The sequence below is a fragment of the Arenibacter sp. 6A1 genome (genome assembly GCF_012272855.1).
Taxonomy (GTDB): domain Bacteria; phylum Bacteroidota; class Bacteroidia; order Flavobacteriales; family Flavobacteriaceae; genus Arenibacter.
The window spans coordinates 1-115,343 of record NZ_JAAXCQ010000010.1; the positions used below are offsets into that span (position 1 = coordinate 1).

The following is a 115,343-nucleotide window of genomic DNA, read 5'->3' on the forward strand; positions in this document are numbered from 1 at the left end:
CACCTGCCTTCTAAGCAGGCGGTCGAAGGTTCGAATCCTTCTGCCATCACGACACTCTCAAAACCACGCCATTTGGCGTGGTTTTTTGTTTTATGAAAAAGCCAAACTTGTTTGAGCTTTGGAATAAAACAAAAAACAGCCAGCGATAGCTGGTGGGTTTTGAATTTGCAACATTGATAAAAAAGGATCACCGAAGGTAATCCTGAAATCTTTTGGAAAGTCCAAACTTGTTTGAGCTTTGGAATAAAACAAAAAACAGCCAGCGATAGCTTTTCTCCAACGCTCCTTCTGGCACCACTAAAAAAAGATAAATCGTTATCTTTTTCTAGGCGGTCCCGAATTTGCTCCATTGATAATGAAGGATCACCGAAGGTAATCCGGATCAAGTCCATTTTCTGGGTTTTTACATATTTATGCAAATAGTTGTGTTAATCTAAAAAGAAAGACTTCTTGTTTTTTCCCAAAATTCCGTTTTGTTCATCCGACCGTAGAAAATGAATTTCAGTTACCCCTTAATAATCAATTGTTTGTTAAGGATTTCATAGTATATTGTAACATGCTTAGCATATGAATTCCATAACTTAGGTTAAAGATGTAATCGCAAATACGACAGCTACTATGAAGAAAATATGGGTTTGGTCAATTACAGCGGCCTTGGCAGGGTTCCTTTTTGGTTTTGACACGGTAGTAATTTCTGGTGCCGACAAAAAGCTTCAAATGTTATGGGGGTCGTCAGATGTGTTCCATGGCACCGTAGTCATGGCCATGGCCTTATGGGGTACCGTTGTTGGTGCCTTGTTCGGGGGGATTCCTACCAATAGGCTTGGACGCAAAAAAACACTGATCTGGATTGGGGTTTTGTATACCGTATCTGCCTTAGGTTCGGCCTTTGCCAACGACCCTATTACCTTTGCCACTTTTAGGTTTATAGGTGGTTTGGGGGTAGGGGCATCTACGATTGCAGCACCTGCTTATATTTCCGAAATTGCCCCGGCCAAGGATAGGGGCAAACTGGTGGGCCTGTACCAATTTAATATTGTCTTTGGTATATTGGTCGCTTTTCTTTCCAATTATTTGCTAAGCGGTATAGGAGAAAATGCCTGGCGTTGGATGCTAGGGGTAGAGGCCATACCGGCTGTTATCTATACTGTATTTGTTTTTGGGGTTCCACGGAGCCCTAGATGGCTGTTGACCAAGCAGTGGCACGAAGAAGCCAAGCAGGTACTGCAACTTATTAATCCTGGGCAGGATGTAGCTAAATTGATGTCGGAAATAAGTCTGGAAAATGATAACAAATCTTCTGGAGAGGGTATCTTTATGAAGAAATATCGCTTTCCGCTGATCCTTGCCTTTTGCATTGCTTTTTTTAATCAGGCTTCCGGGATCAATGCCTTTTTGTACTATGCGCCCAGAATATTAGAAGAATCGGGCCTTGGGGAAAGCACCGCTTTACTGAGCAGTATAGGCATAGGCGTTACCAATTTGCTTTTTACACTTTTAGGCATTTTTCTGATCGACAGATATGGAAGAAAGCAATTAATGTACTTAGGGTCTTTCGGGTATATCGTGTCCTTGTCGCTAGTGTCATGCGCTTTTTTCTTCCAATGGGAAGGCATGGCCGTAGCCATATTCCTCTTTTTGTTCATTGCCGCCCACGCCATTGGCCAAGGAACGGTAATTTGGGTATTTATATCAGAAATTTTCCCCAACCATTTACGAGGTTCCGGCCAGTCTTTTGGCAGTTCCGTACACTGGGTCCTTGCCGCCATAATACCATCTATGATCCCCGTATTGTTCACGGCCATAGGCGCCGGAACCGTTTTCGCATTCTTTGCCTTTATGATGGTGCTACAGCTGCTTTTTGTGGCTTTTATAATGCCCGAAACCAAAGGTAGGTCCTTGGAAGAACTCAGTAAATCCCTTAGCAAACCCAAGTCGGTTACAGATAAATAAGCAGGGTCAGAATTCTAATGAGTGGCGGTATAATTATTTGGGCGTTCCCTCCTTTGTCGGGCGGGCCCTTGTCTATATCCCTTGCTCCGCTGCGGGGATGCCGCCGCGGTCCCTAACGCGGCATTCAATGTACATTAACAAATTAGCAATAATCATGTGAGAGTCAAAATTTGGTGATTTTAAGGGGGAATAATTTAGCGGTATAGCAAAGCGAATATGAAGCCATTGATTCATGTATATCCAAACTAAAAGTTGTGGGGTTTTAGGCAGGGCCTGAACGCGGCAAAATGGATAATATACATCTTAGGGCATACCGGTTATTTTTTATTTATTCCCTTTATCGTTGTAATCAAATATTAGGGACTCCCCTTCGAAATATGGAGTCAGTTTTTCTCCAAGGATTTTAATATTATACTTTTTAAGTACATTCTTTCTCAATCTTTTATCTTGCTTCTTCTGTTTCTCGGAAATTTTAGTAGGAGGGCCGCCAATAGTCATATTATCCATAAGGTGATTTGACGCCAGTTTAATTTCTCCAAAATCGATATGGTTATATCCACTCGGGATATTAAGAAACTTAATAGGATAAAAGCCTAGATGATAAAATTTAAGTGTCCCTGTATTGCCTTGTAATTTTAGTTCAAAATTTCCATAAAAGTCAGTGAGTGTTCCATTTTGAGTGTTATTTAAATCTGTAATATTTACTCCTGTTATAGATTGATTTGTTTCATAATCAATTATTCTCCCTTTTATAATAGACTCCTGACTATAGGTTTGATTACCTAATAAAATAAGGAAGGTGGTAATAATGAACTTAAGTTTCATCATGTAGATAGTGTTGGTTTTAGTTTTCATGCGGTTCTATATTTGGCCTAACATACTTGTGTATTATTATGTTTTAAGGTATTTTTTCCTTGCGAAACAGTTTCACTAGGCCTTCACTAAAGCCTCAGCGATACACAGTTAGCAAAATATGGAGAGAAACCTATCTAAAGTTTCAATTTAAAGAAAATATTGTTTGTACGGAAATTCTTCAACCATCAATTTCACTGTTTAGAGGTGACTGCTTTAGTTAATGGCTAGCGAAAAACTATAATATGACTAAACTGTATTTGTTTATTTTTAGCAAAGGTCATACTGGCCGGTAGTCCCGCCGCTTAGTGTGGGAAGTACTGATTACTTTTTTCATTGTGTATTGTTCAATGAATCCTGCGTTAGCTATTGCAGCGGCATCCTTTTTTAAGGGGCCATGGGACCTTTAAAAAAGATACAGCGGAAAGAGCGACCCGATAGGGGAACGCCTATAGAAATAAAACACTTATTTTAGGTAGGCTTGGACAGGGAGATTCCTTTAAATCCTGTGCGGAAGAAGTGTCATTTAGCGCTCTGTAGGGATGGTATCTCCGAACTATGATACGATTCTTCCCAGAATTTTTACGGTGCGAATAGCTGTTTTGACTGAAATATTAATTAGCGCTATCCTAATAGTTTTGGAGATAATATGGTATATTTCGAGCTTAATTAAAATAGAAAATCAAAATTCAGTATAATTATATAAACACACCTATTAATGAAAAACAATTCTAAATTTAAACTTTTGGCCTTATCCGTAGTTATCGGTTCGGTCGTATTTTATTTGGGAAGCTCTTTTAAAAAACATACCGACTGGGTACAGTTATTTAATGGAAAGGACCTTAAAAATTGGCAGATTAAAATCACAGGTCACGAATTAAACGAAAATTTCGGTAATACCTTTAAGGTAGAAGACGGAAATATTCAGGTTAGGTACGATGAATACGATGCCTTTGATCAGAAATTTGGCCATCTTTTTTACGAAAAGCCATTTTCAACTTATTTATTCGCTGTAGAATATAGGTTTGTTGGTGACCAAGTAAAAGGGGGACCAGGATGGGCGTACCGTAACAGTGGGGTCATGATTCACGGACAAGATCCGGCAGAGATGACCGTAGATCAGGATTTTCCAAACTCTATTGAAGTACAGCTTTTGGGTGGTAACGGCAAAGACGAGCGATCTACCGCTAACCTTTGTACTCCTGGTACACAATATGAAAAAGACGGAAAAATAATGAAGCAACATTGTTTTAATTCTAATTCTAAAACCTACCATGGTGAGCAATGGGTACGTGCAGAAATATTGGCATTGGGCGATTCTTTGATCGTACACTACGTGAACGGAGAAGAAGTAATGCGTTATGAAAAGCCACAATTAGACCCAGTGAACGGAGCAGAACAGGGAGCCTTGTTAAAAGGAGGTACTATTTCCCTTCAAAGCGAAAGTCACCCAGTCGATTTTAGAAAAGTTGAGATCATCAATTTGGAAAAGTATGCCGATAATCCTAAAAAGCTTCAAAAGGTGGTTAAAAAGCTGATGGCCGAAAAAAGAGTGCCAAAACAATAGTAAAATAAATTGTTTTTAAATAAAAAAGGCCTGTAGCTATAATTTGCTACAGGCCTTTTTTTAGTGATTTATGGCTATTATATACTATTTAAAATCTTCTACTTTTAATTGCTTGTTTTGCCAGTAGGCTTCGTTTCTAAACTCGTAAGTAGTCGGTTGGTAATCGCCTACAAGAGTTACGTTGGCCTTAGAAGGAACCGGTAATTCTAGCGCCCAGTAAACACCGTTGACCAATAGTCTACGGGTACCTTCTATTAGTAAATCATTGGCAGCTCCTACGGTAGAAGTAAAGACCTTTCCTTTTTTTCCTTCTGGCAACTGGTAGCTTTTGGTCCAAGCAATGGGCATCATAGGGTTGTTTACATCGACTCCCTGGTCATTGGTGCCGGGAAGTTCAGCATCGGTTGGTTTCATTCCATAAAAAATATCCGCTGGGTCAAACTCTCCTTTTCTGTTCACCACTTGCCCTAATAAAATAGGTTGTGAATCTCCCGGAAGAGGAAGTCGAACTCCATACACATCGGTAGGCCCCCAAACATCGCCATCGGAAATACCATTGGTAATATCGTGATTCATAGCAGTAGGTGCTATAATTCCACGGGTACTTTGGTGTTTGTGTGAGCCGTGATGGGAAATCCATTTTTCTCCCAATACTAAACGGCCAAAGCCGTCTTTCCAAGCTGTTTTTTCTCCTTGGTAGCCATTGCTGTAATGGGTAAATTGGGAGTCGGAATCCTTGTCAAAATTAAAGGCATGGGTCGCTGTTCGGATGCCCATTACAGGTTTTCCTTTCCTTAGGTAATTGTCGATATGTTGCATCTGCTTGTCCGGCAGGGCTCTAAACCTTGTAAAAATGACCATCATATCTGCATCGGTTAGGGTTTCTAGGCCCGGGATATTGTAGCTGTAATTGGCATTGATGATACCGGGTTTCTCTGGGTCTTGAGCAAATAATACCGTGCATTTAAAACCATGTCTTTTTGATAAGATTTTGGCTAGCTGCGCCATGGCTTCCTCGGAACGGTATTCTTCATCGCCCGTTATGAACACAATATGTTTTGATGTTTTCTTTTTCCCTTCAAAGGTCAACCATTGTGTAGCGTTTTCAGTTACTTGTTCCGCATTGGGAGTCATTGCTTTTTGTCCGCTACAGGCCATTAATACGGCACAAAGAAGAACATATACTAGGTTTTTCATGAAAATAGAATAAATTATTTTTAAATAGTTACTATTAGTTTTTCCTTGGAGATTATAATTAGAGCGCCTTGGAAAGGGTATCGTTAAGAACGATCTATACCTTCTTTAATAAATTTTAGCCCCTCGGTATACACCTCCTCGGCAGGGGAATAATCCCTCCAGACATTAATGGCATTGGCAAACTCGGGGATTATGGTACTAAATGCTTCTATAGTAAGCCAGCCGTTGTAGTTGACTTCTTTTAGAGTACTAAAAACCTCTTTCCAATGTACCTGCCCGCTGCCAGGGGTACCTCGGTCGTTTTCACTGATGTGTACGTGTTTTAGGTGGGGAGCAATAGTTTTTATGGCTTGGGCCTGACCTTTTTCTTCAATATGCGCATGATGGGTGTCGTACATGGCACCCAAGTTGGGATGGTTCACTTGGCTCGCCAAGGAGCTTAAGTCTGCCATAGTATTGTACAAATAGCATTCAAACCTATTTAAGGCTTCGGGAGCGAGAACAATGCCTGCGGCAGCGGCGTACTCAGATCCTTTTTGTAGCATTTCTACACTCCACTGTCGTTCACTTTCAGTAGGAGGTTGACGGGTGAAATATGCAAAACTAGAATGGAAAGGACCGCAAATTACTTCTGCATTCATGGCTGCTCCCATATCTATGGACCATTTTAATTTCGCCAAGCCGGCAGCCCTTGTTTTGGCATCTGGACTAGCTATATTTTCCTCCGGAGCTAAGGAAGCAACACAGGTAACCCCCATGTTTATATCAGTAAAATGCGTGCCCAGTTTTGAATAGTGCTCTAAATTACCCTCGCCTAAAAACAGCTCAATGCCGTCGTAGCCGGTGTTTTTTATTTTATCTATGATGTTGTAGTGTGCTTCTGTCACATGATTGGTCCAGAGCAACATATTCATTCCAATCTTCATTTGTTTAGGTATAGGTGTTAATATTGAGATCCTGTGTGGGCAGTGTTCCTCCTTTTAGGTCTTTGTAAATATGAAATTACATTTGGCTATACATTGTTTTATGGGTCCGATTCGGACAAAAAGAATTTGGCCCATCCCTAGCATAGGTTTGGTTGGAAATTTTTAGTATAACTAAAATTATAAGGTACTAGGGATGGGCCAAGTATTTATGCCATAGCAAATTGGGCTTTTCTTTTCTTGACCCAAAATAATAGTATGGTAAAGAGGACAACTAAAATGGCAGGAAAAAATACCATTGTTCCCAAAGTTGCTTGTCCTGACACTAACTCTAGTTGATCACCGGTTAGTCCCTGGGACGCGGCGGCGGCCTTGTCTGCATCTATCCAGCTTCCAATAATAGGTTGGAATATAGAAGAAGAAAACATCCCTACGGCTCCTATAATAGACATCCCTAAGGCGCCACTTTGTGGGATTTTGTCAGCTATAAAACCGATCATATTTGGCCAGAAATAGGCAATGCCCAGAGCAAAAAAGATAGCGGCAACATAGGCCATGCCCCCTGTCTGCGTACTAAAAAGATAGACGCCAATAGTAGCCAGTACTGCAGAGCCCAAAAGTACTCCCGTTTGATCGAACTTTTGAACCACTTCTCCACCAAAATAACGGGCAAAGGCCATTAGTCCTGTTACCAACGCTAATACCAACATGGGCTTGGCACCACTTTTAGCTAAAATTAGTCCGACCCATTGTTGAGGACCAAACTCAGAAATAGCGGTTAAAGCCATACAGACCATCATAAAAATAAACAAAGGTGAAACCATTGCTTTTAAATTGCCTTTTAAGGAGGCAGCTTCCTCTACCTTCGGCTGTGGCCATGATTGTCCAAAGAACAAATAGGCATATATTAAGGTAGGGATTAATATAAGCCAAATCTGTGTTTGCCACCCAAATCCGGCACTGGTCATAAATTCTGATACTAAACTTCCTATTACAATACCGCCTGGAAACCACATATGAAAACGATTCATCATTTTGCTCATGGTATTCCCTTGAAAAGCATCGGCAATCATCGGGTTACATGCAGCTTCTGTACAACCATTACCCAATCCTATGAGCAGGGTTGAAACAAGTAAACCAATGTAACTGCCCGAATAAATGGTCATTATAATACCAATAGCATGGGCGAAAAAAGCAAATTGCATAATTATTTTTCCACCTACCGTATTATAAATAAGGCCGCCTATGACCATCGATATTGGAAAACCCAAAAACCACATAGAATTTATAAAACCTAACTGTTCTCCAGAAAGGTTCAATTCTTGTCCTAGTTGGGGTAAAATTCCAGCCCTTATACTAAAAGATAGAGCCGTTGTTATTAAAGCAAAACAACTTGCATAAAAGAGTTTCTTGTTATTTGCGTTTTCCATAGTTTTAAAATGTATTTAGGTTTTGGTTTATTTTATTGTTCGTGATGTATTTATGATAAATTATAGTTGTAAATGCAATTTATTTTAAGCCGATTTTATATCAATTTGATTAAAAATATGATCACAAATAATGTATATCTTATATTTTAAGGAAAATGTTAAGTAACAAATCTAAAACTTATAGCGATTTTAAATTTCCTATTTCTTACTAAAAGATGACACTATTTTATCTTATCCGCTGTATTTTGGGAAATAATATGCAAGGTTCTTAAAAGAATAATATCATAAATAGGGCAGATTTTGGCCAGTGGATAACTCCCTTTCGGGAAACTACTGAACAGTTTCTTTTTAGCAGTTTATTAAGAAATACTAGTTTTAATATCTAGAAACAGTTTACGGTATTCTAGTGGACTCATATTAGTAATAGCCTTAAATTGACGGTTAAAATTGGAGAGGGTATTAAATCCACATTCATAACAGATTTGAGATACATTGAAGTTGTCTTCTAGAAGAAGTTTACGGGCATGGCCAATTCGAATATCATTTACAAATCGTGTAAATGTTTTATTTGCCCTTGGCTTAAAGTAGCGACAAAAGGAGGTAGTGGTCATATTTAATAATTCAGAAATTTCTTCCAAGGAGATTTGAGATTTAAAATGAGTCATCACATAATCGTACACCAAATGCATTTTTTCGGCATCGTCTCCTTTAAACAAGTTGGTGTATCCTGGACTCGAAAGCAAATGGAACTCTTCGCTATTGGCTAGAAGATTAATGATTTTAAAGAGTTTGATGATGCGTTTAAAACCCGTTTCATTGGCTATTTTAAGAAGTGATTTATTGACCTTTTTTTTAGTCTCCCCATAAAACTCCATACCTCTATAAGAGTTTTCTACCAATTTGTTAATTTTATAGAACTCTTCCTTACTTAAAAGGGATTCATTCAATAGTTCGTGGTCAAAATAAATCACCAAGCCCCTAGTGTTTAATTCACTGTCTTTATCAAAAAAAGCCTCATCACTCCGCCATAGATGAGGAAGGTTGGGGCCCGTCAGCACTAAGTCTCCTTCGGTGAAATTCTGAACATGGTCACCTATAAATCGAGTACCATATCCATTTACAATAAAGGAAATTTGAAACTCTGGATGAAAGTGCCATTTAGGGTTAAAGTATGGTCCGGTGATGTCCTTGTAGATAAAAGTCTCCTTAGGGGTGAGGGTTTTTTCTATGTTGGCCGTGCGCATAATTTTTCTGTTTTTTTTCTAGTCCGAGCTAATTTAGGATAAAAAAGTGTCACTTTTTAGTAAAAAAAAGGAAATATCAAGTTTAAATCTGTTCTAGATTTGTAAGGTGTCATTACATCTGTATAAATATAAGGCTGTGATTTTTATGAATAATATAATTATTTGTAGGCTTATTTAAAGGATTGATACTGTAGATTTTTTATTGAGGCTAATGAGAAATTGATGGGCTGAGCACATAAAAACAGCTTTTGAAGGCACCATCATTTTAATGTTGAAAGAGTAGCCATGAAAAAGTCTATACTCCCTGACCATAAAAGATATAATGAATAAAATGTATAGTTATGCAAGAAAATAATTTCCCTAAACTCCATAACGCTTCATGGCCAGGCGTGGTGGGGAAAGGACCAGATTCGGAGCCTACAATTTCTATAGATACCATGATAGATCTTACTGCCAAGGCATCGGTAGACGGGGTGAAGTTTGATGGATTTGATCTTTTTTTATTCGAACCACATTTAGATATCAATGCCTCCGATGATGGCATAAAAATAATAGCAGACAAAGCTAGGGCCAAAAATCTGGAAATAGGGAGTCTTGTCGCTCCTGTATGGGCACCAGTTGGTGGCGGTTCTGCGATGGGATCAAAGGCTGAACGCGATAAGTTTTTGGAACAAATTAAAAAAGCGAGTAAAATAGCTTTTAAACTGCGCGAATTAGGGGTGAGGCCCCATGGTGTAATAAGAATCGATTCTTCCGCGGACCCGGCCAGTTGGGCTAAAGATCCGGTAGGGAATACCAAGCTAATAGCCCAGACCTTCAGGGAAGCCTGTGATATAGCCGCCGATTACGGGGAGTCCTTGGCAGCCGAAGGAGAGATTTGTTGGGGAGGCATGCACGGGTGGAAAGCTATGGTAGATACCCTTGAGGCAGTAAACAGACCTAATATCGGATTTCAAGCAGATATGGCACATACCTTATTATATCTGTTGGGGTACAACAAACCAGACGAAAGAATTTTGCCTCAAGACTTTCAGTGGGAAGATAGAGCCACTTTAACCGAAGGCCTTAAAACTCTAACAGCAGCATTACGACCTTGGACGATCGATTTCCACGTCGCTCAAAACGACGGTACAGTGTTTGGCGCTGGTTCACACGATAAAACAGGGAGACATTGCTTGGCTTCGGACCCCAATGGGAAACTCAATATTACCGAGGATGCCGGATTTTGGCTAAGGGACGATCAGGGAGAATTGACCAAAAAATTTAAACATATATGTTGGGACGGTTGTATGTTTCCTAATGAGGTAATGATGCAACCAAAAACATGGAACGATATTCTCAAAGCTATGATAAACGTCCGCCAAAAACATGGTTGGTACGAGGCAGAATAACTCTAATAGCTTTAAAGATTAGTAGAAAAAATAGAGACGATAATTTAAAAAGAACATTTAAAATATGTCAACAAAAAAAATTGTACGAATAGGATTGATCGGATACGGATTTATGGGAAGAACCCATACCAATGCCTATAAAAGGGTAGGTGATTTTTTTCCTGAATTAGAGTACCGGCCTGTTTTAAAGGCAGTATGTGCCCGTAATCTAGAAAGGGTACAGGCGTTTGCCGAGCAATGGGGCTACGAATCAGTGGAAACAGATTGGAGAGCATTGATAGCTCGTGACGATATTGATGCTGTAGATATATGTACCCCCAATAATATGCATGCAGAAATTGCCATTGCGGCAGCAGCGGCAGGAAAAATGGTGCTTTGTGAAAAGCCATTGGCCAGAACCGTAGCCGAGGCCCAGCCCATGGTAGATGCCGTGGAGAAAGCAGGTGTTAGGAATACGGTTTGGTACAATTACCGCAGGGTGCCGGCAGTTACCCTAGCCAAAAAATTGATTGATGCCGGAAAATTGGGAAAAATATTCCATTACCGTGCCAATTTCTTGCAAGACTGGACCATTAGTCCAGAACTACCACAAGGTGGAGAAGGCTTATGGCGTTTAGACAATGAGGCGGCAGGATCCGGGGTTACCGGAGATCTTCTCGCCCATTGTATCGATACGGCCATGTGGCTAAATGGCGGCATAAAGGATGTGTCGGCAGTAACAGAAACCTTTATTAAAGAACGATTGCACTCCGGAACAGGAGAGGTAACGCAAGTAGGGATAGACGACGCTTGTATTTTTCACTGCCATTTTGAGAATGGTTCCTTAGGAGTTTTCGAATCTACACGCTATGCCCGTGGCCATAAGGCCCTTAATACCTTTGAAATTAATGGGGAACACGCTTCCATTCGTTGGGATCTGCACGACCTGAATCGCTTGGAATATTTTGACCATAGGGACGATCCTCTGATTAGGGGCTGGCGAACTATTCATGTCACCGATGGCGATCAGCCCTATATGGATAAATGGTGGGTACCTGGTTTGTCAATCGGTTATGAGCACACCTTTGTACATCAAGTAGCCGACTTTTTACAAAGTATAGAAGAACAAAAGATCTGTTCCCCTACCTTTAGAGAGGCACAGGAAACCCAAAAGGTCTGTGAGGCCGTATTGGAGTCCGCCGTCACAAGAAGCTGGAAAGATACAGGAGTACGCTGGGAGGCCAGTCGATTAATAAATGCTGAACATTAAATGAGTACAGAGTTAAAAGGGTTTTGCCTTCATGGCAAACAGAAGATAAGCCCTAGTTCGGGAATTCCCATCATGAGCAATACGGAAGTCGTAGCCCTAGAAATACCTTCCTTGAAGGAAGGGGAAATATTGGCAAAGACATTGTATACCGGTATTTGCGGATCTGATAATAGCGCTTCCTTGGGGAAGGCCAATTTTGATTGGGTAGAACGGCCTAGAGTGATTGGGCACGAATTTAGTGCTGAAATCTTGGCTTTGGGACCTGGCGACCATGGCAATCTTAAAGTGGGCGATGTCTTTACCCCCTTGGCCATGCTGGGGTGTAGAGAGGAAGCATGTCCTGCCTGTAGCGTGTCCAAGTGGAATTTATGTCCGTCCAAACAAATTATCGGTTTTCATAGAAACGGAGGTTTTGGCCAACAGGTGGTGTTAGAGTCAGACAGGGTGGTTCCCTTAATGAAAGGCTTAACACCGGCACAAGGGGCTTTAGTAGAACCCTTGTCCGTGGTGGTTAATGCCTTGCATAACAAGTGTCATATCAAACCGGGACAAGATGTAGTTGTCACAGGATGTGGGATTATAGGGTTAATGGCGGCAGAGTTAGCCAAGGCGGCAGGGGCTAGGGTAGCAATTACCGGTTTGGCTAGCGATAAGGAAATTCGCCTAAAAGCAGCAAAAGAACGCGGCTTTATCACTATAGAAGTATCCCCAGAGAATAGCTTATCAACGCAATTGTCAGCAGGAATTACCGATGCTAATGGTATTCCCTTTGGAGTGCTTGGAAAGGTAGACCTACTGATAGAATGTTCCGGAGTGCCACAGGTATTATCCGAAGCTATATCGGTGGTAAGGCCAGAAGGAGATATTTGTGTTATAGCGACTTATGGACAGGACGTTGCCATCAATGCTACGCATCTTACCCGTACTTCTTTAAATATGAGAGGCTCTATGGGATCGTGTAGAGAAGATTATATGGTGGCGCAGAAACTCATGGTAACCGGTGTATTCCCCTCAGAACACTATACCAATATATATGACTTTAAAGACATTCGCCAAGCTTTTGAAGACTCTATACTAGCCAACAACGTCAAGGCAGTCATAAAAATGAATTGAACCATGGGGCTCCCATTTTAAAAAATAATACATGCATACAATATTTATAACTGGCGGTACAGGTTGTATAGGGTCAGTTACCATTTATAAATTATTACAATCCAAAGAAGTAGGGAAAATTGTGGTTGCTTCGAGGTCCAATAACACAGCTCCCCTCAAATTATGGTTGGGAGAAGATTTAGATCCTAGAGTAGAATTCATATCCTTGGATGTGGCAGACTATAGGGCTATTGAAGAGGTTGTTCTAACGGTAAACCCAACCCATATCATTCACTTAGGAGCGTATCAAAGTCCGGATTGTTCTAAATACCATATCCAGGGAATGGAAATTAATACGGGAGGTACTATGGCATTATTTGATGCTGCAGAAAAATTGCCCAATTTACAACGGTTTGTATTTGCTAGTTCCGCCGCCGTTTATGGAATGAGAGCTATGTATCCTGAACCGGGAATTGCCGAGGACGCTCCATTGGCACCACCCAACCATTACGGAATTTGGAAATTGGCAGGAGAGCATTTGGCCCGATTGTTTTATGATAATACCAAAGTGCCTACCGTTTGCCTAAGAATAAATACCACCTATGGCAAAGGCAGGGACCAAGGTAAAACCTCGGCACCTACCAATGCCCTTAAAGCAATCGCAACCGGAGCAATTATTGGGGCTTCTATACCTTTTGAAATGCCGTATCAGGGCCGCGAAAATTATCACTTTGTAGAAGATGTAGGAGCGCATTTTGCAGCTTGTACCTTGCAACCGTACAAGGGCTTTGGAGCATTTAATATTAAGGGAGAAACAATAGCGATCACCGAATTTTTAGCCATCGTAAAACAACAGGCCAACGAAATGGGGATAGGCGAATTTGCAGAACTCTCCATAGTAGCAGGGGCAGATCCAAATTTATTTGTTTCAGATTTAAGTCATGATAAAATTGCAGCTACCTTTAAAGATTTGCCGTTGACCAGTATTGCTGAGGGAGTAAGGAGGTCTCTAGAGGAATTCCTAGAAATGGCAAAAACCGGAAGTTTAAATTATTCATTAAAAAGTATATGAAAACGATAGGGATTGGATTTCTTGGTGCCGGGGATATTGCAGATCTACATGCCGAAGCCATAAACGGTTTGGAAGGGGCAACCCTAGTGGGACTATGGAATCGGACGGCAGAGAAAGGAAAGGTCAAAGCCCTGAAATATGGCTGTAAGACCTATAATACCGAGGACGATTTGTTAAACGACCCTGCTATAGATGCTGTGTTTATCCTGACCAATATGGAAACCCATTGCGAATACACCCTTCGGGCAGCAAAGGCAGGGAAACATATTTTGGTCGAAAAACCGGCGGCATCGAGTATTGCAGAATTGGAAAAAATGAATAAGGCCGTGATGGAGGCTGAGGTGCACTGCATGCCCGTACATAATTATATTTATGAAAGCGGTATAGAACGGGCCAAATCTATGATAGATAGTGGGAAATTAGGCGATATCACCCAGTTTTATATGATGTATAACATCCATCATGCCGATGATGTCAGGGCGCGCTACCCAGGAGTAATACGTCAAATACTGACACACCATAGTTATACCATGCTATTTTTAGCCGGGCTCCCTAGGACTATTTCTTGTATGAAACATACGGTAGATGCGACTATAGCTCCTCAAGAAAATGTAGCCATGGTCAATATAAAAATGGAAAATGGCGCCTTGAGTCACCTTAGTGCAAGCTTTGCCAATGATGATCATGCTGGGGATCCGTGGAGCTGTATTATAAAAGTAATAGGCACCAAAGGAAGTACCCGGTATAGTTACCGAGACTGGGTAATTAATGAAAGGAACGGGGCACACTCCCAAACATATTATGCCTATCCCGAATCTATTAAAAATACCACCACCCATTTTATAAATAAAGTGATCCGAGAGGGGGGACAACCCTTATCAAGTCTAGAAGATGCCATCAATTGTCAAAAAATCATTGAGGCCTGCGAACGGTCTGTTGCAGAAGAAGTCCATGTTAAATTTCAAAAATAACCTCGAGCCAAATAAAATTATGAGAATAAAACTTAATCTTTCCTTGATAAAATACAGCCTTCTTTTTGGGGTATTCCTAGCTATAAGCAGCTGTAATAAACAAGGACCTACTTTGCATATAAGCGAGAATTCCCATATTGTGATTTTAGGGAATAATTTAGGATCTAGAATGACCCATTTTGGTCATTTTGAGACCGAAATGCAATTGCGCTATCCCGACAGCCTTCTTTTTATCAGGAATATGGCCGACGGTGGAAACACACCGGGATTTAGGCCGCACCCCTCCCGAGATTCCCCTTGGGCCTTTCCGGGGGCAGAGGTGTTTCAGACAGAACTTGCGCAGAAATCGGGAAATACCGGTCATTTTGACTCTCCGGACCAATGGTTGACCAAGCTGAAGGCCGATATCATCATAGCTTTTTTTGGCTATAATGAATCTTTTGAAGGAGCGGCCGGGCTAGAAAACTATAAGGCAGAACTTCAGGCCTTTATACAACATACCCTCAACCAGCAATACAATGGTACCGCTGCCCCACAATTGGCACTAGTATCACCCATAGCTTTTGAAGATCTTTCTGCAAAAATGGATTTGCCCAATGGCGTAAATGAAAATAAAAACTTAGCGCTTTATACAGCCGCAATGAAGGAAGTTGCAGCTGCGAATAATGTGTTGTTTGTTGATGCCTTTGAGCCCACACAAAAATGGTATGACAACGAAAAGCAAGATTTGACGGCCGATGGATTTCAACTGAATGATTTTGGTTATAAGAAATTTTCGAAACTATTGGCAGATCAGATATTTGGAAATAGAAAAGTTAAGGCTGAAGAAAATCGAGCTTTGGTTCTTGATGCGGTAAAGGAAAAAAATTGGTTTTGGCTCAACGATTATAAAATTCCTAATGGGGTACATGCCTATGGAAGGCGTTATGATCCCTTTGGTCCAGATAATTATCCGGCCGAGATTGAGAAAATACGACAAATGACGGCGATCAGGGATACTGCCATTTGGGAGGCTGTTAAGGGTGTGTCGAAAGATTTGGCCGCTGCAGATGCCAAGACTCGAGAACTTCCGGTGATAGAAACCAATTATAGGTACAAAGGGACTAATGGAGGTCCAGCATACCTATACGGGAAAGAAGCCGAAGAAACCATAGAAGTGGCCGAAGGATATAAAATAGAGCTTTTTGCCTCTGAGGAGGAATTTACCGATCTGGCCAATCCGGTGCAGCTATCCTTTGATAACAAAGGTCGTTTATGGGTAGGGGTTATGCCTAGTTATCCACATTATAAAGCTGGGGATAGCAAGCCAAATGATAAGCTATTGATTTTGGAAGATACCGATAATGATGGAAAGGCCGATAAACAAACTGTTTTTGCTGATGGCCTACACCTTACTATTGGGTTTGAATTTGCCCCAGAAGGAGTGTATGTTTCCCAAGGGACAAATTTAGTGTTGTTAAAAGATACCGACGGAGACGATAAGGCCGATGTCACCGAGGTTGTTTTAAGTGGCTTCGACGATCATGATACGCATCACGCCATCAGTGCATTTACTACAGATCCTTCAGGAGCGATCTATATGGGCGAAGGTGTATTTTTACATACCAATGTAGAGACTGCTTATGGACCGGTAAGGGGAACCAATGGCGGATTTTACCGATATAGCCCACAGCGGCACCATTTGGAACGAACCGCTCAGTTATCTATTCCTAATCCCTGGGGAATCGCCTTTGATGATTGGGGTCAGAATTTCTTTGCACATACCTCTGGGCCAGATATGACTTGGATGATGCCAGGAACTATTAAACCACGTTATGGAAAGGCGTCTCCACTGCCGAAAAACCTGATTCAGGCAGAACACAGGGTGCGACCAACCTCGGGACTAGAATTTATATCTAGTAGACATTTCCCAGAAGAAGTTCAAGGAGATATCATTATCAATAATACGATTGGTTTCTTAGGGACAAAACAACATACTATGGTCGATGATCCTGAGTCTGCAGGCTATATCAGTACCCATAGGTTAGATTTAATGAGATCTACGGATACTAACTTTCGACCTGTTGATATGGAGTTTGCTCCAGATGGGTCCTTATACTTTTTAGACTGGCACAATGTATTAATCGGTCATATGCAGCACAATGCTCGTGATCCGTTACGCGATCATGTACACGGTAGAGTGTATCGAATTACGTACCCGTCCAGACCATTAGTAGAACCAGCTAAAATTGTTGACGCCAGTATTGGAGAATTGTTAGATAATTTAAAGCTGCCAGAATACCGAACAAGGTATCGTACCAAAAGAGAGTTACGTGCTAGAAATCAGGACGAGGTATTAGCTGAATTAAAAGATTGGGTTAAAAACCTGGATAAAAACGACCCTAGATACGAGCATCAATTATTAGAGGGCCTTTGGGTAAGTTGGGGGCTTAACAAAGTAGACGGCGATATATTGAACCAAGTATTAAAAGCAGATGATTTTAGGGCACGTGCAGCCGCTGTTAAGGTGTTGCGATATGCCGGACATCAGATTGCCGATCAACCTCAATTATTAATGCAAGCAGCAACCGACGAGCATCCGCGGGTTCGATTAGAGGCCTTGGTTGCCAGTTCGTGGTTACCAAAAGAAATAGGGCTGCCCATTGTTGAGGCAGCCGGAAAAATGCCTTTGGACGATTGGATGCAAAAACCTTACGAAGCGGCGATTGCCCATTTAAACGGACATAATTTAGGGGAAGATCCAGATGCAGTTAAGGTACAAACCGATTTGAAAGGAAAAGATAAGGATCTGTATGTAAAGGGAGCCGCTATTTATGCAAGAGAAGGGTTTTGTATTACCTGTCACCAACCCAATGGAAAAGGACTAGAATCCTCGGGCTTTCCTCCATTAGATGGTTCCGAGTGGGTAACGGGTAGTCAAGAACGTCTCATTAAATTAACCTTAAAAGGGATGATGGGACCTATAGAAGTAAAAGGAAAAAAATATCCTGGACAGGTACCCATGACACCATTTGGAGGCATGTTGAACGATGAGGAAATGGCATCGGTATTAACCTATGTCAGAAATACCTTTGGCAACAAAGCTTCGGCAATTGCTCCGGAAAAAGTGAAGGAAATAAGAGCGCAGATTAAAGATAAAGAAGGGTTCTATAGCGCAGAGGAATTATTAAAAGAACACCCGAATAACTAAAGTATAGCTATATACACATAATAGAAGAATGCCGGGAATAGATTAAAACCTATTGCCGGCATTTTTTTGTTTTTTCTTAATTTTAGAATAATATATTTTAATTCCACTAACATATAGGATAGCTGGAACAAATCCGGCTAAAAATACCAGAAACCTTCCAAAATACCCAGCGATTTCCCCAATGTGAAATGGGTAGAACTGCGCTGCTATCTTCTGGTTAGCTAAATCACTGTCATAGTCCGTTAAACTGTTGATATGGCCACTACTATCTACCTTTAGCTCTTTGGTTTTTCTTAGTCCCATACCAATAGCTCTATTTTTGATGTATCTGAAATGATAGGGGGATGTTCTTTTCTTAGGGAAATAAATGGCCCTTAGAGCATAGTCCGGATCAGGATTGTCAATATAATGCTGGTAACCTGTAGATGCCGCTACCGCTTTGGTAGGTGTATCCTGGGGAAGCGATTTTTCAGTATTGAAAACCTCCAAGGCTTTTTTATAATAACTGTGATAGGTAAAATAGCCGCCCGAGAAAGCCATAAGCAAAAGTGGTATAAAGAAACATATTCCCAATACCTTGTGTAAATTATAGTTAAAAAGTTTTTTCTTGGGTTTCCATTTAATTTTAAACCCCTGTTTTAGGTTGTTGCTATACGCCTTATACCACATAAAAAAACCAGAAAGCAAGAGGAGGACGAAAAAAATAAGGGTACTTCCGCCAACGATATATTTTCCAATATCGGGTATGCCCAAGGTGCGATGGATCTTTATTAAATCTTCAAAAAATTGAATAGAGGTCGACTTTTCCCCTAAATAGATGGCGTTTTGTGGGTGATAATAATGTGTTTCACCGTTGTTGAAAAGTATAGAAATACTTTGTTGTTCCCTATAAGGTAGGTTTACCCTATCGATACTGTCCCTATGTTTTTCTATTAAAGAAGCAGTCGTACTATGCAAGCTGGTTTCCGAGATGTTTTCAAATAAGGGAACCTGTAATAAATGTGGGTTTAAAGTACTAACTATTTCTGGCTGCCAAACATACAGCGCTCCTGTTAGTCCGGAAATAGAAGCCAAAAGTCCACAACTTAGGCCCAACCACAAATGAACCTTCTTAATATATCGCAAGCTTTTTTTCATGAAATAGGGGAGTTCTTAAACAAAACAAGGTATGCCCTTGTGGGCATACCTTGGGAGTAGTAATTAAAAGTTGTAAAGTAAACTTAGTTTTAGGTTAGCACCTTCCCCGGTTCCGGAAAAAGATTTTAAGGGTGCCGCCCATTGCGCTCTTGCCGGTAGGTAATATTCGTTGAATAAATTATTGACGGCCAAAGAAGCGGTCATATTGGACTGTAGCTTGTACGAGGCACTCAAATTTACCAGGGTATAACCGTTCACAGGGAATTCTGTATGGCGATAGGCCCAATTTTGGTTGTTGTCCAAAAACGGATCAAACCTTTTTCGATCTCCTAAATGGGTCATTCTAATAGAAGTGCTTAGTTTTTCAGTAGCATTCCAATTGACGTAGGCCGTTAATTTTGGAGCAGAAATAACATCACCACCGAGATAAGTCAGTTCACTTTTGTTGTCCAAGCTTTCCTTCATCCCTTCTACATAAGAGTAGGAAGTACCCAATGCTATTTTCTTGTTCCAAGTGGTATAATCTATGGCAACTTCCCCGCCGAAAATCTTTTGCGGTTGTACGGACGGTAAAAAGGCATTTAGATCGTCATTGAAAGTAACACCGGTTCCCAAATTAGAGGTACTGTAATATCCCACAGCTTCTATGCGCAAGGAATTGAAATTTGAAATAAAACCAAATTCATAATTTTCGGTTACCGCTGGTTCCAATTGTATGTCATTGACATTTTCAGCCACGGCCGACTTTAATACAGCTCCTAAATCGGCAATAGAAAATCCTTGTGAAAAACTAACGTATGGAATAAATTCTTGATGCGCTATATACCTTAGTCCCAGGTTGTATGCTACATTATTAAACTCAAGGTCTCCTCCTTTTACGGCTACGGAAGTATTGTAATTTCCGTCTCCCTTGGCCGAATACGGTAGGGTTTGGTAGTCGGCAATTTCCATATTCATATCATCATACCTTAAGCCAGCTTTTAAGACCCATTCCTTATTGAGTTTTACGGTCGATTGAAGGTAGGGAGCCCAACTGATAAGATTAACATTTGGTACCCAAAGTCTGCCATCTAACAATCCTTGGTTGGTTTTGTCTTTTAATACATCTAGTCCGTAAGTGAAAGACATGTCTATGTCTTCAAATTGGTTGATGCTAGTATTGAAATTAGGTCTAATACCCCATTTTTCGGCATTGATAACAGACTGCCCGCCGTTCTCAAATTTATCGGAATAGAAAAAAATGTTTTCGGTATTTTGGTAATAGATATCCGTTTCAAAATCGGTGGTTCCCGAAAAAATATTGTTTAAATTATATTGTAGCTGTCCATTGATCAAGGTAGCTCCTGTAGCTTTCTCGCCCGGAACGGAACCCTTAATACCATAGGCTGGTACTATATTGTAGTCGCCTTGTTCATTAAAAACCTCCACATCGGCATATACCGGGATAAACGGAGTGTCGTGCACAGATTTATAAAGGTTGGCATTCAAGCTTATTTTTTGATTATCACTAATATTATAACTTAATTTTCCTAAAGAGCTGTAGATGTTAGAGTTGTCTAGTCCGTATGTCGGCAACAATACATTTCCTTTGGCATCGTATTTATTGCCAGTTTGTTCTAAACTACCACTGATGTAGTAATTAAACTTATTCAATTTTCCTTTGAGGGACTGATAAACTCCCCATCCTAAGGCATCCTCAGTACTAGCGAGGTTCGAAGTTCCCCAAAGGTTCGTACTGCCTTCTATTTTTTTGTTGGACGTTGGTTTTTTGGTGATATAGTTTATAAAACCACCGTTACCACCATTACCAAAAATAGAAGTAGCTCCTTTAATTACTTCTACTCGACTAATATCATTGGGGTTTATAGATTTGATACCTAATTGGCCGTTTCTGATGGGTGTAGATTGTGGGATACCGTCTACCATAACCAATAACGAACGCCCTCTTAAGGTCTGTCCCCAGTTAGAATAAGTTCCCGTAGATACGGCAAGTCCGGGAACCGTGAATTCTAGGATTTCGTTGATATTAGAGGTCGCCTTCGAAAACTCCTGAAGTTGTACCTCATTGACCACAGTGATAGAGGCAGGAATTTCAGAAAGATATTCTGAGTTTCTACTGGCAGATACTACCACTTCGTCTAAACTGCTATAGTCTTCTATTAAAACAGTATTATATGTAGTTACAGCTTTATCGGTAAAAGTAATCGTCTTGTTTTGTGGTTGGTAGCCCAACATCCTAAAGGTAACGGTATAAGTTCCTGGGGGAATGTTTTGTAAAGTATAGGCACCATCAAAATTGGTCATAACCCCACTTTGTAGCTCCTGGATAGATATGGATGCTCCGGCGATGGGGGCGTTGTTGGCATCTGTTATAACTCCTTTTAACGCTGATTGCGAAAATAGGTACGTAGAAATGAACAGGGTGAATAGCAATGCAATTTGCTTCATTTTATCCTTATTTAGATTTATTAAAAATAGAGGCGCAAATATATGGGCCAACAATAAGGTTGGCAAGAAGATTTAAATATTTTTTTGACGAAAGGATTTAGTATGATCGTTTAAGGTTGTAAACGAGTTTGTTACAGGGTAAAAAGGATAAAAAAGAACTTGGATTTAAAGCCTAATAATCATTTTATCATCTCTATAGGATTATTTTAAGCGCGATATTATCCTTTTATGTGGATATAAAGTTTAATAGTACCTAGGTAATCGTTGCTTATAAGTAGAGTAAAGTGTAGGTTCCTTTAGCCAAGAAATTATTAAGATAACTTTGTAACAATTGTTACAAGTAGATTCTTATGATAGATTTATATTTGAAGATTAAATGAATGTAAAAACGCTCATAGCACCCTTCATTATCCTTGTGTTTTTAACGAGGCTTTTTATTATTGATGCAGGTTTATTTACCTATGTCAATGAGGGCTCCGAGGTGACTATCTCCAAACCATTTTGCGAAAAAAGGGCTTATAAAGAAAGTCGGGCGTTACCAATACTCGAAAATGTCACAATCATAGATCAGTTTAACCTAGAGTTGTTTTGCACTCATCAGATTTGTTTTAGTTTCGCGGAAATTCCTTCCTTTAATCTTCTAGATAATTTTAAAGGATATGGCTATACTTCAAGCTTAAAAATCAATACCCATCCAGATAAACTGTATCCTCCCCCTAAGATATAACCACACTTCGGAAGACTGCTTTTTGGCAGTTTAGTTAAGGGTGGTCCCATTGGGTTTCCCTTGATGAGATGAAAATATTTTAAGTGTAAATAATATAATTAGTATGACTTCAAAAGTTGTGGTAAGCTTGCGTTCTATACAGCTATTACGAATATTTGTTAGCAGTATCTTTATAATAGCGAGTATAAGCCATTTGTTTAATGTCGAAAAAACGGTAAGACGTTTAGAGTCGGCCAAATTAGGGTATTTAGCCCTTTTCCTTGGAAATCCTACCATATTAGTCGTCGCTTCAGGGATTGTAATGCTCATTGCTGGAATCAGTTTTTGTGTTGGTTATAAGACCCGATGGTCGGCCATAGTGCTCCTAGCAGTCTTAATTCCTATTACCATAACCATTCAAATGGGGCAGGTGACAACACTAGGGCCATTATTTAAAAATATAGCCATTTTAGGTGGACTCCTATTTTTTATCCTAAATGATATACCTAAGAAAATTTGATCCTTATGAAAATAAAATCTTTGATGTTAGTAGCATGTGGTATGCTGTTTTTACCCCTGCTGGGAATGGCGCAAAATACAGTTCAGCCAACGAATTACACTTCCTTGGTTAAAAATGACGGTTTCTTGACTGCAGTCATTGAAACAACGGATGATCTTATTGCTTCCGAGACCAAAAATTTTGGAGAAATACAAATTGTTTTCTGTGGTAAGAAAATTGATCAGTTGACCGATGAGGCTATTATGAAGCCTATTTTAGAGAAAATAAAAGGTAAGCCCGTTACCCTAATGGCCTGTGGATTCTCCCTAAATAAATTTCAGGTCGATCGCACTATAGTGCCAAAGGAAATATTAGTGGTAGATAACGGTATCTTACATCAATTTCAATTATTAAAAAAGGGTTATCTAAGTTTGGACCTTTAATAAAGTAGTATTAACAAAAATAAGTTTCCCATACAACACAGCTTTCTGGAAGTATTGACTTTCGGGTAAACTGTAATGGGATTAAAAACAAAAAACATTAATTCAGATGAAATCAACATTTTTAAAAATATCCTTGGTATTCCTAGCCTTAATTTTTAACCATACTATGAAGGCTCAAGAAATAGAAAAGCTCAACTATGCGATGATGACCTCAAAACTTGAACAATTAAAACCAATTACACTGGCAGCAGGGGAATTGCATAAGGAAGATGGAGCAGGTTTTGGCGCTTTTGAAACCATTATATACGGAAAAGAGGTGGTTGCCTTGACCGATAAAAAGATTATGAAGCCTTACTTGAAAGAAGCAAGGAAAGCTAATGTTTCCCTGGTGGTTTGTAAGATGGCCTTGGATAAATTTGAGATCAAAGAGAAGGATCTGCCCAAGGAACTAAAGGTTGTCCCTAATGCCTTCTTGTACTATTTACAGCTACAGAAAAAAGGCTATTTGACCTTAAGTTTATAAGGGGTAAAAATAGTTCTCTTTTAATAGAGATTTGTTGCTGGCCTAAATAAAAAATAAGGATTTAGATGATATAGCGTTTAAAGCGCCTCAAGAAAATCTATGCCTTTAGGTCAATAAATTTAATAATCAAGGGAAGCCGAAAAATGAAATGGTAACCCAACAAGAAAATATACGATGAATACAAAAAATAAAAAATCGATCATAAAATATTCGGTACTACTAGGTTTAGTTCTTGTACTATATACCACCGGATTGCACGCACAAGTAATAGGCTTTTTTCAGCAAGGAATATTAATGACCGGCCTAATGAATCCTAAAGTGGAGAATACCGCTAAGGAAACGAACTATACACCGGCAGATTATAACCTTCGTCTCATAAATTCTAAAGGAGAAAAGCTGCATTTGCAAGACCTTAAAGGAAAAGTAATTTTTATGAATCTATGGGCCACATGGTGCCCTCCTTGTATTGCAGAAATGCCCACCATTAATGAATTGTACAACAAAATGGATAAGGAAGATGTAAAGTTTATTATGCTTTCTTTGGACAATAATTTTGAAAAAGCAAAAAAGTTTAATGAGAATAAGGGGTATGATTTTGAGGTGTACCAGGTAGATGGATACCTTCCTAGCATGTATAACACCCCAAGCATTCCTACTACTTTTGTAATTGATGCCAAAGGTAATTTGGCCTTGACCCATAAGGGAATGGCCGATTATAGCACTCAAGAGTTCCAGGACTTTTTAAATGGACTAAAATAATCAGATACCGTAGAAAAAGGCTGTGAGAGCAGCTTTTTTCTACGGTATACAGTTTTCTTGTAAAATACCTACTTTGCAATACTGCTGCATGTTAGTATTCTTATATTTGTAAGGTGAAGTTGATAACAATTATATTATCTTTTTATTTTTTAGCCCTTAATTTTATGCCATGTGCCGATGAAGTTCAAGTTGCTAAGGATAGTGTTGTCGAAAATATTATGGCGGTAGACCACAGTCAAGAACACAATGGAATAGCCGATTTATGCTCGCCATTCTGTCTTTGCAATTGTTGTCATGTGAATTCTGTTGATTTTGGGATCACTTCCTTTGAACCAATATCTGCTGTAATACCTTCTAAAATCTACATTCATTTTGATAGTCTTGGTGAAGAAGTAATACATTCTATCCTCCAACCACCAAAAGTTTAATTCAGTTTTTAGGATTCTTATATCCTGTTATTAAGGAATCTGCGAAGGTTTCCTTGGCTTAGCTATACTTTGTTTGAAAAAACGATAGCGGTATTTTTAACTGAATTAACCACTTTATATGATCAATAGAATCATCGATTATTCAATCGATAACAAATTTATTATCGGTCTGCTCACTTTTGCCCTAATCGGGGCAGGGATTTGGAGTATGACCCAAGTACCTATAGATGCCGTACCTGATATTACCAATAATCAGGTCCAGGTAATAACCCAATCTCCCAATTTAGGAACAGAAGATATAGAACTGTTTGTCACCTACCCTGTGGAGGTGGCCATGAGTAACTTACCTAAGGTCCATGAAATAAGATCTATTTCTAGATTTGGGCTCTCGGTGGTAACCATTGTTTTTGATGACGATATGGGGAACTATCTGCCGCGACAGTTGGTAGCCGAAAAGCTTAAGGAGGTGCAAGAACAAATTCCTTCAGGCTTTGGAAAACCCGAAATGGGACCAATCTCGACCGGACTAGGAGAGATTTATCAATATACCCTAGAGGTGTCGAAAGACTTTAAGGATCAATACACCCTAACCGAATTAAGGACTATGCAGGATTGGATTATTCGCCGCCAAATGGCCATGGTGCCGGGGGTAGTGGAGGTAAATGCCTTTGGTGGCACCCAAAAGCAATATGAGGTGGCCGTAGATCCAAATGAACTTAATGCGATTGGAGTGACTATTACAGAGATCTTTACGGCCTTGGAAAACAATAACCAAAATACAGGTGGTGCTTATATTGAACGGAATCACCAGGCTAATTTTATCCGTGGAGAAGGCCTAGCAAGAAGTATTGGAGATATTGAAAATATCGTGGTAAAAACCCACAATGGTATTCCCATAAAAATAAGAGATGTTGGGGAAGTGTCCTTAGGTAGTGCCGTACGGTATGGTGCCTTGACCAAGGACGGGAAAGGAGAAGCTGTAGGCGGGATGATTTTGATGCTAAAAGGAGCAAATTCTAACCAAGTGGTAACCAAGGTGAAACATAGAATAGAGCAGATTCAGAAATCTATGCCAGAAGGGGTTACGATTACACCTTTTCTAGATCGTAGTACCCTGATTACCGAGACTACAGGGACGATTACCGGCAATTTACTAGAAGGTGGACTTATCGTTATTTTTGTATTAGTTCTATTGCTGGGAAATTGGCGGGGCGGACTTATAGTAGCCTCTACCATACCTCTGTCCCTGTTGTTTGCATTTATATTGATGAATGTATTTGATGTATGGGCAAATCTGATGAGTTTAGGGGCTATAGATTTTGGTATTATTGTAGATGGGGCCGTGATTATCGTAGAAGGTTCAGTTTTTCTTATGTATAGTTATGTGGTAAAAAAGAAAATAATAACCAAGGATACCCAAAATGAAATTGCAGGGAAGGCCGCAAAAAAAATGATGAATGCCGCCTTTTTTGGACAGTTGATTATCCTTATTGTTTTCTTGCCGATTTTGGCCCTAGAAGGGGTAGAAGGAAAAATGTTTAGACCTATGGCATTGACCTTTATTTTTGCCATGATTGGGGCTATGATCCTTTGTTTAACCTATGTTCCCATGGTGTCTGCCCTGTTTTTAAAGGCTCCTAAGCGCACAAAAGAGTCTTATGGAGATAAATTTGTGCATTGGGTACAACGGAAGTACGAACCTATATTGGCTAAGGCCCTAACAAAGGGAAAACTTATTATAGGAAGCTCCATAGTTCTTTTTGCCTTGGCAGTATTTATGTTTACACGGATGGGAGGCGAATTTATTCCACAGCTCGATGAAGGCGATATCGCGTTTCATGCCCTCTTAAAACCAGGAAGTTCCCTGAGCGAAACCGTAGAAACAACTACAAAAATTGAGCAAATCGTGATGGCACAGTTTCCCGAAGTAGAAACCGTAGTGAGCCGTATTGGGGTCGCCGATGTGCCTACCGATCCTATGCCCATGGATATAGCCGACGTATTTGTAATCATGAAGCCTATCAAGGAATGGACAAGTACCACCTCAAAAGATGAGATGGTAACGTTGATGAAAAATGCGGTGAGCATTCTTCCTGGGGTAAATTTTGAATTTACCCAGCCTATAGAAATGCGTTTTAACGAATTGCTTACCGGAGTACGGGAAGATGTGGCGATAAAACTATTTGGAGAAGACCTGGAAATATTGGCAATAAAGGCCGAAGAAATAGGGAGGCTAATCGCTACGGTGCCAGGAGTAGCCGATATGAAAGTAGAAGCGATCGATGGCCTGCCTCAAATAACCATCGATTACGACCGTGGTAAATTAGCACAATACGGTCTTAATATTACCGCAGTAAATAGTATTGTCCAAGCTGCCTTTGCAGGAGCTAAAGCCGGAGTTGTTTTTGAAGGAGAGAAACGCTTCGACCTAGTGGTAAGACTAAATAAAGAAAACCGAAGCAGTATAACCGATATTCAAAATCTTTATATAAACTTGTCCAACGGTTCACAAATTCCTTTAAGTGAAATAGCAAAAGTAAGCTACGAACCAGGGCCCATGCAAATAAGTAGGGATAATACCAACCGTAGGACCTATGTGGGGATTAATATCAGGGATCGGGATGTAAAATCTGTAGTGAAAGATATTCAAGCTATTTTAGAGCGTGAATTAGACTTGCCACCAGGATATTTTATCCGTTACGGTGGGGCGTTCGAAAATCTGGAACGTGCCAGTAATAAGCTGATAACGGTGGTTCCCATTGCTTTGCTGCTTATTTTTGTTCTGATTTATTTAGCCCTAAAATCGTTTCCCCAAACCTTAATGATTTACGTAGCCATTCCTATGGCGACTATTGGTGGGGTATTTGCCTTGTGGATTAGAGATATGCCTTTTAGTATTTCGGCAGGAATAGGTTTTATAGTACTATTTGGAGTGGCTGTACTAAATGGTTTGGTCATGATAAGTGGTTTAAACGAACTAAAGGAAGAAGGAAGTACCTCATTAAAAGAACGGATCTTTGAAGGGACAAAACGAAGGATCAGGCCTATTATGCTTACTGCACTCACCGATGTATTAGGGTTCTTACCTATGGCCATGTCTTCATCGGCAGGGGCAGAAGTACAACGGCCCTTGGCGACTGTGGTTATAGGGGGACTTTTAACAGCTACCTTGCTTACCCTATTTATTCTCCCCATCTTATACCAATGGGTAGAGAATAGAACAGCAATAGAGGCATCGCCAAAAAAAATGGTGCCGGTAACCGTAGTGGTAACATTGTTCTTGCTGCTACCGATTACTTCCATTGCACAACAAACAGTTCCAGTTGTCGCATCGGAAGGCCAAAGTCTTGCTGAAAAGACCTTTTCAGAAATTTCCTTGCAAGCAGCGATAGAACTAGGCGTCGCTAATTATCCCTTGTTAAAGGCAAATCAATTGGAAATAGAAAAACAACAGGCTTTAAAAAACACGGTTACGGACCTAGGAACCACCAATTTGTTTACAGGAGGAGAGGAAATTAGGGGGGATGATGGAATATATACGATAGTGGGTTTAGGCCAATCCGATATCGATGTTTTTGGGATCGCTCCCAATAAACGTTTACAAAAAACACGTATACAGTTGGCCGAGACCGCCTATGACCTATCGGAATTAGTGCTGATTAGGGAAGTGAAAAGATCCTGGTCAGCAGCCTTTCAGGCCAATCGGAAATATCGCCTGTATCGCGAATTGGATTCGATTTATGACAAATTCCAAAAATCGGTGAGCCTGAATTTCGAGGTGAAGGCAATTTCCAAGTTGGAGTATTCATCGGCAAAAAATCAAGCCTTACAAATAAACAACAAAAAACAAGAGGCTTATAGTAACTACCAAATAGCCTTGGAGCGACTTAATTTGTGGTTGGTCAGTGATACTTTTTACGATGTGCCTAAGGGTTTGGACGTATCAGAAACAATGGGTTTGAGAGGTGTTGCTGACTTGGAGAGTCACCCTCAAAATATACTATTCCAAAAGCGTGTCGCCGAAGCAGTTGGTAATTACAAAGTTTCAAAAGCCAGTATGTTGCCCAAGGTTAGTCTGCAAGCAGGCTGGCAAGAAGAAGGAAATATGAGCAAATATTATAGTTATCAGGCCGGTATTTCTATGCCACTATTATCAGGATTGCAAAAGAGAAAAGTTAAGGAAGCTAGGATTGCTGTTGAACAGGCCAAAGAAAATGGCATTATTGCAGAAAGAAAAATTAAATCCGAATATCAACAAGCCGTATATAACTATCAAAAATGGTTGAGGTCTTGGCAGTTTTATGATCAAGAAGCCCTGCCATTAGCAAAAGAAAATCGGTTAGGTGGCCTACTGGCGTACCAAGAAGGGGCAATAGATTATTTTGGCTTTACTCAAATTATTAAAGATGCCATCCAGACAGAAATGGATGCCATGGATGCTTTAAACAATTTCCTAAATACCCGTTTCGAATTAGAGTATTATACCAAATAAAACTTCTCTTAGAGGACAGATTAGAATACATAAAATTAAAAATACAGAGATGCAAATAAAAAAAATATCTATCTATAAAATGGTATTCCTAGCTATGCTGGCTTTTGGAATTACCGCTTGTGGCAACAGTAAGCCAACCGATATAAAACACGAGAGAGATAAGAGCGAGACTCCATTAGCGAAAAAAGACCTCCATAAGGAAGGAAAAGAGGAAGTGATGCTAACCAACCAGCAGTTTGAAGCCTTACAATTAAAAATTGATACGGTAAGTAGCCGAAATATGTCCGCTTTCCTAGCTGCTAATGGTCAGTTAGAAGTACCGCCGCAAAATGAGGCAATAATAACTTCGGTAATAGGGGCCAATGTGGTTGCTATAGAAGTGATAGAAGGAGATAAGGTCAAAAAAGGGCAAGTGGTAGCCTATTTATCACACCCCAATATAATCCAAAAACAAACCGACTACCTAAATGCTTATAACAATAATAAATTTCTTAAAACGGAATTTGAAAGACAAAAGAAACTGTTCGAGGGCGGCGTTGCTTCCGGAATGAATTTTCAAAAAGCTGAAGCCGAATATAAAGTCGCCGAGGCTATGGTAAATGGATTGGCAGCACAATTGCTTCAATTAAATATAAGTGTCGGCGGACTTCAAAAAGGCCATATTTATCAACGCATTAGCCTACGGAGTCCTATTGGTGGCTATGTGCAGGATGTAGCCGTGAAAACAGGACAATACGTAGATCCACAGACGGCCTTGTTAGAAGTCGTAAATACCGACCATGTGCATGCCGATTTGATGGTTTTTGAAAAGGATGTACATAAAATAAAGGAAGGCCAAACGGTACGATTTAAAGTGCAATCTCCAGATGGAGAAGAACTGACCGCTACAATATTTTCTATAAGCAAAACATTCGAAAAAGAACCAAAGGCCTTGCATGTACATGCCGATATTGAAAATAAGGAAGCCCTCTTAATTCCTGGAATGTATATTAAAGGTCGTATTGAAACTGGAAATGTGAAAACCCTCGCATTTCCAGAAAGTGCCATTAGTAGGGAGGGGGATAAATTCTTTGTTTTTTCCGCGGAAAAGGAAGGAGACGATTGGCGTTTTGTGCCAATAGAAGTAACTTTAGGGGAAAATGACGGGGAATGGATTGCAGTAAGATTTTTGCAATCAGTACAACCAAGTACATTATTTGCCCAAAACAATGCCTATTATTTAATGGCTGAAATGAAAAAGGAAGAAGCAGAACATACACACTAAGACCATGGCTGAAATAGAAGATTATTTACAACAAAAAGAAATACGCCCCACAGCCATGAGAATGCTTATTTATAAGTATCTCGCCGCTCAAAACATAGCTAGTGCCTTGGTAGATATAGAAAATGCTTTCGATAAAGCAGATAGAACAACCTTGTATCGGACTATGAAGACCTTTGAAAAAAAAGGTATTGTACATCAGATCAATGATGGATCTGGAACCCCTAAATATGCCATGTGCGAACAAGATTGTAATTGCGAGATAGATAATGATCTTCACCTCCATTTTCATTGTACCAAATGTGGTGAAACTGTTTGTTTAACCGACTATAAAATCCCTAATGTAAGTTTGCCAAAAGGGTATTTGGCAGAAGATATGAATCTATTGGTCAAAGGCATTTGTGACAAATGCAATGGGAAAAAATAATGCTTGGGAAAATGAATAATAAACACAGCTCATGACTGTTTTTATTTGAAACCTTGTAAATTGATCTTATGCAAATCTATCCACTTCCGGATAGATTTGCATTTTATAAGTTTAGCATTAAAAATGTTTGCCTAATTTTAAGGAATAGTTTGTAAGCGATTGATGTCGCAAATGTTCTTATAAAGCCATCTTACCCCTTTATTTGCCGCATCAGCCCTTCTTGGGCTACGGAAGCAACCAAAACCCCGTTTTTGTCAAAAATACTTCCCCTAGAGAAACCTCTAGCATTGGAGGCACTAGGACTATCCATAGCGTACAATAACCAATCATCAATCTTAAAATCGCGATGAAACCATATGGCGTGATCTAAACTGGCATAAAACGTCCTTGAGGGACTTAGCTGTTCCCGATGGGGTAGAGAAGCGGTCATCAATATATTATAATCGGAGGCATAGGCCAAAATTTGTTGTTGAAGCGGTAAACTAGCCTTTATGGGTTGGGTGGTGCGCATCCACATATGGTTCAAAGGAGGGCCGTTTTTTACAAGTTTATAGGTTAACCGATCAGTAGGCTTAAATTCAAATATCTTTGGATGAGTGCTTTTAATAATCTCATAAGTCTCGGGGTCCGTATTTTTCATCGCCAATATCTGTTCCATACTCGTCATTAATTGATCAGGATTAAGGACGTTGGGCATGTTAATTTGATGATCTGGGCCCTCTTCAGCCACTTGAAAAGAAGCAGACATATTAAAGATGGCCTTTCCATTTTGCTTGGCCACCACTCGTCTAGTAGTAAAACTATTTCCATCTCTAATGTTGTCTACCTCATAAGTAATAGGAATATCCAAATCTCCTCCTAAAATAAAATATCCGTGCATGGAATGGGCTATCCTATCCTTGGCTACAGTTTGGTACGCAGCATATAAGGATTGTCCTAAAACCTGACCTCCAAATACGCGTCCCCAAGGAGCCTGGTAGTTTTGTCCTATAAAGGTTTGGTCATTAATACGCTCTAAGCTAAGTAAGTTTATGAGGTCTTCTAGTTGATTCATAAGGTGTTGTGGGATTATATTTTTAGGGTTACAAGGGGATATTTCCATGTTTTTTCTTAGGAAGGTTTACCACCTTATTGGCTAACAAGGCATAGGCTTTTATAAGTTTTCGTCTTGTATCCTTCGGATAGATTACTTCATCAATAAACCCTCTTTCGGCAGCACTGTAGGGGTTGGCAAATTTATCGGCATATTCCTGTTCTTTCTCACGTAATTTTTCTTCGGGGTCCTGTGCCGAATTAATTTCTTTTTTAAAAATAATTTCACTGGCTCCCTTGGCACCCATGACTGCGATTTCGGCCCCGGGCCAAGCATAATTTAAATCGGCTCCTATATGCTTAGAATTCATAACGTCATAGGCTCCGCCATACGCCTTTCTGGTAATTACAGTAACCTTAGGTACGGTAGCTTCGCTAAGGGCGTACAATAACTTGGCACCATTGGTGATAATACCGTTCCATTCCTGATCGGTACCAGGAAGGAAACCTGGGACATCGACCAATACCAACAAAGGAATATTAAAACAATCGCAAAAACGAGTAAATCGGGCCGCTTTTTTAGAACTGTTTACATCCAAAACTCCCGCTAATTGCATGGGTTGATTGGCAACAATACCGATACTCCTGCCTGCTAACCTGCCAAAACCGACAACGATATTTTCGGCATAGTCTTTATGGATTTCAAAAAAAGACTCCCTATCTATAATTTCATGGATAACATGCCTCATATTATAGGGCTGATTGGCATTTTCAGGGATGATGTTTTCCAAGGCTTTCCTAGTTTCGTCCTCTATGGAATAGTCTAACGGTTTTGGAGATTCCTCACAATTTTGAGGGAAATAGCTAATAAGTTGTCGCAGCTGCTGTATGCATTCGATATCGTTTTCTGCCGTTACATGGGTAACCCCAGATTTGGTAGCATGGGTAAGGGCACCGCCTAGCTCCTCCGAAGTAACGGTTTCATTAGTGACGGTTTTTACCACATTAGGACCTGTAACGAACATATAACTAGAGTTTTCTACCATCAGGGTAAAGTCTGTCATGGCAGGGGAATAAACCGCCCCTCCCGCACAGGGCCCCATAATTGCCGATAATTGTGGAACAACCCCAGAGGCCATTACATTCCTATGGAAGATATCGGCATAGCCTCCCAAGGACCGCACTCCTTCTTGTATCCTGGCACCGCCACTATCGTTTAAGCCAATTATCGGAACACCGATTTTCATGGCCATATCCATTATTTTACATATTTTTTCGGCATGGGTCTCGGAAAGTGATCCGCCAAAAACAGTGAAATCTTGTGCAAACACACATACCTGTCGCCCAGCAATGGTGCCATAGCCAGTAACAACCCCATCGCCATAAATAACATTCTTCTCCATACCAAAATCGGTCGTCCTATGCGTAACCAAAGCTCCCATTTCTTCAAAAGACCCATCGTCTAATAAAAAATGCAGTCGTTCACGGGCCGTTAGTTTGCCTTTGCCGTGTTGGGTTTCTATACGTTTTAGACCACCTCCTAATTGGGCTTTGGCTATTTTGTCTTCTAGTATTTTTATTTTGTTCTTCATTAAATCCTACTTTATGGTTCTTTTTAACAGCCAGTTAGATTGCTCGTTCGCAGGGACCTTTAATTTGTCTTTAAATTCAAGGAATAATTTTAATCCCATTGCCGCCGCTATGTGGCGTTCCTTATCGTATTGGGCCAACAAAAGCTCTGGGGTGTAGTGATTCGCTACAAAATGAGTGTTGAAGTTTCCCGATGTAAAAGCTTGATGGCGGAAGACAAATTTACCAAAGGGAAGGGTGGTAGCAACGCCCTTGATTTTATATGCATCTATGGCTTCCAACATCAGCTGTATGGCTTCGGACCGGGTGTTGCCATACGTGATCAATTTGGCCAACATAGGATCGTAATAAATAGGGATGGTCATGCCTTCTTCAAACCCATCATCAACCCGGATGCCAATCCCTACAGGGCAAACGTAGGTTTTAAGAGTACCTATACTAGGGGAAAAATTATCCACGGGGTCTTCGGCATATACGCGGAGCTCTAAAGCATGTCCTTTTATGCTCACATCGTTTTGTCCCAGTTGTAGTACTTCGTTATTTGCTATTTTCAGTTGTTGTTCTACTAGGTCTACTTGGGTAATCAGTTCGGTAACCGGGTGCTCTACCTGTAAGCGAGTGTTCATTTCTAAGAAATAAAAATTCTTGTCCTTATCCATTAAAAACTCTACCGTTCCGGCACCTACGTAATTACAGGCCTTGGCAACCTTTACAGCCGCTGCCCCCATGGCAGCTCTTATTTCGGAAGTAATAAATACAGAAGGAGCTTCTTCGACAACCTTCTGGTGTCTACGCTGAATACTGCATTCCCGTTCAAATAGATGTATTATATTTCCCTTGGTATCGGCTAAAATTTGAATTTCGATATGCCGAGGTGCTTCGATATATTTTTCAATGAAGACCGCACCGTTTCCGAAAGCTGCCGTTGCTTCGCTAATAGCACGTTTCATTTGGCCCGGCAGTTCTTCCGATTCATGGACTACACGCATTCCTTTTCCTCCTCCTCCGGCAGAAGCCTTTATCAAAATAGGGAACCCGATTTCTTTGGATATTTCTTGGGCGAGTGAAATATCGGTAATCGCGGTTTCTATACCCGGAACCATAGGGATATCATACTTTTTTACGGCTTCTTTTGCAGCCAATTTATCGCCCATGATCTTTATGGCATGGGTGGGTGGACCTATAAAAGTAATGCCGTTATCGGATACCATTTGAGCAAAAGTGGCATTTTCACTTAAAAATCCGTACCCAGGGTGTATGGCATCGGCACCGGTTTTTAAAGCTGCATGGATTATTTTATCCTTGGCCAAGTACGATTCGGAAGAAACTGAATTTCCTAAAAATACCGCTTCATCGGCATAGCGTACATGAGGTGCATTTCGGTCGGCTTCGGAATAAACAGCCACGGTACCAATACCCATTTTTTTGGCCGTCTTCATAACCCGTAACGCTATTTCCCCTCGGTTGGCAATTAAGATTTTTTTCATGGTTTTGATTTCAAACGTTTCCCTAATCGATTTCAATAATAATTTGACCCTTTTCTACCGTTTCATTTTTAAGGACCGATATGGTTTTAACGATACCTTCCCCAGTAGAAGTGATGATGTTTTCCATTTTCATGGCCGATAATACCAAAAGTGGCGTGCCTTTGCTGATCTCTTGTCCTTCACTGACCATGATATCTATAATTAAGCCGGGCATAGGGGCTTTTATATTGTTTATTTTATGCGCTTTTTGGGTTAATAATCCCATTTGCTTAACCTTTAAATCGTATTCATCCTCTAATACCAATTCATAGGTATTGCCATTAACTTCAATAGACATTGTTTTAGTCATAAAATCGAACGCTATAACCCGGATTGCATAAGATTTCTCTTCGTGCAAAACATGGTATTTCGAAGTTTTGGTTGGAATAACATCTAAAGACAATATATCTTTTTGGGAAAGGCAAAATTGTTCGTTATCAATAGTAATGGTATAGTTGGTCATGTTATACTGTTTTTTTAATCGATTAAAACAAGTGTTAAGATCAATGGAAACCTTACCATCTAAGATATAGAAAAGATTTTACAAGAACTTGGAGAAGAGTGCAATTTCGATGTTTTGGAAATCGGGGAAGGCTATCTTAAACCAATATTATTGTATGAAAGTTTATGAAGGAGTAGAGAGGTTTTGGTTGTTTATTAAATTCTACAAAAGAATAAGCCACTAACTTATATAAAGCAGAATCCTTATCAATCTACATCAAGCTTCGAGTGAAATAGCTGCGTTTAGGGGTTTCATTGAGCAGTCATTAATTGGTTCAATTAAAGTAATTGGATGTTTTTTTAGGGTCATGACTGCAATGTTAGGAAGTATTTTTAATTCAAATTTCACTTCCAAACATTCTTAAAGAGCGAGCAGTTGTTGTTGTTCGAACGCTTTTAAATAGGGGATCAGAGACTGGTCAAAAAAAAGACAAATTTATCCTGAATATGACTTTTGTCATATTTTTTCTACTAATGCAGCCATAATTTTGACCAGAATTCAATAAACAATCAATCCTATGAAAATAATATTAAGAAGTAACGCAGTTCTTTTCTCTGTTTTATTAATGAGTTGCGGTGGCAAAGAAGAAAAGAGAAAGGATGGGTTTAGCCTTGATAGAGCAAAATCCAAAACTGAGCAAGCTGTTGCAAAAACGGAAAATAAAAGTACCGTAAAAGCATCTGAAACGATCGATCTAACCAATAAAGGGGTTGGTCCTATCAAATCGGTAAGCCTAGGGGCAGAAATAGATACTGATATGGCCAAGCAAGGAGAAGAGGTCTTTAAACAAATGTGTATGGCTTGTCATAGAGTTGGTAAAAAGTTTATCGGGCCGGCACCTGATGGGATTTTAAAACGACGTACCCCAGAATGGGTTATGAACATGATCTTGAATCCTGATGGTATGGTTAAGGAAGATCCGTTGGCAAAAGAATTGCTGCAAGAATTTAACGGTTCGCCAATGGCTAACCAAGGGCTTACAGAAGATCAGGCGAGAGCCGTAGTAGAATACTTTAGAACCCTTTAATATTCAATTATAAAATAAGCATGACCGAAAACTAGTCGCACATAAGAAAGAAGATATATGAGTTACATATAACCGTTAAAACCAATAAAGAGCTACATATGAAAATAACCTCCAAATTTAAATTATTAATTGGGTCGCTTTGCATCTTAGGACTTGTCCTAAGTTGTAAATCGGATGCCAAATCAGGAACTAAGGAAGCTGTTCCGGAAACGTCCAAAACAGTACCGTCCCCACAAAAAGGCCAGGCCTTTATTAAAGACGATGGGTCTACGCCCAATGTTTTGCAAATAGCTATTGGCTCTCCTGATCATACCACTCTAGTAGCGGCTGTACAAGCAGCTGAATTGGAAAACGTGCTCGTTAATGCCGGACCCTTAATGGTTTTTGCACCGACCAATGAAGCCTTTGCGGCATTACCTGCAGGTACCGTGGAAGATTTGCTCAAGCCCGAAAATAAAGAAGCCTTGGCCAATATCTTAAAACACCATGTAACGCCAGGGAACTATAGCAAAGAGTTTTTAAAGAAATTCAAGAAACTGGGACAGGCCAATAACCAAAATACACTGGTAGAGGTGAAGGGTGAAGATGTATATGTAGGTGGCGCAAAAATTATAGCCAGCATTCCTGGAGGAAACGGAATTGTCCATGTGGTAGACAAAGTAATATTACCACCAAACGAATAAATGTAAATCAAATAATAAATTAAAATAAATGAGAAAATATAGTTTTATAGCACTCGTAGCCCTAGGCTTTGCCGCATTGTTAAACAGTTGCGGAAAGGGAGAGAAATCCGCATCAAGCGGTGCACTGGCATCGAACGCAGCTGAGAAGGTGTATGTGAAACCAGGGACACATGATGATTTTTATGCCTTTGTTTCTGGTGGTTTTAGTGGACAGTTGTCGGTATATGGCTTGCCTTCCGGTAGACTTTTTAAAGTGATACCTGTTTTTTCCCAAGATCCTGAAAAGGCCTATGGATATAATGAGGAAACAAAACCGATGTTGAATACTTCCCATGGTTTTATTCCTTGGGACGATGCTCACCATCCGGACATTTCGCAGACCAATGGGGAGTTAGACGGACGATTTGTTTTTATTAATGGGAACAATACCCCTAGAATAGCAAAAATAGATTTGACCACCTTTGAAACGACCGAAATTATTGAAATACCCAATAGTGCGGGGAACCACAGTTCTTCCTTTGTTACGGAAAACACCGAGTATGTGGTGGCAGGAACACGTTTTTCTGTGCCTGTACCACAGCGCGATATGCCGATCAATGAGTATAAAGGTAATTTTAAAGGAGCCTTATCATTTATTAGTGTAGATCCCGAAGACGGTGGAATGGATATTAAATTCCAGTTGATGATGCCAGGATTCGATTATGATCTATCACACCCTGGAAGAGGGAAGTCCCATGGATGGTTTTTCTTTACCACCTACAACACTGAGGAGGCCAATACACTGTTAGAGGTTAATGCATCACAAAATGACAAAGATTTTATTGCTGCCGTTAACTGGAAGGTAATAGAAGAATATGTAAATAATGGAGGAGGTACTAAAATGCCTGCCAATTATGCCCATAATGTATATGATGAGGCAACCCATATGGCTACTTCTACCATGAAAAAAGAAGTTTTAGTGGTAAATCCTATAGATGTCCCTGGAGCCGTATACTTCTTGCCAACCCCAAAATCTCCGCATGGTTGTGATGTCGATCCTTCCGGAGAGTATATTATTGGAAATGGAAAACTATCTGCCGATTTAACGGTACACTCTTTTACCAAAATGTTAGATGTTATTGAGAAGAAAAAATTTGATGGTGAAGCCTATGGGATTCCTATTCTTAAATTTGAAGATGTATTGGCAGGAACTGTAAATAGTGGCGGTCTTGGACCCTTGCATACAGAGTTTGACGGAAAAGGAAATGCCTATACTACCTTCTTTATTTCTTCTGAAGTTGTAAAATGGAAATTGGATACTTGGGAAGTGGTAGACAGACAGCCTTGTTACTATTCGGTGGGACATTTGATGATCCCAGGAGGAAACTCTAGAAAACCATTCGGAAAATATGTGATGGCCATGAATAAGATTACCAAAGACCGTTATTTACCAACAGGACCAGAGGTAACACAATCAGCCCAGTTATATGATATATCTGGAGAAAAAATGGAACTGCTATTAGATTTCCCAACCATTGGTGAGCCACATTATGCAGCTGGTATTCCGGCAGATATCGTTAAAAAGAATTCTAAGAAAATATTTAAACTAAGCGAGAACAAACATCCACATGCAACCTTAAACGATAGCGAGGTTAGAGTAGAACGAGACGGAAATGTAGTTCGTATCTATATGACCATGATCCGTAGCCATTTTAATCCCGATAATATTGAAGGGGTAAAGGTAGGAGACAAGGTGTATTTCCATGTTACGAATCTAGAGCAAGATTATGATGTACCGCATGGTATTAGTATGATTGGAGCCCAAACCTCAGAGCTGTTAATTATGCCTGGACAAACAGAAACCTTTGTATGGGAACCAAAACAAGTAGGTGTATGGCCATTTTACTGTCCAGATTTCTGCTCTGCCCTTCACCAAGAAATGCAAGGTTATGTTAGGGTATCCCCAGCAGATTCTGATATAGAACTAACGGGAACCTTAGGAGAATAGAGTATTGAATATTGAAATAAAAAAAGGCGGGACGTAAAACCAAAAAAGCTTCCCGCTTTTTTTATAACTACTAAACCAAATAGCAACACAACAACCATTTAGTTGTGTTAGCATAAAATCATACGGATGAAAAAGTCAGGAATAATAATGTGTATCGGCTCCTTGCTTTTATTGGGCTTGTTTGCTTTTCCGCTTTGGAATATCATGTTGGGTGCACCGCAATATCCTATTCCGATGGGCATGAATATTTATATCGACGGTATACAAGGCGTAGAAGAATTTGATATACAGAATATAGATGGATTAAATCACTATATAGGAATGAAAACCATTCCGAAACCAGAAGAAATGTGGGAATTTCGTGTGTTTCCTATGGTAATAGGTGGGATGGCGGCTATCGGATTGCTTCTAGGTGTATTGAGATTTATGGGTAAAATTAGTTACAAATGGTTTTTGGGCTGGTTTATCGTAATGGCAGTTTTAGGAGTTATGGGGATGTACGATTTTAACGTATGGCTCACTTCCTATGGCAATGATCTAGACCCCCATGCGATCATGAAAATCACGAAACCCGATGGGACGCCTATGACCTATAAGCCACCACTTTTAGGGTTTCAAAAAATGCTGAATTTTGATGTGACATCCCTGCCAAGTACTGGGGCATATATGATGTTTGTTGGGATGCTGCTTACAGTGGTTGCCTTTTTTATAGGGAAAAAAGAAAGTGCTGTGATGAAGAATAAAGGAAAGAATTACTAATGAATAATACCCCCAATGCTATGAAACCGTTTTATTTTATATTAAGTGCTGTTTTACTAATGCTTAGCTCGTGTAAAATAGCTCCTCAACCCATAGATTACGGCAGTGACGGGTGTTATTTTTGTAGTATGACCATTGTAGATAGGCAACATGCAGCCCAAATTGTAACTAAAAAAGGAAAAGCTTTTAAGTTTGATGCCATAGAATGCATGCTCAATCATTTAAAAGAAATAGATCAAAAGGAAGTGTCCCTTTTTCTGGTGAATGATTATGGAAACCCGGGCGAATTGATCGATGCCAGAATAGGACATTTTTTAATCAGTAGTGAAATATCCAGTCCTATGGGCGCTAATTTATCGGCCTTTAGCCGAGCTGGAGAATCCAAAGATCACATCAAAGCATACGATGGGGTATGGTATAGCTGGAAAGAAATACTTCAGCATTTTAAATCAATGTAACTATGTACGAAATAGACGATAGTATCCTTATACAGGAATATAAAGAATTGCAGATCAAGAAAATCTGTAAAACAGAACAATTAGAGATTTTGTCTATTTGTTTAGAAAAAGGGGCCACGTTTCCCGAACATACTTCCCCTAAAAATGCGGAATTAATAGTACTGGAAGGCAGTATCCTTTTTTATATAAATGGAGAATCATATCAATTAAAAAAACACCAACATTTCAGTTTTCAAAAAGAAACCGCCCATTGGGTAAAAGCCAAGGAAAACTCAAAATTTTTGATCATAAGATAGCCTGTAAGTATGCGAACTCTATTGTTACTTTTTTGTGCCCTACTTTTTTTAGGAAACTCCCTAAAAGCCAATACTATTACAGTATGTGCTTCTTGTGAGGTTAACTCTATAAAAGAGGGGGTTAGAATTGCCGCAGATTTTGATACCTTACTGATCAAGAAAGGTACTTATAAGGAATTTAATATCAGAATAGACAAACCACTAACCCTTTTAGGAGAAAACAATCCGGTAATAGATGGCCAGGAAAAAGGCGAAATTATAACTATAGTTTCAGATAACGTTACCCTAGACGGATTAGTTATAGTCAATGTAGGAACAAGCTATACCGCAGATTATGCGGCGGTAAGAGTAGTTAAAAGTGCCGATTTCCTAATTCAGAACTTGGTGTTGGAGAAGCTCTTTTTTGGTATTTACTTGGAAAAGTCCAATAACGGAAAAATATACCGGAATAAAATTAAAGGCGATGCCGTAGATGAATACAATTCTGGCAATGGCATACAACTATGGTACTCTAAGAATATTGTAGTAGAACAAAATACCGTACAACAGGTAAGGGATGGTATTTATTTAGAATTCTCGGACAACATTAGCATCATAAATAACATAAGCTCCAAGAACCTTAGGTATGGCCTTCATTTTATGTTCTCTAATGATGATCTGTATGAAGGCAATACCTTCGAAAATAATGGTGCCGGTGTAGCAGTGATGTTTTCAAAAAAAATAAAAATGCGAAACAATACCTTTAAGAAAAATTGGGGTACCGCCTCTTTCGGGTTATTGTTAAAAGAGATCAACGATGCCGATATTTCTGGAAATACCTTTGAGGAAAACACTATTGGGATTAATATAGAAGGATCTAACCGTATTAACTATAACAACAATAATTTTATCAAAAACGGATGGGCCATAAAAGTTCGTGGAGCATGTTATACCAATACATTTATGCATAATAATTTTATGTACAACTCCTTTGATATTGCCTATAATAGTAATTTAAACGATAATATATTTAAGGAGAATTATTGGAGTAATTATACCGGATATGATTTAGATAAAAACGGATTTGGGGATATTCCCTATAGACCTGTGAAATTATTTTCCTATATCGTCAATAGAACGCCAGAAACCATTATTCTATTGAGAAGCCTGTTTATGGATATTATTGATTTTTCTGAAAAAGTATCCCCCGTTTTTACTCCGGACGATTTGGTGGATTCACACCCCTTAATGAAACCCGTGGTAAGGGAAAATAAAATAGTAAAAAAGTGATGATACAAGTAGATAACTTACATAAGAAGTTTGGCAAAAACCAAGTGCTTTCAGCCTTGGACCTAAAGATTGAAGGTGGGGGCATATTTGCCATACTAGGACCTAACGGTTCAGGAAAGACCACCCTCATCAAGAGTATTCTAGGAATGGTAGTGCCCAACAAAGGGAGTATTTCCGTATTAGATAAACCTATTAAAAGCGGGTGGAAGTATCGACAAGAAATTAACTATTTGCCGCAGATTGCAAATTTTCCAGGAAACCTAAAAGTCAAGGAACTTATAGCGATGATCAAGGACCTAAGGCAAAAGCCTTCCGAGGAAAACAAACTGATTACCTTATTTGGTCTAGAGCCTTTTATGGACAAAAAATTAAGCACTCTCTCTGGCGGAACCAAACAAAAGGTAAACCTGGTCCTTACTTTTATGTTCAATAGTCCTTTGATTATTTTGGACGAACCTACTAACGGTTTAGATCCGGCAACACATATCAAGTTGAAAAACCTGATAAAAGAAGAAAAGGCAAAAGGTAAAACCCTATTGATTACTTCTCATATAATGCAGTTTGTAGAAGATGTAGCCGATGAGATTGTATTTTTATTAGAAGGTAAAATATATTTTAAGGGGAGTATAGAAGCCTTGAAAACTAAAACCGAACAAACAAATTTTGAACATGCCATAGCGGCAATATCATCCAATTAAAGCCATGATAAAAATACTAAAATATAGTTTTTACGATTTAATGCGTAGCCGTTGGAGTTATGTATACTTTTTATTTTATCTCCTATTGGGTTTTGTGTTATTGTTTTTAAATAACGATCTGTCCAAGGCGGTTATAACCTTGATGAATGTTATCATAGTTTTGGTCCCCCTTATAGGTACTATATTTGGAGTTATGTATTTTTATAATTCTAAAGAATTTACAGAGCTTTTATTGGCACAGCCTATAAAAAGGTCGTCTATTTTTATCGGACAATACCTTGGGGTGGCAGGTTCTCTGAGTATGAGCTTAGTTCTGGGACTTGGAATCCCCTTTGTTATGTACGGGCTTTTTGAAAGTAACGCCATTTGGGATTTCTCTTTGCTATTGATTACAGGCGCATTTTTAACATTGATATTTACCGCCCTGTCATTTAATATAGCCTTATCTAACGAAAATAAGATAAAAGGGTTTGGGTATGCCGTTTTAATGTGGTTGTTTTTAGCAGTAATATATGATGGCTTGTTCTTGATGTCCTTGATTGTTTTTGAACAATATCCCTTGGATAGTTTTTCCTTGGCGGCAACAATGTTTAATCCTATAGACCTTTCTAGAACCCTAATATTATTAAAATTGGATATTTCCGCACTTTTAGGATATACAGGTGCTGTTTTTAAGCAGTTCTTCGGAACCTACATTGGGGTTGTCATTTCTTTTGTTATGCTGGGATTTTGGACGTTGTTGCCAATATTGCGTTTGAGTTTTAAGGCAAAGAGGAAAGATTTTTAATTTAGGGTTTTTTACATGGGCAGTACCTACACTATCAATACCAAACTACATCTCAAAATAGCCTTGACATATTTTTTGTTGGCAGCTTTATTAGGAGTGTTGTTGCGAAGTTTTGTGGTGGTTCCATTTCCTGTGAACTATCGATTTATTGTACACACCCATTCCCATATAGCACTTTTGGGATGGGTGTATGTAGCATTTACCAGCGTATTGTACCATTTCTTTTTAAAAGAGCAAGGTCGGCATAAACAGTATAGATTTATTTTTTGGTTTACACAATGTACGCTGCTTGGAATGTTGGCAAGTTTCCCTTGGCAAGGGTATGCCGTATTTTCTATTATTTTTTCTACACTGTTCCTTTTTGCCTCTTACTGGTTTACTTATTTCTTTATAAGAAGCATTCCTATAGCGTTTAAACGCACCTATTCCTATAGGTGTATTCATATAGCGTTATGGTTCTTGGTCCTATCTAGTGCAGGGCCATGGGCCTTAGGGGGCATCATGACAATTTTAGGGCCAGAATCTATATGGTACCGATTGGCTATTTATTTCTACCTCCATTTTCAATACAACGGTTGGATGTTGTTTGCCTTACTAGGACTGTTGTTCTACATGTTGGAACAAGTGCAAATATCCATTCCACTACAAAGGTTTAGGCTGTTCTTTTGGAGTATGTCCATTGGAACGATATTGAGCTCTTTTTTATCCACCTTATGGACAAGTCCGAGTGTTTCTTTTTACGTATTGGGGGGAATAGGGGCAAGCCTACAGTTAATTGGTTTTGGCACATTACTGTCTATATGGTATAAAAACAAACCACGCCTACATGGGGTTCTGTCCGAGTTTCAACGAGGTATAATGGTTGTTCTTACCCTACTTTTAGGTGTAAAGTTGAGTTTACAATGGCTAACGGCGATACCTTATTTTGCCAACCTGGCCGTATCCATTATCGATTTTACTATAGGATATTTACATTGGACTTTCTTAGGAGTGATCACCGTAGGTATTTTGTTTTTTATACATTTTTTTAGGTTGATCGATATAACTAGGAGGGGATATATACTTTATCTTTTAGGGTTTATAGCTACGGAGCTCCTTATTTTTTACAAGGGACTCGTTATTTGGCAAAAGTGGTCGCTTTTTGATGGGTATATGGAAATTTTGGCTGGATTCAGCTTTTTAATACCCTTAAGCTTGTTTCTAATACTTTGGAAAAATAGGAGGCAGTAACCTTATAAAACTTTGGAGGAAACAATATGGCTCTAATAGTAGCCTAGAACACAATATGTACAGTTTAAAGCTGAATTTTTAGGTCTAAAAGCGCTGAGGAATAGAAATATATTACAACCAAAGAAATAAGGTAACCTTAAAGAGTTTCTTAAACGTTTTTTTAAAACTAGAGCTTCTGTCCAGAGGTTAGTCATTATGTCTGTGCTGATACATGTGCATGTATAACATTGTCGACATTTTTTGAGCCCTATTTTTAGCAATATGGGCAATGTCACCTTCAAAAAGCTCATCAATGGTGGCATACCATTCATTTAGCCAAAGGCCAAAGTGCTCTGGTGTAATACTATGGTTTATTTTCGCATCAACCTCTTGGTGGGCGACGATGGGGTTGCCAACATATTTTCGTTGTAGTAGGAGCTGACTTTCCCAAAAATCGGTCAATAATTCTAAATGGGATTCCCAATCCTTGATAATACCATTAAATATTGGCCCTAAGATAGGGTGCTGTCTGATTTTGCCATAAAAGGTAATGACTAATAAGTTGACATCTTTTCTATTTCTTATTTCCGTTTTTATAACCATTTGGGGATACTGCTGTTACTGTTATTAATAAAATAAATGACCCTTTGAAGAAGGATCTAAAACTTTTAAACTTACATAATAAATCAATATGTATTGTCTGAAATAATTTTAAAAAAAATATTGTTTAATTCAATGTTTAAGGGTATTTGGCACGCTAAGCGACTCGTTTCAGTGGTGTCATCCATTTTGGAGAGCGTGTGCCTTTCCTGATCGTCAATGCTTATAGGTAAACATCCATCAATAAGCTGGATATGGCAGGTGCCACACCAGGCTCGCCCTTTGCAGTCCCCCCATTCCTCTAAATATTTGTCAAAAAGGAGTTCCATTAAACTGTGATACTCATTGGTGCTAAAATTGGCTACACATCTTTCGGCAAATTCGTTGTAATAGGTTAGTTGAAATTCTTTTTGCCTATCCATATGGGTGTTGTGCTATATCAGGTTCATAATGATGGTCATAAGGCTAAATGATAAACTCAATAGTAATAAGTTAAAGGTAATCTTTGAGTTTAATTGTGCCAAAACAGCCCCGTTATAGGCCATGCATAAAATAGTGACAAAAAATAAAAGCACAAACTTTGGCAGAGAATTTATATCGCTCATGAGTAAGAGCATGGCAGCAACAGAGCCAATACAACTCTGCGCAATGATGCCACTGGTAGAATAACCTGTTTGTTCTCGTTTAAATTCGCTCAATAAATTTTGATATAGTCTCATGATTTTATTTTTTAGATTGTAATTTTTTTGATTGGTACTCGTTTTCTTTTGCTTAATTGGGTTCAATCCGGTTCCTATTATTTTCATGACATAAGCCTTATTCCCAAAATATATCTACGGTGTTTTCTTGAAATTTTTCCGCTGTATGCGCCATGGATATCCATTGTAGTTGTTCTTCCGTAGCTAGATTTTGAATTTCATTAAATAAGATGCGTTCTTCAAACCTTATATGACTTGCCAGTTCCTTTTCAATCGAACGAATCGTTGTAGCCAAATCATCGGTTTTTCTAAATAGAGCTCGTAGTCTTTTGTGATCGTGAAGAGCTTTTTTTATGAGGACATGTTGGTCTCCGAGAATTGGAAAAATCAGGTTTTCTTCTATGATAAAATGAGGTTGTATATGATGTTCAAAAAACCAATCGGCATATCGTTTTATTCGTATTGGGTCCATACCTTTAGAAATCCCTGTCCTAATTTTCCAGCATAACAATAAACTGTGATGATGATCGTGGCTTATTGGCTGCATAGAAATATGTCTTTTAATAGGTTTTGTTTTCATCGGTTTTATTTTCGTTAAGGAACTGATTTGCTTTCTTGAATTTTTGAATGCCATTTGATTGCGATCTTATAGGCAATCATTTTTGTGTTTAAGGTCTATAGCTGTAAGGGGACAAGGAAGAGATTTTTAAAAGGGTACTGCCAAATGGCCTCTTACAGCTAAAGTTTTCCTGATCTGACTACTATCGTTTAAATAGATGCCTTAAACATTTAAAAGCTTCTCCAAAGCAAGGGCCTTAGGGAATAAGATGTTATTCTCTAAATGAATATGACGATGTAAATCCTCTTCAAATTCTTGAAGCAAGGAAAAAGCTACCCTATAAGTGTTACAACCATCGGCAGGAGGAGTGTAATTGTTACTCAAACTATCGATCAGTCTAAATCGTTCTCCTTCATTCTCATGTTCTTCCATCATAATTTGAATAGGGGTGTTGATCGTTCCAAACTTATCGGGAGTCAGTTTGGTCCCTTCTTTTTTAGCTTTTAACAAATTGCTTATGGCCGGGAAAACAATTAATTCTTCCTTCTTCATATGCATGGTCAGTTCTCCTGCACATTTGTTAAAATGTTCGGTGATTTCAAGTAATTCAGGATGACGCTCCCCATGAACCCTACAGAGTTTACTTAAATATTGCTTCAATACTGGAATTTGTTCCGCTACATACCTGTGGTGTTTTTTCTCAATATAATCGGCCAAAAGATCTAAAGGCCATTCCTTAAAATCAATAGAATCGTCCGTACTTTTTTGTGATACCGTTTCTATTTCCTGTAATAGGATATTAGCATCTAATTTGTTGTATTCAGCAACCTCCTGGATGCTTCTATTCCCCTTACAACAAAAATCGATTTTATGATTTTTGAAAATCTGTGCGGTTCGGTAGTTTTCAGCTACTATTTCCCCAATGTTTTTGGTCATTAAATTTTCCATGTTATTTAATTTTTAAAATTTATATTAGAATCAATTGCCATTACGACAACCGCTTTAAAATCTTTTAGAATGGTAAGGCTATGTTCTAAGCCGGCAGGGATTAAAAAAGAACTACCCTTTTGTAAGAAAAAAATATTATTCTTAGACTTTAGCCTTGCCTCTCCTTGTTGAACTATAATTACGCCTTCCTTGGTGCTGTGATGAAGCGGCATTCCCATACCGGCAGTAGCGTTTATTTTTAAAACTTTTAAGGCGCTTCCTATATGTAAATGCGTTAGATCGGGATTGTTAATTACTTCCATAATACCTGTGATTAAAGGTTGTTTCCTAAATTTGTTTTTCTAGCCTATAGATACTTTATTTATTCATAAAAAATATAAAAAGACCTTTTTATCCTTAAATAAATTAAATCAAAACCCTAAGCGTTAAAAAACATACTTTAAAAATCACCATTATTTCATGCTGCTTAGGCAAAATCACTCCTTAAAAGAACATTCCCTAGGGCTTTTTATAAGGTTTCCGAACAGTATTTAGATGTCTTTAAATACGTTGAAAACGTATTTTACGTATGACAAAAGTACACATTATTTCTATTTAAGACAAAATTATCCGAAATAAAACAACGATACTTTTTCGGAGTAAAGAATACCTTTAAGTAGTAAGTCGAGGGGTACGTTGCGCTAACTTGCATTAAATTTTTCCCCACAGTCTGTAGAAGCACTCAAATATTTAAAAGTTGATCCAGTACAATGACAAGCTTGTGTGGGTATAAGGATGTTGGTTATTCTAGTTTCTGGGGAAGGGGAATGGTTTTACGCATCCAATGGCATATTTCCCTAGTATATCCTAGGTGTAAAGGCCAAGCTGCCAAAATACGCCAATAGAATATAGAATAGGGTAGTACCCACTCGTATCTTTGAGGTAAAGCTTAGATGGTATTCTTATTTATGCTCGGATAGATGTTTGCACCAAGGTTTACCTTTTTAACTGGGTAAGACCAATATCTAGTCCTGTGGCTAGTTCAAACATACTTGTTTTTTGTAACATAGTCGTGAGGTTGTCCCTAATGGCAATAAATTTATCATGTACCGGACAGGGGTGCTCAGCATCGCAGTGTTTTAATCCAAGACCGCAGCCATTAAAAATCTTATCCCCGTCAATCGCACAAACAATATCATATACCTTTACATTGTCTATTCCTGTCCTATCCATCTGAAACCCGCCTGTAGGGCCTTTATGAGAATCTACAATACCGCTTTTTGCCAATAATTGTAGAATTTTAGCAGTAAAAGCTACGGGCGAATCTATTTCTTCGGCAATTTCCTTTAGACTCACACGTTGGTCATGTAAAGATTTAACAGCAATAAAAATAGTGGCTTTAATACCGTATTCGCAGGCCTTAGAAAACATTGATAATAAATTTAGTGTTAAGCAAAAATACGTATTATTTCTCTCAAAGATTGCTTTGTCCCGTTTTTAGATGAAAGTAGAGAGATGTCGTCATAATAGGTGGTCAACTTCTAGTCGATATAATGTGTTTAAAAATTATTTGGGCGTTTCCCTAACGGGCCGGGCCCTTGGCTATATCCCTTGCGCCGCTGCGGGGATGCCGCCGCGGTCCCTAACGCAAAAAAATGTATTTAGAACAAATCCCGTAAATAGCAGTAAACGAAATAAGAGCCGTGCAAATAGAAACAACTTCCTTTTTAGAAGGGGCTATAGCTATGCTGCGGCAAAATATAATGACAGACGGGAATGTTTGTACCGGATAGCATTGTAATATAAAAGGAATATCACTAAACCCCATGTTCTTTTGGTTGATACAATTTTACATGCCCAAAGCTTAATTTGAAAAAACTGACATCCGTCATTTTTATTTTATAACTCCCAGCGCTATCTTCGCACTGTAATTGGTTTTATAGTTTGTTAGAAGCCTTTTGGAAACTACTAAGTGCCGTTACGCTAAATTAAATATAAATTGAGGAAACAATTCGTCTTGTTTGTTGGGATACTAATGCTGATAAAGCCATTTTGGCCGGTAGCAGAGTACGCAATAAATTATGATTATATTGTTGAAAATTTATGTGAGAACCGTGATAAACCGCTACTAAATTGTGACGGAAAATGCTATTTGGCAAAACAATTGGCCAAGGAATCTGAGGGGAGTGAAGAAAACCCCTTTGAAGCCAATCCTTCCAAACTAGAAATTCAGTTTATTACCTCTTTTGAATCCGTATTTAATTTTGGTTTGGAAAACTACAACGATACTGTTCAAGACAATTTTAAATCTACTCAAAATCTATTCTCTAGAGAATTCTTAACAGATATTGCCAAACCGCCAGAAGGAGTATAACCTCCATACTGCTATATAGGTTGTTCCTAGGACTTATGTCCAACAACTTCATATGGGCTTCCGTTTATTTTTTTATAAATAGAATCAAATAAAACCGACTTGGTTACAATACTCATTGCACCTTATTGGAAATGATTATTGATATCACAGCTGTGCTGTGCCTTGGCCTCACGTTTTGTTAGACTTTTTAAAATCTTTAAAACTTACAGATGAAAGTAAAGGAATCTGTCCAAAGGGTTTGTCATACACTTTTGGCATTGTATACACATAGGTTATGTAAGAGAATTGTAATGGGGTGTGTAGCCTTCCCTAGCTTTATCTCGGCCCAGGAATTGGTACTTCCCCAGGACTCTATTATCATGATCAATCTAGATGAGGTTATTATGATTTCGGCCCAAAAGGCATTTAATTTCCACAAACAGGCAAAGCCACTATCATCTTTAGATGAGTTTTTGGAATCTTCCAAAAAGGTAGCCATGGTAAAAAGAGGAGGTTATGCTTGGGAGCCTACCTTAAACAATATGTTTTCGGAACGTCTTTCAGTGACCATAGACGGGATGCGAATTTTTGGTGCCTGTACCGATAAAATGGATCCTATAACCTCCTATGTAGATGCCTCTAATTTATCAAAGGCGCACATCGCATCAGGACAACAAGGCGCGAAACACGGAAATACTATCGGTGGAGCCATAGATTTAGAGCTCGATAAGAGCAATTTTAGAAATACAGGTTTTAGAGGAGGTGTGGAGTCCGGATTTGAAGGCAATAACCAACAATCCATTATAGGGGGTGAGTTGAATTATTCCGGTGCTAAATTTTATGCCGATACGGATATCATTTATCGCAAGGCAGAAAATTATAAGGCTGGTGGCGATAAGGAAGTGCTGTTTTCACAGTTTACAAAATATAATATTTCTGCAAATATAGGCTATAAATTGGCCGATGATAATGCCATAACCGCAAGTTTTATATTTGATGAGGCCCGTGATGTGGGCTATCCGGCATTGCCTATGGATGTTTCTTCGGCACAGGCTATTATAGGCTCGCTAAGGTATGAGCAGGACTCCTTGTGGGGGCGTTTACATCATTGGAATTCTAAACTCTACATGAATACCATTACCCATGTGATGGACGATACCAATCGTCCCGATGTGGCCATACATATGGATATGCCTGGCTGGAGCGATACCTATGGGTTTTTCTCCGAAGCACGTCTTAATGGTAACATCAATAAATTAATGTTCAAGGTAGATGGGTATTACAATAGGTCTTTGGCAGAAATGACGATGTACCCACAGGACCCCAATGAGAAACCAATGTTTATGCTTACTTGGCCCGATGTGCGCACTGCTAATGGCGGAATTTATGTTGAGGATGAATTGAGTTTAAAAGGGAGTTCCTTAAAAATCGCAACTAGAATAGCGCTACAGAATCAGAATGTAGCCGATGAATTTGGCCTAAATAGCCTGCGGATATTTTATCCAGAGATGGAAGCTTCCAAAACCCGTTTCCTAAAAAGTATTTCCGGGCAATGGCACAAAATGTGGATGCCTTGGCACCTAAATGCCGGAGTATCCTATGGTGATAGGGCTCCTTCGGTCACCGAAGGATATGGGTTTTATATTTTTAACAGTTTTGATAACCACGATTATGTAGGGGACCCAGGACTTAAAAATGAAAAATCTATGGAGGTCAATGCCAAACTATCCTATGAGAAGCCCAAGTTTAATATAAGTGCCGAGGCTAATTTTTTCCATATCCCGGATTATATAATAGGGGTGGTAGACCCTTCACTAAGTACTATGACCCTTGGGGCCGATGGCGTAAAGTTATATAGAAATTTGGAGTATGCCAGATTGTTTAATACCGCTTTAGAATCCGAGTACTCCCTTCTGCCAGAATTAAAATGGACAGGGTTTATCTCCTATCACTTAGGAGGCGATAGCGAAGGGGAAAATTTGCCATTCATTAGTCCTCTTTCTTATCGTTCTGCACTACAGTACGATAAAAACACATTCTCTGTGGCCGTTAAGATGTCTGGGGCGACCAAGCAAGTAAATTATAACCCCGAATACGGGGAAGATCAAACTTTGGCCTATACCGTCTTTTCCATCTCCTTAGGGAAGACATTTTATATGAACAATGACTCCGTTATGGCAAAATTTGGAGTCGAAAATATTTTTGACAAAGAGTATTCTACCTATACAGATTGGAAAAATATTCCAAGAATGGGAAGAAATATATTCTTAACACTGACTTATTCAATTAAATAAAACTAATAACGATGAAAACAATAAAAATAATTTTAGCTACTTTTATTCTTAGCATGGGAGCAATTTCTTGTTCCAAGGACGATGGTTCCGCAATAATTGAAGAGAATCCTATGGCCCAATTTAATATGGTAAGCCAAATGGAAGCCAATGGGCATACCATAGAACTTTATACCGAGGGCGAAGGTTTTACTACGGGTTACAATGAAATTTATATCCGAATAAAGGACAATGACCGGGAAACTTATTTTGCCGATCCAGAAATTACATGGACCCCAATGATGCATATGCAGACTATGATGCATTCAGGGCCAAAATCTTTATTAAGTACAACGGAAAATAATACTGTCCTAAAAGGTTATTTGGTATTTCAAATGGCAGGCAAGGCAGAAGAATATTGGGAGTTGACCCTTAATTATAAGGTAGATGGAACGGATTATACGGCCTCAAAAACCATAGATGTTAACCATCCGACCGATGGTAAGCAAAAGGTAACCACATTCACTGGTAGCGATAATGTAAAATATGTGTTGGCCATGGTTTCGCCGCAAAAGCCTAAAGAAGGTTTAAATAATATGGCGGCGGTGTTGTATAAAATGGAGAGCATGAAAGAATTTTCACTGGTAGAGAATTATACCGTCACCCTAGACCCGAGAATGACCAGTATGGGGAACCACGGTTCTCCCAATAATAAGGATTTAACCTATGATGCAACATCCCAAATGTATCAAGGACAATTGTCCTTGAGTATGACAGGATATTGGAAATTGAATTTAAAGGTATTGAATGACTCCGGAGAGCTGTTAAAGGGAGAAGATGTAACTGAAGATAATGAGGCGAGTAGCCTATATTTTGAATTGGAATTTTAGAACAATTACCTTTATAAAAAAAAGAGGCTGCCCGATAAGGCAGCCTCTTTTATATGGTTCTTAGTTCGGATTAAAATATATATCGAACAAAGGCTTCCATTGCCGCATAGTGGGCAAGGCCTAAATCATCATATTTAGCTGCAGTTTCGCCGTTTCGGTCTTCTGCACGTTGCCAGAATTCCCTAGAATCTGACCCTTGGAATACCACACCATCTTTTTGAGATTGATGTTTAAAGATTCCATATCGTTTCGCCAAAACCTGACTAGGACTCATAGGTACTGCCATTTCAATATCTTCGATATCCCATTCTTGCCAAGCACCTCTGTACAACCAAACCCAACAGTCTTTCATGTAATCTTCATTTTTCAATCGCTTTAAAGATTCAAAAATGATATCCAAACATACTTTATGAGTTCCGTGCGGATCGGCTAAATCTCCAGCGGCGTAAATTTGATGAGGTTTAATTTGCTCAATTAAATCCATCGTAATTTTGATATCGGCTTCTCCCCAAGGATTTTTTTCAATGGTACCAGTTTCGTAAAACGGTAAATCGTTAAAATGAATTTGATCATCGGAAAGTCCAACATAGTGACTCGTTGCTCTTGCTTCACTACGACGAATAAGACCTTTGATGTTTCTAACCTCAGGAATGTCTATTTCACTAGTTTTCTTGTGTTTTATAAACTCGGTAGCCTTTTTGTAAATTCCAACAGACTTCTCATTGTCTATTCCAAAAGAACGGTTGTAGTCGATAACAAAATCGGAGAAACGAAGTGCCTCATCATCGGCAACAGCGATATTCCCAGAAGTTTGGTATGCTACGTGTACTTCATGACCTTGTTCTTGCAAACGCATAAAAGTACCTCCCATACTAATGATATCATCGTCTGGATGCGGGCTGAAAATTAGAACACGTTTTTTTGCAGGTTCTGCTCTTTCAGGTCTATTGGTGTCATCAGCATTAGGTTTACCTCCTGGCCATCCAGTGATAGTGTGCTGAAGTTTGTTGAATATTTTAATGTTAATGTCATAAGCATTACCAACTTCCGTCAATAAGTCGCTCATACCATTCTCAATATAATCGGCTTCGGTAAGCATTAATACCGGCTTGTCCAATTTTAAGGCCAACCCTACAACGGCTTTCTTGATAAGTTTTGCGTCCCACTTCACCTCTTCTACGATCCATGGCGTGCTTACTCTTGTCAATTGAGAAGAAGAGCCTTGGTCTAAAATAAAAATACTATTAGGGTGTTCCTGTAAATAAGAAGCAGGGACTTTTTCAGTGATTGGTCCTTCAACAGATTCTCTAATAATGGAAGATTTACCTTCTCCCCAAGCCATTAAAAGAACTTGTTTGGCTTGCATTATTTGCTTAATACCAAGGGTGATGGCTGTTTTTGGAGTATTGTTTAAGCCCTGGAAATCTGAACTGGCAGCAACTCTTGTGATATGGTCTAAAGTTACCAACCTTGTTTTTGAGTTTGGTAATGATCCAGATTCGTTAAAACCAATATGACCATTTCCACCAATCCCTAAAATCTGTAAATCTATACCACCTAAGGCATCAATCTTAGCTTCGTACTCTTTACAGTAGTCAGCAATATCTTCCTTGGATAACATTCCATCCGGAATATGGTAGTTTTCAGGAGCAATATCCACATGGTTAAAAAGAAGCTCTTTCATAAAACGGACATAGCTCTGAATCGCATCCGGTTCCATTGGATAGTACTCGTCCAAGTTAAAGGTGATGACATTTTTAAAGCTAAGACCCTCTTCCTTATGTAAACGAACTAGTTCGGCATACAAGCGTTTTGGAGTAGATCCTGTAGCAAGTCCAAGCACACACATCTCATTTGCATCCTGCTTTTTCTTAATTAGTGTGGCAATTTCCAAAGCGGCTGCTTTGGACGCAACCTCAGAAGTTTCAAAGATAACCGTGTTGATTTTTTCGAATCGTTTTTCAAAACTGGTTACCTTATCAAATTTACTTTTAATCATGAATAGATAGATTTTTGTTCATTTTTGGTTGAATCAATAAAATTACTATAAACTATCCAATTTAAAGGCCTTGTACAAACAAATTTAAGGCAAAAATGGACTTATTTCAGAAATCATAGTTATTTGCCGTAAATAATACGGTTATGGCAAAATATTGGGCTCAAAAAGGGAGGAATTTTATACATTTTTTACAGCCTTTCCCAAGGCGTTATGGGAAGTTAAAGCTTTTTTATAAAATATATAACACCAAGCTAGATTATTGTTGAAATATTGATAGGTTCTTATCTGAAAAAACAGCCATTTTGCGGTGAAACACTACAAGGGCTTTCCTTTTTTATACGCTTTACCATAGGAGATGTTTTCTTTGGTAATGATTTCCAATGGGGAGTATATTCTTGATAGAGGAAGCATTTTTTTTATAAAAAAGTCAGAAAAACAAAGAACAGCCTGATACCCTTGGTCAAAAGATTTTTGAGAAATTAAAAATGTTACTTTGTCTTCTTTTAAAGACTGAATATTAGGGGCTGTAGTATCATAGCCGATCATTCTAATTTGTTTTAACCGCTGGCTTTCTATTTCATTGGCAATAGTTGAAATTCTGCTCGAAGGGACATAAATTCCCCTTATATGGGGATGTGCACTTAAAATTGAATGTAAGCCTTCTTTTACGATGGTTTTGTTATCTAGGGTATGAAGGTTTAAATGTACTACTTTTAAAGTGGCAATCTGATCTTTATAATAGGAGGTGAAGCCTTCTATTCTTTTTTTGGTGACGTGATAATTATGGTCTTGCAAGTGTGTTTGGACAATTAAAACCTGATGCTCCCCTCTGGTACACAAATGCATAAGTTTACCAGCTAAATATCCACCGTCAAAGGAATTTTGGCCTATAAAAGACAGGTTTTTAAACCCTTTAAGATCTATGTTTAAAAACAGATAAGGAATGTTCTTTTCTTCTAATCTTGTGACAATATCCTTGGTTTCCTCATAAAAGGTCGGCGCTATGATTACGGCATCGGGTTTGGTATCTATCAGATGGTTTCCCTCTTGAATATAAGAGCTTTGCGAGTCTTGTTCATAGAGAAAATTAGTAACCTTGACCCCATACTCCTCCACTTCCTTGGCGGCTTCCAAGATGCCTAAAAGAGGCGATTTCCAGAATAAATTAGAAGAGTTGTGTTTGGGGATTAAAGCAGCTATGTGGTATTTTTTTCGCGAAGCGAGTCTGCTAGCGATAACATTTAGCGTGAAATTATTTTCCTTTAGAACTCTCTTTACGCTTTCTTCCGTCTTTTTGGAGACTCCTCCGCGGTTGTGCAGGACTCTATCTACCGTCCCTGCCGAAACTTTGGCTTTTTCTGCAATTTCTTTAATTGTAATCATAGTGCCTTATTGACATAATAAAATGTATATAATGTCGCTGTTTTAGGAATAGGTGTTTCCAAGATGTCTTAGGATAAGATGCCTTAGGTTGTATGGCAAAGGTATTAAAGGAGTTGAGATTTAAAAAGATTTTTGAATTGGGTTTTTTTATTTTGTGTACGTACACGGTAAAATTTTTATCTTGCATGTTAATTAGAGGTATCTTAGTTTAAATATCGAAATAAAAACAGAAGGGGTCCCTATAAATACAACTAAATGAGTTTAAGATTAGAAAATACTTGGCGTTGGTACGGCCCTAAGGATCCGGTATCTTTAATGGATATAAAACAAGCTGGTGCTACGGGTATTGTTACGGCGCTGCACCATATTCCTAATGGGGAAATATGGCCTGTACACGAAATTGAAAAGCGAAAAAAACTACTGACGGAAGCAGGGCTTACTTGGTCCGTGGTAGAAAGCGTGCCAGTGCACGAGTGTATTAAAACCCGACAAGGAAACTTTCAGTTGTATATTGACAATTACAAGAAGACCATCATAAATTTGGCGGCGGCCGGAATAGATACTATCTGTTATAACTTTATGCCGGTTTTAGATTGGACAAGGACCCATTTAGAGTATCCTTTAGAAAATGGAGCTACTGCCTTGCGTTTTGAAAAGGATGCTTTTGCTGCTTTTGAACTCTTTTTGTTACAACGACCGGGGTCAGAGGTGAGATATAGCGATAAAGAAAAAGAAGCGGCTAAGAGTTACTTAGAAAAATTGAGTACAACCGAACAAGCCGTTTTGGTGAACAATATTATTGCTGGACTACCCGGAGCCGAGGAGGGGTATAGCTTGGAGGAATTCAATAAAATATTGGCTACCTACAATACTATTGATGCAGTAGCATTAAAAAACAATTTGTTCTCTTTTTTGAAGGAGATTATTCCTGTAGCCGAAAGCACAGGTGTAAACATGTGTATACATCCAGACGATCCTCCGTTTTCAATTTTGGGACTGCCAAGAGTAGTGAGTACCGAAGCGGATATCATGGAAATGTACGAAGCCGTTAATAGCCCCCATAACGGACTTACATTTTGTACCGGATCCTTTGGGGTTCGGCCGGACAACGATTTGGTTCAAATGGTAAAAAACCTAGGAGATCGCATTCATTTTATTCACCTGAGAAGTACACAAAGAGATGAGGAGGGCAATTTTCATGAGGCCAATCACTTAGAGGGCGATGTAGATATGTATGGTGTAATTAAGGCATTGGTAGAAGAACAACTTAAACGCAGCAGACAAGGCAGGAAGGATGTCAGAATGCCGATGCGCCCCGATCATGGGCATAAAATGTTAGACGATCTTAAGAAAACAACAAATCCAGGCTATTCGGCCATAGGAAGGTTAAAGGGACTTGCAGAATTACGGGGATTAGAAATGGGAATACGGAAATCTATGCTGCCACTTTAAAAGTAGCCCGATGAGGTTTTGGTATTATTTGCAATCCTTCTATGTTCGGGGGTAGATTGCTGGGGTTCTTCTAAGTAGGGCCCAATAAGCTTTAGGTTTACTAATTTTAAGCTGATTCGACTTTGGTGAGGCATTTTTTTGCGTTAGGGACCGCGGCGGCATCCCCGCAGCGTAGCAAGGGATATAGACAAGGGCCCGCCCGACGAAGGAGGGAACGCCCAAATTAATATACTAGGAGCTATTTTTAAATGTTCTTATGAGCGTTTGGGAAGCGTCTTATGATTAAAACGAAAAGAAGGATAGACACTTTCTTTTCGTTTTAATGGCATAAACAAAGAAAATTTTAATTTAAAATTAGGATCGGATATTTTTTATTAAGGCTAACGTTTCCCTTACTCGAGACTCCAATGCGGCGTAATCCTTATTCTCTAATATAGTTTTACTAATAAGGTTAGACCCCATTCCTACACAGGTTACCCCGGCATCGAACCAAGCTTTTAAGTTTTCCTCCTCTAAGGTGACCCCTCCGGTAGGCATAACACTGGTCCAAGGCTGTGGACCTTTAATGGCCTTTACAAAATCGGCGCCATAATTGGCTCCAGGGAATAATTTTACTATTTCACATCCCAATTCTTCGGCCTTGTTTATTTCTGTAAGACTACCACATCCTGGACTCCATAGTACTTTTCTACGATTACAGACAACAGCGATATCTTCTCTCAGGGATGGCGTAACTATAAAGTTGGCCCCCATTTGCATATAAAGAGAGGCCGCTGCGGCATCAGTAATAGAGCCGACCCCAACGGCCATTTCGGGCAATTCCCGAATGACATATTTATTGAGTTCAGCAAAGACTTCGTGAGCAAAATCTCCACGAGCGGTAAACTCTATAAGGCGAGCACCCCCATCATAACATGCTTTTAATATTTTTTTTCCCAAGGCCACATCCGGATGATAAAAAAGCGGGACAAGTCCAGTTTCTTTCATTAGTGCGGCAACTTCTATTCTCGAAAATTGTGACATACTTATTTTATTATCGTTATCTACTTACTATGCCCGACGAATCGCCACTGGCTAATTGCTGTATTTCTTCAAGGGTCGCTAAATTAAAATCGCCTGCAATGCTGTGTTTTAGACAACAGGCGGCTACTGAAAAATCTATGGTCCTTTGTAGATTATTGTCTTCTTGTAATAAGCCGTGTATTAAGGCTCCCATAAAGGCATCGCCACTTCCAACCCTGTCAACTACCGGGTTTGCTTCTCTTATAGGGGAGGTGTAAATATCTTTACTGTCATAAACGATGCCCCCAATTTTCTGATGCGAGGCATTTATGGAATATCGCAAGGTAGTAGCCACTATTTTTAAATTTGGAAACTCCTTAAATAAGGTATCATATAAGGCGGGCAAGCTTTCAGTATCCTGATAGTTAGGATGTGCTTTTTCCTTTCCCGTCATAAAAAAAGCGGTATCCAGATCTCCTAAAATAACATGGCTATAGTGCAATAATTCTGGCATGATCTCCTTAGGTTCTTTGCCGTATTTCCAGAGTTTGGAACGATAATTTAAATCGGCAGATACGGTAAGTCCCATTTCGTGGGCCACTTTAACAGCTTCTAAACAAACAGCTGCGGCATTGGCAGAAATAGCGGGAGTTACACCGCTCCAATGAAACCAATCGGCACCTTGGAAAACAGTCTTCCAATCGATCATGCCTATTTCTATCTCAGCAATAGCACTTTGAGCGCGGTCATAGACTACTTTGCTACCACGAGAACCAGCGCCTGTTTCTAAAAAATAGATCCCTAAACGATCTCCTCCAAACAACATGTTTTGAGAGGCCACATTTTGTTTTCTTATTTCTTGTAAGGCACTTTGGCCGATATCGTTTTGGGGCAAGCGACTAACAAATTCGGCCTTATGACCAAAATTGGCCAGGGAAACGGCAACATTAAACTCTCCACCCCCATAATTGGCATTAAAATTTGTCGCTTGTGAAAACCTAAGGTGTTTTTCCGTGGACAATCTTAGGAGTATTTCGCCAAAAGTTATGACCTTCTTCATTAAGAAATTTTTAAGTAAAATTAAGAAGCCCTAAGATATAACTGAAAACCAAAAAAAGAAATCTTTTTATCTTTTATAACGTTAAGCAGCTGTTTTGTTTTAAGTATTAGTCAGTTAAGTAGCCTTTAATTAAAAAGGGCGCTATTTGTATATTAAAGCAACGGGTATTAGTGTCCTCTCCATGTTCTACTAGCCCTGCTGTAGTCGATTATAGGAAGTAAAGGAGCGTAAAATCACTTTAAAATGTCTTACAAGAGAGAAATAAAAAGCCTCTTTAAATAGCTTTCATTTCCATTCATAAATTGAATACAATTATTGTATTTTAGCCCAAGACTAAATAAAAATCAACATGATTCGGCATTATAAACGACTTACCTTTTTAAACCTAATTCTTATATCTTCTTTAATATGCTTATCTTGTTTAGATAGCAAGGGACAAAAAATGAACCATAAATTCACAAACGATCTTGTTCATGAAACCAGTCCATATTTATTACAGCATGCCCATAATCCGGTTAATTGGAAGCCTTGGAGTAGTGAGGCTTTAGCAAAAGCTAAAAAAGAAGATAAATTAGTATTGGTTAGTGTTGGGTATTCTTCTTGCCATTGGTGTCATGTGATGGAGGAGGAGACTTTCGCAGACGAGGAGGTTGCCAAATTGATGAACGAGAATTTTATTAATATCAAAGTCGACAGAGAAGAAAGACCCGATGTTGACCATGTATATATGACCGCTTTGCAATTGATCAAAGGCAATGGAGGCTGGCCATTGAATGTCATTACCTTGCCAAATGGGAAGCCGATATATGGGGGTACCTATCATACCAAAGAACAATGGATGAAGGTGTTGGCCGAGGTAAGTAAACTATATAAAGAAGATCCTAAGAAGGCTAATGAATATGCCGACATGGTGGCCCAAGGAATCGAAGATGTAAACATCATTGAGCCAGTGTCGGATTTGGGCGGATTAAAAAAAGAAGTACTCTCCGAAAGCGTTCAGAAATGGAAGGCTAATTGGGATTTGAAATGGGGAGGAAATAAAGGACACCAGAAATTTATGGTCCCAGTGAACTTGGATTTTCTAATGGATTATGCCGCTATTACTAAGGATGAGGAAACCAAAGTTTTTGTAAAGACAACCCTAGATAATATTGCTATGGGTGGTGTTTACGATCATATTGCTGGCGGCTTTTACCGATATAGTACAGATGCTCGCTGGAAAATTCCACATTTTGAGAAAATGCTTTATGATAATGCACAGTTGTTAAGCGTGTATTCCAAAGCGTATACCATTTTTAAAGATCCTTTGTATAAAAAAGTGGTCGAGCAGACCATTGCCTTTTTAGATCGTGAAATGAAAAATGCCGAAGGAGCATATTATTCTGCGATCGATGCCGACAGTGAAGGGGAAGAAGGGAAGTTTTATATATGGAAAGAAGAGGAGCTGAAAGCTGTCCTAAAGACCGATTTTGATATCTTTTCCAAATACTTTAACATTAGCCGGTCTAATATTTGGGAGAACGATTCTTATGTGCTTTTTAGAAAAATAGGAGATGAGGAATTTGCCAAGGAAAACGGCCTTACCCTAGAAAAATTAGATGCTCTAAAACAAAACTGGCAGGATAAATTACTGACCCATAGAAATAAAAGGACTCCTCCGTTAATTGATGATAAGATCATTACCTCATGGAATGCCTTACTCATCAATGGGTTTGTAGAGGCTTACAGTGCTTTTGGCGATCCTCAGTATTTACAGAAAGCCGAGAAAATCTATAAGTTCATTAAGACTAACAGCCTGCAAAAGGACCAATTGGTTCATTCCTATAAAAAAGGAGGAAAAAGAAGCGAGGGCTATATAGAAGGGTATGCCTTAATGGCAAATGCTTCTCTTAATTTATATCGTGCAAGTATGTCTACAGAATATTTAGAATTTGCCGAAAAGCTAATGCAAGACGCTTCTACAAAATTTTCGGATGAATCATCTGGGATGTTCAGTTTTAACTCTAGTGAAGAATTAATAGCTAAAATAATTAAAACAGACGACGGGGTAATGCCTTCCCCAAATGCGGTCATGGCCGAGAATTTGTTGCTTTTGGGACATATAGACTACAATAAAGAGGCAACCAAAAAAGCAAGAACCATGCTATCTACCATGCTTCCTATGGTAAAAGACAATGCCTATAGCTATGCCAAATGGAACTCCCTGATGTTAAAAACGGTCTATCCATATTATGAAATTGCCGTTGTTGGCCCTGATGCCAAGAACTTAATGGCACAGCTGTACAAGGAGCACCTGCCCAATGTGCTGGTGGTGGGGGCTGATAAAAGCAGTGAATCGCCATTGTTTAAAGGGCGGTTTGTTGAGGATGGTACCTATATCTACGTATGTCAGGACCATACTTGTAAACTTCCGGTAGAGACTTTAGAAGAGGCCTTGGAACAATTAAATGATTTTTAAAAGACTAAAAACTAAAAGGGGTCCTTTAGGGTAAGGGGCTTGTTTCTGGTTTAATTTTTTTTTTCCATTGTTCGAAGAAAAACTCCAAATGAATAAAAAAGATTACAAGGTGTTGTTTAATACGTTGTATACCCCTTTATGTTTATTCGCGAATAAATATTTAGATAGTTTGGACGATTCAAAGGATATAGTGCAAGAAGTATTTGTAAAGGTTTGGAAAAAGAACATCGTAATTCGAGATGAAGCAGCGATGAAGTCATATTTGTATACAGCGGTTAAAAATAAAAGTATAGATTTTTTAAAAAGCAGTTATAATAAAAAGAAGAATTTATCTGTCCAAATAGATTTTAAAGATTTAGAGAGTGATGCATATTTAGCCAGAGAAATAATTATCTCTGAAGCTTCCGAAATCATAGAAAAGGCAATGAATACATTGCCTAAAAAGAGTGGTAAGGTTGTGAGGTTGGCCATGCAGGGACTCTCCAACGAACAAATAGCAGAAGAACTTGGCGTATCGATAAATACGGTAAAAACACAAAAAAAACTGGCATATCGAAAATTGAGGGTATTGTTAAAAAAAGACATATTTCTTATTTTGATATATCCCATTTTATGAATTAAATATTTTTTATAAATTTTATTCACCCTCTTTTAGATTATTGTCGTTTTAGAGGTAATTGTTTTTAGTAATTACCATTAAAATTGTCGATGAATAGTCTAAAAAAGGTTTTTAAGTTATCGAAGGAAATTGCTCATTCTATTTTAGAAGGCAGGAAGGTCGACGTTGGGGAAAGACAAACGCATTGGTCTCAAAAGGAAGAAGAATATATAGTTCAAAGTCTTACAGAAAAGAATAGTGTATTAGCAAGAAAAAAACAGCGTAAAGCGATAGAAAAATCGAAGAAGCAAGACTGGAAAAGAATACAGAAAGAACTAAAATTAAAAGAAAGATATGGTTTTGTCAAAAGATTATATCGGGCCGCTGCTGTATTGTTAGCAATTACTGGGGCTTCATTTGTCTATTATTATAATTTTTCATCATTTTCTGAACCGATAGGTACTATTGATCCAAACGCTATTACATTGAGGATGGAAGACGGAACGGTACAATCGATTAATCCTGAAGTTTCGATTCCTGTCTTAGATAAAAAGGGCAGTACAATTTTCACCCAGCATAAAGGGATCTTAAAGTATCACGGGGATTATTCATCTGAGGGTTTGATGTACAGTGAATTAACCGTACCTAATGGGAAGAAAATTAAATTAGAACTTTCTGATGGAACAGTGGTCGATATTAATTCTGGCACCACTTTAAAGTTTCCTACAAACTTTTTAACAGGACATAAGCGCGAAGTGTTTTTAGATGGCGAGGCCTTTTTTGCCGTGACTAAAGATGTGACTCATCCCTTCACTGTCTTTACAGGAGAATTGGGAGTTACTGTGTTAGGTACAAAGTTTAATATGACATCTTATCCAGAGGATGATCACATTAGGACGGTGCTGGTAGAAGGGTCGGTTCAAGTATACGATACGCTTCAACCAAACAATACTTCTCTTTTGGAGCCTGGATATATGGCAAGTTGGAATAAAAATCAAAAAAACATAAGCATGGAAAAAATTGATCTTGATCTATATACAGGTTGGATCGATGGGAAAATCGTATTTAGAAGTTTGGCTTTTAGAGATATTATTAAAAAGCTCGAAAGAAGTTATAACGTTTCTATCGAATGTCGTAACGAAATATTGAATAAAGAAGTGTTTAGTGCGTCATTCAATGTTGACGTTGAAAATATTGAGCAAGTCCTAGGCTATATTAATTTGGAACATCAATTTTCATATTCTAAAAAGGGAAATACAATAATTATTAACTAACGCTAAAACCCAGACATATGACTTAAGAAAAGGAGCGTTTTTTAATCATTTTACGCAAAACTAAAACGGGAAATGTACCACCATTCCCCGAATAGTAAAAATGATTCCACATAAATGTAAAACCAAACAACGAATCAAAAATATGGAAAAAATAAATCCTACGGGGATATTATTGTCATGCCCCAGGAAAATTAGTCTAAAAATGAAGCTCACGACACTATTACTTTTAGTTTCACTTTTTAAAATTCAGGCCAATAGTTATTCCCAAAACACTAATATCTCATTAGACCTAGAGAATGTGAGTGTAAGAGAGGTCCTAAATACTATAGAGTCTAAAACCGAATTTAGATTTTTATACAAGGATAAAAATGTTGACTTGCACCGTAAAGTGACCATTAATGTATCCAAGAGAAAAATTGGGGACATTTTAGAAGAATTATTTCAAAATACTTCCACAGTATATAACATTTATGATAATAGGCAGGTCTTATTGTCTATTGGTGCTGAAATTCCTTTAGAAAAGGAAGTAAAAAAACAATCTCAGGAACAAGAAAATATTCATGGTACTATTGCGGATACTGAGGGTGTTCCAATACCAGGTGTAAGTGTGGTTATTAAAGGGACGGTAATCGGTGTTGCTTCAGATTTTGATGGCAATTATTCGATAAATGCCAAAACAGGTGATGTTTTGGTTTATACTGCCATCGGTTATGCGAAACAAGAAGTAACGGTAAGTTCTCAATCCATTATAAATGTTGTAATGACAACAGAAGCTTCTTTTTTAGAGGAGGTGGTTGTGGTAGGATATGGAACACAACGAAAATCAGATTTAACAGGAGCAGTAGGGGTATTGAGCAGCGAAGATTTGCTAAAAGCTCCAGTAAACAACTCTCTGCAAGGCTTGCAAGGTAAAGTAGCAGGTGTAAATGTATTCTTAAATTCAGGTTCGCCTTCGGGAGCACCAAGAATTGTTATAAGGGGAGTAGGAACTATTAACTCATCTTCAGATCCGCTATACGTTGTCGATGGCGTTGCTATGGAAGATATCCAGTATATAAATCCTAACGATATTGAACGGATGGAAGTGCTTAAAGATGCTTCTTCCGCATCAATATATGGGGCTAGAGGTGCTAATGGGGTGGTTTTGATCACCACAAAAAGAGGGACACAAGAGGGTAAAATGGTGATAGGATATGACGGTTTTCTCAGTGTTGGGAGAATAAGAAATAAAATGGATCTTTTAAATTCGGAAGAGTGGTTAGAAGTAGTAAAAACCGGAATGGCTAATACGCCCAAATATAGACCCGGAAATCCGGCGCCAGTATTTACAACAAACGATCCTAATTTGTTTGATGCTAATGGGAACCCTCTTTATAATACGGATTGGCAAGATGAAGCTACTAGAACTGCTATTTCTAATAATCATCAACTATCCGTTCAGCATGGGACTGAGAATTCCTCGGTAGGAGCTTTTTTGAACTATTCCCATATGGAAGGCATTATGCTGAACAATGATCTGGATAGGATAAGTGCAAAAATAGCCTATGATATTACCCCTAAAGATTGGTTGTCTCTAGGGATTAACGTATTGGTTAACAATGTAAAGGAAAAGGAGTTTGAAGAAGGCGGGGGAGGTCAAGTGCCTAGGCGTACCATGATAGAGATGCCTTCTATTTTCCCGGTAAAGTTTCCAGATGGAACCTACAGTAATAGCTTTATGATTTCCGATGCATACAATTTGGAAGCGATGGCCAATCCTGTACATGTTCTGGAAACCCAAGAAAGATTATGGGAACGTAATCAGATTTTTGGAAATGTTTTTGCAAAATTTACAATTTCCCCCGATTTGGAGTTTAGAACCCAATTTGGATTTGATAAACGCTTAAGAGAGAAGAAAGAGTATTCTCCAAGAGATTTGATTAACATTTCTTCTCCAGACGGATTTGCTCGGATTTACAATGAGAACAGTATTTATTGGCAGCAAGAAAACTATTTAACCTATAATAAAGTAATTGGCGACCATAGAATTAATGGAATGTTAGGGTTAAGTTGGCAGGAACAGAAGTTTAATTCATCAAATATAGAAGCACGTGGTTTTAGCGATGATTTCTTTAAATACAATAATATAGGGGCGGCCAGTAATCCTAGTGCACCTTCCTCTAATTATAACAAATGGTCCTTAAATTCCTATTTTATTAGAGCAGGATATACCTTGCAAGACAAGTATATGTTAACCTTGACTGGTAGGGTAGATGGTTCTTCTAGATTTGGTGAGAATAATAAATATGGAATTTTCCCATCAGCTGGTTTAGGGTGGATGCTTTCTGAGGAAGAGTTTTTAGCAAACAACGAGTCTATTAATCGACTAAAGATTAGAGCTAGTTACGGGATAACGGGAAATACGGAAATACCATCCTATAGTTCTTTAGCTACAGTTTCTTCGGGTACCGTGCTTTTAAACGGCACTAGAGTGGCAGCAAGTCAGGTCAACAGATTGGCCAATCCGGATTTAGAATGGGAAAAAACTAGTCAGTTTGATTTAGGAGTCGATTTTGCTGCTTATAAAAATAGGCTACGCCTAGAAGTGGATTATTATTATAAAGAAACTACAGATTTATTGCTAGATAGACCTGTTCCATATGCCACTGGTTTCACTTCAGTTAGGGATAATATTGGAGCGGTGAGCAATAAAGGGTTGGAGGCAATGTTAACAACAAATAATATAAGTACTCCAGATTTTAATTGGGAAACCTCCTTTAATATTAATTATAATAAAAATACCATTGAAAGTTTGGGTGAAAACAATGAAGATATAGAGCCGGGACCTTATTGGGTTTCCGGGAGTCAAACAATTTTACGTGTAGGAGAGTCATTGAGCTCTTTTTGGGGGTACGAACGTCTAGGTACTTGGAGTACAGATGAGGTTTCAGAAGCCGCTGCTGTCGGAGCGGTACCAGGAGAGGCCAAAAGGTCCAAGGATAAAAAGATCTTAGGGAAAGGCTTACCCGATTTTACTGGAAGTTTTACTAATACCTTTACATATAAAAATTTCGATTTTACAGCTGATATCCAGTTTGTTGGTGGTGTAGATATCATGCAACAATTTTATCACTCTACAGAAGATAGGTCTGGAATAGCAAATGGACTTGCTAGTATATTATATGACGGATGGACTGAGCAAAATCAGAATACCATGGTACAGGAAATAAGAAACCAATCCTATGCAGGACAAAATAGTCAAGTGGATAGCCATTGGGTAGTTAATGGATCTTATATACGAGGCAACCTCTTTTCTGTTGGATATAGCTTTGATCAGGAGTCGCTAGACCTAATGGGGTTAAATAAGTTAAGGGTGTATGCTACTCTAGAAAACGCATTTGTAATTCACTCGGATGATTTTCAAGGGTACGATCCAGAGGCATCGTCTTGGGGAGGCAATCAATGGGGACAGAATATATTCTTTTTTCAATACCCTAAGCCGAGAACCTTCACACTAGGATGTAGCCTTAAATTTTAATTTTATTTAAAGAAAAAATCATGAGAATAAAAAATATTTTATTAATTCCCGTTATTGTTTTTTGTAGCGCTTGTTCCAATTTTCTCAATGAAGAGCCCTTGTCTGAATTGGCTTCCGATCAATTTTTCAAAGAACCTGGTCAGGCATGGAGCGCAGTTAATTCTCTTTATAGAACTGGAGCGCCCAATATGAGCGATGGTGGCGTATACAGTGGTATGCCTGTAATGCTGGGAGCCTATATGTCGGGTTTCTTTTCAAATGAATATGCTGGTCAGGAACTACATGTAAGTAACACTCAACAATTAACACACAATGGAGATAATATTGGGGGGTATTTACAAGATAGGTGGAGAGAGTTATATCTAGGAGTATCAAGAGCCAACAACGCGATTAAATACATACCCGATACTCCCGAACTCACTAGTGATGAAAAAAATCAACTAATCGGCGAAGCTAAATTCTTTAGGGCTTATGCCTATTATTATTTGGTGCGTCTGTTTGGGCCAATACCCTTAACGACCGAGCCATACGCTTCTTTAGAGAATCTGTACCTAGAAAGAAGTTCGGTTGCAGACGTGTACGCCTTAATTGAAGCAGATTTAAAAGATGCGTTGCAAAATGGTGGCCTTGCAACAGTCAATATGGTCGATAATGGAAAGAGAATTACAGCTGGGGCTGTAGCGACCCTATTGGCAGAGGTTTACTTGACAATGAGTGGAGCACCTTTAAATGCGGATCGATATAGTGATGCCGCTAGTGTTGCCCAGGATATAATAAACGGAACGTATGGAGACTATAGCTTGGTAGGACATAGTGAAACGGCATCAGGGGTATTGGATTTTGAAAACTCAGCTTACAATAAAATAAGAAAGTCCGATGCTTCACCGCAAGAACATATTTATATTAAAGAATTTGATGCTTCTATTTCTAGATCGGAATTCGCTAAATATTCTTATCCAACAGCCTTATCACAAGATGTGTTATACGATATTACCAATGGCGCTTACCAACCATCAAATGCATTCTTAAATCTTTATGATCCTTTAAATGATTTACGAGCACAAGAGAAACAATTTTTTCATACAACCTTAGAAGGTACCGATAAAACGTTTCCTCCCACACCTTATGTTTGGCACGATGATGAGGCTATTTTTAACACAGCTAATTCTGGCAAGGATCAAGCCATGTTTAGTTACCCTGATGTGTTGTTAATTGCTGCGGAGGCCATTGCAAAATCAACGGGGGTGAATACTAATGCGATAGATTATTTATCGCAAGTAAGGGCACGAGCATATTGGAAAACTGATATAAATGATATAAAATTGTCGGTTTCGACTCTATCAACACAACAATTTGTAGAGGAAGTATGGTTGGAACGACATAGAGAACTAGTTTTTGAGTTTCAGAATTGGTTTGATATTGTTAGAACAAGAAAATTTCCAGTGGCCAATGCCCCAGGAGAGGTTTCATTTGTGGAGGTTATTGGACATATAACAAGCCAAGGAAAGCAAATTGAGGAAAAACATTTATTGTTGCCGCTCCCAGGTCCAGAGATGCAAAGGAATCCAAGTCTAGGAACCGATAATAATGGCTACTAGGTAGGCCTTTGGAGGTTTGAATGATAAACCTGAAACCACAAAAAAAAAATACTCCTTGATAGGATTTTGTAGAAGAAATATATGGTTAAGTTATAACATCTTATCAAGTATTAAATAAATAACTAAATACCCTCTTCCTGATTAATAAATAGATTGGGAAGTTGGGTATCTGTTGGAAAAAAATAGGATTATACGTTAGTGATATGAGGTTTGGTTAAAGAATTGTGAGGTGAAAACTTCGTAGTCAGGATGCCAATACAACCTTAAAACAACGAATCGATTTAATACAATTTTACCAAACAGCAATACTTTTTTGTTGTCGGTAGTTTCAAACTGGGGATTTGTAGAATAAAAAGATAATAAAAAGATAAATAATATTAAATTGTACGTAAAACAAAATTTTTAATATGCAGATAAAAGAATCATCAACTATATATGATGTTATTATAGTTGGCTCAGGAGCTGGTGGCGGTATGGCCACTAAAATATTGGCAGATTCAGGTCTAAAAGTAGCAGTAGTGGAAGCTGGACCTTATTTTGATCCAGCGGATCCTGTACAAAAAACTCAATTAAAATGGCCTTATGAATCCCCTAGGAGAGGTGCTAGTACCGTTCGACCTTTTGGGGATTTCGATAGTGCATATGGGGGATGGGAAATAGAAGGAGAACCTTATACTAGAAAAAATGGTACTAAGTTCGATTGGTTTCGACCTAGAATGTTAGGGGGAAGAACAAACCACTGGGGAAGAATTTCCCTGCGTTTTTCTGAAAGGGATTTTAAGCATAAGGATGTAGATGGCTTAGGCGAAAACTGGCCTATAGGCTACGAAGATGTAAAGCCATATTACGATAAGGTCGATAAATTAATTGGTCTTTTTGGAACCAAAGAAAATCTAAAAAATGAACCCGATGGGTTTTTCCTGCCTCCTCCGAAACCAAGGTTACACGAACTATTTTATATCGATGGGGCGCGTAAATCTGATATTCCTGTTATTCCATCTAGGATGTCCATGCTTACCAAAAGGATAAATAATGAAAGAGGGGTTTGTTTTTACTGCGGGCAATGTGGTAGGGCATGTGGGGTTTATGCCGATTTTTCTGCTGGTACTTGTTTGATCTTTCCGGCTCAAAAGAATGGTGGACAGATAGATTTGTTTGTAAACGCAATGGTACGCGAAGTGCTTACCAACGAGGAAGGTAAGGCTACGGGAGTATCCTATATAAGCAAGGAGGATAGGAAAGAATATCAGCTTAAGGGGAAAATTGTAATTCTTGCAGCTTCGGCCTGTAGTTCGGCCCGTATCTTGTTAAATTCAAAAAGTAAGCAACATCCAAACGGCCTAGGAAACAGTAGTAATAAGGTAGGTAAATACCTCCACGATTCTACCGGTTCCGGATTGTCTGCCTTTATTCCTGGACTCATGGATAGGAAAACCTATAACGAAGATGGTGTAGGAGGAATGCACGTATATACCCCTTGGTGGTTAGACAATAAAAAACTAGATTTCCCTAGAGGTTACCATATTGAGGTATGGGGCGGATTGGGAATGCCTAGTTATGGTTTCGGATTTAATGCCAATGATTTTAACCAGTTCTTTGGATTAAAAGTCGGTGGTTATGGAAACGGTCTTAGAGACGATGTTAGGAAATATTATGGTTCTGTAGTTGGAATGGCCGGTAGAGGAGAATCTGTAGCCATGGAAGATAACTATTGCGAGATAGACCCTTCCGTAGTAGATGAATTTGGTATTCCTGTGTTGCGTTTCAATTATAATTGGAGCGATTACGAAAGAAAACAGGCCAAGCATATGGTAGATACTTTTGAGGAAATTACCCATAATATGGGAGGTGAAATTATTGGTGCCAAACCTACCAAAGAACAAGATTATGGATTGTTGGCTCCTGGGCGGATTATACACGAAGTAGGGACTACCAGAATGGGGAATGATCCTAAGACATCGGTAGTGAACAGTTTTCAGCAGTTACACGATGTGGATAATGTATTTATTGTAGATGCAGGTCCTTTTGTTTCTCAAGCCGATAAAAACCCTACTTGGACAATTTTGGCCCTTTCATGGAGAACCTCAGACTATATTATTGAACAATTGAAAAAGCAAAATATCTAAGAAATGGATAGAAGAAAAAGTTTAAAATCGATTTTACTTGGATCTGTTGCCGGAGGATTGGCAATGCATGGTTGTAAACCCGAAGGCGAAACTACTGCCGAAGAATCTTTGGTAAAGGTTGAAGAAAACCATTTTGGAAGAACACCCGAGGAAAAGGAACAGATTGCTAAATTAAATGCGGAACAGTTTTTTAATCCACATGAATTAGAAACTATTACCGTCTTAAGTAGTCTGATATTACCCGCTAATGAAAAATTTGGTAGTGCTGCCGATGCAGGGGTTCCGGATTTTATTGAATTTATGGTAAAGGATATACCAGAAATGCAAACTCCCTTGAGAGGTGGACTTATGTGGTTAGACCATAAGAGTAATTCAGAATTTGCGACAGAATTTAAAAAAGCCTCAGAAGACCAACAAAAACAAATACTAGATACCATTGCTTATCCAGATGTGACGGTGCCGGAATCGGAGCGTCCTCTAGAGATCAGATTTTTTACCTTGATGAGAAATCTAACTCTTTCGGGTTACTATACGTCAAAAATGGGGATTGAAGATTTAGGGTATAAAGGGAATTCCCCAAATGTTTGGGACGGAGTGCCAGAGGATGTGTTAAAACAACACGGCAAGGCTTACGATCCAGAATGGTTGGCAAAATGTGTAGACCAAAGTAAAAGATCGGATATCGCTGAATGGGACGCCGATGGAAATTTGTTGACCTAAGAGAAAATTCTTGATAGTTGCTTATTTAAAATAGTCTTGGAGAAGTCCAATACGTCTTATTTAAAATTGGGAAGGTATAGCTTTACACCTTCCCAATTTTTTTTACCCTTTTTAGAAAATCTATTTAATTTGATTTTGCTCCATCTTACTTACTTCGGAAACTTTTAGGTGTTCTTCTTTATACCGATCTTTGCAAATTGGTTTGGTCAAGGGGTGATTAAATATTTTATAGAAAACAATTCTTATGAGTCAGATTTCTTATAGAAAATGTCTTGAATGCAATACGTTAAATGAAAATAGCGACTATTGTCAGCATTGTGGTGCCATTATCAATATTGTATTAAAAAGAAAACTGGAAAGTGAGGAGAAAGCGTTTCAAAAACTGGAGCAACAAAAACTAGAAAAACCATCCGCCATCACCACATTCTTAAAAGGGACATTGAAACATCCCAATTTAATAGTAAGACTGGTTGCAAAAACACTTTATTCTATTTGGATGTTAGTAATGATGATAGGAGCTGCTTTAGCTTTCGTCTTTAGTTATATCGCAGCCTAAAGTTGTATGGAGAAAATTAAAGGAATGGTTAAATATAGGACTTTTGAGGTGTTATACAGGAATGGTTTAAAAAGTAGTGGCCCTTGGATTTTAATTTTCTCAATTGTTGCTACAACTATCTACTCCTTGCAACGCTTAGGTGTGTCTTTGCCGATTTGGATCAATAATTACGTCAATGATTTTTTATGCATGCCTATCGTGCTATTTCTTTGCCAATTAGGTATTCGGAAAATAAAACGGAATAACAACATTCGATTATCATTGCCAATAATGCTTTCTCTTAGCCTGTATTATGCTATTTATTTTGAGTACTTTCTTCCAAAGTTTAATTTGAGGTATACTGCCGATCCTTTAGACGTGTTCCTTTATTTTATGGGAACCCTATTTTTTTATCTCATGGAAAACAGATCGGCCTTTAGACGTTGATAGGGCTTGTTGTAAATACAGGCCTGTTAAAATGTCAAGAATGGCATGGGAATTGGATTTTTGACAGTATTGTACTATTTTAACTTAGGAATAGTTTTTAATAAATAATGAAGAGTAAAGCGCAAGGGTTTATTAAGGTGCTGGTAGTTGTTTTTATAGGGGTTGTTGCTGGATGTAAGGAAGAGAAAGCGAAAAACGATCTGCCTAATGTGAGCATCCCTATAGAGATTAATCATGATTCTATTGTTGATACCCCAATGGCTAGTCAGGAGTTGGTTGTATCGCCCTATGAAGCTTTGCAATCATTAAACGATACCACATTTGTTAGGCTTGCAGACTACAGCGGAGATTTTGTTTACGATATGCGTTATGCTACCGAAAATAATTTTTTAAAGGCAAAGGTTTATGATTGTGCCGAATGCTATACACGGGTAAAAACTGCAAAAGCCTTGCTGCTCGCAAATGAAGAATTGAAGAAGAAGGGCTTTAAAATAAAATTTTTCGATTGTTATCGTCCTCATGAAGTGCAATTTAAAATGTGGGCCATTGTACCTAATCCGCAATATGTGGCCAATCCTGTCAGAGGTTCCATTCATAACAAAGGTGGAGCGGTAGATATAACCTTGGTTACTTTGGATGGCCAAGAATTGGATATGGGGACCGATTTTGATTTTTTTGGAAAAAGGGCTTATCATGATAACCTAGATTTGCCACAACCAATACTGAATAATAGATTGTTGTTGAAACAAACCATGGAGAAATACGGGTTTTGGTCTATTCGAACCGAATGGTGGCATTATAATCTATCTTCAGGGTCTAACGATGAGATAGCGGATTTTAGATGGGATTGTCCTTAAGGGATAACTCTTGCCTAGGTAAATTCACTATGTATAATATTATATTCGATTTTAAAAGAATACTAAGATGTCTTAGTGCATTGTAATACCACATATTTACCTTCCTTGTCTGTTGTAAAAAAGAGGTACTGTTCCCCACCGTCCTTTATTTTAAATTTCTTCCTAATGTCGGCCACGCTTTGAGGGAAATTTCGGGTGGTAATATTGGCTTTTTTTAATCCTAATTTTTGAATTTCCTTTTTATTAAATGCTAGTGTTTGTTCTATTTTAAATATCCTTCCTGGAAATTCCACCAATGAATTACTAGTGTATAAATGCGAATGTTCGTGTAACTTGTACAAAGAATACTGGTTTCCAACAGATTTGAAAGCCCCGGATTTTAAGATTGCGGAATTAGGTTCGTATAAATATTTAAGAGGGTGTGAGAGACTAGAAAAGGCTAATTTCTCATCCTTAAGTGAAAAATCAAATGACTCTTGGTCGGTCTTATTTAAATTGATGGTCTTAATTAAGATATCATTTTGGTATCCATACTCTAGTACCCAAAGGATTTCCTTTACTTCGTTCTTCACTGAAACGACATGAATTTCCTTTACAAATTGCAATTCGTTGATTCCCGCAGAAAAATCCAAGAGGGGAGAGGTCTTTATTAATACCTGTTTGGTTTTTTTAAAAATCGCATCTAAGTTTTCAGGAACATTAGGTAGGCAATCCGACAATAAAAAAACCTTCCCTTTATGGTCGTCCCTTCGAGAAGGATCTATGTAAATCCAGTCGAAAGGTTCTTCTGAATTTTGGATAAATTGGAGCCCGTCGGTAGCATGAGTTTCAATGTTTTTAAGCGCCATAATCTTAAAATTATGGGTTGTTATTTTTGATAGTTCTTTGTTTAGATCGCAATGATATACCTTGGAAACATTTTGACTAAAATAGTAACTGTCCACGCCAAACCCACCGGTGACATCCAATAGAGACTTCCCCTTTACCAGTTTTGCCTTGTAGTTCGCAGTGGTTTCAGAGGATGTTTGTTCTATATGTATCTTTTTAGGGAAATAAATATTTGGAGAGTTATACCAAATAGGAAGTTTTTCCTTGCATTTGTTTTTTGATTCTATTTGTTGGGCAAGTTCTCGACTGCTGACTTCTTCAAATGGAGAAGGTTTTAGTAATACCGACATAATATCGGTATTCAAATTGGTATTTATAAAGGATTGTACCTTTGGGGTAAGTATATCGTTGTTCAAGGTAGTATTATAAGTTTTTTGTGAGCGATTTTACTATTTTGTTTTCCGCAAAAAATTCCTTTAAAATTACTTTTAAGGCGGTATAACCAGGGACGGCAATGATCATACCGGTAACCCCGAACAGTAAACCTCCAATAATGATCACTAGAAAAATTTCTAAAGGATGCGATTTCACGCTATTGGAAAAAATAAGAGGTTGGGAGAAAAAATTATCAACCAATTGGCCAATAACAAAACCTATCATGACATAAGTGGTTTTAGGTAAAATAACACTGCTAAAATCGCTTCCAACATTGCTGGTCATTGTCAAAACAGCCATGAGTAATCCGCCAATTAAAGGCCCTATGTAGGGGATTAAATTAAGCAAGGCGCACAAAAAAGCAATTACTATGGCATTCTCTATATTAAAAATAAATAAAACGATCGCATAAATTATAAAGAGAATCAAAATTTGAAAAACGAGTCCTACGAAGTAACGGGAGAGTAGGTTTTTAATTTTCTCGATAGAATTTCTAAATCTTCTTTCTTTGGTTTTGGGGATAACTACTAAGAGAGATTCTTCAAAAAGTTTACTGTCCTTTAAAAAGAAAAATGCAATAAATAAGACAGAAAATAGTCCAACACTGAAATTGCCGAGAACGGCAACTAAGGAATTTAGAAAATCAGGAATTACTCCAAAATTTATATTTGTAAACACTTTGGAATTCTTGATGCTTTGTTCAACATCTGTAGAGCTAACACCAAAATACTCTATTAGTTGTTTATAAAGGCTTTCCACATTCAATTGTAGCGTTTCTATATTTAATAGCGACAAATTATGGCCCTGTTGAATTAATAAGGGAATAAACAGTGAAATGATGCCAGCGAGAATACCTATGAGAAATAGCATGGTAATAATTACCGCTATGGTATTGTTAAATTTAAGTCTATTACAGAGGAATATGACTATGGGTCTTCCAATTAATGAGGTTACAGCGGCTATAGTGATATAGATAAGAACCGGACTTATTTTAAATAAAAAAAATAAGAGTAGTGAGATTCCCAATATAACACCAACAGCCCTTAATATGCCTTTAGAAATTGTTTTTGAAGTCATATTTTAATTTTTAAAAACGTAAGATATTATATTAGCACCCATCTGTAGCGCCTGGATGCGAATTTCTTTGGGATCGTTGTGAACTTCGGCATCTTCCCATCCGTCTCCTAGGTCGCTCTCATAGGTGAACAACAGTAGTAATCGGTTTTCATGGAAAATGCCAAATGCCTGTGGACGATTCCCATCGTGTTCATGTATTTTAGGCAAGCCTTTAGGGAAAATGTAAGGTGCAGTAAAAATGGGATGGTCTGCCTCTAGTTCAACTAATTCCTTATCGGGAAACATCTTGTTTAACTCCTTCTTTAAATAAGGTTCCATACCGTAATTGTCATCAATATGTAGAAACCCGCCGGCCATTAAATAGGTCCTTAGATTGTCGGCTTCTTCTGTAGTGAAAAACACGTTTCCATGCCCTGTCATGTGTATGAAAGGATACTGAAAAATGTTTATATCACCTGCTTCTACAACTAAAGGTTTGGGGTTTAGGGTGGTGTTAATATTTTGATTGCAAAAACGGATTAAGTTGGGTAAAGCCGTGGGGTTGGCATACCAATCGCCACCCCCGCCGTATTTTAAAATGGCTATATCTTGGCTTTTTACAAAAGAAATTTGAAGGAATGTAAAGAGCAATAATAATATAGCGCGTTGTGTCATAAAAGCTCGTAGGATTAGTAAAATCAAATTTAAGAATATTCACGAGGAAAAAAACTTAAAATAGGAATATGCCTTTTCTGTTTACTATAGATTTTTAAGAGCGACCGTCGTACAGGCAAAAATGGCTGCCGTTTCTGTACGTAGCCTGGTTCCTCCCAAGGCTACAGGAGCAAAACCATTATCTATAGCCTTTTTTATTTCGATAGTCGAAAAATCTCCTTCCGGACCTATAAGGATGGTAGTTGGCTGTGAAGGTTTTAACGAGCTTAATAATTCAGCTTTATTGTCTTCTTCACAATGGGCTATAAATAAATCTCCATTTTTAGGTAAGGCCATAAATTCTTTAAAAGTGATAGCGCTATTTAATTTGGGGAGATAGGTCTGCAATGATTGTTTCATAGCAGATTGAATGACCTTCTCCATTCGATCTTTCTTAATAACCTTCCTTTCAGAGTGATCACAGATAATAGGGGTTATTTCATGAACCCCAATTTCTGTTGCTTTTTCTAAAAACCATTCAAATCTATCGTTTAGTTTTGTTGGAGCAACCACCATATGTAATAAGTATGATTTAGGTGGTTTTAGGGTTGTAGTAATGATTTCGGCGGTACATTTTTTATGATCCGGATTCAGAATTTTAGCTTCGAACCAATACCCCTTTCCATTGGTTATTTGTAAGATCTCCCCCGTCTTTTTTCGCAAAACCTTAGCGATATGTTTACTTTCCTCAGTATCGAAAACGAATTGAATATCTCCTTGGTTAATATTGGGGTTATAAAAAAGTTGCATAATAAATTATAGTTTATTTGATGTTTTTACCGGGGCAACATGCTTGGCCTGACCGCCAATTATTAATAATTATAGCGTGCCCGTTGTTATGTGGGTATCATCGTAAAATTAAAGGATGTATCTGGCCTTGGCTGTAACACTCTGGTCTGAAAATTCGGTTTCCATATATTTCAGATACCCTACAATTCCGATCATGGCTGCATTGTCGGTGCAAAATTCGAATTTAGGAATATAGGCGGTCCAGCCATGTTTTATTTCCGCTTCTTCCAAAGCCTTTCTAATCCCCGAGTTGGCAGATACCCCTCCGCCGATGGCGATTTGTTTTATTCCTGTTTGCTTAACGGCCTTTTTTAATTTGTCCATTAAAATGTTAATAATGGTATATTGAATGGAGGCGCAAATGTCGTTTAAATTTTCCGTGATAAAATTGGGGTTTTTGGCAGTTTCCCTTTGGATAAAATACAGGATGCTGGTTTTTAATCCACTAAAACTAAAATTGAGTCCTTCGACCTTTGGTTTTGGAAATGGAAACGCCTTGGGGTTGCCTAATTGTGCGTATTTGTCTATCAATGGGCCGCCAGGGTATGGCAATCCCAATATTTTGGCGCTTTTGTCATAGGCTTCTCCTGCGGCATCGTCCAAAGATTCGCCAATTACTTCCATTTTAAAATAATTTTCTACCAAAACAACCTGTGTATGTCCACCGCTTATGGTCATTGCTAAAAAGGGGAATTTTGGAGTTTTGTGGGTGTCATCCTCAATAAAATGCGATAAAATATGTGCTTGCATATGATTTACCTCAATTAATGGAATGTTCAGTCCTAAGGAAAGGGATTTTGCAAAGGAAGTTCCAACCAATAAAGAACCCATAAGTCCTGGTCCGCGCGTAAAAGCTATGGCAGATAACTGATTTTTATCGATATTTGCCTTAGCTAATGCTTGATGTACAACAGGAACAATATTTTGTTGGTGGGCTCTCGAGGCAAGTTCTGGAACCACCCCTCCGTATTCCTCATGTATTTTTTGAGTAGCCACAATATTGCTAAGGGCTTTTTTGTTACATAATACCGCAGCTGAGGTATCATCACAGGAAGATTCTATGGCAAGAATATAAATATTTTTATTTTCCATTCGGTTTGGAATAAAAGTTGAACGTACAAAGGTAAAACATAAAGCCCTATCAAAAAATTAAGAAAAATTGTAGTCCGAGTACTTTTAGTGCTCCTTCTTATTTGTGTTTTGGTCACCATGGTGCTTTCTATGCCTTTCGTGCAGACCTCCTTTGCCCGATATGCCGCCAATGAGATCAATTCAGAATTTGGCACTAACATCCATATAGACAAGTTAAAAGTGTCCCTGATTACATGGGATACCTCTTTGAAAGGAGTTTTTGTTGAAGACTATAAGAAAGATACTTTATTTTATATAGATCACCTGAGTACTTCTATCCTAAATGTTCCAAATCTGGTCAAAGGAAAATTGCAATTAGGAGATATAGCAATTGAACGCCTTAACTTTAAATTAAAGACCTATAAGGATGAGAAGAATTCTAATTTAGAGGTTTTTATTGATAAACTAGATGATAAGAAACCCCGAAAACCGGGTACGCCACCATTTTTTTTCTCTTCTGCCGACGTAGAGATATCTGATAGTAAATTTCAGCTTCTTGATGAAAATAAAGAGAATACTGAAATGTTGAATTTTAGAGATTTAAATATTTCGGCCACGGATTTCCAAATCTTAGGACCCGATGTTGTATCGAATATTCGCGGTATGTCTTTTATAAGCGAGAGAGGGGTCGAGGTGAAAAAAATGGTCACTAAATTTAAATATACCAAACAACAAATGCGCTTTGATGCTTTAAGCATCGATACTCCAGAATCACATTTGTCGGGGAGTTTAGTGTTCGATTATGAACGAAAGGACTTTGTCGATTTTATTAATAAAGTAAACATAACTGCGAAGTTTGTTGAATCTACAGTTGCATTGGACGAGGTGAACCTTCTTTATGACCAATTTGGTAGCGGTAAAAAAGTGTTGTTTTCTTCCCGGATAAATGGTGTCCTAAACGACCTGAATACCTATGACCTCTTCCTTAACATGGAGGATACTGGTATTCGTGGCGACTTTAATTTTAAGAATTTATTTAATAAAGAAGGTGGTTTTGCTCTAACGGCAGAAATGAAGAACGTAACTTCAAATTATTACGAGCTAAGGGCTTTGATGCCTAATGTTTTAGGAGAGGTTTTGCCCTCCTCAATTCAAAAATTAGGGCAGTTTACAGTTAGGGGAGATGCTGTTATTACAGAGTCTTCTATAATATCAAAGGCTAATATCAATACCCTTATTGGTAGTAGTTATGTAGATTTGGAACTAACCGATATCAATGATATCGACAACGCCTCTTACAAAGGTTTTGTCTCCTTAATAGATTTTGATTTGGGAGATTTGTTGGAGACCAAAAAAGTAGGATTAACAACCCTCGATTTTAATGTAGAAGGTAAGGGCTTTATAAAAGAAAATTTAAATACAGAAGTCATTGGGGAAGTGTATTCACTTGGGTTTAATGGCTATAAATACAAGAAACTTAAGGTTTCGGGAGTCTTAAAGGAACAGTTGTTTGATGGTACTTTGCTGAGCAATGACGAAAATGCAAAGTTTAGTTTTAAAGGGCTGGCAGATTTTGGGGAAGGAAGAAGTAATTTAAATTTTATTGCTTCGGTAGATTATGCCAATTTAAAAAATCTAAAGATCATTGACGATAGTATTTCGGTGTTTAAGGGAGATGTCAATATGGACATTAGCGGAAATACTTTGGATAATCTGGTTGGGGATATCAAATTTTCAAAAACCAATTATCAGAATAAAAACGACACCTATTACTTCGAAGATTTTAAAATTTCATCAACTTTTGAGAATGATAGCACTCGAGTTATTACCATCAATTCGCCAGACATTATTACAGGTTACCTGAAAGGATTTTTTAAAGTAAAAGAATTGGGGAGATTGATGCAAAATTCCATAGGGAGTATCTATACCAATTATCGACCGTTTAAAATTTCTAAACAACAAAGACTGTCTTTTAATTTTAAGATTTATAATAAGATAGTCGATGTGTTTTTTCCCGAGGTGAAATTTGATCCAAACACATTTATAAAAGGGAATATAATTGCGGATGAAGGCGATTTTAAGCTGAACTTTAAGTCGCCTAGTATTATAGCGTTTAATAATGAGTTAGATAGCATAGATATTAAGATTGACAATAAGAACCCTTTGTTTAATACCTATGTTTCTGTGGGGAATTTGGAAACTCCGTATTATGACGTAAACAACTTTAGCCTTATCAATACCACCTTAAAGGATACCCTATTTTTTAGAACGGAATTTCATGGGGGAAGTGGTTTTCATGATAGTTATAATATTAATTTTTATCACACTTTCAATAAAGGGAACAAATCGGTTATAGGATTAAAAACTTCCGATATTAGTTTTAAAGGAAATACTTGGATTCTGAACAAAGAAGGAGATAACAAAAACAAGGTTATCTTAAACAAAACCTTGGATTCTATAACGATAGAAGAAATCGTTATGAACAACGGGGACCATGAGCAAATTAGGCTTAAAGGGCAATTGGCAGATTCTACCTTTAAGGATATTGAATTGCGTTTTAATCAAGTTTCTTTAGCAAAGATTACTCCAGCTATTGATAGTTTAAAGCTTCATGGAGAGGTCAATGGGACCTTAAATGTGTTGCAAAGGGATAATGTGTATTTGCCGTCTTCGAATCTTAATATTAAAAAATTTGGCATTAATAATATACCCTTGGGAGATTTGTCCCTTGGTATTGTCGGGAATAGGGATTTGACAAATTTTGTGGTCAATTCAGCCTTGATTGATAGGGGGATCGAAAAGCTTAGTGTGGTGGGTAATATCTTAAATCAGAAAGATATGCCACAGGCAAACCTTATTGCTAATTTTCAAGATTTTAATCTAGAGCCATTTAGTCCGCTTGGGGAAGGGGTAATTACCAATATACGTGGATTGCTATCGGGAAGTGCTCAGTTGAAAGGAGATATCAATAATCCGGACATGAAGGGAAATCTCGCTCTTAACGACGCGGGGATAGCGGTTCCATATTTACAAGTTGATTATAGTTTTGGGCCCTATTCAAGAGTAAAATTATCAGGGCAGACTTTTAACTTTCAACAAATTCAGCTCACCGATATAGCAATGAATACAAAGGCTGTTTTAGATGGAACGATTACTCATAATCTTTTTAAAGACTGGGTATTAGATTTAAATGTAGACACCAGAAGCAATCGTTTCCTAATTTTAAATACTCCCTTCGAAGAAGAGGTTTTGTATTATGGGATGGGGTATTTAAGGGGTAAAGGACGAATATTTGGTCCTACAAATGCTTTGACAATTAATGTAGATGGGGAAACCGCGAGAGGAACTTCATTAAAAATTCCGATAAGCGATGTCGCTAGTATAGGGGATTTTTCCTTTATCAACTTTGTAAGTAATAAGGGCGAAATACCCGATGATGAAAAACGCAAGCTTAAGGAATATGAAGGGCTAGAATTAGCATTTAACCTGGATGTTACCCCGGAGGCCGAGGTAGAGATTGTCGTAGACCCAAAGACAGGTAGTTCTTTAAAAGGTACTGGGGTGGGAATTTTGTTTATAGAGATCAATACCAAGGGCAAATTTAATATGTATGGCGATTTTGTTGTGGTGACAGGCGAATTTCATTATAAGTTTGGAGGGGTTATAGATAAAACTTTCAAGGTTAAACCAGATGGAAGGATTACTTGGGAGCGCGATCCTTTGGCTGCTCGTTTAGATATGGAAGCTGTTTATTCTTTAAATGCCAATCCTGCGCCGCTTTTAGATAATCCTGGCTATACCAGGCGGATACCTACAGATGTAGTAGTTCGCTTGACCGGGGAGCTAGAAAGTCCTATCATCGATTGGAGAATCGATTTTCCGGGTACCAATTCTATTGTAAAATCAGAGTTGGAATATCGCCTACAGGATCCTACTATTGCAGAAAGAAATGCCTTGTTCTTGTTGGCTCAAGGTTCTTTTGTCAATGAAGGTACCGGAATCAATCAACAGGCCGTTACGGGAAACTTATTGCAATCGGCCTCCGGACTGCTTAATTCAGTGTTGTCTGGAGAAAATGATAAGTTGAATTTAGGATTGTCATATGAACAAGGAATTCTAGACCGAAATACCGATATACAGACCGAAAATAGGATTGGAGTAACCTTGTCTACTCAAATAAGCGATAGAGTGTTGCTAAATGGTAGGGTAGGAGTACCTGTTGGTGGGGTGTCGGAAACAGTAGTAGCTGGCGATGTAGAAGTACAAATTCTATTAAATGAAGAAGGAACGTTAAGCGCTAAGATCTTTAATAGAGAAAATGAAATTCAACAATTCCTGGCCGACCGACAAGGATATACCCAAGGAATCGGGCTTTCTTATCAAGTAGATTTTGATAGTTTTAAGGCTTTGTTGTTAAAAATATTGGGGAGAAAAGAATAAGCTGCGTTATATTGTTAAAGCTATAAAAGTAGGAGTGCTTGTGATTTATTTTTGTTATATTCTGACTAAGAATCTAACAATTTGGAGTAAATAATTTATCTAAAACGTTATAGTGGCTCCCCGGGCTCAAATTAAATCCAAAGTCAATCATTAATTAAAATAAGTTTGCTAGTTTTGTTTTTTTAAAAATTTTCATGAGCTCAACAATAAAGAAAATAGGTGTTTTTACATCAGGAGGAGACTCCCCGGGAATGAATGCTGCAATTAGAGCAGTAGTGAGGACTTGTGCATATTTAAAAGTAGAATGTGTAGGTATCTATAGAGGCTACGAAGGAATGATGGAATCTGACTTTAAGGTAATGGATGCGCGTAGCGTAAACAATATTATCAATAAAGGAGGTACAATCCTGAAGTCTGCTCGTTGTTTGCCTTTTAGAACCAAGGAAGGACGTCAATTGGCCTATGATAATTTAGTGAAGGCAGGTATTGATGCTTTTGTGGTTATTGGAGGTGACGGTAGTTTTACTGGTGCAATGACCTTTAACGAAGAGTTCAATTTTCCAGTGATTGGAATTCCTGGTACCATTGATAACGATATTTTTGGAACTACCTATACTTTGGGGTTTGATACTGCATTGAATACCGCAGTAGAATGTATCGATAAAATAAGGGATACGGCCAGTTCTCATAATCGCTTGTTCTTTGTAGAAGTAATGGGACGCGATGTCGGACATATTGCTTTAAATGCAGGGGTTGGAGCAGGAGCAGAAGAGATTTTGATTCCTGAAGAAAATTTAGGGCTAGACCGCTTGGTAGAATCCTTGAGACGCAGTAGGCTATCCGGAAAGTCCTCTAGTATCGTAGTGGTTGCTGAAGGCGATAAAACAGGGAAAAATGTTTTTGAACTAAAAGAATATGTAGAAGAGCATCTTCCCGATTACGACGTGCGAGTATCTGTTCTAGGACATATGCAGCGTGGAGGCTCGCCATCTTGTTTCGACAGGGTGTTGGCTAGTAGAATGGGAGTAAGGGCAGTGGAAGCCTTGTTAGAAGGAAAAACAAACCTAATGGTGGGGGTTCAGGATAATAAAATTACCTTGACACCAATCAGCAAGGCGATAAAAGGACATACAAAAATTGATAAGGAACTTATAAGGGTTTCCGATATCATGTCAACATAATTTTAATCATAATAAACATAGAAATGTCAAATTTGAAAATAGGTATTAACGGTTTTGGTAGAATAGGTAGATTAGTATTTAGAGCTACTGTTAAAAGAGAAAATGTTGATGTTGTAGCGATAAACGATTTATTAGATGTTGAGCATCTTGCTTATTTGCTAGAATATGATTCTGTACACGGAAAATTTGATGGTACAGTTGAAGTAAAAGATGGTAACTTGGTAGTAAACGGTAAAACCGTTAGAATTACTGCAGAAAGAGACCCGAAAAACTTAAAATGGGATGCAGTAGGTGTTGATGTAGTTGCTGAATGTACTGGTATTTTTACTACTTTGGAATCTGCTCAGTCTCACATTGACGGTGGTGCTAAAAAGGTAGTTATCTCTGCTCCATCTAGCAATGCGCCAATGTTTGTAATGGGTGTTAACCATAAAGATGTTAAAGCAAGCGACAAAATCGTTTCTAACGCATCTTGTACTACAAACTGTTTGGCTCCTTTGGCTAAAGTATTAAATGATAGCTTTGGTATTGAAGAGGCCTTAATGACGACTGTTCACGCCACTACTGCTACTCAAATGACTGTAGATGGTCCTTCTAGAAAAGACTGGAGAGGTGGTAGAAGTGCTTTATTGAACATTATACCTGCTTCTACTGGTGCTGCTAAAGCGGTAACTAAAGTAATTCCTGCATTGGAAGGGAAGTTGACAGGAATGGCATTAAGAGTTCCTACAGCGGACGTTTCTGTAGTAGATTTAACAGTTCGTTTAGAGAAGGAGACTTCTTATGAAGAAATTAAAAAAGCGTTTAAAGCTGCTTCTGAAGGAGAATTGAAAGGTGTTTTAGGATATACAGAAGAGGCAGTAGTTTCTCAAGACTTTATTGGAGATGCAAGAACTAGTATCTTTGATGCTGGTGCAGGTATCGAATTGAATTCTAAATTTTTCAAAATTATTTCTTGGTACGATAACGAGGCTGGATATTCCAACAAATTGGTTGATTTAGCGCAATACATCCAGGAATTATAGGATAATGCTTCTAATATAAAGTTTCCTGAAGGTGAACAATATCTTTGTTTGTTTTCAGGATTCTTTTTTAATACACATACGTTATGATATTGATTGTTGATAGTGGTGCTACAAAATCTGATTGGATAGCCTTGGATGAAAAGGGAAACCAATTGTTTTTTACCCAAACATTAGGGTTGAGTCCAGAAGTGTTAACCCGTCCTGTTATAGAAGATAGATTGGCTAATAATTTTGAACTTTCCCAAAATCGAGAAATTGTTACCCATTTGTTTTTTTATGGCGCTGGTTGTGGAACTGATCGAATGAGAGTGTTTTTGACCAGTATCTTTAATGAGTTTTTTCCCAATGCTAAAGCTGAGGTAAAAGAAGATACCTACGCGGCTATTTATGCTACGACTAAAATAGGAGATCAAAGTATTGTTTGTATCCTAGGAACTGGTTCTAATTGTAGTTATTACGATGGGAATGAGGTGCATCAGAAAGTAGCTTCCTTGGGGTATATTCCTATGGATGATGGTAGTGGAAACTTTTTTGGTAGAAAATTAATAAGAGATTATTATTTCAATAAAATTCCAAAAGACCTAAGTTTGAAATTCGAACAAGAATACAACTTAGAGGCCGATGTTATAAAAGAGAACTTATATAAGCAGCCTAATCCCAATACCTATTTGGCGACCTTTGCTAGGTTTATTGTAGAAAATAAAGAACATCCTTATTGTAAAGGTGTCATTCATAAAGGTTTTCAGCAGTTTGTAAACAACTACATTATGCAATTCGATCTTGCTACCAAGGTGCCTGTAAGTTTCGTAGGAAGTATAGCGTACTACCTTCGAGAAGAATTAGCCACCGTGATAGAAAGAAACGATTTGATATTAGGAGTAATTCGTCAAAGGCCTATAGATGGCTTGGTTGAATTTCATAGGAGTGCTATTGTATAGCAATCATTGAAATTTCTACATTGACAAATTTAGGAAGGTTGGCCACTTCCACGGTTTCTCTGGCCGGTGCCGTTTCAGCATCAAAATAGGCGCCATATACATCGTTTATCTGAGAAAATTGATGCATATCTTTTACAAAAATAGACGACTTAACAACATTTTCAAAAGTCATTCCTGCTTCGGTAAGAATGGCTTTTAAGTTTTTCATACATTGCTCCGTTTCAGTTTTAATATCTCCAGAGATCAATTCGCCCGTTTTTGGGTCTAGTGCAATTTGGCCCGATATATATAAGGTGCTGCCGGCTAATATAGCCTGATTGTAAGGTCCGATAGGTGCAGGAGCGTTTACAGTAGTAATTATCTTTTTCATCTTGTTCAGGGTTTAAAAATACTTGATTAACTTCTATGTAATTATCTTCTTCTAGTGGGTTGGCTTCTGTTTTCCCACTTAAGATCTTTTAAGATAGAACTCTTTATTCCAATAAAGAAATACCAGCGCTGGTACGTACCGAATGGAGTCCAGTTAAAGTTCATTCTAAAACTTTTTAGGTCTCTTTCGAATCGGAGTTGCGTAAGGGTGAAGCCTTGGTTTTTAAAATCGTAACCAGAAGAGCCTCCTACTTTCCATCTAGGAGAAAGTTGTATATTCCCTGAAAACATTAGGGCGTGGCTACCAATGGCATCCTGACGATTTGAGTTGGTGTAGTTAACCGCATAGGATAATCGAAGGTCCCATGGTAATTTTGTGCCGAAAAAGGGATTTTCAACATCTTCACTATCCATAGCATCCCGATCCGAAGGACGGTTTTCATTAAAATCGTTCGCGCGACCAAAAAGATCATCATCTCTACCACCACTGGAAGCAACATAATCATATTCGTCTTTATCTTCTTCTTCCTGTTCTTTTTTGCCAAAAGACTTACTGCTTAATGAGTAGCTTATATTGGCCCTGGCCGATGTTAGTCTAAAAAGACTTCCGCCGTTATCTATATTAAAAGTATTTATTCTGGTTCCTTTATTGTCTATGGCGTAGGGGTCTAAGCTTGCGCCAAAGTTAATCGCCATTTTATTGTTAAGGATGTTTGTTCCTCCATTGACGTTTAAAGGGCTTAGCTTTAAAGAGTCGGCTTCAAAATTATAACCAGCGGATAAATTTAAATTACTCAATAATGATATCTTTTTGGGCTCGGTGGCTGTAGAGTCTTTGGAGCGTACCTTGGCTTCTAATTGATTCCCTAAGGAGAAACTCATGGAGTTAGACTTGTTTAGTCCAGGAGCGCCGTTTAATGTGCCTTCAAATCTGCTGTATAGTTCTTCTTCATTGTTAGCGCCGATATAGCTATCGTAAAATTGCTCAAAAGAAGGGGCATAACCATAGCTTAAGGATGGTCGCATGACATGGCGTATGGCCTGAATTTTTTTGTCCTCTCCAAAGTTAAAGGTCCCATATAAGGTTGTCCCTATACTGGTGCTAAAATTGTATTTATTATATCGGTCAAAACCATTTATGGTGTCAGTTATAACCTCTCTCCTGCTGTCTGGGTCGTATCCTCTGCGGTATGTTTCAATGGCCCAAACATCCTCATAAGAACCACCTACACTAACGCTAAAGTGTTTGGCTACCTTAAAGTTGGTGCTCAGGGGAATGGTGTGTCTTGCTCCAAATTTAGAGTCTTTAAACATTCGACTGGTTAAAAAGTCGTCTTCTGTGGTCGAGATGCTGTTACGAGCATTTAGATTGTATTGGAAATTAATATTTTCAAATAGACCTTTTTTAATTCCTTCTTTAGGGGCAAATGGAAAAATACGCTCCATGCTTCCTTGAAAAGTCGGAAGGGTAACATCGACATTGCCAGTATTGGTGTTTTGGTTGTGCGTGGCCGTTAAACTAACATTTACGGAAGGATATTCCGGAAAAGTCTTAGAGTATGAGATAGAAGAAGACAAGTTGTTGACTTGGGTGTTTGGTAAATTCTGTTGTAATAAAGAATTTCTATAATACGAACTACTACCTAAGTTTACAGAGGCTTGAAATCTGGAATTCGGATTGTTTTTAGGGTCTTGGGAATGTGATATTTGAATGTTGTAAATTGTATTTCTACTATAATCGCTAAATCCTTTTTGGCTGTTAACTAAGTTTTCGTACCTAAAATTCACGTTCCCTCGGTACTTATATCGTTTGGTGTAAATAGACTGGGTTCTAAGGCCATAACTACCGTTGGTATATAGATCCCCGGTCAAGGTCAAATCTGCATAGTCGTTTATAGGGATGTAATATCCTCCGTTTTGAAGAAAGTAACCACGGTTAGGATCGCTTCCAAAAGTAGGCATCATTAAGCCTGCTGTTCTTCCAACAGTAAGTGGGAAATAAGCAAAAGGAAGGGCTATTGGTGTAGGTACATCGGCAATATATAGGTTGCTAAAGCCTGCGATAACCTTCTTTTTGGGAACGAATTTCGCTTTTTTAATACGTATATAGTAGTCTGGGTTGACGGTATCTTTAGAAGTGGTTAATTTTCCTTCACTTAAAAAATAAACAGAATCGTTTTCTTTTTTGGTGATCTGGGCATACACCTTCATTGCATCGCTACCTAACTGACCTAATCCAGCTTGTTGTTCAGTTCTAGAATTCCATATAATAGCCTTCTGTGTGTCAAAATTGAATCGTATAGAATCGGGGATTACAATATTGTTTCCTTGTTTAAAGTAGGGAAGCTGGGAGTAATTTCCCAGGGAGTCTTTTATTCGGCCGGCGTACACCTCATTTTTTACGTAATCCATAATAATTACGCCAGCTTTTAGTTCAGTGTCTTGGTAATATAATTCGGCTTCGTTGTAAAGATATATTTTCTGATTTTTTTTACTCATCTTTACATAGTCCTTGGCCTTGTATTTGATGTTGTCTAATAGTAATGGCTTTTTCGCATTAACGGAATCTAATTGAGTAGAATCTCTTAAAACGGAATCTTGTGCTATAGGCGGCGGAAAGAGTGGCGCTACAATTGTGTCTCTAACGGCAGTTATGGGTAATTGCTTAATTTGGTCCTCTTGTGCTGAAGACGATAGGGCTCCAAATAATAGGAGGAATAGGAAAAGTATATGTTGGTTATTTGATTGCAAAGCTATATGTCCTATTTTTGTAGCGATTGGGCTGTATTTTGGGTTCAAACTTACATATATTTTTTGTTCCGTCTGTAGCCGATTACAATAAATTTAATTATAAAAAAAACATCTAATCATAACTTATTATATGCGTCTAAAACGATTTTATCTTATCCCTTTAGTGATTTTAGTCTTTTTGCAAAGCTCGTTTGGCAAAAATAATACAAATGTCGATAATGACGAGAAATTTGTTGTTGTATTGGATGCCGGCCATGGAGGGCACGATCCTGGGAATATGGGGAACGGTTACCTAGAAAAAAATATTGCCCTTAAAATAGTTTTGAAAGTCGGAGCCTTGTTGGAAAGGAATCCGAACATAAAAGTTATTTATACTCGGAAGGATGATACTTTTGTGGATTTATACCGGCGAGGAGAAATAGCCAATAAAGCCAATGCGGATCTGTTTGTTTCTGTACATTGCGATTCCCATAACTCCGATGCCCATGGAGCTGGTACTTTTGTATTAGGATTGCACGCCAATAAGCAAAACTTTGACATAGCCAAGAAAGAGAACTCCGTGATATACTTAGAAGATAACTATGAAAGTAGATACGCGGCCTATAATATTAATTCTCCAGAGTCTGTTATAGGACTAACTATTATGCAAGAGGAGTTTTTAGATCAAAGTATAAGATTGGCCAAATTAATGCAGGATAATTTCGCTGGAAGACTAAAAAGAAACGATAGAAAAGTGAAACAAGCAGGGTTTATTGTATTGCACCAAACGTTTATGCCTAGTGTATTGGTGGAAACAGGTTTTTTGACCAATAAGAACGAAGGTGCGTACTTGAATTCTAGTAGGGGGCATAATGAAATGGCGAGTGCTATTGCCGATGCTATTTTAAGTTATAAAGGAGAAGTCGTTGTAAATAGTGATATTGCTCAAAATATACCCGAGACTCCAGATTCTAAGAATTCAGCAGAGGAAAAGAATATGGATCTAGCTTTAAATTCCTCAGACGAGCAAAAGTATGCCATACCTAATAATACCGGTGCCCGTGAAAAAGTAGCCGAGAAGACCATAGGAAAACGTTCTGCTAATAAAACTAACATAGTGTTTAAAGTGCAGATTTTGGCCAGTTCTAAGAATTTATCCTTGAAATCAGAAAATTTTAAAGGATTAAACTCACTGTCCAAGGAATCTTATAAAAATCTTTATCGATATATGTATGGGAATACAGGTTCCCATTCTCAAGCTAAGGAGCTGAAGTCGAATGCTGATGCTAAGGGGTATACGTCATCATATATTGTGGCTTATAAGGACGGGAAGCGGATCTCCGAAGCAGAGGCCCTTAAATACGTTTCGGAATAATAGCAGGTCTTCTAAAAATTATTTCTAATTTTGTTAGTAATTGAAAAATAAATCTTTTGAAAATATCTAGAGAAGTCAAAACAGGTATTATCGTTCTAGGCGGGATACTTTTGTTCATTTTAGGTTTTAGTTACCTGAAATCGACCCCAATTTTTGATAATAGTAAAACATTCTATGCGGTGTATAGTCATGTTGGCGGATTGCAATCGGGCACCCAAGTGACTATTAACGGGTTTACCGTGGGAAAAGTAAATGATATTAGGTTTAAGGACAATTCCGGAAAACTTTTGGTGACTTTTACAGTGAACAACGATTTTTCCTTTTCCAAAAACAGTACCGCCGAGCTGTACGATACTGGTATTATAGGGGGGAAAGGTATACAGATTAAACCTGTTTTTGATGGTGCTCCAATGGCCAAATCCGGAGATACACTGACGTCTAATTCTAAACCTGGATTGACAGATATGTTACAACAACGCCTGGCGCCATTGCAATTGAAAATTGAAGGAGCTGTTTCTAATGCAGATTCCTTACTGATGAATATAAACGAGGTCTTGGATACCAAAGCTAAAACAGACTTAAAAGAGAGTATTAGCGGATTAAATGCTATGGTTAAAAGTTTTCAAGGAAGTGCCAACACCCTTAATTCACTTTTAACCAATAACAAAGGCAATTTGGACAATTCCATCAATAACCTAAATAACATTACTACTAATTTTAGTAAAATATCCGATTCGTTGGCCAATGCAGGGTTGACAGAAACTTTTAAGGGTCTACAATCTACCATTAATAATTTAGATCAAATGTTAGCTAAATTAGATAACGGAGAAGGGTCCTTAGGGAAATTGGTAAACGATAAAGCCTTATATAATAATTTAACAGAAGCCTCAAAGGAACTGGATTTGCTTTTACAAGATTTTCGTTTGAATCCTAAGCGATATGTAAATGTATCCGTTTTTGGAAAAAAGCAAACAGAGTACACTCTTCCTAGTGACGATCCGGCAGAAAAAACAGAACAATAAGCTATGGGGTACCTTCCTAATATTGTATTTGCAATTATATTGATTATAGGGATTGGTTATTTTACCAGGAACATTCAAAAACTATCACGAAACATTAAACTGGGTAAAGATGTCGATACCAGTGATGACAAGGCCCAACGATGGAGCAATATGTTGCGAATTGCCTTCGGTCAATCAAAGATGGTCGTAAGGCCAATTCCTGGGATTCTGCATATTATTGTGTATTTGGGGTTTGTAATCATTAATTTAGAAGTTTTAGAGATCATAATCGATGGTCTCTTTGGTACTCATAGGATATTTGCCTTTCTAGGAAGCGGATATGATGTGTTAATAGCATCCTTTGAAGTACTAGCTGCCTTAGTTATCGTAGCGGTAGTCGTTTTTTGGATCCGTCGAAATATTATAAAGTTAAAGAGGTTCCTAAACCCTGAAATGAAAGGTTGGCCTAAAACTGATGCCAATTGGATTCTATATATAGAATTTGTTCTAATGCTTCTTTTTTTAACCATGAATGCAGCCGATTTACAGCTTCAACAAATGGACGTTGCTCACTATACCAAAGCCGGTGCATTCCCGATAAGTCAGTTTATAGCGCCTCTTTTCCAAGAAATGTCCATAAGTTCTATTATAATTGTAGAACGAGTAGCTTGGTGGTTACATATAAGTGGTATATTAATGTTTTTAAATTACCTGTACTATTCCAAACATCTTCATATTTTATTGGCTTTTCCGAACACCTATTACGGAAAAGTAAAGCCTAAGGGTCAATTTGAAAATTTAGAGGCTGTTACCAATGAGGTGAAATTAATGATGGATCCTTCGGCAGATCCTTTTGCGGCGCCCGATGAAAATGCCCCGGTACCCGAGAAGTTTGGAGCCTCGGATGTACAGGATTTAAATTGGGTTCAATTGCTAAATGCCTATACCTGTACAGAGTGTGGGCGTTGTACCAGTGAGTGCCCTGCCAACCAAACCGGAAAAAAATTATCTCCTCGTAAAATTATGATGGATACCCGGGACAGGTTAGAAGAGGTAGGCAAAAACATTGATGCTAATAAGGGGCAGTTTGTGGCCGATGGTAAGCAATTGTTGGGCGATTATATTTCACAGGAGGAACTATGGGCTTGTACTACTTGTAATGCTTGTGTCGAGGCTTGCCCGGTAAGCATCGATCCGTTGTCCATTATTATGGATATGCGCCAATATTTAGTAATGGAGCAATCCGCAGCGCCCTCAGACCTAAATAATATGATGGGAAATATAGAAAATAATGGAGCACCATGGCCGTTTAACCAAATGGATAGGCTTAATTGGTCTAAAGAATCATAAAAAAGGAATGCTATAAAATGGAAAACGAACTGAAAGTGCCAACAATGGCAGAACTTTTTGCAGCAGGCGAACAACCAGAAGTTTTATTTTGGGTGGGCTGTGCTGGTAGTTTTGATGATAGGGCAAAAAAAATAACAAAAGCATTTGTAAAAATATTAAACAAAGCGGCAGTGAAATTTGCAGTTTTGGGCACGGAAGAAAGTTGTACTGGCGATCCGGCAAAAAGAGCAGGAAACGAATTTTTGTTTCAAATGCAAGCAGTGACAAATATTGAAGTGTTAAATGGCTATGGGATAAAAAAAGTCGTAACGGCATGTCCACACTGTTTTAACACAATTAAAAATGAATATCCGGGGCTGGGCGGCGATTATGAAGTAGTTCATCATACCCAGTTTTTAAAACAATTGTTAACAGAAGGCCGTATTAGTATGGAAGGCGGTCAGTTTAGAGGTAAGAGGATTACTTTTCACGACCCTTGTTATCTAGGAAGAGCCAATAACGTTTACGAAGCGCCGAGAGATCTGATCAGAAAATTAGATGCGGAGTTGGTAGAAATGAAGAGCTGTAAATCTAGAGGGTTGTGTTGTGGGGCCGGAGGAGCGCAAATGTTCAAGGAGCCAGAGAAAGGTTCAAAGGATATAAATATTGAACGTACCGAGCAAGCCTTGGAAACACAGCCAGAAATAATAGCCGCAGGTTGTCCTTTTTGTAACACTATGATGACCGATGGGGTGAAAAATAAAGAAAAAGAATCTTCTGTAGCGGTAATGGACATTGCAGAGCTGATAGCTACCGCAGAAGACTTATAATCAAGTGAATTATTTAGTATTTAGTGACCACTAAAACTATTGGCCAATACCAAAAACCAATTAACACAATTCAAAAAAAAACAAAAAAAAGATGTTAGTAGATTTCTCTTCATTACCGGATGAATCAAGGGTTTGGGTGTTCCAAGCAAGTCGAAGTTTTACAGCAGACGAATTAGAAAAGGTACAGCTGCAATTAAACGAATTTATTGCCAACTGGACAGCTCATGGGAGCGATTTACATGCGGGATATGAAATAAGATATAATAGATTTATTATTCTGGCCTTGGACCAATCCATAACTATGGCATCTGGATGTTCCATTGATGCCTCGGTACGTTTTATTCAAGAATTGGAGAAAGAATACAATATAGAGCTATTAGATAAAATGAATGTTTCTTATAAACAAGGAGAGTTTATAGCCTATAAACCATTGATCGACTTTAAGAAAATGGCAAAGGATAAGGCTGTATCCAAAAACACTATTGTGTTTAATAATTTGGTTACCAATAAACAAGAGTATCTTAGCCATTGGGAAGTGCCGGCAGAAGAAAGTTGGCATGCTCGCTTTATGTAATTAAATACTTCCAAAACATATTTTTCTGGCTCGGTCTTTGGTGCTTACTGCTAGAGTATACTGTTGTATATCCAATTTTTCATAGACAGATTTTTTATGCGTAATACCCTCTTTTTTGTAATTTTTTTTATTTCCTTATTTTTAGCCCATAGTCAATCTAATCCTTTAGTAACCAAGGATAGTTTACTTCAGCAAAAATGGGTCGATGCGACCTATAATAAAATGTCTCTAGATGAAAAGTTGGGGCAATTATTTATGGTAATGGTTACATCGGATCAGACAAAAGCCAGTACAGAAAGAACTAAGAAATTAATTCAGGATCATCATCTCGGGGGTGTTATTTTTTCTACGGGCGGTCCTGTACGCCAAGCACAGCTCACCAATGAATTCCAACAGAATGCTAAAATTCCATTATTAATAGGAATGGATGCAGAATGGGGGCTAGCAATGCGTTTAGATTCTACCTACGCTTTTCCTTGGAATATGACCCTAGGGGCAATTAAAGATAACGGCATAGTAGAAACTGTGGGACGTCAAATTGGTAAACATGCAAATAGATTAGGGGTGCACATTAATTTTGCACCCGATATCGACATCAATATAAATCCAAAAAATCCCATCATCGGGAACAGATCTTTTGGTGAGGATAGAGATAATGTTGCAGAAAAGGGTGTTGCATTTATGAAGGGAATGGAAAGCGCTGGTGTGCTTTCAAGCGGGAAACATTTTCCTGGGCATGGAGATACAGCTGTGGATTCACATAAAAGTTTGCCGATAATTGATTTCTCTAAACAACGTTTAGACAGTATAGAGTTATATCCTTATAGAAAACTAATAAAGGAAGGCCTTAGCAGTGTCATGGTAGGGCATTTAAGCGTGCCTAGTCTTGAGATTAAAGAGGGATACCCTTCTTCCTTGTCAGAACAGATTATTTCTGGACTTTTAATGGAAGAATTAAATTTTAAAGGCTTGGTGTTTACAGACGCATTGAATATGAGAGGGGTTTCTAATTTTGCCAAAGAAGGTGAAGTAGAACTCTCTGCTTTTCTAGCAGGTAACGACATTTTATTAATGCCGATAGATGTTCCTAAGGCAAAGGCTAAACTTCTAGAATCTTATAATAAAGGAAGGATTACTGAAAAGAGGCTGGCTCGTTCTGTAAAGAAAATCCTTATGGCTAAATATAAGGTAGGCTTGCAACAATATGAGCCAATAAAAATAAACAACCTTTATAACGATTTAAATTCTATTGAAGACGATCTTATTTATGAAGAAGCCATAGAAAATGCTATAACAGTCATAAAGAATGATTCTGATGTATTAGGCATTAAAAATTTAGAAAATAAGAAGATTGCTTATGTAAAGTTTGGGGAGGATGATAACAAGCCCTTTTTGGAAGAACTGAACAAATATGCAAAGGTTACCCAGGTGAATGCTAGAGATTTAGCTACGGTCAAACAAAAATTAAAGGACTATAATTTAGTGATTATTGGTCTGCATAAAAGCAATTCAAGTCCATGGAAAGCTTATAAATTTTCTTCAAACGAATTATTATGGTTAAAAGAAATTGCCAAAGAGCCAACTTCTAATCTTATTCTTTCTGTATTTGCCAAGCCATATGCGCTTATAGATGTACAGTCCTTTGAAGGTATAGATGGCATAGTGATGGGGTATCAAAATAGTGTCATCGCACAAGAAAAAGCAGCTCAATTAATTTTTGGGGCAGTACCGGCCAAGGGAATCTTGCCAGTGACGGTAAGTCCGGAATTTCCTGTCGGAACTAGTATAGGATTGAATTCCTTAAAACGATTGGGATATAGCTTGCCTGAGCGTGTTGGAATGAGTTCTACTAAATTGGCCAGGATAGACGAATTAGTGGAGAATGGATTAGATTCGCTAATGTTTCCAGGGGCTCAGGTGTTGGTGGCTCGAAAAGGCAAGGTCGTTTATAATAAAGGATTTGGGAAACCTACCTATGACGCCAAAGAAAAAATCACCCCTGATCATTTGTACGACCTAGCCTCATTGACAAAAATATTGGCGACTTTACCTTTAGTAATGAAAATGGAAGAAGAAGGGAAATTAGGTCTAAATAATACGTTCGAGGAACTTGTTCCGTCTTATTCATCTTCGGAGCTTAAAAATGTAACGGTTTTAAAAGCCCTTTCCCACTATGGTAGATTACCGGCATGGATAGCGTTTTATCTCAGTACCATGGACAATGATAGGAAACCATCCAAGGAGTACTATAGAAATCAATCATCTAGTGGCTTTTCGGTAAAAGTGGCAGAGAATCTTTATATAGCGAATGTTTATGCAGATTCTATCTATAATAGAATAGGAAGGCAAAAGCTTAAGGCAAATAGATATCGTTATAGCGATTTGGCTTATTTTGTTATGAAAAAATATATAGAAGATACTTATAAACAAGGTATTGATACGTTGATCGATGAGTTTTTGTACGCGCCTTTAGGTGCCTTGAACACATCATACAACCCTTTAGAGAAATATGACAAAAATAAAATAGTACCTTCCGAAGAGGATAATTACTATAGATACCAAACTATTCATGGGTATGTACACGATATGGGAGCAGCTATGCAAGGGGGAATAGGTGGACATGCTGGTCTTTTTAGCAATGCCAATGATGTTGCCAAAATAATGCAAATGTATTTGCAAAATGGATATTATGGTGGGAAACAGTTTTTAGAAAGCAGGACCATTAAAAAATTCAACACCTGTTATTTTTGCGATAAGGATGTAAGACGGGGGGTTGGATTTGACAAACCTGAGCCAAATGGGCTAGGAGGCCCTGCCAGTAAACTTGTTTCTAGAAAAAGTTTTGGCCATAGCGGGTTTACAGGTACCTATACTTGGGCCGACCCTGAAAAGGATTTGGTATATGTATTTCTCTCCAATAGAACCTATCCAACGGCTACCAATACGCTCTTGGTGAAATCGGGATTAAGAACTAGAATTCAAACAGCCATTTATGAGGCTATAGAGTTTTAACTATTTTATCTCAATTTAGCAAGCTCTTTGCCTTAATTAATAGGTGTTAAAGAAGCTGTCTTTACAAACAATTTATAGCAAAGTTTATAGTGGTGTGGGTTTTATAATAATCAATACGTTAATTGGTTAGAGTGGAGATACATCTATGAGTTTGGGCCGTGGTTGAAATAAATCGTACAAAAACTCTCTTAGTGTCCTCTTTTCCCTAAATTTGTAAGTAATGAAAATAGCTATAGTTTGTTATCCGACTTTTGGAGGTAGTGGCGTAGTGGCCACGGAATTAGGAATTGCTTTGGCGAATAGAGGGCATGAAGTACATTTTATAACCTACCGTCAACCAGTCCGATTAGAGTTCCTAAGTAATAAAATATACTTTCACGAGGTAAATGTCCCAGAATACCCTCTGTTTCAATATCAACCCTACGAACTGGCATTGTCAAGTAAATTGGTAGATACTATAAAGTTGCACGGGATAGAACTTTTGCACGTACATTATGCCATACCACATGCCTATGCCGGGTATATGGCAAAGAAAATGTTGGAAGAGGAAGGGATCATTATTCCAATGATTACAACCTTACACGGGACAGATATAACTCTAGTGGGGAAACATCCCTTTTACAAACCTGCCGTAACTTTTAGTATTAATAATTCCGATGTTGTGACCTCTGTTTCGGAAAATTTAAAGCAGAGTACCTTAGAGTTGTTCAATATTAAGAAGGATATTGAAGTGATTCCTAATTTTATCGATAAGAAGAAATGCAATCCAAAATTTACAGATTGTCAACGTTCCTTAATGGCAACCGATGAAGAAAGGATTATAACACATATCAGTAACTTTAGAAAGGTTAAACGTATCCCAGATGTTATCCAGATTTTTAATAATATTCAACAACAAATCCCAGCAAAACTTATCATGGTGGGAGAAGGTCCAGAAAAGGAGGGAGCTGAACGTTTATGTGAGGAATTAGGGATTTCGAATAAGGTAATGTTTTTAGGAAATAGCAATGAAATAGATAGAATATTATGTTTTTCAGATCTTTTTCTTTTGCCCTCCCAAACCGAAAGTTTTGGATTAGCCGCCTTGGAAGCAATGATTAATAAGGTACCCGTGATTTCCAGTAATGCTGGAGGTATTCCAGAGGTTAATTTACATGGAGTTACCGGATATTTAAGCGATATAGGAAATGTAGAGGAGATGGCAGAAAATGCCCTAAAAATATTAAAGGATGATGTAGTGCTGGAAGAATTTAAAATAAATGCCCAAAATGCCGCCTTGGAATTTGATATATTAAAGGTATTACCACTGTACGAAGCCGTTTACGAAAAAGCCTATTTGGCCATGTATAAGAACATTCAATAGTATTTTATGAAATGAGCATGACCGAAAACTGGTCACAATTATGAATGAAGATTAGGGAATTATGTATGACTATTAATTAACAATAAATAGCTGTAGATGAAAAGGGTGATTTGTTTTTTCTTTATTTTATTTACATCATGTACTATTTTAAAGGAAATCAATACTGAAAAAATGGAACAAGATCCCTCGAAATCAATTTCACTTGAATTAATAGTACATGATAGTCATAGCGGTATTGAATTTCAAGAATTTCGGGTCATTGAAGATTTAGGTGCCCTAAAGAAATTATTTCTCCAAATTAACAAAACCAGAAAACCAGGCTTTCCAATTCCTGAAATCGATTTTGATAAAGACATTGTGGTAGCATATTTTTCTGGACTTGGAAGCGATACAAGACCTCCAGAACTATTTTTTATCTCCGAAAATGATAGTTTGATCAAATTAGGAATTAAAGAAAAGATTGTTCCCGAATTAGTAGATACTAATGCCATTTCTACAAGTGCATTTTGTATTTATAAAATGAAAAATTCTGGTAAAATAATTTCGGTTGAGGGGTTGTAGTTATTTCTTTGGAGGGCTATTGTAAATCACGGGCAAAACCTGATTATTCCTATAAGAAATCTTTAATATATACTATTACTTTTTCTATCCTACTTTTCATTTGGCTTCATGTTTTTTACCTGTTTTCGATAACCGCTAAAGGCGGTATTTTTGTTTATTCAATGTAAAACGAACAGGTGAGCCAAGGCGAATCTGCCAAAATGCCCCTTAATTCTAATTATTCGGTTTCTTTCTGGTATTAGAAAAATTGGTTCAAAAACTTAACTCTATTAGCTTTCTTCGATAATTAAAAGAATAAGTGTTTTCGAGCTAATAAAGATTAAAATCTTCTTTCACTGACAGATCAGACGGTTAAATTAAAGTTGTAATGTCTTATAAATTCTGTATGATTCATTGTCATAGATCTACTTAAAAATAATTAAGTATTTAAATAGTTTTATTAGGAAAGATTGCGTTAAAATAATAAGTTTACGCGTTAATTTTTCAAAATTATTTTATGAAAATGAGTAGGTTTAAAGTATTGTTATTTATCCTAGTATTTACAAATGTGATTTATGCGCAGGATTTACAGTTATCACCCAAGGACAGTATTGTAAAAAATTCTTGGATGGTAGGATTAGGATATAATTTTGTAGACAATTCTAGTGGTGGGTTCAATGGATTGTTTAAAGTAGAGGAAAATTGGAATGCTGTTGCATTTCCATCTCGTCTTAGTATTGGGAAATATTTTAAAAATGGTCTTGGCATAGAGGCTATCGGTACCTATAATAAATACAAAGTTGGTAAGGTTATAGAAGGCGCTGTCAATACAATTGAAACCGATTATTTTGCCATCGATGCTAGGTTGAGCTATGACGTAAACAAGATCATTGGAGAAACAGCATGGTTTGACCCTTATGTAGGGATGGGAGCCGGATATTCGGACGCCAACAATAGAGCAAGAGGTACTATTAACGCCGTCATTGGATTTAGAACATGGTTTTCTGACCAATGGGGGTTAGATTTTAGTTCTTCTGGAAAATTTGCTATGGAGAAAAGTAAGGGCAACCATTTACAACATGCTGCCGGGGTTGTTTACCAATTTGGAGTAGAAAAGGAACTTTCTAAACGCGGACTGGAAAAATTAGCTTTAATAGAAGCCTTTGAAAAAGAAAGTCAGAGAATAGCAGATTCTCTTGCTGCTAAAAAAGCAGAGGAGGAAGCAAGGCTATTGGCAGAGAGATTGGCCTTGGAAAAAGAAAAGGCTCGATTGGCAGCTGAAGAGAAAGCAAAAAAAGATGCTGAAGAAGCTAAAAGAATACAACTCGAGGAAACTATTAAGAGCTACGGTGACGTACAATTTGCCCTGAATTCTTCTGTTCTAAACGCCAAATCTAAAGAGAGTCTACGAAAATTGGCTTCGTTAATGGAAACAAACCCAAATCTTACGATTCAAGTAAATTCCCATACCGATTCAAGGGAAGAATCAAGTTATAATAATTGGTTGTCTAAAAGGAGAGCCAAAAATACTGTAGCTTATTTAGTAAGCCAGGGAGTCAGTGCAGAAAGAATTGTTTCTGAAGCTTATGGCGAACAAAAACTCTTAAATGGTTGTGATGACAACACTCCTTGTTCCGAAGCACAGCATAAGATAAATAGGAGATCAGATTTTAAGGTGGTTAAATTTTAATGGGCTTAAAATAGTAATGATCTGTCGGCCTAAAAAGGTTGAAAGTTTTTAAAAAAGAATCCAGTGAAGTTAGCTTCATTGGATTCTTTTTGTTTAAAGAGACCCTATGAGCTTTTTTTTAAGAACATGTTTCTCATAATAATCTAGGACTATCCTTATATTAAATCGAAAATTAAAAAAATGCGGAGGCATGTTATTCTAGAATTAGAAGTAATACCCCTTCTCTTTGAAACTGAATAAATTGCAGGGATCAAAATAATTGGCAATACAGGAACTACAACTTATAATAATCTTGAATTAATTAAAGGGATATCTCTATAAGAGCCATTTATATAAATAATTGAAAAAGTTAGTTAAAAAGAATTTCGATTAAGGGACTGTAAATGGATGTTTCATCTGATTTTTTTTGTAATTTGTCGATAATCGTTCCCTTTGAATAGTATAATTAGGAGTGATCACGTTAAAGCAATAAATTTAATTGTTAATTTTTTGAAATAAATTTATGGAAATGAGTAGATCTAAATTATTGTTATTTATCCTAGTGTTTACGAATGTAATATACGCTCAGGATTTTCAGCTATCTCCCAAGGACAGTATTGTAAAGAGTTCTTGGATGGTAGGATTGGGATATAATTTTGTAGATGACGCTGATAGTGGATTAAAAGGTTTGTTTAAAGTAGAAGAAAATTGGAATGCTGTTGCATTTCCATCTCGTATTAGCATTGGAAGATATTTTAAAAATGGTCTGGGAATAGAGGCCATTGGTACCTATAATAAATACAAAGTTGGTAAGGTTGTTGAAAGCGCAGTAAACACTGTTGAAACCGACTATTTTGCGGTTGATGCTAGGTTGAGTTATGACTTAAATAAGATCATTGGTGAAACAGCTTGGTTTGATCCTTATGTAGGGATAGGAGCCGGATATACAGATGCAAGGAATAGGCCAAGGGGAACTGTTAACGCTGTGGTCGGGTTTAGAACATGGTTTTCTGACCGTTGGGGATTAGATCTTAGTTCTTCTGGAAAAATTGCCATGGACCAAGCTAAAGGCAATCATTTACAACATGCTGCGGGTGTTGTTTACCAATTTGGAGTGGAAAAGGGGCTATCTAAAAGAGGATTAGAAAAATTAGTTTTAATAGAAGCCTTCGAAAAAGAAAATCAGAGAATAGCCGATTCAATTGCGGCTAAAAATGCTGAGGAGAAAGCAAGGCTATTGGCAGAAAGATTGGCTTTGGAAAAAGAAAAGGCTCGTTTAGCTGCAGAAGAGAAGGCGAAAAGAGATGCTGAAGAAGCACAGAGAAAACAGTTCGAAGAAACTATTAAAGGGTATGGCGATGTACAATTTGCTCTTAACTCTACTTACCTTAACTCTAAATCTAGAGCGGCCCTAAAAAAGGTAGCCACGTTAATGGAAACAAACCCGAATCTTAGAATTCAGGTTAATGCCCATACTGACTCAAGAGGAGAATCCGCATATAACCAAAAGTTATCTGAGAGGAGAGCCAAAAAGACGGTAGCCTATTTAGTAGGCCAAGGAGTAAGTGCCGATAGAATCACTTTTGAAGCACATGGAGAACAACAACTCTTAAATGATTGTGATGATAACTCTCGTTGTTCAGAAGCACAGCATAAGGTAAATAGGAGGTCAGATTTTAAGGTGATAAAATTTTAAATAGTTAAACTAAATCTTATGAATAGTAAGCCGTGAGTTGTAACTCACGGCTTTTTCTGTTTGAATCATTTGGAACAATAAAATGAAATATTGTGGGGCTTCGGTTAGTGAAAGCTATTGTGGTTTATAGTTATAATAAGAAGTCATAAGTTTAAGAAAAGTAATATTCCCTGAACTTAAGCTGTGATGAAACTATTTGTTTTCTTAAATTAAGAACGATTAAAGGGGTATAAATTAAAAATAGTAAACAGGTACAGATCCTTTACAATTTAAGCCTGGTTTAGGACGCTAAGTTTGCCGTGGATATTTTTTTTGCGTTAGGGATCGCAGCGACATCCCCGCAGCAGCGCAAGGGATATAGCGAAGAGCCCGCCCGACGAAGGAGGGAACGCCCAAATAGAAATGTATCGGCTTTACATATTTGATTCAGCAGGGGTGCTTACAGTTGTATTTCGGAAAATAATTTGATAAGGTGCAGTTTTTACAAAAAGGGTTGTGGGCTACAAGAGTGTCGTATATGTCCTTATCGACTATTTTTCTTCCAGTATAAAAAATCCTATCCTTATCCTTTGGGAAGAATTCTTTTTTATAATGGTACAAACTATCGCCGTCTTCCCTTCCTCCACCAAGGAAATAATTGACGAAACCATTGTTGCGGGCCCAATTAAGAACTTCATATTTCAGAAAGTCGTTTGGGCGAGTATGAAAAAAGTCAGCCTCGGTACCGCCTAAAAAGGAATGGATGGTATTGTCTGACAATAATAGTAACTCAGCAGAAATAGCTTTGTTTCCTTTGTAAACAAGGATAAGAGCACAAATATCCGAATTTGTGTTGATTAAATTAATAAAATAGTCTAACTCATAGAAAAAGTGCGGGGCTGCCTTGTTCCTTTTCATGGTATTGATATAAATAGAATGAAACTGTTTTATAGCATCTGCAGTGATATTCTTATGGTAAATGGCGCTGGATAATTTATATTCTTGTGCTTTTCTAATATTATTTCGGACTTTTGGCTTAAAGTTTTTCCATTGTTCCTTTTCTGGGATAATGCTGCCGCAAACGTTGGATAGGGTGGCATTTACTTCCCCATTGTAACCTTTCCAATTGTGTTGCATATTAAATCGGATAAATTCTGAAACTATATTATTGTTGTTATACCATTTATCTATTTTTTTCCAAAAATTTCGCACAACTTCTTCCTTGGTGTTTTCTGCATATAAAGGACCAGAGTATCCATAAGGTGAACTTACATCCAAAAAACCCGTATCTATCTTATTAATTATCACTTTTCGAAGAAAAAAAGGCATTAATGCAACTACGGTATTCTGGTAAATGAAAACGAAATATTTTAACTCTTCATTGGGCGATTTTCCGAACAAAAGAATTTCCTTTTTATAAAGAGGGTGTGGAGGGAGTAATTTTAAAAATTCATTATACTTATCCTCGTCACCTAAAGTACTCAAATGATATACTTCTAGAGCAACGTCTTTAACTCCGGTTTCAAAAAGAATAATAGCCATTTCTTTGGGGGGTATTTTTAAATTTACTAAAAAAAAGAATAGTTGGTCTAAAAACTAGCAAATAATTGGTTTTAAAAAGTTGTATATTAATTTGTTGCCTTGTTCTCTTTCTGTGAGAAATAAGATATTAATACTCTTTTATGACATGGGAATTTATGGATGTTAGTTGATCGTTAGCGCTTGGAATTCGTTTTAAAACATCGCATTTTGCGAAAGAAATATTTTCTTCGTAATTATTAAGGTGGGATACATCCTTATTTCCGTTAAGCCATTCAATATAAATTGCTGCCGTATTCACTCCGGCTTCATGTGAAAAAGGATAGCCTCCCCCAAATCTTGGATTTAATTCTAAGACATATACTTTTTCACCTACCAGGAAAACATCACAATCCATATTTCCTATATGCTTTAAATTCCGAGCAATTGTCTCTCCAATGTCACTAAATTTAGGGTTAATAACAGACATGGCTTTGTCTGTTTCCCCAGCTCTCATAGATAGTTTTTCTCTGGCAAAGGTATTGTAATAGTTTCCTTCAAAATCATTTAAAATATCCATACCGTATTCTATTCCGTCTATTTTTTCCTGAATCAAGATGGCACTTTCAATAGCATCCTCGCTGGCTTTATTTAAAATAGATCGTGATAATTTTATTTTGAGCAAACGATAGGCGCAATCCAATTCCTCCATATTTTCTACAATTTCGATTCCAATAGAAGCACTACCCCAACGGGGTTTTAGAACTAGGGGAAATTCTAATTCTTTATTTTTTATATTTTCAGCAACTGTATTAAAGTTAATATAGGTCTTAGGGGTAAGTAATTTATGATCCTTCAAAAATTGAAAAGTCTTCCACTTATCAAAACATATATCTATAGCAAATTGATTGGATACAATAACTTTTGTTCCTGTTTCTTCAATCTCGGCTTTATGTTTAGCGAGCATAGGGAGTTCTAGATCATTTAGGGGAATTAGGGCCCTGACCTGATGCTTTATACAAATACTTTTTAATTCTTCTAGATAAGTGTCAGAATAAATATCGGATACCTGAATGGCCAAATCGGCATCAATTAAAGCAGGGGCATTGGTCTGATTATCAATAGCTATGACGAGGCCGTTGCCATTTAAGGCATCCTTAAAATAGTTTATGAGGTAGTTCCTTCTGCCGGCACATGTAAAAAGTATGTTGTTGGTTTTCATAGCTTTGCGGTTTGGTTTGTAAAAGGTGTCCTCCATTAATCAATCAAAAAAAAAATATCGTTAAGAATACATGCTATCCAATATTTTGAACCATATAAAAAAAGGATTTTAGAAAATTGGTTACTAAAAGCAAATACGACCTATGTCTAAGTTACAAAACAGCTAGCCTATCAATAGTATTTCAATTAATTGAAATGTTTGCGTAATCCGCTATTACTTAGTGATAATTCTTTTTTAAATTATCGCTGATCCTCGTAATTTCATTTATTTTATAGGATGTAAACTATACTCTTTGAGGTTGATAATTTTCTTGACAGAACTTGAGTACATTAAAATTACTAATTGGTTATTAATATAGCTAAATACTAGCTGTTTAATCGATAAAGCGTAGTAGATAAGGGATGATTTCTGATTTTTCGATTTCTACAGGGGCATTTTATTTATTTTTATAAGTGTTAGTTAATTTCGAATTTCATTTTAGACAAATGAGGTCTGTAATAATAATGGTCGTAATACTTATGATATGCTAATTATATAAATATGAAATGTAGTTTTATATTATTTATAATAATGCTGTTATTCAGAAGTTTATGGTGTCTTTGGAAGCTGTTTTAACTGAAAACCGATAACTATTTTATCACAAATTTTTATTCTTGCTATTTCAAAGGGTTTTTATGCTATTCATAGAAGAATATTGACATCACTGTAGAATTTGGTTATCTTTAATAGAGTTGTATTTCCCCCAGTTTTATTCTTCAATTTTAACTATGATAAACGCTATGGGATATGAAATCACTACTACTTTTTTTAGGCCTTTTGTGTTTTGGTTTTGGATTGACAGGTCAAAATCTACATAATCAGGCCAATGCAGCTTCAATTGCTAACGAGGCTAATACTACAACCGGTTGGACAGGGAATGCCAGTATTACCTCGAGCACCAACAATCCTTTTCTTGGAACATTTTCTATCAATGCTGCTGCTTCTGCAAGTAACGGAAGGGATTGCGCTTATACATTTCCAGCTACAGTGGGGCAGGCCTATACTATCAGTATTTGGGCCAGGGCCGGAACCCAAAATTTTCAACCGGCATTTGCCAATTGGGCGGGCTTAACTGGATTTTCCACCACTTTAATCAACGGTCTTAACTGGACACAATATACTTGGACTTTGACAGCTTCGAGTAACTCTCCTATTATTAGAATTTACACAAGTCCGAGTAGTGGAGGCAGTACTGGGGATTCCGTGTTTTTTGACAGTGTGTCTATTACAGCGGCAGGTGGTGGAGGAGACACCCAGCCTCCTTCTACGGTTACTACTTTGGCTGCAGCGGGGACTACGTCTACTTCAACTAACTTAAATTGGAATGCCTCAACAGATAATGTCGGGGTTACCGGGTATACTATATTTCAAAATGGAACTCAAATCGGGTCTCCAACGAACACCTTTTTCAATGTTACGGGATTGACACCAGGTACTACCTATGCCTTTACGGCAAGGGCTAGGGATGCCGCGGGGAATACTTCGGCAGCGGGGAATACCGTCAATGTTACTACCGATACAGGAGGGGGAGGAGCTACCGATTATACTTCTACGAATGCTAATTTATTTACGGTAGATTGGCGTGCAAGGGATTTATTTGCCAATAGAAATGTGGGGATAGGTACCACCAATACCCAAGGGCATCGATTGGCGGTAGCCGGTAGTATTATTGCTGAAGAAGTAAAAGTAGCTCTACAGACAAATTGGCCCGACTATATTTTTACTAAAGATTACCGATTGCCATCCTTGGAAGAAGTAGAACTGCAAATTATAGAAAGAGGGTATCTGCTAAATATTCCAAGCTCCAAGGAAATGGAAGAGAATGGAGTTGTTTTAGGGGACATGGTTTCTAGATTACTCCTGAAAATAGAAGAACTCACTCTCTATACTATTCAACAGGAGAAACGAATAAACCAAATGGATGAGGAATTAAAAAATATGAGGTTATTTAAAAAGGATTAAAAAAACTGTAGATGCTTATTATTCAAAGAAATCAAATTGCTACAATGGATAGGATTTTGAACACAGGTTTTTAATGAATTATATCATAAAAAATAATCTATTCACAGCTTATAAAGTAAACAAGAAATAGCTTTCCAAGTATTAAAGATTTAATTAACATTCGATTGGAATTTAATTAACTCGTGGAGTTAGAATTATAGCTCGGTATTTTTTCAAAAGGAGCAGATCCTTATTGTTCTCATTTTTGGGCTTTTCTCGTACTATTTTAGGTTAAGAGGTATTTGGAATGTGTTATGAAGGAAATTTTTGCGTTTCAAAGAGATTACTTCAGAATGGATTATAAGCAGTTTATCTTAGTTAATCCTCCCCCGTTAACTTTTGATGAATGAAAATTTTTTAAAATGTGGTATGATATGAAAAAAAAACTACTACTGTGTTTTATGATAGCATTGGGGCTAAGTGTACAAGGACAAAACTTGCATACACAGGCAAATGCAGCTTCTATTTTAAATGAAGCCAATGCAACCACGGGATGGACAGGGAATGCCGCTATAACGTCAAGCAATGTAAATCCATTTCAAGGAAATTTCTCACTAAGTGCCACCTCTACAGGAAGCACAGGGAATACTCGTGATATGAATTATACCTTTACCGCTGTTGTTGGACAAGTGTATACTATAAGTATCTGGGCTAGAGAGGGAAATTTAAGTGCGCAACCAGCCTTTGCTAATTGGGCAGGATTTACAGGATTTTCTACTACCCCGATAGTCGGAAATAACTGGTCTCAATATACCTGGAATTTAACGGCTACTTCAACCAGTCCCCTAATAAGAGTATATACTGCTCCTTATAATGGGGGGCAAGTAGGGAGCCAGGTGTTAATAGATAACGTTTCTATTACTGTACAAGATAACACTCCTCCTACTGCACCCTCGAATTTAACGGCCAGTGGAACAACCACTACGACAACCAATTTATCTTGGACCGCATCAACAGATAATATAGGAGTCACTAGTTATAATGTTTTCCAAAATGGTGGGATAATAGGAACTACCCCTGGAGTCACTAATTTTAACGTTACCGGATTAACTGAAAATACTTCCTATAATTTTACGGTTTCGGCAAATGATGCAGCCGGTAATACTTCAGGCTTAAGTAATACGGCAAACGTAACTACATTAACCGCGGATACAGATTCACCCACTGTGCTTATTCAAGGAGCACCGGATATCGTGAACACTACCACAGCTTATAATGTGACGTTAGAGTTCAGCGAGGATGTTATTGGCTTTGACCAAGGAGATTTGGTATTAGTAAACGCAACGGCTTCCAATTTTATCTCAGTCGACGGCAATACCTATACGGTAGATATTACCCCGACCGGCGCAGGGGACATCACCATCGATGTTCCTGCAGACGTTGCCCAAGATGCCGCGGGGAACAATAATACAGCCGCCGCTCAGGTAACCACAACTTTTGATGCTGGAGCGCCGACGGTGCTTATTCAAAATGCACCAGCGAGCGTGAATACTACGGCAGCTTATAATGTGACGCTAGAGTTCAGCGAGGATGTCGTTGGCTTTGACCAAGGAGATTTGGTACTAGGCAATGCAACTGCTTCCAATTTTATCTCAGTCGATGGCAACACCTATACTGTAGATATTACCCCCAGCGGAGCAGGGGATATCACCATCGATGTTCCTGCAGACGTGGCCCAGGATACCGCAGGGAACAATAATATTGCCGCCGCCCAGGTCATCACAATTTTTGATGCTGGAGCGCCGACGGTGCTTATTCAAAATGCACCTGCGAGCGTGAATACTACGGCAGCTTATAATGTGACGTTAGAGTTCAGCGAGGATGTTGTTGGCTTTGACCAAGGAGATTTGGTATTAGTAAACGCAACGGCTTCCAATTTTATCTCAGTCGACGGCAATACCTATACGGTAGATATTACCCCCAGCGGAGCTGGGAACATCACCATTGATGTTCCTGCAGACGTGGCCCAGGATACCGCAGGGAACAATAATACTGCCGCTGTCCAGGTCACCACGATTTTTGATGCTGGGGCCCCTAGTGTGGTAATTCAGGGAGCACCTGCGAGCGTGAATACTACGGCAGCTTATAATGTGACGTTAGAGTTCAGCGAGGATGTTGTTGGCTTTGACCAAGGAGATTTGGTATTAGGCAATGCAACGGCTTCCAATTTTATCTCGGTCGACGACAATACCTATACGGTAGATATTACCCCGACCGGCGCAGGGGACATCACCATTGATGTTCCTGCCAACGTTGCCCAAGATCTTGCAGGGAACAATAATACTGCCGCTGCCCAGGTCATCACAATTTTTGATGCTGGAGCGCCGACGGTGCTTATTCAAAATGCACCTGCGAGCGTGAATACTACGGCAGCTTATAATGTGACGTTAGAGTTCAGCGAGGATGTTGTTGGCTTTGACCAAGGAGATTTGGTATTAGTAAACGCAACGGCTTCCAATTTTATCTCAGTCGACGGCAATACCTATACTGTAGATATTACCCCTAGCGGAGCAGGGGATATCACCATCGATGTTCCTGCCAACGTGGCTCAAGATGCCGCAGGGAACAATAATACTGCCGCCGCCCAGGTCACCACAATTTTTGATGCTGGAGCGCCGACGGTGCTTATTCAAAATGCACCTGCGAGCGTGAATACTACAGATGTCTTTAATGTGGCCTTAGAGTTCAGCGAGGATGTTGTTGGCTTTGACCAAGGAGATTTGGTACTAGGCAACGCAACGGCTTCCAATTTTATCTCAGTCGATGGCAATACCTATACGGTCGATATTACCCCGACCGGAGCAGGGGACATCACCATAGATGTTCCTGCCAACGTGGCTCAAGATACCGCAGGGAACAATAATACTGCCGCTGCCCAGGTTACCACAACTTTTGATGCTGGAGCGCCGACGGTGCTTATTCAAAATGCACCTGCGAGCGTGAATACTACAGATGTCTTTAATGTGACCTTAGAGTTCAACGAAGATGTTGTTGGCTTTGACCAGGGAGATTTGGTATTAGTAAACGCAACGGCTTCCAATTTTATCTCAGTCGATGGCAATACCTATACGGTCGATATTTCTCCGACCGGAGCAGGGGACATAACCATCGATGTTCCTGCAGACGTGGCTCAAGACATTTCAGGGAACAATAATACTGCCGCTATCCAGGTCATCACGATTTTTGATGCTGGGGCTCCTAGTGTGGTAATTCAGGGAGCACCAGGGAGCGTGAATACTACGGCAGCTTATAATGTGACGTTAGAGTTCAGCGAGGATGTTGTTGGCTTTGACCAGGGAGATTTGGTATTAGTAAACGCTACGGCTTCCAATTTTATCGCAGTTGACGGCAACACTTATACTGTAAATATTACCCCCAGCGGAACAGGGGACATCACCATTGATGTTCCTGCCAACGTGGCTCAAGATGCCGCAGGGAACAACAATACAGCCGCTGCTCAGGTCTCCACAATTTTTGATGCTGGGGCACCTAGCGTTGTAATTCAGGGAGCACCAGCGAGCGTGAATACTACAGATGTCTTTAATGTGACCTTAGAGTTCAACGAGGATGTTATTGGCTTTGACCAAGGAGATTTGGTATTAGTAAACGCAACGGCTTCCAATTTTATCTCAGTCGATGGTAATACCTATACGGTAGATATTACCCCCAGCGGAGCAGGGGACATCACCATCGATGTTCCTGCAGACGTTGCCCAAGATGCCGCGGGGAACAATAATACAGCCGCCGCTCAGGTAACCACAACTTTTGATGCTGGAGCGCCGACGGTGCTTATTCAAAATGCACCAGCGAGCGTGAATACTACGGCAGCTTATAATGTGACGTTAGAGTTCAGCGAGGATGTCGTTGGCTTTGACCAAGGAGATTTGGTATTAGTAAACGCAACGGCTTCCAATTTTATCGCAGTCGACGGCAATACCTATACTGTAGATATTACCCCCAGCGGAGCAGGGGATATCACCATCGATGTTCCTGCAGACGTGGCCCAGGATACCGCAGGGAACAATAATATTGCCGCCGCCCAGGTCATCACAATTTTTGATTCAGGAGTCCCCTTTGTAGTTATCCAGGGAGCGCCAGGGAGCGTGAATACTACCACAGCTTATAATGTGACGTTAGAGTTCAGCGAGGATGTCGTAGGCTTTGACCAGGGGGATTTGGTATTAGTCAATGCAACTGCTTCCAGTTTTATCGCAGTTGACGGGAATACTTATACGGTAGATATTTCTCCGACCGGAGCAGGGGACATAACCATCGATGTTCCTGCAGACGTGGCTCAAGACATTTCAGGGAACAATAATACTGCCGCCGTTCAAGTCACCACAATATTTGATGTTGAAGCACCTAGCGTGGTAATCCAGGGAGCACCAGCGAGCGTGAATACTACGGCTGTCTTTAATGTGACGCTAGAGTTCAGCGAGGATGTTATTGGCTTTGAAGAAGGAGATTTGGTATTAGTAAACGCAACATCTTCCAATTTTGTTGTGGTCGATGGCAATACCTATACGGTCGATATTACACCGACCGGAGCCGGGGACATCACCATTGATGTTCCTGCAGAAGTGGCCCAGGATACCGCAGGCAACAGCAATACTGCCGCCGCACAGGTCACCACAACTTTTGATGACACGCAACCTAGTGTCGTAATTCAAGGAGCGCCAGAGAGTGTGAATACTACGGCAGCTTTTAATGTGACGCTTGATTTCAGCGAGGATGTCGTTGGCTTTGATCAAGGAGATTTGGTATTAGTCAATGCAACTGTTTCCAATTTTATCGCCGTCGATGGCAATACCTATACGGTAGATATTACTCCGACCGGAGCTGGGAACATCACCATTGATGTTCCTGCAGACGTGGCCCAGGATACCGCAGGGAACAATAATACTGCCGCTGCCCAGGTCACCACGATTTTTGATGCTGGGGCACCTAACGTTGTAATTCAGGGAGCACCAGCCAGCGTGAATACTACGGCAGCTTATAATGTGACGGCAGAATTCAGCGAGGATGTCGTTGGCTTTGAAATAGCAGATTTGGTATTAGGAAATGCAACTTCTTCAAATTTTGTGGCGGTCGACGGCAATACCTATACGGTTGATATTACGCCCAGCGGAGCTGGGGATATCACTATAGATATTGCTGCAAATGTAGCTCAGGATAATGCTGGTAACGAAAATACAGCTGCTGCCCAAGTTACTACGCTTTTTGATACTAGTCCGCCGACGGTGCTTATTCAAAATGCACCTGCGAGCGTGAATACTACCACAGCTTATAATGTGACGTTAGAGTATAGCGAGGATGTCGTCGGCTTTGACCAAGGAGACTTGGTACTAGGCAATGCAACTGCTTCCAATTTTATCTCGGTCGACGGCAACACCTATACGGTTGATATTACTCCCAGCGGAGCAGGGGACATCACTATCGATGTTCCTGCAGACGTGGCTCAAGATGCCGCAGGGAACAATAATACTGCCGCCGCCCAGGTCATCACAATTTTTGATGCTGGAGCGCCGACGGTGCTTATTCAAAATGCACCTGCGAGCGTGAATACTACGGCAGCTTACAATGTGACGGTAGAGTTCAGCGAGGATGTTGTTGGCTTTGACCAGGGAGATTTGGTATTAGGTAATGCAACTGCTTCCAATTTTATCTCGGTCGATGGCAATACCTATACGGTCGATATTACCCCCAGCGGAGCAGGGGACATCACCATCGATGTTCCTGCAGACGTGGCTCAAGATACCGCAGGGAACAATAATACTGCCGCCGCCCAGGTCACCACAACTTTTGATGCCACGCAACCTAGTGTCGTAATTCAAGGAGCGCCAGAGAGTGTGAATACTACAGATGTCTTTAATGTGACGTTTGATTTCAGCGAGGATGTCGTTGGCTTTGATCAAGGAGATTTGGTATTAGTCAATGCAACTGTTTCCAATTTTATCGCCGTCGATGGCAATACCTATACGGTAGATATTACTCCGACCGGAGCTGGGAACATCACCATTGATGTTCCTGCAGACGTGGCCCAGGATACCGCAGGGAACAATAATACTGCCGCCGCACAGGTCACCACGATTTTTGATGCTGGGGCCCCTAGTGTGGTAATTCAGGGGGCTCCAGCGAGCGTGAATACTACAGATGTCTTTAATGTGACGTTAGAGTTCAGCGAGGATGTAGTTGGCTTTGATCAAGGAGATTTGGTACTAGTAAATGCAACGGCTTCCAATTTTATCGCAGTCGATGGCAATACTTATACGGTAGATATTACTCCGACCGGAGCTGGGAACATCACCATTGATGTTCCTGCAGACGTGGCCCAGGATACCGCAGGGAACAATAATACTGCCGCTGTCCAGGTCACCACGATTTTTGATGCTGGGGCCCCTAGTGTGGTAATTCAGGGAGCACCTGCGAGCGTGAATACTACGGCAGCTTATAATGTGACGTTAGAGTTCAGCGAGGATGTCGTTGGCTTTGATCAAGGAGATTTGGTACTAGTAAATGCAACGGCTTCCAATTTTATCGCAGTCGATGGCAATTCCTATATGGTAGATATTACTCCGACCGGTGCAGGGGACATAACGATTGATGTTCCTGCAGACGTGGCCCAGGATACCGCAGGGAACAATAATACTGCCGCTGTCCAGGTCACCACGATTTTTGATGCTGGGGCCCCTAGTGTGGTAATTCAGGGAGCACCTGCGAGCGTGAATACTACGGCAGCTTATAATGTGACGTTAGAGTTCAGCGAGGATGTCGTTGGCTTTGATCAAGGAGATTTGGTATTAGTAAACGCTACGGCTTCCAATTTTATCTCGGTCGATGGCAATACCTATACGGTCGATATTACCCCCAGCGGAGCAGGGGACATCACTATAGATATTGCTGCAAATGTAGCTCAGGATAATGCTGGTAACGAAAATACAGCTGCTGCCCAAGTTACTACGCTTTTTGATACTAGTCCGCCGACGGTGCTTATTCAAAATGCACCTGCTAGCGTGAATACTACCACAGCTTATAATGTGACGTTAGAGTATAGCGAGGATGTCGTCGGCTTTGACCAAGGAGATTTGGTACTAGGCAATGCAACTGCTTCCAATTTTATCTCGGTCGACGGCAACACCTATACGGTTGATATTACTCCCAGCGGAGCAGGGGACATCACCATTGATGTTCCTGCAGACGTGGCTCAAGATGCCGCAGG

Annotated in this window: 88 protein-coding genes (1 of these 88 running past the window's edge); 56 read left to right on the plus strand and 32 right to left on the minus strand. The window is 38.6% G+C overall.

Going from position 1 to position 115,343, the window contains the following annotated elements; all coding sequences use genetic code 11:
* Window positions 1–392: hypothetical protein (locus tag HCG49_RS10575; protein WP_205764384.1), on the minus strand; the 392-nt coding region annotated here is incomplete at its 3' end.
* A 226-nt stretch (window positions 393–618) separates the two neighbouring features.
* Here HCG49_RS10575 and HCG49_RS10580 point away from each other — a divergent pair.
* A complete protein-coding gene (locus HCG49_RS10580) occupies window positions 619–1,953 on the plus strand; it encodes a sugar porter family MFS transporter (protein WP_168469506.1) in 1,335 nt (444 codons plus the stop codon).
* Between the two features lie 324 nt (window positions 1,954–2,277).
* On the opposite strand, the gene HCG49_RS10585 is transcribed toward HCG49_RS10580, so the two are convergent.
* Window positions 2,278–2,808 carry a carboxypeptidase-like regulatory domain-containing protein gene (locus HCG49_RS10585; RefSeq protein WP_168469507.1) on the minus strand — a complete coding sequence of 177 codons (531 nt, stop codon included), beginning with the start codon at window positions 2,806–2,808 and terminating at the stop codon, window positions 2,278–2,280.
* A 715-nt stretch (window positions 2,809–3,523) separates the two neighbouring features.
* Here HCG49_RS10585 and HCG49_RS10590 point away from each other — a divergent pair.
* Window positions 3,524–4,372, plus strand: coding sequence for a DUF1080 domain-containing protein (locus tag HCG49_RS10590; protein WP_168469508.1), 849 nt, complete (start codon window positions 3,524–3,526; stop codon window positions 4,370–4,372).
* A gap of 84 nt (window positions 4,373–4,456) precedes the next feature.
* On the opposite strand, the gene HCG49_RS10595 is transcribed toward HCG49_RS10590, so the two are convergent.
* The 4 genes from HCG49_RS10595 to HCG49_RS10610 all read right to left on the minus strand — a co-directional run bounded on the left by HCG49_RS10595 (window position 4,457) and on the right by HCG49_RS10610 (window position 9,166).
* The gene (locus tag HCG49_RS10595) at window positions 4,457–5,569 is read right to left on the minus strand and encodes a ThuA domain-containing protein (protein WP_168469509.1); all 1,113 of its coding nucleotides are present in this window, start codon (window positions 5,567–5,569) and stop codon (window positions 4,457–4,459) included.
* Between the two features lie 83 nt (window positions 5,570–5,652).
* A complete protein-coding gene (locus HCG49_RS10600; protein WP_168469510.1) occupies window positions 5,653–6,495 on the minus strand; it encodes a sugar phosphate isomerase/epimerase family protein in 843 nt (280 codons plus the stop codon).
* 206 nt (window positions 6,496–6,701) lie between these two features.
* Window positions 6,702–7,922: an MFS transporter gene (locus tag HCG49_RS10605; RefSeq protein WP_168469511.1), complete on the minus strand. Its 1,221-nt coding sequence runs from the start codon at window positions 7,920–7,922 to the stop codon at window positions 6,702–6,704.
* Window positions 7,923–8,281: 359 nt separating this feature from the next.
* Entirely contained in the window at window positions 8,282–9,166 is an 885-nt protein-coding gene (locus tag HCG49_RS10610; protein ID WP_168469512.1) for an AraC family transcriptional regulator, read from the minus strand.
* Between the two features lie 341 nt (window positions 9,167–9,507).
* Here HCG49_RS10610 and HCG49_RS10615 point away from each other — a divergent pair, with 341 nt between their 5' ends.
* The 6 genes from HCG49_RS10615 (at window position 9,508) to HCG49_RS10640 (ending at window position 18,131) form a co-directional block, all read left to right on the plus strand.
* Complete coding sequence (locus HCG49_RS10615) at window positions 9,508–10,557, plus strand: sugar phosphate isomerase/epimerase family protein (protein ID WP_168469513.1); 1,050 nt, start codon at window positions 9,508–9,510, stop codon at window positions 10,555–10,557.
* A 64-nt stretch (window positions 10,558–10,621) separates the two neighbouring features.
* Window positions 10,622–11,806 (plus strand): Gfo/Idh/MocA family protein, encoded by a 1,185-nt coding sequence (locus tag HCG49_RS10620; protein WP_168469514.1) that lies wholly within the window; start codon window positions 10,622–10,624, stop codon window positions 11,804–11,806.
* Window positions 11,807–12,919 (plus strand): zinc-dependent alcohol dehydrogenase, encoded by a 1,113-nt coding sequence (locus HCG49_RS10625; RefSeq protein ID WP_168469515.1) that lies wholly within the window; start codon window positions 11,807–11,809, stop codon window positions 12,917–12,919.
* Between the two features lie 31 nt (window positions 12,920–12,950).
* The gene (locus HCG49_RS10630; protein ID WP_168469516.1) at window positions 12,951–13,970 is read left to right on the plus strand and encodes an NAD-dependent epimerase/dehydratase family protein; all 1,020 of its coding nucleotides are present in this window, start codon (window positions 12,951–12,953) and stop codon (window positions 13,968–13,970) included.
* Window positions 13,967–14,941 carry a Gfo/Idh/MocA family protein gene (locus HCG49_RS10635; RefSeq protein ID WP_168469517.1) on the plus strand — a complete coding sequence of 325 codons (975 nt, stop codon included), beginning with the start codon at window positions 13,967–13,969 and terminating at the stop codon, window positions 14,939–14,941. Before HCG49_RS10630 ends, HCG49_RS10635 begins: the two co-directional genes overlap by 4 nt.
* Window positions 14,942–14,960: 19 nt before the next feature.
* A complete protein-coding gene (locus HCG49_RS10640) occupies window positions 14,961–18,131 on the plus strand; it encodes a PVC-type heme-binding CxxCH protein (protein WP_168469518.1) in 3,171 nt (1,056 codons plus the stop codon).
* A gap of 42 nt (window positions 18,132–18,173) precedes the next feature.
* Here HCG49_RS10640 and HCG49_RS10645 read toward each other — a convergent pair whose 3' ends face one another.
* Window positions 18,174–19,268 carry a PepSY-associated TM helix domain-containing protein gene (locus HCG49_RS10645; protein ID WP_168469519.1) on the minus strand — a complete coding sequence of 365 codons (1,095 nt, stop codon included), beginning with the start codon at window positions 19,266–19,268 and terminating at the stop codon, window positions 18,174–18,176.
* Between the two features lie 63 nt (window positions 19,269–19,331).
* The gene (locus HCG49_RS10650; RefSeq protein ID WP_168469520.1) at window positions 19,332–21,716 is read right to left on the minus strand and encodes a TonB-dependent receptor; all 2,385 of its coding nucleotides are present in this window, start codon (window positions 21,714–21,716) and stop codon (window positions 19,332–19,334) included.
* A gap of 376 nt (window positions 21,717–22,092) precedes the next feature.
* On the opposite strand from HCG49_RS10650, the gene HCG49_RS10655 reads away from it, so the two are divergent.
* The 9 genes from HCG49_RS10655 (at window position 22,093) to HCG49_RS10695 (ending at window position 31,254) form a co-directional block, all read left to right on the plus strand.
* Window positions 22,093–22,443, plus strand: coding sequence for a hypothetical protein (locus HCG49_RS10655; protein WP_168469521.1), 351 nt, complete (start codon window positions 22,093–22,095; stop codon window positions 22,441–22,443).
* 103 nt (window positions 22,444–22,546) lie between these two features.
* Window positions 22,547–22,942, plus strand: coding sequence for a DoxX family protein (locus HCG49_RS10660; RefSeq protein ID WP_168469522.1), 396 nt, complete (start codon window positions 22,547–22,549; stop codon window positions 22,940–22,942).
* A 5-nt stretch (window positions 22,943–22,947) separates the two neighbouring features.
* Entirely contained in the window at window positions 22,948–23,364 is a 417-nt protein-coding gene (locus HCG49_RS10665) for a sulfur reduction protein DsrE (RefSeq protein ID WP_168469523.1), read from the plus strand.
* A 106-nt stretch (window positions 23,365–23,470) separates the two neighbouring features.
* On the plus strand, window positions 23,471–23,887 hold the full coding sequence (locus tag HCG49_RS10670; RefSeq protein ID WP_168469524.1) for a DsrE family protein: 417 nt from the start codon (window positions 23,471–23,473) through the stop codon (window positions 23,885–23,887).
* Window positions 23,888–24,061: 174 nt separating this feature from the next.
* Window positions 24,062–24,646: a TlpA family protein disulfide reductase gene (locus HCG49_RS10675; RefSeq protein WP_168469525.1), complete on the plus strand. Its 585-nt coding sequence runs from the start codon at window positions 24,062–24,064 to the stop codon at window positions 24,644–24,646.
* Between the two features lie 113 nt (window positions 24,647–24,759).
* Window positions 24,760–25,074, plus strand: coding sequence for a DUF6660 family protein (locus HCG49_RS10680; protein ID WP_317167476.1), 315 nt, complete (start codon window positions 24,760–24,762; stop codon window positions 25,072–25,074).
* A 118-nt stretch (window positions 25,075–25,192) separates the two neighbouring features.
* Window positions 25,193–29,566, plus strand: coding sequence for a CusA/CzcA family heavy metal efflux RND transporter (locus HCG49_RS10685; RefSeq protein ID WP_168469527.1), 4,374 nt, complete (start codon window positions 25,193–25,195; stop codon window positions 29,564–29,566).
* A gap of 49 nt (window positions 29,567–29,615) precedes the next feature.
* Window positions 29,616–30,830, plus strand: a complete 1,215-nt coding sequence (locus tag HCG49_RS10690; protein ID WP_168469528.1) for an efflux RND transporter periplasmic adaptor subunit — start codon at window positions 29,616–29,618, stop codon at window positions 30,828–30,830.
* 4 nt (window positions 30,831–30,834) lie between these two features.
* Complete coding sequence (locus HCG49_RS10695) at window positions 30,835–31,254, plus strand: Fur family transcriptional regulator (protein WP_168469529.1); 420 nt, start codon at window positions 30,835–30,837, stop codon at window positions 31,252–31,254.
* A gap of 190 nt (window positions 31,255–31,444) precedes the next feature.
* Here HCG49_RS10695 and HCG49_RS10700 read toward each other — a convergent pair whose 3' ends face one another.
* The 4 genes from HCG49_RS10700 to HCG49_RS10715 are packed head-to-tail and all read right to left on the minus strand — an operon-like array spanning window position 31,445 to window position 35,865.
* Window positions 31,445–32,308 (minus strand): acyl-CoA thioesterase, encoded by an 864-nt coding sequence (locus tag HCG49_RS10700; RefSeq protein WP_168469530.1) that lies wholly within the window; start codon window positions 32,306–32,308, stop codon window positions 31,445–31,447.
* Window positions 32,309–32,336: 28 nt separating this feature from the next.
* Window positions 32,337–33,878 carry an acyl-CoA carboxylase subunit beta gene (locus HCG49_RS10705; protein WP_168469531.1) on the minus strand — a complete coding sequence of 514 codons (1,542 nt, stop codon included), beginning with the start codon at window positions 33,876–33,878 and terminating at the stop codon, window positions 32,337–32,339.
* A 6-nt stretch (window positions 33,879–33,884) separates the two neighbouring features.
* On the minus strand, window positions 33,885–35,363 hold the full coding sequence (locus HCG49_RS10710) for an acetyl/propionyl/methylcrotonyl-CoA carboxylase subunit alpha (protein ID WP_168469532.1): 1,479 nt from the start codon (window positions 35,361–35,363) through the stop codon (window positions 33,885–33,887).
* 22 nt (window positions 35,364–35,385) lie between these two features.
* Window positions 35,386–35,865, minus strand: a complete 480-nt coding sequence (locus HCG49_RS10715) for an acetyl-CoA carboxylase biotin carboxyl carrier protein subunit (protein WP_168469533.1) — start codon at window positions 35,863–35,865, stop codon at window positions 35,386–35,388.
* Window positions 35,866–36,421: 556 nt separating this feature from the next.
* Between HCG49_RS10715 and HCG49_RS10720 the strand changes: the two genes are divergently transcribed.
* The 10 genes from HCG49_RS10720 (at window position 36,422) to HCG49_RS10765 (ending at window position 45,098) form a co-directional block, all read left to right on the plus strand.
* Window positions 36,422–36,931: a c-type cytochrome gene (locus tag HCG49_RS10720; RefSeq protein ID WP_168469534.1), complete on the plus strand. Its 510-nt coding sequence runs from the start codon at window positions 36,422–36,424 to the stop codon at window positions 36,929–36,931.
* A 98-nt stretch (window positions 36,932–37,029) separates the two neighbouring features.
* On the plus strand, window positions 37,030–37,614 hold the full coding sequence (locus HCG49_RS10725; RefSeq protein WP_168469535.1) for a fasciclin domain-containing protein: 585 nt from the start codon (window positions 37,030–37,032) through the stop codon (window positions 37,612–37,614).
* A 28-nt stretch (window positions 37,615–37,642) separates the two neighbouring features.
* Complete coding sequence (nosZ, locus tag HCG49_RS10730; protein WP_168469536.1) at window positions 37,643–39,601, plus strand: Sec-dependent nitrous-oxide reductase; 1,959 nt, start codon at window positions 37,643–37,645, stop codon at window positions 39,599–39,601.
* 126 nt (window positions 39,602–39,727) lie between these two features.
* The gene (locus HCG49_RS10735; RefSeq protein ID WP_168469537.1) at window positions 39,728–40,360 is read left to right on the plus strand and encodes a hypothetical protein; all 633 of its coding nucleotides are present in this window, start codon (window positions 39,728–39,730) and stop codon (window positions 40,358–40,360) included.
* A gap of 20 nt (window positions 40,361–40,380) precedes the next feature.
* Window positions 40,381–40,818 (plus strand): nitrous oxide reductase accessory protein NosL, encoded by a 438-nt coding sequence (locus HCG49_RS10740; RefSeq protein WP_168469632.1) that lies wholly within the window; start codon window positions 40,381–40,383, stop codon window positions 40,816–40,818.
* A 2-nt stretch (window positions 40,819–40,820) separates the two neighbouring features.
* On the plus strand, window positions 40,821–41,114 hold the full coding sequence (locus HCG49_RS10745; RefSeq protein ID WP_168469538.1) for a cupin domain-containing protein: 294 nt from the start codon (window positions 40,821–40,823) through the stop codon (window positions 41,112–41,114).
* Between the two features lie 9 nt (window positions 41,115–41,123).
* Window positions 41,124–42,383, plus strand: coding sequence for a nitrous oxide reductase family maturation protein NosD (locus HCG49_RS10750; RefSeq protein ID WP_168469539.1), 1,260 nt, complete (start codon window positions 41,124–41,126; stop codon window positions 42,381–42,383).
* The gene (locus HCG49_RS10755) at window positions 42,383–43,081 is read left to right on the plus strand and encodes an ABC transporter ATP-binding protein (protein ID WP_168469540.1); all 699 of its coding nucleotides are present in this window, start codon (window positions 42,383–42,385) and stop codon (window positions 43,079–43,081) included. Before HCG49_RS10750 ends, HCG49_RS10755 begins: the two co-directional genes overlap by 1 nt.
* A gap of 4 nt (window positions 43,082–43,085) precedes the next feature.
* Window positions 43,086–43,868, plus strand: coding sequence for an ABC transporter permease (locus tag HCG49_RS10760; RefSeq protein ID WP_168469541.1), 783 nt, complete (start codon window positions 43,086–43,088; stop codon window positions 43,866–43,868).
* A 15-nt stretch (window positions 43,869–43,883) separates the two neighbouring features.
* Window positions 43,884–45,098 (plus strand): hypothetical protein, encoded by a 1,215-nt coding sequence (locus HCG49_RS10765; protein WP_168469542.1) that lies wholly within the window; start codon window positions 43,884–43,886, stop codon window positions 45,096–45,098.
* A gap of 186 nt (window positions 45,099–45,284) precedes the next feature.
* Here HCG49_RS10765 and HCG49_RS10770 read toward each other — a convergent pair whose 3' ends face one another.
* The 7 genes from HCG49_RS10770 to HCG49_RS10800 form a co-directional block, all read right to left on the minus strand.
* A complete protein-coding gene (locus HCG49_RS10770; RefSeq protein WP_168469543.1) occupies window positions 45,285–45,680 on the minus strand; it encodes a group III truncated hemoglobin in 396 nt (131 codons plus the stop codon).
* A gap of 83 nt (window positions 45,681–45,763) precedes the next feature.
* A complete protein-coding gene (locus HCG49_RS10775; RefSeq protein ID WP_168469544.1) occupies window positions 45,764–46,099 on the minus strand; it encodes a 2Fe-2S iron-sulfur cluster-binding protein in 336 nt (111 codons plus the stop codon).
* Between the two features lie 12 nt (window positions 46,100–46,111).
* Entirely contained in the window at window positions 46,112–46,483 is a 372-nt protein-coding gene (locus HCG49_RS10780) for a hypothetical protein (protein ID WP_240938680.1), read from the minus strand.
* Between the two features lie 10 nt (window positions 46,484–46,493).
* The gene (locus HCG49_RS10785) at window positions 46,494–46,922 is read right to left on the minus strand and encodes a hemerythrin domain-containing protein (RefSeq protein WP_240938681.1); all 429 of its coding nucleotides are present in this window, start codon (window positions 46,920–46,922) and stop codon (window positions 46,494–46,496) included.
* Window positions 46,923–47,156: 234 nt separating this feature from the next.
* Window positions 47,157–47,882: an iron-sulfur cluster repair di-iron protein gene (gene ric, locus HCG49_RS10790; RefSeq protein ID WP_168469546.1), complete on the minus strand. Its 726-nt coding sequence runs from the start codon at window positions 47,880–47,882 to the stop codon at window positions 47,157–47,159.
* Between the two features lie 5 nt (window positions 47,883–47,887).
* Window positions 47,888–48,184, minus strand: a complete 297-nt coding sequence (locus HCG49_RS10795; protein ID WP_168469547.1) for a cupin domain-containing protein — start codon at window positions 48,182–48,184, stop codon at window positions 47,888–47,890.
* Between the two features lie 673 nt (window positions 48,185–48,857).
* Entirely contained in the window at window positions 48,858–49,292 is a 435-nt protein-coding gene (locus tag HCG49_RS10800) for an RrF2 family transcriptional regulator (protein WP_168469548.1), read from the minus strand.
* 568 nt (window positions 49,293–49,860) lie between these two features.
* On the opposite strand from HCG49_RS10800, the gene HCG49_RS10805 reads away from it, so the two are divergent.
* The 3 genes from HCG49_RS10805 (at window position 49,861) to HCG49_RS10815 (ending at window position 53,374) form a co-directional block, all read left to right on the plus strand.
* Window positions 49,861–50,235, plus strand: coding sequence for a hypothetical protein (locus HCG49_RS10805; protein WP_168469549.1), 375 nt, complete (start codon window positions 49,861–49,863; stop codon window positions 50,233–50,235).
* A 209-nt stretch (window positions 50,236–50,444) separates the two neighbouring features.
* The gene (locus HCG49_RS10810) at window positions 50,445–52,508 is read left to right on the plus strand and encodes a TonB-dependent receptor (protein WP_168469550.1); all 2,064 of its coding nucleotides are present in this window, start codon (window positions 50,445–50,447) and stop codon (window positions 52,506–52,508) included.
* 11 nt (window positions 52,509–52,519) lie between these two features.
* Complete coding sequence (locus HCG49_RS10815; protein ID WP_168469551.1) at window positions 52,520–53,374, plus strand: hypothetical protein; 855 nt, start codon at window positions 52,520–52,522, stop codon at window positions 53,372–53,374.
* A gap of 70 nt (window positions 53,375–53,444) precedes the next feature.
* On the opposite strand, the gene nagB is transcribed toward HCG49_RS10815, so the two are convergent.
* Window positions 53,445–55,373: a glucosamine-6-phosphate deaminase gene (gene nagB, locus HCG49_RS10820; RefSeq protein ID WP_168469552.1), complete on the minus strand. Its 1,929-nt coding sequence runs from the start codon at window positions 55,371–55,373 to the stop codon at window positions 53,445–53,447.
* A gap of 315 nt (window positions 55,374–55,688) precedes the next feature.
* Window positions 55,689–56,756, minus strand: a complete 1,068-nt coding sequence (locus HCG49_RS10825) for a substrate-binding domain-containing protein (protein WP_168469553.1) — start codon at window positions 56,754–56,756, stop codon at window positions 55,689–55,691.
* A 255-nt stretch (window positions 56,757–57,011) separates the two neighbouring features.
* On the opposite strand from HCG49_RS10825, the gene uxuA reads away from it, so the two are divergent.
* Window positions 57,012–58,208, plus strand: a complete 1,197-nt coding sequence (gene uxuA / locus HCG49_RS10830; RefSeq protein WP_168469554.1) for a mannonate dehydratase — start codon at window positions 57,012–57,014, stop codon at window positions 58,206–58,208.
* A 354-nt stretch (window positions 58,209–58,562) separates the two neighbouring features.
* Here the strand turns inward: uxuA and HCG49_RS10835 are convergent, their stop codons facing one another.
* Both HCG49_RS10835 and HCG49_RS10840 read right to left on the minus strand, forming a co-directional pair.
* Complete coding sequence (locus HCG49_RS10835; RefSeq protein ID WP_168469555.1) at window positions 58,563–59,231, minus strand: bifunctional 4-hydroxy-2-oxoglutarate aldolase/2-dehydro-3-deoxy-phosphogluconate aldolase; 669 nt, start codon at window positions 59,229–59,231, stop codon at window positions 58,563–58,565.
* A gap of 16 nt (window positions 59,232–59,247) precedes the next feature.
* Window positions 59,248–60,270: a sugar kinase gene (locus tag HCG49_RS10840; RefSeq protein ID WP_168469556.1), complete on the minus strand. Its 1,023-nt coding sequence runs from the start codon at window positions 60,268–60,270 to the stop codon at window positions 59,248–59,250.
* 442 nt (window positions 60,271–60,712) lie between these two features.
* Between HCG49_RS10840 and HCG49_RS10845 the strand changes: the two genes are divergently transcribed.
* From HCG49_RS10845 to HCG49_RS10885, 9 genes are all read left to right on the plus strand, one after another.
* Window positions 60,713–62,728 (plus strand): thioredoxin domain-containing protein, encoded by a 2,016-nt coding sequence (locus tag HCG49_RS10845; RefSeq protein ID WP_240938682.1) that lies wholly within the window; start codon window positions 60,713–60,715, stop codon window positions 62,726–62,728.
* An 88-nt stretch (window positions 62,729–62,816) separates the two neighbouring features.
* Window positions 62,817–63,344, plus strand: coding sequence for an RNA polymerase sigma-70 factor (locus tag HCG49_RS10850; protein WP_240938683.1), 528 nt, complete (start codon window positions 62,817–62,819; stop codon window positions 63,342–63,344).
* Window positions 63,345–63,436: 92 nt separating this feature from the next.
* Window positions 63,437–64,600 (plus strand): FecR family protein, encoded by a 1,164-nt coding sequence (locus HCG49_RS10855; RefSeq protein ID WP_168469558.1) that lies wholly within the window; start codon window positions 63,437–63,439, stop codon window positions 64,598–64,600.
* A 202-nt stretch (window positions 64,601–64,802) separates the two neighbouring features.
* The gene (locus HCG49_RS10860) at window positions 64,803–68,117 is read left to right on the plus strand and encodes a SusC/RagA family TonB-linked outer membrane protein (protein ID WP_168469559.1); all 3,315 of its coding nucleotides are present in this window, start codon (window positions 64,803–64,805) and stop codon (window positions 68,115–68,117) included.
* Between the two features lie 20 nt (window positions 68,118–68,137).
* Window positions 68,138–69,715 carry a RagB/SusD family nutrient uptake outer membrane protein gene (locus HCG49_RS10865; RefSeq protein ID WP_168469560.1) on the plus strand — a complete coding sequence of 526 codons (1,578 nt, stop codon included), beginning with the start codon at window positions 68,138–68,140 and terminating at the stop codon, window positions 69,713–69,715.
* Window positions 69,716–70,122: 407 nt separating this feature from the next.
* Window positions 70,123–71,841 carry a GMC family oxidoreductase gene (locus HCG49_RS10870; protein WP_168469561.1) on the plus strand — a complete coding sequence of 573 codons (1,719 nt, stop codon included), beginning with the start codon at window positions 70,123–70,125 and terminating at the stop codon, window positions 71,839–71,841.
* Between the two features lie 3 nt (window positions 71,842–71,844).
* The gene (locus tag HCG49_RS10875) at window positions 71,845–72,561 is read left to right on the plus strand and encodes a gluconate 2-dehydrogenase subunit 3 family protein (protein ID WP_168469562.1); all 717 of its coding nucleotides are present in this window, start codon (window positions 71,845–71,847) and stop codon (window positions 72,559–72,561) included.
* Window positions 72,562–72,805: 244 nt separating this feature from the next.
* On the plus strand, window positions 72,806–73,117 hold the full coding sequence (locus HCG49_RS10880) for a hypothetical protein (protein WP_168469563.1): 312 nt from the start codon (window positions 72,806–72,808) through the stop codon (window positions 73,115–73,117).
* 533 nt (window positions 73,118–73,650) lie between these two features.
* Window positions 73,651–74,400 carry a M15 family metallopeptidase gene (locus HCG49_RS10885; protein ID WP_168469564.1) on the plus strand — a complete coding sequence of 250 codons (750 nt, stop codon included), beginning with the start codon at window positions 73,651–73,653 and terminating at the stop codon, window positions 74,398–74,400.
* A 62-nt stretch (window positions 74,401–74,462) separates the two neighbouring features.
* Here HCG49_RS10885 and HCG49_RS10890 read toward each other — a convergent pair whose 3' ends face one another.
* The 5 genes from HCG49_RS10890 to tsaD form a co-directional block, all read right to left on the minus strand.
* A complete protein-coding gene (locus tag HCG49_RS10890; RefSeq protein ID WP_168469565.1) occupies window positions 74,463–75,644 on the minus strand; it encodes a THUMP-like domain-containing protein in 1,182 nt (393 codons plus the stop codon).
* A gap of 7 nt (window positions 75,645–75,651) precedes the next feature.
* Entirely contained in the window at window positions 75,652–76,740 is a 1,089-nt protein-coding gene (locus HCG49_RS10895) for an AI-2E family transporter (RefSeq protein WP_168469566.1), read from the minus strand.
* A gap of 3 nt (window positions 76,741–76,743) precedes the next feature.
* Window positions 76,744–77,394 carry a DUF4159 domain-containing protein gene (locus HCG49_RS10900; protein WP_168469567.1) on the minus strand — a complete coding sequence of 217 codons (651 nt, stop codon included), beginning with the start codon at window positions 77,392–77,394 and terminating at the stop codon, window positions 76,744–76,746.
* An 84-nt stretch (window positions 77,395–77,478) separates the two neighbouring features.
* Complete coding sequence (locus HCG49_RS10905; RefSeq protein WP_168469568.1) at window positions 77,479–78,183, minus strand: 16S rRNA (uracil(1498)-N(3))-methyltransferase; 705 nt, start codon at window positions 78,181–78,183, stop codon at window positions 77,479–77,481.
* Between the two features lie 108 nt (window positions 78,184–78,291).
* Window positions 78,292–79,314: a tRNA (adenosine(37)-N6)-threonylcarbamoyltransferase complex transferase subunit TsaD gene (tsaD, locus tag HCG49_RS10910; RefSeq protein WP_168469569.1), complete on the minus strand. Its 1,023-nt coding sequence runs from the start codon at window positions 79,312–79,314 to the stop codon at window positions 78,292–78,294.
* Between the two features lie 87 nt (window positions 79,315–79,401).
* Here tsaD and HCG49_RS10915 point away from each other — a divergent pair, with 87 nt between their 5' ends.
* The 4 genes from HCG49_RS10915 to HCG49_RS10930 all read left to right on the plus strand — a co-directional run bounded on the left by HCG49_RS10915 (window position 79,402) and on the right by HCG49_RS10930 (window position 86,877).
* The gene (locus tag HCG49_RS10915) at window positions 79,402–83,733 is read left to right on the plus strand and encodes a translocation/assembly module TamB domain-containing protein (protein WP_317167491.1); all 4,332 of its coding nucleotides are present in this window, start codon (window positions 79,402–79,404) and stop codon (window positions 83,731–83,733) included.
* Between the two features lie 194 nt (window positions 83,734–83,927).
* Window positions 83,928–84,914 (plus strand): 6-phosphofructokinase, encoded by a 987-nt coding sequence (pfkA, locus tag HCG49_RS10920; RefSeq protein ID WP_168469570.1) that lies wholly within the window; start codon window positions 83,928–83,930, stop codon window positions 84,912–84,914.
* Window positions 84,915–84,937: 23 nt separating this feature from the next.
* Window positions 84,938–85,939 carry a type I glyceraldehyde-3-phosphate dehydrogenase gene (gap, locus tag HCG49_RS10925; protein ID WP_168469571.1) on the plus strand — a complete coding sequence of 334 codons (1,002 nt, stop codon included), beginning with the start codon at window positions 84,938–84,940 and terminating at the stop codon, window positions 85,937–85,939.
* Between the two features lie 83 nt (window positions 85,940–86,022).
* Window positions 86,023–86,877: an N-acetylglucosamine kinase gene (locus HCG49_RS10930; protein WP_168469572.1), complete on the plus strand. Its 855-nt coding sequence runs from the start codon at window positions 86,023–86,025 to the stop codon at window positions 86,875–86,877.
* On the opposite strand, the gene HCG49_RS10935 is transcribed toward HCG49_RS10930, so the two are convergent.
* Entirely contained in the window at window positions 86,867–87,247 is a 381-nt protein-coding gene (locus HCG49_RS10935; RefSeq protein WP_168469573.1) for a RidA family protein, read from the minus strand. The two genes, HCG49_RS10930 and HCG49_RS10935, sit on opposite strands and share 11 nt — an antisense overlap.
* A 41-nt stretch (window positions 87,248–87,288) precedes the next feature.
* Window positions 87,289–89,997 carry a putative LPS assembly protein LptD gene (locus tag HCG49_RS10940; protein ID WP_168469574.1) on the minus strand — a complete coding sequence of 903 codons (2,709 nt, stop codon included), beginning with the start codon at window positions 89,995–89,997 and terminating at the stop codon, window positions 87,289–87,291.
* 130 nt (window positions 89,998–90,127) lie between these two features.
* On the opposite strand from HCG49_RS10940, the gene HCG49_RS10945 reads away from it, so the two are divergent.
* The 10 genes from HCG49_RS10945 (at window position 90,128) to HCG49_RS10990 (ending at window position 103,365) form a co-directional block, all read left to right on the plus strand.
* Window positions 90,128–91,351, plus strand: a complete 1,224-nt coding sequence (locus tag HCG49_RS10945; protein WP_168469575.1) for an N-acetylmuramoyl-L-alanine amidase — start codon at window positions 90,128–90,130, stop codon at window positions 91,349–91,351.
* Window positions 91,352–91,407: 56 nt separating this feature from the next.
* A complete protein-coding gene (locus HCG49_RS10950; protein ID WP_168469576.1) occupies window positions 91,408–92,373 on the plus strand; it encodes an MlaD family protein in 966 nt (321 codons plus the stop codon).
* Between the two features lie 3 nt (window positions 92,374–92,376).
* Entirely contained in the window at window positions 92,377–93,702 is a 1,326-nt protein-coding gene (locus HCG49_RS10955) for a (Fe-S)-binding protein (protein WP_168469577.1), read from the plus strand.
* A gap of 17 nt (window positions 93,703–93,719) precedes the next feature.
* Window positions 93,720–94,511, plus strand: a complete 792-nt coding sequence (locus HCG49_RS10960) for a (Fe-S)-binding protein (protein ID WP_168469578.1) — start codon at window positions 93,720–93,722, stop codon at window positions 94,509–94,511.
* A 91-nt stretch (window positions 94,512–94,602) separates the two neighbouring features.
* Window positions 94,603–95,085 (plus strand): ABC transporter ATPase, encoded by a 483-nt coding sequence (locus HCG49_RS10965; protein WP_168469579.1) that lies wholly within the window; start codon window positions 94,603–94,605, stop codon window positions 95,083–95,085.
* Window positions 95,086–95,181: 96 nt separating this feature from the next.
* The gene (locus HCG49_RS10970; RefSeq protein WP_168469580.1) at window positions 95,182–98,097 is read left to right on the plus strand and encodes a glycoside hydrolase family 3 N-terminal domain-containing protein; all 2,916 of its coding nucleotides are present in this window, start codon (window positions 95,182–95,184) and stop codon (window positions 98,095–98,097) included.
* Window positions 98,098–98,317: 220 nt separating this feature from the next.
* Entirely contained in the window at window positions 98,318–99,460 is a 1,143-nt protein-coding gene (gene bshA / locus HCG49_RS10975; RefSeq protein ID WP_168469581.1) for an N-acetyl-alpha-D-glucosaminyl L-malate synthase BshA, read from the plus strand.
* Between the two features lie 96 nt (window positions 99,461–99,556).
* The gene (locus HCG49_RS10980; protein ID WP_168469582.1) at window positions 99,557–100,021 is read left to right on the plus strand and encodes a hypothetical protein; all 465 of its coding nucleotides are present in this window, start codon (window positions 99,557–99,559) and stop codon (window positions 100,019–100,021) included.
* Between the two features lie 502 nt (window positions 100,022–100,523).
* Complete coding sequence (locus HCG49_RS10985; RefSeq protein WP_168469583.1) at window positions 100,524–101,690, plus strand: OmpA family protein; 1,167 nt, start codon at window positions 100,524–100,526, stop codon at window positions 101,688–101,690.
* 508 nt (window positions 101,691–102,198) lie between these two features.
* A complete protein-coding gene (locus tag HCG49_RS10990) occupies window positions 102,199–103,365 on the plus strand; it encodes an OmpA family protein (protein ID WP_168469584.1) in 1,167 nt (388 codons plus the stop codon).
* 426 nt (window positions 103,366–103,791) lie between these two features.
* Here the strand turns inward: HCG49_RS10990 and HCG49_RS10995 are convergent, their stop codons facing one another.
* Window positions 103,792–104,886, minus strand: coding sequence for a GNAT family N-acetyltransferase (locus HCG49_RS10995; protein ID WP_168469585.1), 1,095 nt, complete (start codon window positions 104,884–104,886; stop codon window positions 103,792–103,794).
* Between the two features lie 127 nt (window positions 104,887–105,013).
* Window positions 105,014–106,084, minus strand: a complete 1,071-nt coding sequence (locus tag HCG49_RS11000; protein ID WP_168469586.1) for an ATP-grasp domain-containing protein — start codon at window positions 106,082–106,084, stop codon at window positions 105,014–105,016.
* Window positions 106,085–106,870: 786 nt separating this feature from the next.
* On the opposite strand from HCG49_RS11000, the gene HCG49_RS11005 reads away from it, so the two are divergent.
* Both HCG49_RS11005 and HCG49_RS11010 read left to right on the plus strand, forming a co-directional pair.
* Window positions 106,871–108,085: a fibronectin type III domain-containing protein gene (locus HCG49_RS11005; RefSeq protein WP_168469587.1), complete on the plus strand. Its 1,215-nt coding sequence runs from the start codon at window positions 106,871–106,873 to the stop codon at window positions 108,083–108,085.
* 413 nt (window positions 108,086–108,498) lie between these two features.
* Window positions 108,499–115,343 carry the 5' portion of an Ig-like domain-containing protein gene (locus HCG49_RS11010; protein ID WP_168469588.1) on the plus strand. It continues 2,869 nt past the right edge of the window, so only the first 6,845 of its 9,714 coding nucleotides appear in the window; it begins with the start codon at window positions 108,499–108,501; the stop codon falls past the right edge of the window.

What these genes read in the sequence shown, in the direction of transcription:
- tsaD (WP_168469569.1), bottom strand. Translation starts at nt 79,314, where the DNA reads ATGGAAAATAAAAATATTTATATTCTTGCCATAGAATCTTCCTGTGAT.
- HCG49_RS10945 (WP_168469575.1), top strand. Translation starts at nt 90,128, where the DNA reads ATGCGTCTAAAACGATTTTATCTTATCCCTTTAGTGATTTTAGTCTTT.
- HCG49_RS10740 (WP_168469632.1), top strand. Translation starts at nt 40,381, where the DNA reads ATGAAACCGTTTTATTTTATATTAAGTGCTGTTTTACTAATGCTTAGC.
- HCG49_RS10885 (WP_168469564.1), top strand. Translation starts at nt 73,651, where the DNA reads ATGAAGAGTAAAGCGCAAGGGTTTATTAAGGTGCTGGTAGTTGTTTTT.
- gap (WP_168469571.1), top strand. Translation starts at nt 84,938, where the DNA reads ATGTCAAATTTGAAAATAGGTATTAACGGTTTTGGTAGAATAGGTAGA.
- HCG49_RS10900 (WP_168469567.1), bottom strand. Translation starts at nt 77,394, where the DNA reads ATGACACAACGCGCTATATTATTATTGCTCTTTACATTCCTTCAAATT.
- HCG49_RS10655 (WP_168469521.1), top strand. Translation starts at nt 22,093, where the DNA reads ATGAATGTAAAAACGCTCATAGCACCCTTCATTATCCTTGTGTTTTTA.
- HCG49_RS10860 (WP_168469559.1), top strand. Translation starts at nt 64,803, where the DNA reads ATGAAGCTCACGACACTATTACTTTTAGTTTCACTTTTTAAAATTCAG.
- HCG49_RS10685 (WP_168469527.1), top strand. Translation starts at nt 25,193, where the DNA reads ATGATCAATAGAATCATCGATTATTCAATCGATAACAAATTTATTATC.
- HCG49_RS10595 (WP_168469509.1), bottom strand. Translation starts at nt 5,569, where the DNA reads ATGAAAAACCTAGTATATGTTCTTCTTTGTGCCGTATTAATGGCCTGT.
- HCG49_RS10675 (WP_168469525.1), top strand. Translation starts at nt 24,062, where the DNA reads ATGAATACAAAAAATAAAAAATCGATCATAAAATATTCGGTACTACTA.
- HCG49_RS10815 (WP_168469551.1), top strand. Translation starts at nt 52,520, where the DNA reads ATGAAAACAATAAAAATAATTTTAGCTACTTTTATTCTTAGCATGGGA.
- HCG49_RS10590 (WP_168469508.1), top strand. Translation starts at nt 3,524, where the DNA reads ATGAAAAACAATTCTAAATTTAAACTTTTGGCCTTATCCGTAGTTATC.
- uxuA (WP_168469554.1), top strand. Translation starts at nt 57,012, where the DNA reads ATGAGTTTAAGATTAGAAAATACTTGGCGTTGGTACGGCCCTAAGGAT.
- HCG49_RS10855 (WP_168469558.1), top strand. Translation starts at nt 63,437, where the DNA reads ATGAATAGTCTAAAAAAGGTTTTTAAGTTATCGAAGGAAATTGCTCAT.
- HCG49_RS10735 (WP_168469537.1), top strand. Translation starts at nt 39,728, where the DNA reads ATGAAAAAGTCAGGAATAATAATGTGTATCGGCTCCTTGCTTTTATTG.
- HCG49_RS10720 (WP_168469534.1), top strand. Translation starts at nt 36,422, where the DNA reads ATGAAAATAATATTAAGAAGTAACGCAGTTCTTTTCTCTGTTTTATTA.
- HCG49_RS10600 (WP_168469510.1), bottom strand. Translation starts at nt 6,495, where the DNA reads ATGAAGATTGGAATGAATATGTTGCTCTGGACCAATCATGTGACAGAA.
- HCG49_RS10995 (WP_168469585.1), bottom strand. Translation starts at nt 104,886, where the DNA reads ATGGCTATTATTCTTTTTGAAACCGGAGTTAAAGACGTTGCTCTAGAA.
- HCG49_RS10970 (WP_168469580.1), top strand. Translation starts at nt 95,182, where the DNA reads ATGCGTAATACCCTCTTTTTTGTAATTTTTTTTATTTCCTTATTTTTA.
- HCG49_RS10620 (WP_168469514.1), top strand. Translation starts at nt 10,622, where the DNA reads ATGTCAACAAAAAAAATTGTACGAATAGGATTGATCGGATACGGATTT.
- HCG49_RS10605 (WP_168469511.1), bottom strand. Translation starts at nt 7,922, where the DNA reads ATGGAAAACGCAAATAACAAGAAACTCTTTTATGCAAGTTGTTTTGCT.
- HCG49_RS10960 (WP_168469578.1), top strand. Translation starts at nt 93,720, where the DNA reads ATGGAAAACGAACTGAAAGTGCCAACAATGGCAGAACTTTTTGCAGCA.
- HCG49_RS10750 (WP_168469539.1), top strand. Translation starts at nt 41,124, where the DNA reads ATGCGAACTCTATTGTTACTTTTTTGTGCCCTACTTTTTTTAGGAAAC.
- HCG49_RS10615 (WP_168469513.1), top strand. Translation starts at nt 9,508, where the DNA reads ATGCAAGAAAATAATTTCCCTAAACTCCATAACGCTTCATGGCCAGGC.
- HCG49_RS10875 (WP_168469562.1), top strand. Translation starts at nt 71,845, where the DNA reads ATGGATAGAAGAAAAAGTTTAAAATCGATTTTACTTGGATCTGTTGCC.
- nagB (WP_168469552.1), bottom strand. Translation starts at nt 55,373, where the DNA reads ATGATTAAAAGTAAATTTGATAAGGTAACCAGTTTTGAAAAACGATTC.
- HCG49_RS10825 (WP_168469553.1), bottom strand. Translation starts at nt 56,756, where the DNA reads ATGATTACAATTAAAGAAATTGCAGAAAAAGCCAAAGTTTCGGCAGGG.
- HCG49_RS10780 (WP_240938680.1), bottom strand. Translation starts at nt 46,483, where the DNA reads ATGAAAATAATAGGAACCGGATTGAACCCAATTAAGCAAAAGAAAACG.
- HCG49_RS10980 (WP_168469582.1), top strand. Translation starts at nt 99,557, where the DNA reads ATGAAAAGGGTGATTTGTTTTTTCTTTATTTTATTTACATCATGTACT.
- HCG49_RS11005 (WP_168469587.1), top strand. Translation starts at nt 106,871, where the DNA reads ATGAAATCACTACTACTTTTTTTAGGCCTTTTGTGTTTTGGTTTTGGA.
- HCG49_RS10835 (WP_168469555.1), bottom strand. Translation starts at nt 59,231, where the DNA reads ATGTCACAATTTTCGAGAATAGAAGTTGCCGCACTAATGAAAGAAACT.
- HCG49_RS10990 (WP_168469584.1), top strand. Translation starts at nt 102,199, where the DNA reads ATGAGTAGATCTAAATTATTGTTATTTATCCTAGTGTTTACGAATGTA.
- HCG49_RS10865 (WP_168469560.1), top strand. Translation starts at nt 68,138, where the DNA reads ATGAGAATAAAAAATATTTTATTAATTCCCGTTATTGTTTTTTGTAGC.
- HCG49_RS10765 (WP_168469542.1), top strand. Translation starts at nt 43,884, where the DNA reads ATGGGCAGTACCTACACTATCAATACCAAACTACATCTCAAAATAGCC.
- HCG49_RS10850 (WP_240938683.1), top strand. Translation starts at nt 62,817, where the DNA reads ATGAATAAAAAAGATTACAAGGTGTTGTTTAATACGTTGTATACCCCT.
- HCG49_RS10700 (WP_168469530.1), bottom strand. Translation starts at nt 32,308, where the DNA reads ATGAATCAACTAGAAGACCTCATAAACTTACTTAGCTTAGAGCGTATT.
- HCG49_RS10935 (WP_168469573.1), bottom strand. Translation starts at nt 87,247, where the DNA reads ATGAAAAAGATAATTACTACTGTAAACGCTCCTGCACCTATCGGACCT.
- HCG49_RS10710 (WP_168469532.1), bottom strand. Translation starts at nt 35,363, where the DNA reads ATGAAAAAAATCTTAATTGCCAACCGAGGGGAAATAGCGTTACGGGTT.
- HCG49_RS10895 (WP_168469566.1), bottom strand. Translation starts at nt 76,740, where the DNA reads ATGACTTCAAAAACAATTTCTAAAGGCATATTAAGGGCTGTTGGTGTT.
- HCG49_RS10665 (WP_168469523.1), top strand. Translation starts at nt 22,948, where the DNA reads ATGAAAATAAAATCTTTGATGTTAGTAGCATGTGGTATGCTGTTTTTA.
- HCG49_RS10760 (WP_168469541.1), top strand. Translation starts at nt 43,086, where the DNA reads ATGATAAAAATACTAAAATATAGTTTTTACGATTTAATGCGTAGCCGT.
- HCG49_RS10630 (WP_168469516.1), top strand. Translation starts at nt 12,951, where the DNA reads ATGCATACAATATTTATAACTGGCGGTACAGGTTGTATAGGGTCAGTT.
- HCG49_RS10705 (WP_168469531.1), bottom strand. Translation starts at nt 33,878, where the DNA reads ATGAAGAACAAAATAAAAATACTAGAAGACAAAATAGCCAAAGCCCAA.
- HCG49_RS10800 (WP_168469548.1), bottom strand. Translation starts at nt 49,292, where the DNA reads ATGTTTTCTAAGGCCTGCGAATACGGTATTAAAGCCACTATTTTTATT.
- HCG49_RS10845 (WP_240938682.1), top strand. Translation starts at nt 60,713, where the DNA reads ATGAACCATAAATTCACAAACGATCTTGTTCATGAAACCAGTCCATAT.
- HCG49_RS10795 (WP_168469547.1), bottom strand. Translation starts at nt 48,184, where the DNA reads ATGGAAGTAATTAACAATCCCGATCTAACGCATTTACATATAGGAAGC.
- ric (WP_168469546.1), bottom strand. Translation starts at nt 47,882, where the DNA reads ATGGAAAATTTAATGACCAAAAACATTGGGGAAATAGTAGCTGAAAAC.
- HCG49_RS10755 (WP_168469540.1), top strand. Translation starts at nt 42,383, where the DNA reads ATGATACAAGTAGATAACTTACATAAGAAGTTTGGCAAAAACCAAGTG.
- HCG49_RS10670 (WP_168469524.1), top strand. Translation starts at nt 23,471, where the DNA reads ATGAAATCAACATTTTTAAAAATATCCTTGGTATTCCTAGCCTTAATT.
- HCG49_RS10610 (WP_168469512.1), bottom strand. Translation starts at nt 9,166, where the DNA reads ATGCGCACGGCCAACATAGAAAAAACCCTCACCCCTAAGGAGACTTTT.
- HCG49_RS10580 (WP_168469506.1), top strand. Translation starts at nt 619, where the DNA reads ATGAAGAAAATATGGGTTTGGTCAATTACAGCGGCCTTGGCAGGGTTC.
- HCG49_RS10870 (WP_168469561.1), top strand. Translation starts at nt 70,123, where the DNA reads ATGCAGATAAAAGAATCATCAACTATATATGATGTTATTATAGTTGGC.
- HCG49_RS10725 (WP_168469535.1), top strand. Translation starts at nt 37,030, where the DNA reads ATGAAAATAACCTCCAAATTTAAATTATTAATTGGGTCGCTTTGCATC.
- bshA (WP_168469581.1), top strand. Translation starts at nt 98,318, where the DNA reads ATGAAAATAGCTATAGTTTGTTATCCGACTTTTGGAGGTAGTGGCGTA.
- HCG49_RS10775 (WP_168469544.1), bottom strand. Translation starts at nt 46,099, where the DNA reads ATGGATAGGCAAAAAGAATTTCAACTAACCTATTACAACGAATTTGCC.
- HCG49_RS10635 (WP_168469517.1), top strand. Translation starts at nt 13,967, where the DNA reads ATGAAAACGATAGGGATTGGATTTCTTGGTGCCGGGGATATTGCAGAT.
- HCG49_RS10955 (WP_168469577.1), top strand. Translation starts at nt 92,377, where the DNA reads ATGGGGTACCTTCCTAATATTGTATTTGCAATTATATTGATTATAGGG.
- HCG49_RS10770 (WP_168469543.1), bottom strand. Translation starts at nt 45,680, where the DNA reads ATGGTTATAAAAACGGAAATAAGAAATAGAAAAGATGTCAACTTATTA.
- HCG49_RS10625 (WP_168469515.1), top strand. Translation starts at nt 11,807, where the DNA reads ATGAGTACAGAGTTAAAAGGGTTTTGCCTTCATGGCAAACAGAAGATA.
- HCG49_RS10660 (WP_168469522.1), top strand. Translation starts at nt 22,547, where the DNA reads ATGACTTCAAAAGTTGTGGTAAGCTTGCGTTCTATACAGCTATTACGA.
- HCG49_RS10840 (WP_168469556.1), bottom strand. Translation starts at nt 60,270, where the DNA reads ATGAAGAAGGTCATAACTTTTGGCGAAATACTCCTAAGATTGTCCACG.
- HCG49_RS10645 (WP_168469519.1), bottom strand. Translation starts at nt 19,268, where the DNA reads ATGAAAAAAAGCTTGCGATATATTAAGAAGGTTCATTTGTGGTTGGGC.
- HCG49_RS10785 (WP_240938681.1), bottom strand. Translation starts at nt 46,922, where the DNA reads ATGCAGCCAATAAGCCACGATCATCATCACAGTTTATTGTTATGCTGG.
- HCG49_RS11000 (WP_168469586.1), bottom strand. Translation starts at nt 106,084, where the DNA reads ATGAAAACCAACAACATACTTTTTACATGTGCCGGCAGAAGGAACTAC.
- HCG49_RS10745 (WP_168469538.1), top strand. Translation starts at nt 40,821, where the DNA reads ATGTACGAAATAGACGATAGTATCCTTATACAGGAATATAAAGAATTG.
- HCG49_RS10715 (WP_168469533.1), bottom strand. Translation starts at nt 35,865, where the DNA reads ATGACCAACTATACCATTACTATTGATAACGAACAATTTTGCCTTTCC.
- HCG49_RS10880 (WP_168469563.1), top strand. Translation starts at nt 72,806, where the DNA reads ATGAGTCAGATTTCTTATAGAAAATGTCTTGAATGCAATACGTTAAAT.
- HCG49_RS10905 (WP_168469568.1), bottom strand. Translation starts at nt 78,183, where the DNA reads ATGCAACTTTTTTATAACCCCAATATTAACCAAGGAGATATTCAATTC.
- HCG49_RS10930 (WP_168469572.1), top strand. Translation starts at nt 86,023, where the DNA reads ATGATATTGATTGTTGATAGTGGTGCTACAAAATCTGATTGGATAGCC.
- nosZ (WP_168469536.1), top strand. Translation starts at nt 37,643, where the DNA reads ATGAGAAAATATAGTTTTATAGCACTCGTAGCCCTAGGCTTTGCCGCA.
- HCG49_RS10585 (WP_168469507.1), bottom strand. Translation starts at nt 2,808, where the DNA reads ATGAAAACTAAAACCAACACTATCTACATGATGAAACTTAAGTTCATT.
- pfkA (WP_168469570.1), top strand. Translation starts at nt 83,928, where the DNA reads ATGAGCTCAACAATAAAGAAAATAGGTGTTTTTACATCAGGAGGAGAC.
- HCG49_RS10810 (WP_168469550.1), top strand. Translation starts at nt 50,445, where the DNA reads ATGAAAGTAAAGGAATCTGTCCAAAGGGTTTGTCATACACTTTTGGCA.
- HCG49_RS10985 (WP_168469583.1), top strand. Translation starts at nt 100,524, where the DNA reads ATGAGTAGGTTTAAAGTATTGTTATTTATCCTAGTATTTACAAATGTG.
- HCG49_RS10640 (WP_168469518.1), top strand. Translation starts at nt 14,961, where the DNA reads ATGAGAATAAAACTTAATCTTTCCTTGATAAAATACAGCCTTCTTTTT.
- HCG49_RS10690 (WP_168469528.1), top strand. Translation starts at nt 29,616, where the DNA reads ATGCAAATAAAAAAAATATCTATCTATAAAATGGTATTCCTAGCTATG.
- HCG49_RS10695 (WP_168469529.1), top strand. Translation starts at nt 30,835, where the DNA reads ATGGCTGAAATAGAAGATTATTTACAACAAAAAGAAATACGCCCCACA.
- HCG49_RS10965 (WP_168469579.1), top strand. Translation starts at nt 94,603, where the DNA reads ATGTTAGTAGATTTCTCTTCATTACCGGATGAATCAAGGGTTTGGGTG.
- HCG49_RS10650 (WP_168469520.1), bottom strand. Translation starts at nt 21,716, where the DNA reads ATGAAGCAAATTGCATTGCTATTCACCCTGTTCATTTCTACGTACCTA.